The organism is Janthinobacterium sp. FW305-129 (assembly GCF_020858115.1).
Taxonomy (GTDB): domain Bacteria; phylum Pseudomonadota; class Gammaproteobacteria; order Burkholderiales; family Burkholderiaceae_D; genus Janthinobacterium.
Map to the genome: position 1 here is coordinate 1 of NZ_JACYMM010000008.1, position 98,905 is coordinate 98,905.

At 64.7% G+C, this 98,905-nt stretch carries 81 protein-coding genes, 2 tRNA genes and 1 pseudogene; 23 read left to right on the forward strand and 61 right to left on the reverse strand.

Translation table 11 applies throughout. The features are described from left to right. Positions 1-671: carbohydrate porin (locus IGS61_RS16935; protein ID WP_230540748.1), on the reverse strand; the 671-nt coding region annotated here is incomplete at its 3' end. Between the two features lie 345 nt (positions 672-1,016). Here IGS61_RS16935 and IGS61_RS16940 point away from each other — a divergent pair. Both IGS61_RS16940 and IGS61_RS16945 read left to right on the forward strand, forming a co-directional pair. Continuing rightward, the gene (locus IGS61_RS16940) at positions 1,017-2,930 is read left to right on the forward strand and encodes a glucokinase (protein ID WP_230540749.1); all 1,914 of its coding nucleotides are present in this window, start codon (positions 1,017-1,019) and stop codon (positions 2,928-2,930) included. Beyond that, positions 2,914-3,987, forward strand: a complete 1,074-nt coding sequence (locus tag IGS61_RS16945; protein WP_230540750.1) for a LacI family DNA-binding transcriptional regulator — start codon at positions 2,914-2,916, stop codon at positions 3,985-3,987. Before IGS61_RS16940 ends, IGS61_RS16945 begins: the two co-directional genes overlap by 17 nt. A gap of 7 nt (positions 3,988-3,994) precedes the next feature. On the opposite strand, the gene IGS61_RS16950 is transcribed toward IGS61_RS16945, so the two are convergent. The 4 genes from IGS61_RS16950 to IGS61_RS16965 all read right to left on the reverse strand — a co-directional run bounded on the left by IGS61_RS16950 (position 3,995) and on the right by IGS61_RS16965 (position 8,017). Beyond that, positions 3,995-4,915, reverse strand: a complete 921-nt coding sequence (locus IGS61_RS16950) for a carbohydrate kinase family protein (RefSeq protein WP_230540751.1) — start codon at positions 4,913-4,915, stop codon at positions 3,995-3,997. After that, entirely contained in the window at positions 4,912-6,126 is a 1,215-nt protein-coding gene (locus IGS61_RS16955) for an AGE family epimerase/isomerase (protein ID WP_230540752.1), read from the reverse strand. Before IGS61_RS16955 ends, IGS61_RS16950 begins: the two co-directional genes overlap by 4 nt. Positions 6,127-6,194: 68 nt before the next feature. Next, positions 6,195-7,196, reverse strand: a complete 1,002-nt coding sequence (locus IGS61_RS16960) for a tetratricopeptide repeat protein (RefSeq protein WP_230540753.1) — start codon at positions 7,194-7,196, stop codon at positions 6,195-6,197. Continuing rightward, complete coding sequence (locus tag IGS61_RS16965; RefSeq protein WP_230540754.1) at positions 7,193-8,017, reverse strand: tetratricopeptide repeat protein; 825 nt, start codon at positions 8,015-8,017, stop codon at positions 7,193-7,195. The genes IGS61_RS16960 and IGS61_RS16965 overlap by 4 nt, the downstream gene beginning before the upstream one ends. Before the next feature lie 152 nt (positions 8,018-8,169). On the opposite strand from IGS61_RS16965, the gene IGS61_RS16970 reads away from it, so the two are divergent. Then, on the forward strand, positions 8,170-8,565 hold the full coding sequence (locus tag IGS61_RS16970; protein WP_230540755.1) for a DUF1090 family protein: 396 nt from the start codon (positions 8,170-8,172) through the stop codon (positions 8,563-8,565). 13 nt (positions 8,566-8,578) lie between these two features. Here the strand turns inward: IGS61_RS16970 and IGS61_RS16975 are convergent, their stop codons facing one another. From IGS61_RS16975 to IGS61_RS17015, 9 genes are all read right to left on the reverse strand, one after another. Beyond that, the gene (locus IGS61_RS16975; RefSeq protein ID WP_230540756.1) at positions 8,579-10,588 is read right to left on the reverse strand and encodes an SWIM zinc finger family protein; all 2,010 of its coding nucleotides are present in this window, start codon (positions 10,586-10,588) and stop codon (positions 8,579-8,581) included. Next, a complete protein-coding gene (locus tag IGS61_RS16980; RefSeq protein WP_230540757.1) occupies positions 10,585-11,718 on the reverse strand; it encodes a VWA domain-containing protein in 1,134 nt (377 codons plus the stop codon). The genes IGS61_RS16975 and IGS61_RS16980 overlap by 4 nt, the downstream gene beginning before the upstream one ends. Beyond that, a complete protein-coding gene (locus IGS61_RS16985) occupies positions 11,711-14,221 on the reverse strand; it encodes a DUF5682 family protein (RefSeq protein WP_230540758.1) in 2,511 nt (836 codons plus the stop codon). The genes IGS61_RS16980 and IGS61_RS16985 overlap by 8 nt, the downstream gene beginning before the upstream one ends. Further along, on the reverse strand, positions 14,212-15,315 hold the full coding sequence (locus IGS61_RS16990) for an AAA family ATPase (RefSeq protein WP_230540759.1): 1,104 nt from the start codon (positions 15,313-15,315) through the stop codon (positions 14,212-14,214). Before IGS61_RS16990 ends, IGS61_RS16985 begins: the two co-directional genes overlap by 10 nt. Before the next feature lie 17 nt (positions 15,316-15,332). Next, positions 15,333-19,082 (reverse strand): DUF4132 domain-containing protein, encoded by a 3,750-nt coding sequence (locus IGS61_RS16995; protein ID WP_230540760.1) that lies wholly within the window; start codon positions 19,080-19,082, stop codon positions 15,333-15,335. A gap of 30 nt (positions 19,083-19,112) precedes the next feature. Further along, the gene (locus IGS61_RS17000; RefSeq protein WP_230540761.1) at positions 19,113-22,670 is read right to left on the reverse strand and encodes a DUF4132 domain-containing protein; all 3,558 of its coding nucleotides are present in this window, start codon (positions 22,668-22,670) and stop codon (positions 19,113-19,115) included. A 138-nt stretch (positions 22,671-22,808) separates the two neighbouring features. Next, a complete protein-coding gene (gene mmsB, locus IGS61_RS17005; protein ID WP_230540762.1) occupies positions 22,809-23,714 on the reverse strand; it encodes a 3-hydroxyisobutyrate dehydrogenase in 906 nt (301 codons plus the stop codon). A 10-nt stretch (positions 23,715-23,724) separates the two neighbouring features. After that, complete coding sequence (locus IGS61_RS17010) at positions 23,725-25,251, reverse strand: CoA-acylating methylmalonate-semialdehyde dehydrogenase (RefSeq protein ID WP_230540763.1); 1,527 nt, start codon at positions 25,249-25,251, stop codon at positions 23,725-23,727. A 17-nt stretch (positions 25,252-25,268) separates the two neighbouring features. Beyond that, positions 25,269-26,486: an ABC transporter substrate-binding protein gene (locus tag IGS61_RS17015; RefSeq protein WP_230540764.1), complete on the reverse strand. Its 1,218-nt coding sequence runs from the start codon at positions 26,484-26,486 to the stop codon at positions 25,269-25,271. Between the two features lie 121 nt (positions 26,487-26,607). On the opposite strand from IGS61_RS17015, the gene IGS61_RS17020 reads away from it, so the two are divergent. From IGS61_RS17020 to IGS61_RS17030, 3 genes are all read left to right on the forward strand, one after another. Continuing rightward, the gene (locus tag IGS61_RS17020) at positions 26,608-27,525 is read left to right on the forward strand and encodes a LysR family transcriptional regulator (RefSeq protein WP_230540765.1); all 918 of its coding nucleotides are present in this window, start codon (positions 26,608-26,610) and stop codon (positions 27,523-27,525) included. Positions 27,526-27,567: 42 nt separating this feature from the next. After that, entirely contained in the window at positions 27,568-28,098 is a 531-nt protein-coding gene (locus IGS61_RS17025; RefSeq protein WP_230540766.1) for an isochorismatase family protein, read from the forward strand. Positions 28,099-28,206: 108 nt separating this feature from the next. After that, a complete protein-coding gene (locus IGS61_RS17030; protein ID WP_230540767.1) occupies positions 28,207-30,078 on the forward strand; it encodes a transthyretin-like family protein in 1,872 nt (623 codons plus the stop codon). A 12-nt stretch (positions 30,079-30,090) separates the two neighbouring features. On the opposite strand, the gene IGS61_RS17035 is transcribed toward IGS61_RS17030, so the two are convergent. The 9 genes from IGS61_RS17035 to IGS61_RS27970 form a co-directional block, all read right to left on the reverse strand. Then, positions 30,091-31,254 carry a DUF1624 domain-containing protein gene (locus IGS61_RS17035; protein ID WP_230540768.1) on the reverse strand — a complete coding sequence of 388 codons (1,164 nt, stop codon included), beginning with the start codon at positions 31,252-31,254 and terminating at the stop codon, positions 30,091-30,093. A 3-nt stretch (positions 31,255-31,257) separates the two neighbouring features. Then, positions 31,258-33,345, reverse strand: coding sequence for a TonB-dependent siderophore receptor (locus tag IGS61_RS17040; protein ID WP_230540769.1), 2,088 nt, complete (start codon positions 33,343-33,345; stop codon positions 31,258-31,260). A 70-nt stretch (positions 33,346-33,415) separates the two neighbouring features. Beyond that, complete coding sequence (locus IGS61_RS17045; protein ID WP_230540770.1) at positions 33,416-35,158, reverse strand: ABC transporter ATP-binding protein; 1,743 nt, start codon at positions 35,156-35,158, stop codon at positions 33,416-33,418. Continuing rightward, positions 35,155-36,891, reverse strand: coding sequence for an ABC transporter ATP-binding protein (locus IGS61_RS17050; RefSeq protein WP_230540771.1), 1,737 nt, complete (start codon positions 36,889-36,891; stop codon positions 35,155-35,157). Before IGS61_RS17050 ends, IGS61_RS17045 begins: the two co-directional genes overlap by 4 nt. Beyond that, positions 36,888-37,673 (reverse strand): ABC transporter ATP-binding protein, encoded by a 786-nt coding sequence (locus IGS61_RS17055; RefSeq protein WP_230540772.1) that lies wholly within the window; start codon positions 37,671-37,673, stop codon positions 36,888-36,890. The genes IGS61_RS17050 and IGS61_RS17055 overlap by 4 nt, the downstream gene beginning before the upstream one ends. Next, positions 37,670-38,707 (reverse strand): FecCD family ABC transporter permease, encoded by a 1,038-nt coding sequence (locus IGS61_RS17060; protein ID WP_230541017.1) that lies wholly within the window; start codon positions 38,705-38,707, stop codon positions 37,670-37,672. Before IGS61_RS17060 ends, IGS61_RS17055 begins: the two co-directional genes overlap by 4 nt. A gap of 29 nt (positions 38,708-38,736) precedes the next feature. Then, positions 38,737-39,861, reverse strand: coding sequence for an ABC transporter substrate-binding protein (locus IGS61_RS17065; protein WP_230540773.1), 1,125 nt, complete (start codon positions 39,859-39,861; stop codon positions 38,737-38,739). 4 nt (positions 39,862-39,865) lie between these two features. Further along, a complete protein-coding gene (locus tag IGS61_RS17070) occupies positions 39,866-42,025 on the reverse strand; it encodes a TonB-dependent siderophore receptor (RefSeq protein ID WP_230540774.1) in 2,160 nt (719 codons plus the stop codon). 292 nt (positions 42,026-42,317) lie between these two features. Continuing rightward, the gene (locus IGS61_RS27970; RefSeq protein ID WP_230540775.1) at positions 42,318-43,178 is read right to left on the reverse strand and encodes a helix-turn-helix domain-containing protein; all 861 of its coding nucleotides are present in this window, start codon (positions 43,176-43,178) and stop codon (positions 42,318-42,320) included. A gap of 152 nt (positions 43,179-43,330) precedes the next feature. Here IGS61_RS27970 and IGS61_RS17080 point away from each other — a divergent pair, with 152 nt between their 5' ends. Next, positions 43,331-43,657, forward strand: a complete 327-nt coding sequence (locus IGS61_RS17080) for a tetratricopeptide repeat protein (protein WP_329958068.1) — start codon at positions 43,331-43,333, stop codon at positions 43,655-43,657. A gap of 7 nt (positions 43,658-43,664) precedes the next feature. On the opposite strand, the gene bla is transcribed toward IGS61_RS17080, so the two are convergent. From bla to IGS61_RS17140, 12 genes are all read right to left on the reverse strand, one after another. Beyond that, positions 43,665-44,627, reverse strand: a complete 963-nt coding sequence (gene bla / locus IGS61_RS17085) for a subclass B3 metallo-beta-lactamase (RefSeq protein ID WP_230540776.1) — start codon at positions 44,625-44,627, stop codon at positions 43,665-43,667. A gap of 59 nt (positions 44,628-44,686) precedes the next feature. Further along, on the reverse strand, positions 44,687-46,450 hold the full coding sequence (locus IGS61_RS17090; RefSeq protein ID WP_230540777.1) for a M56 family metallopeptidase: 1,764 nt from the start codon (positions 46,448-46,450) through the stop codon (positions 44,687-44,689). Beyond that, positions 46,447-46,839 (reverse strand): BlaI/MecI/CopY family transcriptional regulator, encoded by a 393-nt coding sequence (locus tag IGS61_RS17095; RefSeq protein ID WP_077402930.1) that lies wholly within the window; start codon positions 46,837-46,839, stop codon positions 46,447-46,449. The genes IGS61_RS17090 and IGS61_RS17095 overlap by 4 nt, the downstream gene beginning before the upstream one ends. A 61-nt stretch (positions 46,840-46,900) precedes the next feature. Beyond that, on the reverse strand, positions 46,901-48,394 hold the full coding sequence (locus tag IGS61_RS17100; RefSeq protein ID WP_230540778.1) for a hypothetical protein: 1,494 nt from the start codon (positions 48,392-48,394) through the stop codon (positions 46,901-46,903). Between the two features lie 98 nt (positions 48,395-48,492). Beyond that, positions 48,493-49,839, reverse strand: a complete 1,347-nt coding sequence (locus IGS61_RS17105) for a DUF3422 family protein (protein WP_230540779.1) — start codon at positions 49,837-49,839, stop codon at positions 48,493-48,495. A gap of 122 nt (positions 49,840-49,961) precedes the next feature. Beyond that, the gene (locus IGS61_RS17110; protein WP_230540780.1) at positions 49,962-51,170 is read right to left on the reverse strand and encodes a multidrug effflux MFS transporter; all 1,209 of its coding nucleotides are present in this window, start codon (positions 51,168-51,170) and stop codon (positions 49,962-49,964) included. Then, entirely contained in the window at positions 51,167-51,829 is a 663-nt protein-coding gene (locus tag IGS61_RS17115; RefSeq protein WP_230540781.1) for a CerR family C-terminal domain-containing protein, read from the reverse strand. Before IGS61_RS17115 ends, IGS61_RS17110 begins: the two co-directional genes overlap by 4 nt. Positions 51,830-51,951: 122 nt before the next feature. Continuing rightward, complete coding sequence (locus IGS61_RS17120; RefSeq protein WP_230540782.1) at positions 51,952-52,422, reverse strand: copper chaperone PCu(A)C; 471 nt, start codon at positions 52,420-52,422, stop codon at positions 51,952-51,954. A 20-nt stretch (positions 52,423-52,442) separates the two neighbouring features. Beyond that, positions 52,443-53,039, reverse strand: a complete 597-nt coding sequence (locus tag IGS61_RS17125) for an SCO family protein (protein WP_230540783.1) — start codon at positions 53,037-53,039, stop codon at positions 52,443-52,445. A 62-nt stretch (positions 53,040-53,101) separates the two neighbouring features. Continuing rightward, entirely contained in the window at positions 53,102-53,488 is a 387-nt protein-coding gene (locus IGS61_RS17130; RefSeq protein WP_230540784.1) for a DUF2946 domain-containing protein, read from the reverse strand. A gap of 36 nt (positions 53,489-53,524) precedes the next feature. Beyond that, positions 53,525-54,118, reverse strand: coding sequence for a helix-turn-helix domain-containing protein (locus tag IGS61_RS17135; protein WP_230540785.1), 594 nt, complete (start codon positions 54,116-54,118; stop codon positions 53,525-53,527). A 62-nt stretch (positions 54,119-54,180) separates the two neighbouring features. Next, entirely contained in the window at positions 54,181-54,882 is a 702-nt protein-coding gene (locus IGS61_RS17140; RefSeq protein ID WP_442908078.1) for a Crp/Fnr family transcriptional regulator, read from the reverse strand. A 115-nt stretch (positions 54,883-54,997) separates the two neighbouring features. On the opposite strand from IGS61_RS17140, the gene IGS61_RS17145 reads away from it, so the two are divergent. Continuing rightward, positions 54,998-56,632: an acyl-CoA synthetase gene (locus tag IGS61_RS17145; protein WP_230540786.1), complete on the forward strand. Its 1,635-nt coding sequence runs from the start codon at positions 54,998-55,000 to the stop codon at positions 56,630-56,632. Between the two features lie 13 nt (positions 56,633-56,645). On the opposite strand, the gene IGS61_RS17150 is transcribed toward IGS61_RS17145, so the two are convergent. The 4 genes from IGS61_RS17150 to IGS61_RS17165 all read right to left on the reverse strand — a co-directional run bounded on the left by IGS61_RS17150 (position 56,646) and on the right by IGS61_RS17165 (position 62,528). Next, on the reverse strand, positions 56,646-58,052 hold the full coding sequence (locus tag IGS61_RS17150; protein ID WP_230540787.1) for an MFS transporter: 1,407 nt from the start codon (positions 58,050-58,052) through the stop codon (positions 56,646-56,648). Between the two features lie 77 nt (positions 58,053-58,129). Next, on the reverse strand, positions 58,130-58,846 hold the full coding sequence (locus IGS61_RS17155) for a ribonuclease T2 family protein (RefSeq protein ID WP_230540788.1): 717 nt from the start codon (positions 58,844-58,846) through the stop codon (positions 58,130-58,132). A gap of 69 nt (positions 58,847-58,915) precedes the next feature. Further along, on the reverse strand, positions 58,916-60,016 hold the full coding sequence (locus IGS61_RS17160; protein ID WP_099664470.1) for a branched-chain amino acid aminotransferase: 1,101 nt from the start codon (positions 60,014-60,016) through the stop codon (positions 58,916-58,918). A 163-nt stretch (positions 60,017-60,179) separates the two neighbouring features. Then, the gene (locus IGS61_RS17165; RefSeq protein WP_230540789.1) at positions 60,180-62,528 is read right to left on the reverse strand and encodes a TonB-dependent receptor; all 2,349 of its coding nucleotides are present in this window, start codon (positions 62,526-62,528) and stop codon (positions 60,180-60,182) included. A gap of 533 nt (positions 62,529-63,061) precedes the next feature. Between IGS61_RS17165 and IGS61_RS17170 the strand changes: the two genes are divergently transcribed. From IGS61_RS17170 to IGS61_RS17185, 4 genes are all read left to right on the forward strand, one after another. Continuing rightward, a complete protein-coding gene (locus IGS61_RS17170; protein WP_230540790.1) occupies positions 63,062-65,599 on the forward strand; it encodes a PepSY domain-containing protein in 2,538 nt (845 codons plus the stop codon). 126 nt (positions 65,600-65,725) lie between these two features. Further along, positions 65,726-65,911 (forward strand): hypothetical protein, encoded by a 186-nt coding sequence (locus IGS61_RS17175; RefSeq protein ID WP_099402374.1) that lies wholly within the window; start codon positions 65,726-65,728, stop codon positions 65,909-65,911. Between the two features lie 150 nt (positions 65,912-66,061). Next, positions 66,062-66,217: a hypothetical protein gene (locus IGS61_RS17180; protein ID WP_230540791.1), complete on the forward strand. Its 156-nt coding sequence runs from the start codon at positions 66,062-66,064 to the stop codon at positions 66,215-66,217. A gap of 312 nt (positions 66,218-66,529) precedes the next feature. Then, complete coding sequence (locus IGS61_RS17185; RefSeq protein ID WP_230540792.1) at positions 66,530-66,928, forward strand: bacteriohemerythrin; 399 nt, start codon at positions 66,530-66,532, stop codon at positions 66,926-66,928. An 11-nt stretch (positions 66,929-66,939) separates the two neighbouring features. Here IGS61_RS17185 and IGS61_RS17190 read toward each other — a convergent pair whose 3' ends face one another. Then, positions 66,940-67,782 (reverse strand): hypothetical protein, encoded by an 843-nt coding sequence (locus tag IGS61_RS17190; protein WP_230540793.1) that lies wholly within the window; start codon positions 67,780-67,782, stop codon positions 66,940-66,942. A 327-nt stretch (positions 67,783-68,109) separates the two neighbouring features. Here IGS61_RS17190 and IGS61_RS17195 point away from each other — a divergent pair, with 327 nt between their 5' ends. Continuing rightward, complete coding sequence (locus IGS61_RS17195; RefSeq protein ID WP_230540794.1) at positions 68,110-70,344, forward strand: TonB-dependent siderophore receptor; 2,235 nt, start codon at positions 68,110-68,112, stop codon at positions 70,342-70,344. Here the strand turns inward: IGS61_RS17195 and IGS61_RS17200 are convergent. Next, positions 70,341-71,090 carry a nucleotidyltransferase domain-containing protein gene (locus IGS61_RS17200; protein WP_230540795.1) on the reverse strand — a complete coding sequence of 250 codons (750 nt, stop codon included), beginning with the start codon at positions 71,088-71,090 and terminating at the stop codon, positions 70,341-70,343. The two genes, IGS61_RS17195 and IGS61_RS17200, sit on opposite strands and share 4 nt — an antisense overlap. Positions 71,091-71,185: 95 nt before the next feature. Here IGS61_RS17200 and IGS61_RS17205 point away from each other — a divergent pair, with 95 nt between their 5' ends. The 3 genes from IGS61_RS17205 (at position 71,186) to IGS61_RS17215 (ending at position 72,700) form a co-directional block, all read left to right on the forward strand. Continuing rightward, positions 71,186-71,752 (forward strand): methylated-DNA--[protein]-cysteine S-methyltransferase, encoded by a 567-nt coding sequence (locus IGS61_RS17205; protein ID WP_230540796.1) that lies wholly within the window; start codon positions 71,186-71,188, stop codon positions 71,750-71,752. Positions 71,753-71,811: 59 nt separating this feature from the next. After that, complete coding sequence (locus IGS61_RS17210) at positions 71,812-72,186, forward strand: DUF1294 domain-containing protein (protein WP_230540797.1); 375 nt, start codon at positions 71,812-71,814, stop codon at positions 72,184-72,186. A 124-nt stretch (positions 72,187-72,310) separates the two neighbouring features. Then, complete coding sequence (locus IGS61_RS17215) at positions 72,311-72,700, forward strand: hypothetical protein (protein WP_230540798.1); 390 nt, start codon at positions 72,311-72,313, stop codon at positions 72,698-72,700. A gap of 83 nt (positions 72,701-72,783) precedes the next feature. Here the strand turns inward: IGS61_RS17215 and IGS61_RS17220 are convergent, their stop codons facing one another. Beyond that, positions 72,784-73,503 carry a hypothetical protein gene (locus tag IGS61_RS17220; protein ID WP_230540799.1) on the reverse strand — a complete coding sequence of 240 codons (720 nt, stop codon included), beginning with the start codon at positions 73,501-73,503 and terminating at the stop codon, positions 72,784-72,786. A gap of 164 nt (positions 73,504-73,667) precedes the next feature. Between IGS61_RS17220 and IGS61_RS17225 the strand changes: the two genes are divergently transcribed. Beyond that, entirely contained in the window at positions 73,668-73,847 is a 180-nt protein-coding gene (locus IGS61_RS17225) for a hypothetical protein (protein ID WP_230540800.1), read from the forward strand. A 40-nt stretch (positions 73,848-73,887) separates the two neighbouring features. Here the strand turns inward: IGS61_RS17225 and IGS61_RS27975 are convergent, their stop codons facing one another. From IGS61_RS27975 to cydD, 6 genes are all read right to left on the reverse strand, one after another. Then, the gene (locus IGS61_RS27975; protein WP_329958069.1) at positions 73,888-75,447 is read right to left on the reverse strand and encodes a methyl-accepting chemotaxis protein; all 1,560 of its coding nucleotides are present in this window, start codon (positions 75,445-75,447) and stop codon (positions 73,888-73,890) included. Between the two features lie 510 nt (positions 75,448-75,957). Then, positions 75,958-76,083: a cytochrome bd-I oxidase subunit CydX gene (gene cydX, locus IGS61_RS17235; protein ID WP_070258990.1), complete on the reverse strand. Its 126-nt coding sequence runs from the start codon at positions 76,081-76,083 to the stop codon at positions 75,958-75,960. 22 nt (positions 76,084-76,105) lie between these two features. Continuing rightward, positions 76,106-77,260: a cytochrome d ubiquinol oxidase subunit II gene (cydB, locus tag IGS61_RS17240; RefSeq protein WP_230540801.1), complete on the reverse strand. Its 1,155-nt coding sequence runs from the start codon at positions 77,258-77,260 to the stop codon at positions 76,106-76,108. 13 nt (positions 77,261-77,273) lie between these two features. Next, positions 77,274-78,851 (reverse strand): cytochrome ubiquinol oxidase subunit I, encoded by a 1,578-nt coding sequence (locus tag IGS61_RS17245; protein WP_230540802.1) that lies wholly within the window; start codon positions 78,849-78,851, stop codon positions 77,274-77,276. 123 nt (positions 78,852-78,974) lie between these two features. Further along, positions 78,975-80,657 carry an amino acid ABC transporter ATP-binding/permease protein gene (locus IGS61_RS17250; protein ID WP_230540803.1) on the reverse strand — a complete coding sequence of 561 codons (1,683 nt, stop codon included), beginning with the start codon at positions 80,655-80,657 and terminating at the stop codon, positions 78,975-78,977. Then, on the reverse strand, positions 80,654-82,342 hold the full coding sequence (gene cydD / locus IGS61_RS17255; RefSeq protein ID WP_230540804.1) for a thiol reductant ABC exporter subunit CydD: 1,689 nt from the start codon (positions 82,340-82,342) through the stop codon (positions 80,654-80,656). The genes IGS61_RS17250 and cydD overlap by 4 nt, the downstream gene beginning before the upstream one ends. 137 nt (positions 82,343-82,479) lie before the next feature. On the opposite strand from cydD, the gene IGS61_RS17260 reads away from it, so the two are divergent. Together IGS61_RS17260 and IGS61_RS17265 are read left to right on the forward strand one after the other, a co-directional pair. Beyond that, a complete protein-coding gene (locus tag IGS61_RS17260; RefSeq protein ID WP_230540805.1) occupies positions 82,480-83,037 on the forward strand; it encodes a GbsR/MarR family transcriptional regulator in 558 nt (185 codons plus the stop codon). A gap of 130 nt (positions 83,038-83,167) precedes the next feature. Then, entirely contained in the window at positions 83,168-83,347 is a 180-nt protein-coding gene (locus tag IGS61_RS17265; protein ID WP_230540806.1) for a hypothetical protein, read from the forward strand. A gap of 80 nt (positions 83,348-83,427) precedes the next feature. Here the strand turns inward: IGS61_RS17265 and IGS61_RS17270 are convergent. The 6 genes from IGS61_RS17270 to IGS61_RS17295 all read right to left on the reverse strand — a co-directional run bounded on the left by IGS61_RS17270 (position 83,428) and on the right by IGS61_RS17295 (position 88,838). Next, positions 83,428-83,502 (reverse strand) — tRNA-Arg (locus tag IGS61_RS17270). Positions 83,503-83,596: 94 nt separating this feature from the next. Beyond that, a tRNA-Pro gene (locus tag IGS61_RS17275) sits at positions 83,597-83,673 on the reverse strand. Between the two features lie 81 nt (positions 83,674-83,754). Next, positions 83,755-85,092 carry a phosphoglucosamine mutase gene (glmM, locus tag IGS61_RS17280; protein WP_230540807.1) on the reverse strand — a complete coding sequence of 446 codons (1,338 nt, stop codon included), beginning with the start codon at positions 85,090-85,092 and terminating at the stop codon, positions 83,755-83,757. Positions 85,093-85,132: 40 nt separating this feature from the next. Next, positions 85,133-85,966 (reverse strand): dihydropteroate synthase, encoded by an 834-nt coding sequence (gene folP, locus IGS61_RS17285; protein ID WP_230540808.1) that lies wholly within the window; start codon positions 85,964-85,966, stop codon positions 85,133-85,135. A gap of 105 nt (positions 85,967-86,071) precedes the next feature. Continuing rightward, positions 86,072-87,952, reverse strand: a complete 1,881-nt coding sequence (gene ftsH, locus IGS61_RS17290; RefSeq protein WP_077402824.1) for an ATP-dependent zinc metalloprotease FtsH — start codon at positions 87,950-87,952, stop codon at positions 86,072-86,074. Positions 87,953-88,154: 202 nt separating this feature from the next. Beyond that, positions 88,155-88,838 (reverse strand): RlmE family RNA methyltransferase, encoded by a 684-nt coding sequence (locus tag IGS61_RS17295; RefSeq protein ID WP_034757436.1) that lies wholly within the window; start codon positions 88,836-88,838, stop codon positions 88,155-88,157. 42 nt (positions 88,839-88,880) lie between these two features. Here IGS61_RS17295 and IGS61_RS17300 point away from each other — a divergent pair, with 42 nt between their 5' ends. Further along, entirely contained in the window at positions 88,881-89,351 is a 471-nt protein-coding gene (locus tag IGS61_RS17300) for a YhbY family RNA-binding protein (RefSeq protein ID WP_010397237.1), read from the forward strand. A 107-nt stretch (positions 89,352-89,458) separates the two neighbouring features. Here IGS61_RS17300 and IGS61_RS17305 read toward each other — a convergent pair whose 3' ends face one another. The 6 genes from IGS61_RS17305 to IGS61_RS17330 form a co-directional block, all read right to left on the reverse strand. Beyond that, positions 89,459-89,908 carry a DUF4149 domain-containing protein gene (locus tag IGS61_RS17305; RefSeq protein WP_230540809.1) on the reverse strand — a complete coding sequence of 150 codons (450 nt, stop codon included), beginning with the start codon at positions 89,906-89,908 and terminating at the stop codon, positions 89,459-89,461. Beyond that, positions 89,908-90,384, reverse strand: a complete 477-nt coding sequence (gene greA / locus IGS61_RS17310) for a transcription elongation factor GreA (protein WP_034757428.1) — start codon at positions 90,382-90,384, stop codon at positions 89,908-89,910. Before greA ends, IGS61_RS17305 begins: the two co-directional genes overlap by 1 nt. Before the next feature lie 168 nt (positions 90,385-90,552). Beyond that, positions 90,553-93,789: a carbamoyl-phosphate synthase large subunit gene (gene carB, locus IGS61_RS17315; protein ID WP_230540810.1), complete on the reverse strand. Its 3,237-nt coding sequence runs from the start codon at positions 93,787-93,789 to the stop codon at positions 90,553-90,555. Then, positions 93,782-94,960, reverse strand: coding sequence for a glutamine-hydrolyzing carbamoyl-phosphate synthase small subunit (gene carA, locus IGS61_RS17320; RefSeq protein WP_230540811.1), 1,179 nt, complete (start codon positions 94,958-94,960; stop codon positions 93,782-93,784). The genes carB and carA overlap by 8 nt, the downstream gene beginning before the upstream one ends. A 295-nt stretch (positions 94,961-95,255) precedes the next feature. Further along, on the reverse strand, positions 95,256-95,663 hold the full coding sequence (locus IGS61_RS17325) for a GlcG/HbpS family heme-binding protein (RefSeq protein WP_034786036.1): 408 nt from the start codon (positions 95,661-95,663) through the stop codon (positions 95,256-95,258). A gap of 59 nt (positions 95,664-95,722) precedes the next feature. After that, on the reverse strand, positions 95,723-96,634 hold the full coding sequence (locus IGS61_RS17330; RefSeq protein ID WP_230540812.1) for a patatin-like phospholipase family protein: 912 nt from the start codon (positions 96,632-96,634) through the stop codon (positions 95,723-95,725). A gap of 179 nt (positions 96,635-96,813) precedes the next feature. Between IGS61_RS17330 and IGS61_RS17335 the strand changes: the two genes are divergently transcribed. The 3 genes from IGS61_RS17335 (at position 96,814) to IGS61_RS17345 (ending at position 98,297) form a co-directional block, all read left to right on the forward strand. Further along, complete coding sequence (locus IGS61_RS17335) at positions 96,814-97,260, forward strand: hypothetical protein (RefSeq protein WP_230540813.1); 447 nt, start codon at positions 96,814-96,816, stop codon at positions 97,258-97,260. A 90-nt stretch (positions 97,261-97,350) separates the two neighbouring features. Further along, positions 97,351-98,013: a hypothetical protein gene (locus tag IGS61_RS17340; RefSeq protein WP_230540814.1), complete on the forward strand. Its 663-nt coding sequence runs from the start codon at positions 97,351-97,353 to the stop codon at positions 98,011-98,013. Beyond that, entirely contained in the window at positions 98,010-98,297 is a 288-nt protein-coding gene (locus tag IGS61_RS17345) for a barstar family protein (protein WP_230540815.1), read from the forward strand. The genes IGS61_RS17340 and IGS61_RS17345 overlap by 4 nt, the downstream gene beginning before the upstream one ends. A 14-nt stretch (positions 98,298-98,311) precedes the next feature. Here IGS61_RS17345 and IGS61_RS17350 read toward each other — a convergent pair. Beyond that, a pseudogene (locus tag IGS61_RS17350) lies at positions 98,312-98,905 on the reverse strand (hypothetical protein); the annotation flags it as partial.

Genomic DNA, 98,905 nt, shown 5'->3' on the forward strand with positions numbered 1-98,905 from the left:
GTGGCGGCCAGGTCCAGGGTGCCGTTTTCATTGACGGGAATCTCGCCGTAGATGAAGTTCTGGCGCACGGCCGAGGTGGTGCCGAGGATGGCACCATTGTCGTCGCGCTTGTTGAGATCGCGGTCCTTGAAGAAGGCGTACGAGAATTTACCGGGGCCGGCAGGAATGCGGTCCAGGCCGGCGCCCGTGCCGTTCATGTTGATGTATTGCAAGTCCAACATGTGGATGTCAGGACGGTAGTAGAAGCGCTTGCCGATCCAGGCCGTGCCGCCGTTCAGGAAATCGAGTCCCTGCGCTTCGACATAGGCCTTGACGATGCCCAGTTTGTTGTCGCCGAAATCCGAATTCGGCGCGTAGGCGTTGACCCAGATGGTGGCCAGGTAGTTCACGCCGCCGGACTGGGCGACGGACTTGGTGTAGCCGAATTCCGTGTAGGCGTCGCACTCATTGCCCAGACGGTACTTCATGGTATTGCCGCCCAGGCCGAAGCAGCCTTGCGAACCGCCGTCGCCCGACGTATTGCTGCCGGCGCCGGCGCGCAGGTAGCCGTGGAAGCCTTCGGAGTCGGATGGGTACATGGGGTCGGCGGCAGCGGAACCGCTGGCGATGGCCAAGACGATGGCAGCTGGCAGTGTTTTCAACACAGCCTTCAACATGGTGCGATGCAGCATGGTAAGTCTCCTCAGTAATTTATTTTTTATCTAGTCATTCGTGGCCGAATGTACTGGCCAGAATTCTTTCCAGCAGGGACATAGTAACTATACTACGAACAAATATCAACATATTATGTTGTAATCCTACGACTACTCTGCGACACTTTATTTGCGCCCGTATTTGCCGCTGGAAGGCACTGCTTTTCATGGTGACGTGTCCGTTTTTGACCCGATACATGAGCATCTGCAAGGCAGGGCTGCATTTTTCGGCACGCGGGACGTATACGAATTAAAATCCTTGGTTTTTGCCATAATGACAGTGCGCCGCCACGACCGCGCACGCAAACGAGACTAGGCACCGCCATGAAAATTGATGAAAAAATGGAAGTAGCAGGCAGCGATCCGGCGGAGCGTTTCAGTGAAGGGCCGCGCCTGCTGGCAGACATCGGCGGCACCAATGCCCGCTTCGTGCTCGAAACGCGCCAGGGCCACCTGGAAGCGGTGGCCGTGCTGCCCTGCGACGACTACGCCTCGCTGCTCGACGCCATCACCGCCTATATGGATAGCAGCGAGGCGCGCGCCGCCGGTTCGGCGCGCGTGCGCCATGCGGCCATCGCCATCGCCAATCCCATCGACGATGACAATATCCGCATGATGAACCATCACTGGTTCTTCTCGATCGAGGCGATGCGCGCCGCGCTGGGCCTCGACACCCTGCTGGTGGTAAACGACTTCACGGCGCTGGCCATGGCCCTGCCCTATCTGCGGCCCGACCAGCGCCTGCAGATCGGCGGCGGCATGGCGCGCGCCGACAGCGTCATCGGCCTGCTCGGTTCGGGCACGGGCCTGGGCGTGTCGGGCATGATTCCCGCCGAAGACCGCTGGATCGCGCTGGGCAGCGAAGGGGGCCACGTCAGCTTCGCCCCGTGCGACCAGCGCGAGATGGACGTGCTGTCCTTCGCCTGGCGCGAGCTGTCGCACGTCTCGGCCGAACGCCTCGCTTCCGGGCGCGGGCTGGAACTGATTTACCGCGCCCTGTCCGACCGGGCTGGCCGGCATGACGTGCCGCCGCTGCTGGCGGCCGACATCACCAGCCGCGCCCTGAACAATGAATGCGACGTGTGCCTCGAAGCGGTCGACTGTTTCTGCGCCATCCTCGGCTCCATCGCCGGCAACGTGGCCATGACCCTGGGCGCCCTAGGCGGCATCTATATAGGCGGCGGCATCGTGCCGCGACTGGGGCCCCTGTTCGAACGGTCGCAGTTCCGCGCCCGCTTCGAGCAAAAGGGCCGCCTGAACGAGTACCTGGCGCAGATTCCCACCTTTCTGATCACGGCAGAACTGCCGACTTTTCTCGGCATCGCCGCCATCCTGGCGCAAAAGCTCAAGCGCGCCCATACCGGCGCGCCCGTGCTCGAATCCGTGCGCCAGGCGCGCGGCCGCATGAGCCCTTCGGAATGCAAGGTGGCCGACTGGGTCCTGAAGGAACCGAACGCCATGCTGACCCTGCCGATCGCCGAAATCGCCCAGCGGGTCGGCGTCAGCCAGCCGACCGTGATGCGCTTTTGCCGCTCGATCGGCGTGCAGGGCCTGGCCGATTTCAAGCTGAAGCTGGCCTCGGGCCTGACGGGCGGCGCCATCACGGTGGCCCACTGCCACGTGGAGATTTCGGATTCCGACGCGGAGCTGGCGCGCAAGGTGCTGGGCAATAACGCCTCGGCCGCGCTGGCCCTGCGCGACATGCTCGACGTCAAAGCGCTGACGGCCGCCATCGAGCTGCTGCGCGGCGCGCAGCGCGTGGAATTGCTGGCCGTGGGCAGCGCCCGCGTGGTGGCCGACGACATGCAGCACAAGCTGCTCAACCTGGGCATCGTCAGCAGCTTCTTTGCCGACCCGCAGGCGCAGGAAATGAGCGCCGCCATGCTCAAGCCTGGCGACGTGGCGCTGGTCATTTCCCGCTCCGGCGCCCTGCCCGACCTGCTGCGCACCGTCAAGGTGGCGCAGGGCTGCGGCGCGCGCGTGCTGGCCATTACGGCCAGCGGTTCGCCGCTGGCCAAGCTGGCCGACGTGCTGCTGACCCTGAACCACCCGGAAGGCAACCTCAATTTCGTGCCCATGATCGTGCGCTTGCTGCAGCTGATGATGCTCGATATCCTGTCGGTGGGACTGGCGCGGCGCGACACGGCGCAACGCACCAGCGCCGCCGAGCTGGAAGAGGGTCAATTGCACGGCATGCGCATCAGCGGCAAGCTGAAATTCGGTGGCCACCTCGAATAAGGCGGCGCATGCCGCCCACGCCTCCTCCGACACGGCCAGCGGCGCCACCGTGCACGACGTGGCACGCCTGGCCGGCGTATCGGCCATGACGGTGTCGCGCGTGATCAACGGGCGTGCCAGCGTCAGCACGGCCACGCGCGACAAGGTCGAGGCGGCGATCGCCAGCCTGCACTACCAGCCCAACCTGGCGGCACGCGCGGCACGCACCGGCACGCTGCGCATCGGCTTGCTGTACAGCAACCCCAGCGCGGCCTTTCTCAGCGAATTTTTAGTTGGCGCCATGGACCAGTGCCGCCAGGGCGGCGGCCAGCTGCTGCTCGAGCGCTGCGAAGACCTGGACAGCCAGCGCGCCGGCATCGATTGCCTGGTGGCGGCGGGCGTGGACGGCATCCTGGTGCCGCCGCCCCTGTGCGATTCGCCGCAAGTGCTGGCGCAGCTGAACCAGATGGGCATTCCCGCCATCGCCGTGGCCACGGCGCGCCCCTCGCCCGATGTGTCGGCCGTGCGCATCGACGACTACGAAGGCGCGCTGGCCATGACGCGCCATCTGCTCGCGCTGGGCCACCGCGACATCGGCTTCATCGAAGGCGACCCGGCGCACACGCCCGCCCTGCTGCGCCGCCAGGCCTTCGAGGACGCCATGCGCGAAGCGGGCGTGCAGGTGCCGCCGCACAGAGTGGCGCAAGGCTATTTTACGTACCGTTCGGGACTCGATGCGGCGCGCCAGCTGCTGGCGCAAAAGCCGTACCCCAGCGCCATCTTCGCCAGCAACGACGACATGGCCGCCGCCACCCTGGCCGTGGCGCACGGCATGGGCCTGCAGGTGCCGGCGGAACTGAGCGTGTGCGGCTTCGACGACACGCCCGTCGCCACCACCGTCTGGCCCGAGCTGAGCACCATCCACCAGCCCATTGCCGACATGGCGCGCGCCGCGGTCACCCTGGTGATCGACGAAATCCGCCAGCGCCGCGCGGGCGAAACGGCGCCCGCCACGCATCACCTGATGGCGTTCACCTTGATGGAACGGGCGTCGACGGGGGCATGCGCCCCCCGCTGACCTGCCCTTAGCGCACCAGCGTGCGCTGCGCCAGCGCTTGCACCAGTTCCACCGAGGGCGGCGAGCCGCCGGCCGCCAGGCAGGCGCCCGCGCCCGCAGCGACGGCAAAGCGCAAGTGCTCGCCGCCGTCCGCTTCGGGACGGTACATCAGGCTGTACAGCAAGCCGCCGATGCTGGCGTCGCCCGCGCCCACCGAGTCGACCACCTCGATGACGGGCGGCGCCGCCTGCCATGTCTGCCCGCCCTGGTACAGCGCCGCGCCCTGCGACCCACGCGTATACAAATAGGTGGCTTGCGGATTCCAGCCGCGCAGCACGGCAAACGCGCCATCGATGTCGTCGTGGCGGAACAGGCCCGCCAGGTCTTCATCCGACACCTTCACCACGTCGGCCAGCTCCGTCATGCGGCGCAGGGTGGCGTCGTAGCGTTCATCCATCATGATGCGGAAGTTCGGGTCGTAGCTGATTTTCACGCCAGCGGCCTTGAGTTCCTGCGCCAGCGCCAGCAGCTTGCCGGCCAGCGGTTCGCGCGCCAGGCTGATGCCGCCGAAATGCACCCATTGCGCGCCCTGCATCCAGCCGGCCGGCAGTTGCGCCGCGTCGAAATGCAGGTCGGCGCTGTCGTCGCCGATGAAGTAATACGTGGGCGGATGCAGTTCATGCACGATGGCCAGCAGCGGCGACTTCGCGCGGCGCTGCAAAAAACGCATGTCCAGCCCCGCCGCTTCGGTGGCAGCGGCCAGCGCGTTGCCGAAGACGTCGAGGCTGACGGCGCCCGCAAAGGCGCTGGGCACGCCCAGGCGCGCCATCACGCGGGCCACGTTCCAGGTCGAGCCGCCCACCTGGCTGCTCCAGGCGTCCGCGCCCGTGCGCAGCATGTCCGTCAGCGCCTCGCCGGCCGACACGAACGTCGGGAAAGCGGCGCTCATGCGGCACCTTTGAGCACGTTCAGCACTTCATAGCAGGCGCCCATGGTGTGGTAATCGACCTTGCCAGCGGGGCTTTTCTCGTTGCTGATTTTTTGATTCTCGGGCGTCAAAATACGGTACCAGGCGCCGTGCTCGTGGTCGACGAAATGCGTCCAGCTGTAATCCCATATCTTGTCGTAGCTGCGCCAGTAGGCGTCGTCGCCCGTGCGCGCGGCCAGCACGGCGGCGGCGGCGAAGCTTTCCGCCTGCACCCAGAAGTATTTGTCGCCGTCGCAGATTTCATCGTGCGGGCCGAAACCGTAGTGGATGCCGCCATGCGCGCCGTCCCAGGCCTTGGCCAGCGCCGTGTCGTACAGTTCGCGCGCACGGGGCAGCAGCCAGCCGGATGGTCCGGCCATGAACCGGCTGTGACGCTCCATGATCAACAGCAGCTTGGCCCACTCCGTGAAGTGGCCGGGCTGGTAGCCCCAGGGACGGAAGATATTGCTCTTGTCGTGCAGGTTGTAATCCCAGTCGATAGCCCAATCGGGCGTGTAGTGTTCCCAGATCATGCCGTTCGCCAGCCCCGCCTGGCGCACCGTGATGTTGTGCGCCAGCGTTTCGGCGCGGTGCAGGTAGCGTGCTTCGCCCGTCGCCTCGAACGCGGCCAGCATGGCTTCGCAGGCATGCATATTGGCGTTCTGGCCACGGTAGCCGTCCAGGGTGGACCAGTCGGCGCTGGCCACGTCCGCATACAGGCCGTGTTCGGGCAGCCAGAAGCGCTGCTCCATCAACTCGAACGTTTCGTCCAGATACGCGCCTGCCTCCGTTACCCCCGCCTGCAAGGCATGGGCATACGCGAGCAGCACGAAAGCCAGGCCATAGCAGTGATTGGCGCCGTCTTCCACCGTTTTGACGCCGTCTTTCCACGACAGTTGCCAGGCGTAGCCGCCCGTGGCCGGATCGCGGTGCACGTCGCGCAGGAAGGCCACGCCGTGGCGCAGCGCCGCCTGGTAATCGTCGCCGCCGAAGTGGCGGTAAGCCATGGCGTAATTGAAGATGAAGCGCGTGCTGCTGACCAGGTGGCGCGTGGCATGGTCGTAGACGGTGCCGTCGTCGAGGAAGAAGTGGTAAAAGCCGCCGCTCGGGTCAAGGGCGCGCGGGTGATAAAAGTGCATCGTGTGCAGGATGTGATTTTCAAGCATCTGCCTGGAGCGGAAGTCGGGATTCATGGGGCTCTCATGATATTGTTATCGATAACAATGATGATAGCATGCCGTTTCCGCCCCGTCTCATCCACTTAGGGCGTCCTGGCCAGCCTGAGCTTTTCACGCCACAGCGCCGCTTGCGCCGGGTCGGCCGCCTGTCCCAGCTCGCCCTTATCGTACACCTTGACCAGCCGTTCGATGGCTTCCGCGTCGCCCTGCTTCGCCGCCAGCAGATACAGCTCGAAGGGCTTGGGCGCCGGCCCTTGACGCGTGGGACCGCCGCGGCCCTGCTCCAGCAGGCGCGCGAAGCCCGTCTGGCCCGGCGGGCTTTTCGCGATGGCCGCCATTTCATACCAGCCCAGCGCCGCCTCGTCGCTCTGCGGCACGCCCTGCCCCACTTCATATGAATAAGCGACATTGTTCAAGCCGGGCGGATCGAGCGCCTTGGCCGCCCGCATGTACCAGCCGAACGCTTCCTTGCGCTGCGCGTCATCGTGCGCCGTCATCATCAGGCGGTAGCCGATTTCATTGTAGGCGGGGATGAAGCCTTTCTCGGCATAGAACTTCAGCCAGCGCAGCGCGTGCGCCTGTTCTTCCGCGCTGCTGTGGATGTTCTCAAAGTGCATGGCCACGGTGAAGTTGGCCAGTTCCACGCCTTGCGCGGCGCCCTTGCGCGACCAGTATTCTCCCAGCTTGCGGTCCACCGCCATGCCCTGCCCCAGCGTATAGGCCACGCCGAGGAATGCCTGCGCCGGGCCATAGCCGCCTTCGGCCGATTTCTGCATCCACGCCAGGCCGGCATCAAAGTCGCGCGGCGTGCCCTCGCCGTCGTGCAGCATCCGCGCCAGGTCCAGCTGGGCGACAGTGTCTCCCCCTTGCGCCGCGCGGCGTATCTTCTCGAACGCGGCGACCTTCTCCGGCGACAGGTCGGCCGGGCGGTTGATCGCGGCTTGCACCCTCGCGCGCATGTCGTCAAGGCCCTTGGTGTCGAATTCGGCCAGCGCCGGATGCTGGCGCGGTTCCTTGGCGGACGCAGGCTGCGCCGGCACGCTCTGCGCCAGCGCCAGGGTCAATAACAATACGATGGTCTTCATTTCTTCTCGCTTTCCGCCAGCCTGGCGCGCCATTCGGCGGCGTCTTCGGCATTTGCCTGTTGTCCCAGCTCGCCCTTGACGTACACCTCGAGCAAGCGCCGCATGGCGGGCAAGTCGCCGCTCCATCCCGCCCGCTCGTACCAGACCAGTGCCAGCTTGTCCGACTGTGCCACGCCCAGGCCCAGCTCGTGCGCGCGGGCCAGGTTGCGCATGCCGGCCGGTTCCTTTTCGCGCGCCGACCTGTAAAACCAGTGGAAAGCCTCGCCGCGGTCCTGCTCGTCGGCGGCTGCGCGCATCAGGTGTTCGCCAAGCGCGTTATAGGCAGGAATAAAGTGTTCTTCGAGCGCGGCCTTCTTCAGCCAGGTGATGGCCAGCGCCTGCTCTTCGGCAGGGCTGCTGCCATCGATGAATTCCAGCGCCAGGATGGTTTGCGCCAGCGCATCGCCTTGCGCCACGCCCTTGCGCAGCCAGTATTCTCCCTGCACGCGGTCGATGGGCACCTTGCCGCCCACGGTATAGGCCAGCCCCAACGCCGATTGCGCCGGCGCATAGCCGCCTTCGGCCGACTTGCGCACCCAGGCCATCGATAGCGCCGTGTCTTGCGGAGCGCCGACGCCCAGCTGCAGCATGCGCGCCAGCTCCAGCTGCGCCTCCACGTCGCCCGTTTCAGCCACGCGCCGGGTTTCGGCAAACTCGGCGATGCTTTCCGGACTATGGCTGGCCGCATCCGCCCGTGCCTTGATGGCGATCAACTGCAGATCGAGCAAGGTGGGCGCGGTTTGCGCCAGAACAGGCAGCGGCAATAGCAGAGGGATCAACAACAGTAGTTTCCTGGTCATGCGGCGGTATCGGAAAGAAGAAAACACGCATGGTAGCCGATGCCATGCGGGACAGGCGCGCACGGTAGGCGAAGTTTGACAGGGCAGGCCGGCAGGCTTACATTGCACGGGCCCACCACTGACACAGGAATGCCATGAACCTTCTATCGAAAACCGCCCTGACCCTGCTGCTCGCCGCCTCCGTGGGCGCCAGCGCCGCCAGCGCCGCAAATTCCCAGCTGGCCGGCTGCGCCGCCAAGCGCGAAAGCATCCGCAGCGAATTGCAGCAGGCGCAGGAACAGGGCCTGTCCGACAAGGTCGCGGGCCTGACGCGCGCGCTCGACGAAGTCAACGCCCACTGCCGCGACAGCAGCCTGGTCGAACGCCACAACAAAAAGGTGCTGAAGGCGCAGGCCAAGGTGAACCAGACGGAGCGTTCGCTGCGCCTGGCCCAGGAAGCCAATAAAGAGCCGAAGAAGATCGCCAAGCTGGAAGGCAAGCTGGAAAAAGCCAGGGCGGAACTGGCCGCCCTGCAGGCGCAGCAGCCCTGATGGCGAGCCACGGCTACCCTGCCGCCTCCAGCGCGATGCACGTCGTGCAGACATACGCCAGGCGCAAGGCTTCAGGCGCGCGCGGCGCACTGACGTAGGCCGCCAGCAGGCCGGCCGGCAAGTCCAGGCCCAGCGCGCGCAAGGTGGCGCCGTGCCGCGCCAGTTCACCGGCCAGCTCCGCTTCCAGCCGCGGCCGGCCGCTACGCGCCTGCAGTGCGAGAAGGTCGAGCACCTGGGCCAGCACCCGTGATGCCGCCGAGGCTTGCTGCGGCGCCGACGGCGCCAGGCTGGTCCCCCCCAGGCTCTTGAAAAAACGCGCCAGCGCCGACGGCAGCTTGCCTGCGTCGATCTCGAAATCGAGCGACACCACGCGCAGCTTGGCATTCTTGGCGATGAGCAGCGCCACCGGTTGCCAGCCGCCGGCTTCGCCGCGCGCGCGGCTGGCCAGCACGGCCCGGATATCGGCGCCGTCCGCCACGGCCGCCTGCAGCCGCGTGATGCGCGGGCGTAGCGCCGGCAGTGCCGGAATCTGCAAGTCCAGGGCGGCGCCACTGGCATCGAACACTTGCCAATCAAGCCGCTGCGCCACTTCGTCAAGCTGCGGCCGCGCCACTGCCGCCGGGCGCAACAGCACGCAATCGATGGGCTCCGGCGCCAGGCCGACGTTGCCGCTCATGAAGGCGGCCAGCGCCGTCCAGTCGCTGAAACCCAGACTCTGCCAGCGCGCATCGTCGAGCGCCCACAGCGGCGCCGCACTGGCGCGGATCCGGCTGTCCATGGCAAGCCGCCCATCGTCGGCCAGGGACGCGCCGGCCAACTGCCAGCTCGCCTCGCACATATGCCGCGCGCTGCCGGCGCCCGCCCACAGGCTGCCCGCATCCCATGCCGATTCGCGCGTAAACGAGTGGTCGCTGGCGTCGGGCCGCGCCAGCACGGCCTGCACGATGCGCCCCTCGGCATGCTGCCAGAACGACAAGGTCAGGCCATGCGCGCCGCCGCGCGTTTCCCACCAATACGCGCCCAGCGGCAGCAGTTCGAGGGGCGCATCGCCGGCCGCATCGAAGCTGCGCCGCGCCTGTCCGCGCAAGCGCTGCAAGAGCGGGCCAGGCGCGTGTTCGAGCGCCGCGCACAAGGCGCTGATGGCCGCCATCTCTTCAAATGCCTGACGCTCGCTGGCGTGGTAATCGCGCCGCACGAGCAAATCCAGCGTACCGCCCAGACCACGCAACAGGGCGGCAAGACGGGGCAGGTTTTCGCTGCGCGCCGACATGGTCAGCGCGCGCAGCTGGCCGGCGGCAATCGCGCTGGCATGCGACAAGCCGTTGTCGTACAGCTCACCGAGCAGCCGCCGCACCTGGGCCAGGAACACCAGCTCGGACGTACTCATGCCCTGCGCTGCGGCGACAGGCGCCGCTGCGGCGCCGTCCGGCCAGGCAAACTCCCGGCCATGCTTGCGCCAGACGCAGGCCAGCGCATACAGGTGCAGCGCCTTGCGCAGGGCCGCCGGGGTATCGGACACCATGGCGTCCACGCCGGCGCCGCGCAGATAGCTGCAGCCCAGTTTCAACAGGGGCAGCTCGATCTGCAGCCTGGCATTGACGATGGTGACGTCCGCCTGGTCGCCTTCCGCCAGCCAGGCCAGCGCCTGGCGCACCGCCGGCTTGCCCGCCTGCTTGCAGACGGCCGCGCTGTCAAGCGCCAGCACCTCCTCCTGCACGCCGGCCGGCGATCCCTCCTGCTCACTGTCCTGCTCAACGTCCTGCGGCAGTTCCCGCAGCCACACGGCAGCGGCCAGGATATGCTTGCAGATGCCGGGCGCCGGGCAATCGCAGCGGCCCTTCTGCGGTCCGCCCGCATCGAGCAGCACCCGCTGGCCGTCGGCGACCAGGGCGCCGCCCACGTCATCCTGCCAGCCCACCTTGCCCGCCTCGACATCTTTCAGGGCACGGCGCAGCAGGCCCGCGTTGGCCAGCGTCGCCAGGCTGTCGTCGTCGAAGCTGCGGTACACGGCGTGCCAGCTCATCCCATCACCCCGGCCAGCCATTCGGCAAAGTGCTGCGGCGTCAATGCCGCCACGTGCATGCCCTGCTCCGCCAGGCGCTGCGCCATGCCATGGTCATACACGGGCTGCGCGCGCGCGTCGAGCGCGGCCAGGCCCAGCAAGGTGACGCGCGACTCGGCCATGCGCTTGAGCGCCGCCAGCAGCGGCCCTGGCGGCGCCCCTTCCTCGAAATCGCTGATCAGGGCCATTACCGTGCGTTGCGGATTGCTTACCAGCTGCTCGCAATACTGCACCGCGCGGCCGATATTCGTGCCGCCGCCCAGTTGCACCGTCAGCAGCACCTCGACCGGGTCGGCGGCCAGGTGCGTCAGATCCACCACGCCGGTGTCAAACACCACCAGCCGCACGTTGACGCCCGGCAGGCCGGACAGGATGCCGGCCACCACCGCCGCATAGATCACCGAATCCATCATCGATGCGCTCTGGTCGACGCACAGGATGACGTCCCACGGCAGGCTGCGCTTGACGCGCGCATTGAAGATAGGCCGCGCCATCAGCAGGCGGCGGCTGGCCAGATCGTAGTGTTTCAGGTTGGCGGCGATGGTGGCGCGCCAGTCGAAGTTCTGCGCGCTCTTCATCTGCGTGCGGCGAAAGCGGTTGCGCCGCCCCACCACCGCGTTGACGAAATCCTTGCGCAGGCGCTCGGTGATTTCTTCGACCACGCGCCGTATCACGGCGCGCACCGCGTCGTGCATGTCCGCGCCGAGCCGCCCGCGCATGCCGATCAGGGCGCGCGCCAGCGCCTGGTTCGGCTCCAGGCTGGCCAGCACGGCCGGGTCGCGCAGCAGGCCGCTCAATTCATAGCGCTCGATCGCGTGGCCCTGCACGCGCTCGTACACGTCCTGCGGGAACAGCTTGCGCGTCTGTGCCAGCCAGTCGATGGCGCGCAGCTGGCTGGGATCCAGCGAACCGCCACCGCCGGCACGCAGCATGCCCTTGCGCGCATACTCGCGGCCATACAGATAATCGAGGCAGGCATCGAGCCGGCCATCATTGGCGGACCAGGCTTCGGTTTGCAGCGGCTGCGCGTAGCGTCCCAGCATCAGGCGCCAGCGGCGCAGCAACGCCTGATTGTCCAGATTCTCAGCCATGCGGCTTCTCCGTTGAAAGATCCAGCCAGCCAGACAGCGCATCGCGCTCCAGGCAGGCGGCCAGCGCCGCGTTCAGGCGGCCGCCTGCCAGCATCTCGTCTTCGCTGACGTCGTAGTGGAATTCGGCCTGCAAGGCGTCCGGCGCGGCGCCGTTGAGCACCGCCAGCGCCTCGGCCAGGTCGCTCGTCTCCTGCGGCTTCAGGCCAGTGAAGGCCAGCCGCAAATCGGGCAGATACTGGATGAAACTGGCCTCGTCCCAGCTGCCGACCAGGGTATTGAAGCTGCGCCGCAGTCCCGGCTGCGTCAGCAGCAATTCAGGCGCGGCGGCCATCAGGCCCGACAGGAAGCGCACGGCGTCCTGCGGCGTGGCGCCGGCGCCGAAGCGCTGTTCCAGCAAGCGCGACAAATCCTGTTCATCCCAGGCGCCATCGAGGAACAGCAGCGCGGCAGCGGCGCCGCAGATGCCGGGCGCGCAGCCGCGCGTCGCCGTCAGGGCCTGCAGGCGCCGGTGCAGGTCGCCGGTTTCGAAGGCCAGGCCAGCCTCCTGCTCCGGCAAGGCGCTGCGCGCGGCACGGCCGAATTCGCGCAATGCCAGCAACTGTCCCACTTGCGCGCCTTCACCGTCCATCCCCGTATCGGCCAGCCCGGGCAGCAGGAACAGCGCGGCCGGCCAGACACGCCGCATCAGCGCCAGCACGCCCGGATGCTCGCGCACGCCCAGCGGCTCGCGCGCGCGCCACAGGGTCACCAGCGCATGGCCGCAGGCGACGACGGAGGCAAAATCAGCATCCTCATCGAGATGGCGCGACAACAGCGACAACAGAGCGGGCAAACGTTCATGCAAGCCCACCAGGCAGGCGCGCACCAGCAGGGCCGCGGCGCTGCCGGCCGAACGGGCCCGGCCCGCGTCACCCAGCGCCTGCTCTTCGCGCAGCAGCCGCGCCAGCGCCACCTCGGCCAGGGTGGCGCCATCGGCGGCCAATTCGATCAGGCGCGCTTCGACCAGCGGCGTCCACGCATACGTCCACTCCTCGAACAGCAGTTCCAGCCGGCTGCCGGCCATGAAATCGGGGCCGCCCTGCCAGCGCGCCAGGTCCGTGTCCAGATACTGCATCAGATGAAAGAAGCGGCTGCGCCGGCGGTGGCGCTGCTTGCGGTACAGGTCCAGCCGCGCCAGCCGCGTGTCGCCGTCGTCGAGGCGCAAGCCGTGGCGATGCGCAGCCGCGCGCGCGTCTTGCACCAGCGGCGGCGAACCGGCCGACGGCGGCACGTCGCCCAGCCGGCTGCCCGTCATCTGGCGCCGCACGTCGTCGAACAGGCCTTGCATGCCGTCGTCGATGGCGCCCTTGACGAAGCAGGAACGCATGGCGTCGAGCACATCCTGGCGGCCCGGCCCCGCATGGCCGCGCAAGGCGGCGAGCCTGGCCGCCTGCAGCACCGCCGCCTGTACCTCTGCCGTGGAGATGCGCTCCTGCACGCCGCGCGCCCGGCTGTCCTGGGCCAGCCTGGTCAACTGATCCACGGCGACGGCAAGCTGATGATCGCCAGGCGCCGGCGATTGCAGGGTATCCCAGACGGCCTGGTAGTAGGCGGGCGCCGGCATGCCGGCGCCGTAGCCATTCAGTGCATCGAGCCGCTCGAAGCTGTAGCGTATCAGCCAGCTGGCGCCAGCGGCGGCCGGCGCGGCCAGCGCGGCAGGTGCGGCAGGTGCGGCAGGCGCAGGATCGGCGTCAAGCAGTTCGATCAGCGCGCTGGTGTGAAAGCCGCCCGTGACCACCACGACGGGGCCATCGACCTGTTTGCGCCAGCGGGCGATATGCGCCGCCATGTGCCGCTCGCGCGGCAGGCTGCCTTCCGCTTCCAGCACGGCCGGCTCGTAATCGAGGCGGGCCATGGCGCAGTATGAAAACACGTCGCCAAACACGCTGCGCCAGTCCGCCAGCGCCGCGCGCGAGCGCGCCTCGAACAGGTGATCCCACAATTCGTCCTGGTCGCGGCAGCCGGCGCGTGCGGCCAGGGCGTTCAGATAGCTGCTGTGTGCCAGGTAGCGCTCGGCCATCAGGCTGCGCGCCTCGGCATCAGGCTTCGCGTCGGCCGAGCCCGCGCGCGCCTGCCACGGCAGGTCGATGAAGGCCAGCTGCGCCTGCACAGCCGCCCCCTCGCGCAGCGCCACCCATTCAGGGCTGTAATCGCAAAACGGGAAAAACGCCGATTGCGCGCGCGCGCCCTCCGCGCCTGCCGCCTGTGTCTGGCACAACAGCGCCACGGGCGGGCGCGTGCGTTCGTCCAGCAGCAAGGGCAGCATGTCCGTAAAACCTTCCGGTCCCTCGATCAGCACGGCGGCCGGGCGCAATTCGCGCAACATGGCCTGCAATGCATGCGCACATGCCGGGCTGTGGTGGCGCACCGGCGCAAAGTACACGCCATGTTCGAACAGCCTCGCGCGAGCGGCAGCCACGCCGGCCGGCAAATTCGGCTGCACCTCCGGCTGCACTACAGCCATAGCTGGCGCGCCGCGTCGCCGAAGCTTTTCCACAAGTCGTCGCGGCGGCCACGTTCGCGCACCACCGTGTCGAAGTAATGGCGCACGCGCTTGAGGTCATCGGCGTTGTCCTTCAGGACCACGCCCTGCAGCTGGTTGGCCAGCTCGCGCGGGCGCAAGGTGCCGTCGCCGAAATGCAGCGCCTCCAGCGAGGCCGCATAGACCAGGTTGACCGCCTCGGCGCTCGACATCACCGCCTCCGGCGTCTTGATGGCCGTACCTTCGCGGGTCTGGCCAGCGCGCAGTTCCTGGAACGTGGTCACCAGCAGTTCGACCACGTCACGCCTGACGATGACGGCGGCGCCGATGGCATCGAGTTCGCGCCGCAGCTGCTGCATCACCAGTTCGACTTCGAAGCCATGGTCGCGGATCGGCTTGACGGTTTCGAAGTTGAAGCGGCGTTTCAGCGCCGACGACATTTCATGCACGCCGCGGTCACGCAAGTTGGCGCTGGCGATGATATTGAAGCCGCGCCGCGCATGCACGCGCGCGTCGCCGCCCAGTTCGGGAATCATCAGCTGCTTTTCCGACATCAGTGAAATGAGCACGTCCTGCATCTCGGGCGCGCAACGCGTGATTTCCTCGAAGCGCACCAGCTTGCCCGCTTCCATGGCCTGGAACAAGGGCGACGGCACCAGTGCGCGCCGGCTCGGTCCTTCGGCCAGCAGCAAGGCATAGTTCCACGAATACTTGATATGGTCTTCAGTGGTGCCGGCCGTGCCCTGTATCGCCAGCGCGGAGTCGCCGCTGATGGCCGCGGCCAGCAATTCGGACAGCAGCGACTTGGCCGTACCCGGCTCGCCCACCAGCATCAACCCCTGGTGCCCCATCAAGGTGACGATGGCGCGGTCGACCAGCGGATCGTCGCCATAGAATTTGCGGCTCACTTGCAGCGCCGCGTCGCCCAGGATGAAGCGGCGCACCGCGCGCGGCGACAGCAGCCAGCCCTCCGGGCGCGGATCGGCATCGGCTGCCTTCAGGCGTTCCAGCTCGCTCGCGTAGCGCTGTTCGGCGCTGCGGCGCACCACCTGGTTATCGTTATGCTGTTCCGTCATGATTTTGCTTTCTTTGCTTACCACGGCATTTTACTTTCCCATTGCGCATCATAGCCGCCGCACGCCTTCGACACCGCCAGATAATCGGCATAGGTTTCGGCCAGCAGCACGGACGGCACGTCGGCCAGCGGCACAGCCTCGTCGCGCCAGGAGCGCGGCAAGGGATAGAATTGCAGCGTTTTCAGGGCGGCCGCCATCAATTCCTCGGGCAGGCTGCTGCCGGAAAATTCGATCACTGCGCGCAGGCCGGCGCTGACGAAATCCTTGTGATACTCGGTGAAGACGCCGCCATCCTCGGCCTGGCCGCGCTGGTAGCCGTGCTTGCCGAAGGCGCCGCGCAAGCCGAAGGTGTCGCCCACCCAGCCTTCGCGGTCCGCGATGTGCCGGCCTGCCATCAGCGCGGCGTCGGGCAACTGGTGGGCCAGCTGCTCGAACAGGGGCTTGACCTTGTAATCCTTGAAATGGCGCTGCCAGGCGACGATCTGCGCCGCATCCAGCAGCGAGGCGTGCGCCAGGCGCAGCCGGCTGCCATCGTTCAGGTCGACTTCCTCGTCGTCCGCGTCGAGCAGGCTGCCATCGTCGCTGGGGCGCAGCAGGGTGCGGCCTGCGTCATCTTCGCTGATCCACACCAGCGCCTGCACCAGGCGGCCAGCGATCGGATGGCCGAGCAGGTAATCGCGCCACTCCTGCGCCGGCCAGACACGTCCCGCGCACATGGCTTCGTACAGGCGCGCCGTCTGCATGGTGATGACTTGCTTGAGTTCTTTCTTGCACACGGATAGCTGCTGTTTGGCTTCCTTGGCCAGTTCGGGCGCTTCGTCCTGGCGCGGCTCAGGCAAGGCCTTGATCTCCTTGCCGTCGGGGTTGTGCAGGCGCGGCTTCATGGCGCCGTCCAGGGTCACATGGAAGACACGCTCGCCATACGACAGGTCGAGCCGTCCGCTGTCGTCGAAGCCGCCGGTCGGGATCGTGCGGTCGCCCAGCTGGTCCTGGCTCCAGCCCTTGCCTTGCGCGATGCGCTCGACCAGCAGACGCGCCTTTTCCTGCACCGAGGCCGTGCGGTAGCGCCGCGCAATGCCCAGCAATAACTGGATGACGGCCGGGTCGTAGCCGTCAGCGAGGCCGTCGAGCATCGCTTCGATCTGCGCGCGGCGCGGGTAATGGTCGCGCATATACGCTTGCAGCAGGCTGATCGCCACATGGCCAGGCGTATGGGCGGCCAGCGCCAGGATGCCCTTTTCGCCGATGGCGCTGCCCAGGTATTCGGCCATCTTGTTGCGGCGGATCTGGTCGAACACCTGCTCTTCGCTCATCTTGCCCTGCGCGCCATAATACTCGGGATAGCGTCTGGCGTTGTCCTGGTAGCTCTGGTAGGTCTGCGGCGCGCGCGCCTGCGCTTCGGCGGTCGCCACTTCCAGGCTCGGGCCGCGCAGATCCTCGGTGATGAACAGGCGCAGCACCGTCTCGCCCAGGGCGGCGCGGCTTGCCTCGTCGAGCAGGCCCAGATAGCGCTGCAGCAAGGCGTTGCCGCCCGGCTCCTTCAATTTACAGGCCAGTACCACCCACCAGCGGATGACGTCGGCGTCGACCGGCGTGCCGTCCTGCCAGCGGCAGGCGGGCAGCGCCTCGAAGACGAACCAGGCCAGGCCGACGGGCGCCTTGCCCTTCAAGCCCTTGCGCGCGGCGGCCAGCAGTATCTCGGGCGACAGGCGCGGACTCAGGTTCTCGCCCAGTTTTTCCAGCGCCGTCATCAGCGCGGCGATCACGGTCTCGCGCGTCTCCTTGTCCAGCGCCTGGTACAACGCCGGGACGGCGGCACGGTAATCGAGGTCGGCCAGCCAGCGCGCGGCGCCGATGCGCATGTCCTGCTTGCCCGATCCCAGTGCCTCGGCCACGCGCTTGCCGATATCGGGCAGGCTGGCCAGCACCTGCTGCGCGCTGGCGCGGTGCTGCTTGCCCTCTCCCAGCGCGATCTCCATCACGCGCGGCAGCCATTGCGCCGGCAGCACCGGAAAGGTGGCCAGCACTTCCAGGGTGGGACCCAGCTCGGGCGTCACGCCCTGGCGCCTTTCGACGGCGCGCAAGCCCAGGCCCTGCTCGATCAGTTCGGGGCGTTCCGCGAACAGCGGCCAGACCATGTCCGCCGCCAGCACCTGCTGCGGCTTGGCGCCCCACCAGTTGCTGGCCATGCAGGCCATGGCCACGCTGTCATGCTCGTCGCCGGCCTCGCGCATGGCGCGCGCCAGCAGGCGCAGGTCAAACGTGGACAGGTCCTGCCGCGCCAGCCATTTCTGGAAGAAGTCATCGTGCCAGAAGTGAAAACTATTGCGCCGCGTGGCCTGCAGCCAGCGTGCCATGTGCGCCACGCCAAAATCCGGCAAGGCAGCCAGCTTGCCCTGCAGTTCGACGGGTTCGCGCGCCAGGTTATTTTGCAAGGGCCGCTCGTCGCCCTTCGCCGCCTCGCCATTGAACACGCGGATGGCCGTTTCCAGCCAGGCCGGCTTGAACGCCTCATAGCGCTTCAGGCGCTCCTGCTTCCATTCGTACTTGAGCTTGGCGTGCTGGTTGTCTTCGCGCTCCTGCCGTGCTTCGGCGCGGTACTTTTCCAACAACGCCGTATGATTGGCCTGCAGCAGTTGCAGCGCGGCGTCGCCCAGGCGCGCCGCCGGCGGCGCGGGCGGCAGCGGCGGCACGGGCTGTTCCGCCGCGCCGGCATCGCTGGCCGCGCCCAGCCACGACAAGGCATTGCGGATGGCCGCCTGCACCGGTTTGCTCGCCTCCTGCGCCAGCGCCTGTTCCAGCAGCGCACCCTGCTGCGGCCCCAGGCTGCGGCCCAGCAGCTCGGCCGCCTGCACGCGCTCTTCCGTCTTGCCCGTCAACAGGCACTGCTGCAGCAAGACGGCCCTGCGTTCCACGGGAATGGCGGCCAGATGCGGAGCCGCTTCGATGCGCACGCTCTTGCCGCCGTCGACGGCCAGGCGCACCAGGATGGCGGCATAGGCGTCGGCCAGCGCGGGCGCGGCGCCCAGACGCCGGGCCAGCTGCGCCTTGCCGCTGGCCGACAGCAGCGCCGGCAATTGCTCCACCTGCGCGGCATGCGCGAGCATGTAAACGTCAAGCGCGCCCGGCGCCAGCAGGCGCTGCAGGCAGTTGTCGCGCACGTATTCGCTCAATTCGCGCCGTTCGAACACCAGTTGCAGCGCGCCATCTTCCGCTTCGCCATCGGCAACCAGCAGGCGCGCCAGCAGCGCCACGTCCCAGCCGCGCCGGTTGACCGTGGTCGCCTGCGCGCGCGTCTCGGAAAAGCTGGCGAACAGCGCATCGCCGAGCAGGTAGTCGAGCCACTGCGGCACCGCGGCGCCGGTGCGCTCCAGCGTATCGCCCCCGTCGGCAGCTTGCAGCAGCTTGCCCAGGCGCACCAGCAGCGCCGCGTCCAGTGCCGTCGCATCGGACTGGGCATAGAACTGGTGCCGGTGGCGCAGGCTTTCATTGGCCAGGGCGCCATCCTTGTTACTCATGTTATGGGTATAAAAGTGGGAGTACAGGCGCCCGGGCTTGCCCAGCAAGGTGCCGCCGCGCGGCGCCGCCGCCTGCACATCGAGCAGCACGCCTTCCTGGCGCCCTTCGCAAACGAACTCGCAGGCGCGCTCCCACAGCGCAGGCGATATCTGCGCCAGGCCGCGCAAGCCCTTCTTCAATTGCGCATGCTCATCCGGGCCTGCCATACCCGCTACGCCCTGCGCCAGTTCCAGTATTTTTTTAAACATGCGTCGTTCCATCGTGAATAGTCATTGAAATCATTGCCATGGCATCCGTTCCTCCCATGCGGCATCAAAACCCGCACACTGCGCCGCCACCGCCAGGTAATCGCCATAGGCCTCGGCCAGCAGCACGCCCGGCACCTCGGCCGGCACTACGGCGTGCTGGCGCCGGGGGCCGGACAGGCGCTCGAAGCGCAGGCTTTTCAAGGCGGCGGGCAGTTTTTTCTCCGGCAGCACATTGCCCGAGAAATCGATCGCGACGCGCAGGTCGGCGGCGCCAAAGTCCTTGTAGTAACTGTCGCACAGGCCGCCGTCGTCGGCCGGTGTGCGCTGGTATCCGAGCTTGCCGAACGCCGCGTGCAATGCATGGGCATCGCTGACCCAGCCCAGACGGTCGCTGATGGCCACGCCGCCGAGCAAGGCCGCATCGGGTGACGAACGCTGCAATTGTTCGAACAGCGGCGTGATCTTGTAGTCGATGAGGTGCCGCTGCCAGTCGCCGATCTGCGGCCCGCTCAAGATGGCGGCATGGGCCAGGCGCAAGGCGCTGCCTGGCGCCAGCACCAGCTCCGCGTCATCCGCGCCGATCAGGCTGCCATCTTCCGTGGGACGCAGCAGTTGCAGCGGCACGCCGCCATCATCCTGCGCCTGCCATACCAGCCGCTGCGCCAGGCGCCCGACGACGGGATGGCCAAGCAGATGGCGCTGCCACTCTTCCAGCGGCCAGACGCGGCCCGTGCACATGGCGCAGTACAGCCGCGCCGCCTGCGTCTCGGCCACCTGCCTGACCTCTTTCCTGCAAGCGGCCAGCGCCTGCCTGGCTTCCTGGACGAGGCGCTCGTCATCACCCAGGCATGCTGCGGGCAAGGTCTTGATTTCGCCACCATCGGCACGCTGCAGCACGGGCTTCAAGGCAGGGTCCAGCGTGGCATAAAACCGCCGTCCGCCGTAGTCGAGTTCGAGCCGGCCCGCAGCATCGAGGCCGGCCATGGCTACCGTGCGATCGGCCAGTTGCTCTTCGCTCCAGCCCCGCCGTTGCGCGATCTGTCCGACCAGCTCACGCGCCCTGCCTTGCACGCCAGCGTTGCGGTAACGGTGCGCCACGCCCAGCAGGAACTGGATCACGGCCGGATCATCGCCGCCGGCCAGGGCTTCCAGCATGGCCTCGATCTGCGCGCGGCTTGCATGGGAATCGCGCATATACGCCTGCAGCAGGCTGACCGCTTCGCTGCCGGGCGCATGGGCGGCCAGCGCCAGCATGCCTTTCTCGCCGATCGCACTGCCGCGGCGCTCGTCATGGGCGATAAACGTGCGCAGCACCATGCCGCCGAGCGCCGCCCGGCTGGCAGGCGCCAGCAAACACAGGTAACGCGCCAGCAAGCCATTGCCGCCCGGCTGCTTCAATTGACAGGCCAGCACCAGCCACCAACGCACGATATCCGCCTCGACAGCCTGGCCATCGCGCCATGCGCAGGCTGGCAGCATCGAGAACGGGAACCACGAAAGGCCAGCCGGCGCCTTGCCGCGCAATCCCTCCCGCGCCTGCGCCAGCAGCAGCCGGGGCGACAGACGCGGCGACAGGTCTTCACCCAGCGTTTCCAGCGCCGCCATCAGCACCGCGCCGACAGTCGCGCGGCTTTCCCGTTCCAGCGCCTGATACAGCGACGGCACGGCCGCGCGGCAGCCAAGTTCCGCCAGCCAGCGCGCGGCGATGCTGCGCACTTCCTGCTTGCCGGAATCCAGATTGTCGCTCACCTGCTGGCCGATACCGGGCACCCTGGCCAGCAAGCGCTGGGCGCTGAGGCGATAGGTCTTGCCCTCGCCCAGCGCCAGCTCCATCAGGCGCGGACGCCAGCGCACGGGTAGCGCGGGGAACAATTCGAGCAGCTCCAGGGTCCATGCCAGTTCCAGCGTGATATCGCCACGCGCCACCGACAGGCCCAGGGCCTGCTCGACCAGTGCCGGCTGTTCGAAAAACAGGGGCCATATGGCGTCGGCCGGCAGCATGTGCTGCGCCTGCGGCGGGCCGTGCCAGCCGGGCGCCAGCCAGGCCAGCGCCACGAGGTCGGGCATCGCGCCGGCGTCGCGCAACAGCGCATCGATGGTGCGCAGATCGACACTTGCCGGGTCCTGGCGCGCCAGCCAGACCTGGAATGGCTGATCATTCCACAGCGAGAAGCGCTGCTCGCGCAGCGGGCCATACCACAGCGCCAGCTGACGCAGGCCGAAATCGGCAAGGTCAAACAGCCGTCCGTGCAGGCAAATCGTGTCGCGCATGGCTTCGTCGTGCAACAGCAGCCGGTCCGCCGCATCGCCCTGCCCATTCAAGGCGCGGAGCACTCCACGCAAGCTGGCTTCTCCGCAAGCCAGTTGCTGCTGCTCGCGGCGCTGCCAGTAGTCATTCTGCCCATGCTGGCGACGATTCTCCGCTTCTTCCTTGCGCGCGGCGGCATCGCACTCCTTGAGCAGTTCGTCATGGTTTTTCAGCAGGATCCGCAGCGCCTCCTCGCCCAGCACCGTATGGGGCGCCTGCGGCGCAGGCGGCGGCGCATCCGTGGCAGCGGGCGGCCCGTCCATGCGCGCCAGCGCAGCGGCGATCGCCTGCCTGGCGGCCTTGCCAGACTCCAGCGGCAGCGCCCGTTCGAGCAGCGCCCGTTTGAGCAGCGCCGGCGTGGCATCAGTACCCAGCAGTTCAGCCGCGCGCGCACGCTCATCGAGCTTGCCGTTCAGGAGCCAGTGCCCGAGCAAGGCCAGCTGCCGCTCCCCGGCCATCGCGCTGACAAACGGCGCGGCCGCCGCGCGCACGGCCTTGCTGCCGTCGACGGCCAAACGCACCAGCACATCGTCAAAAACACCCGCCAGCCTGGGGGCACTGCCCAGGCGGGCGGCCAGCATACGCCGCCCCTGCGCCGACAGGCGTAGCGCCAGCGCGCGTACCTGCTCCGGCCGCTCCTGCATGTAGTCATCGAGCGCGCCCGGCGCCAACAGGCGCCGCAGGCAGCCTTCCAGCTGATGCTCGGCGATCCGCCTGCGCTCAAACACCAGTTCCAGCGCAGGGCCGGGGGACAGGCCGTCCGCTTCCAGCAGGCGTGCCACCAGTCGCACATCCCAGGCGGGACGGTTGTCGGCCGTGGCTTCGTCGCGCGTCTGGCTGCGGGTGGCGAACAGGGCGTCGTTGACCAGGTAATGCAGCCAGTCGGGTACATCTGCGCCCGTCGGTGCGAACGACAGGCCATGGTCGGCCGCCTCCAGCACCTTGCCCAGCCTGACCAGGCATGCCGGCGACAGCGCGCCGGCATCGGGCGCCGCATACAATGCGTCGCGCGCGACCAGGCCTGCGCGAGCCTGCTGCGCGTCCCCGTCGCTGGTGCCGGTGGCGAAAAAACTGTGGCTCAGGCGGCCCGGATGGCCAAGCACGGCAGCAGTGCGCGCACCACCTTGCCGCAGTTTCTGCAACGTGGCCGAGTGCTCACCGCCAAGGACAAAGGCGCAGCTATCCTGCCACAGCATCCTGTCGATGTTGGCGAGTCCCTTCAATCCCCGTTCCAGGGCCGCCCGGCCTGCACCAGGCACATGCTTTCCCGTGTCGTTCATGCGCATCCCCGATCTTGCCCTAGATCACAAGTTGCTGATTGTATATTCTTATCCTCCTGATAGCATGTACGTTTGGATTGCGATCAACAAAAAAAAAGCGCTCCCGCAGGAGCGCCATCGCCACGACAGCGGCCGGCCTTATGCCGGCGTATCCTGCAGCCGGTAGATGCTGGAGAAATCGAGCCCGCCCGATCCTGCCTTGCTGTGCATGTCATACAGCGTGCGCGCCAGCGCGCCCAGGGGTACGCTGGCGCCCGAGGCCTCGGCGCTTTCCATGGCCAGGCCCAGGTCTTTCAGCATCAAATCGACGCCGAAGCCGCCTGTGTAGCCGCGCGACGCGGGCACGTTCTCGGCCACGCCGGGGCACGGGTTGTACACCTCCAGGGTCCAGTTGCGGCCCGAGCTTTTCGCCATCACGTCCGACACCACTTTCGGATCGAGGCCATTGGCCACGCCCAGGCGGATCGCTTCGCTGGTGCCGATCATGAGTATCCCCAGCAGCATGTTGTTGCAGATCTTGACCGTCTGCCCGCAGCCGGAGCCGCCCGCATGGAAGATCGCCTTGCCCATGACGTCCAGGTAGGGCCGCGCCGCCGCCAGCGCCGATTCTTCGCCGCCCACCATGAACGTCAGGGTGCCGTTGGTGGCGCCCGCCGTGCCGCCCGAGACGGGCGCGTCCAGCATGGGCATGCCCATTTCCTCGGCCGCGCGGCCCACCTGGCGCGCCGCCTCGGTGGAAATCGTCGAACAGTCGATCAGCAGGGTGCCGGGCCGCGCCTGCGCCAGGATGCCGGAGTCCCCCAAAGGGTTACACAAATAAGCACCCAGCACGTGGCGGCTGGCCGGCAGCATGGTGATGACGATGTCGGCCTGGCCTATCGCCGCCGCCTGGTCGTCGGAGACCAGGCCGCCGCCGTCGGCAAACTGGCGCACGCTGGCCGGCAGCAAGTCGAAACCCGTGACCGCATGGCCGGCACGCACCAGATTTTGCGCCATGGGCAGCCCCATGTTCCCCAGGCCGATAAAAACGATATTGGTACTCATCGCCGCCTCCTTATTTCATCGCAATGGTGGTATTGACGCCGCTGCCGCCATCGTCCGGGGCGAACCAGCGCGCCGTAACGGTCTTGGTCTGCGTCCAGAAGTACAAGGCTTGCTTGCCGTTCGGGCCCAGATCGCCCAGTTTCGACGCGCGCGAGCCCGTAAAGCTGAAATAGGCGACGGGCACGGGGATGGCCACGTTGATGCCCACCTGCCCCACGTCGATCTCGTTCTGGAACTTGCGCCCCGCCCAGCCGGACGAGGTGAAGATCGAGGTGCCGTTGCCGTTCGGGTTGGCGTTGATGAAGGCGATGGCCTGGTCCAGGGTGTCCGTCTCGACCACGCACATGGCGGGGCCGAAGATTTCCTGCGTGTAGACGGAATTCGACGCGGCCACCTGCGAGAAAATCGTCGGCCCCATGAAATTGCCGCCCTCATAGCCGACCACCTTGTGGCCGCGGCCGTCGAGCAGCAGCTGCGCGCCTTCATCCACGCCCGCCTGGATCAGCTTTTCCGCCCGTTGCATGGCGGCCTTGGAGACCATCGGACCCAGGTCGGCCGTGCGGTCGCTGCCCGGCCCCACTTTCAGCGCTTGCGAGCGGGCGACGATTTCCGGCAGCCAGGAGCGCGCCTCGCCCACCAGCACGACGACGGAATTGGCCATGCAGCGCTGGCCGGCCGCGCCGAACGCGGCGCCGATCAGGTTATTGATCGCCTGCTCCTTGTTGGCGTCGGCCAGCACCACGCAATGGTTTTTCGCGCCCATCATCGATTGCGCGCGCTTGCCTGATTCGCTGGCGCGGCGGTACACATGCGTGCCAACGTGGGTGGAACCGATGAAGGAGACGGCCTTGATGTCCGGATGGTCGCACAGCATGTTGACGACGTCCGCGCCGCCATGCACGACGTTCAGCACGCCCGCCGGCAAGCCCGCCTGGTACATCAGATCCACCAGGTACATGCTCGAAGACGGGTCCTGCTCCGACGGTTTCAGCACAAACGTATTGCCGCAGGCGATGGCAATCGGGAACATGAAGCACGGCAGCATGACGGGGAAATTGAACGCCGTGATGCCGGCGCCCACGCCCAGCGGCTGATAGATATTGTAGACATCGACGCCCGTGGCCGCGTTTTCCGCGATTTCGCCCAGCTGCAGGGTGGCGATCGAGCACGCATGCTCCACCACTTCCAGGCCGCGCATCACTTCCCCTTCCGCATCGGGCAGGGTCTTGCCATGTTCGCGCGTGATCAGTTCGGCCAGGGCGCCGATATTGTCGCGGATCAAATGCTGGTACTTGAGCATGATGCGCATGCGCGCCGCCAGCGGGGTGTTGCGCCACGTTTTAAAGGCTTCCTTGGCCGTGGCGACGGCCAGATTGACTTCATCGGGCGTGGAAAACGGCACCCTGGCGACGATTTCCTGCGTGGCCGGGTTGACGACGTCGCGCCATTCCGTGCTGGTCGATGCGTGATGCTTGCCGGCGATGTGCAGGGGGATGGCGGGGACCGGGGTGACTGCGTGGGTGAGGGCTTGGTTCATGGTTCGAGACTCCGTGGTTATTTTTTAACGAGATTGCACGCCGCCCCATCCATCGGCTTGAACGCCTGGTCGGCGGGGATGGTCGACAGCACTTTCAGGTAGTCCCACGCGCCCTTCGATTCGGCCGGGGTCTTGACCTGCACCAGGTACATATCGTGGATGACGCGGCCGTCGGGGCGGATCGAGGCGTTATTCATGACGGCATCCTTGATGGGCAGCTCGCGCATTTTCTGGGCGACGATCTTCGAGTCGTCGCTTTTCGCGGCCGCCACCGATTTCAGGTAGTGGTAGACGCTCGAATACACGCCCGCCTGCACCATGGTCGGCTTGGCGCCCTTGTTGAGCGCTTCGAAGCGCTTGGCGAACGCGCGGCTGCGGTCATCGTAATCCCAGTAAAAACCGTCCGCGTAGACGAGGCCCTGGGCCGTTTCCAGTCCCAGCGCGTGCACGTCGGACAGGAACACGAGCAAGGCGGCCAGGCGCTGGTCCTTGCCGCTGCCGATGCGGAATTCGCGCGCCTGCTTGATGGCCGAGACGGTGTCCGCCCCGCCGTTGGCCAGGCCGATCACCTGCGCTTTCGACCCTTGCGCCTGCACCAGGAAGGACGAGAAATCGGACGCGTTCAGCGGATGGCGCACGGCGCCCAGCACCGTGCCGCCGTTGCGCTTGACGACTTCGCTGGCGTCTTTTTCCAGCGAATGGCCGAACGCGTAATCGACGGTGACGAAATACCAGGATTTCTGTCCCAGTTTCGTCAGCGCCGCCGCCGTGCCGGCCGCCTGCGAATACGTGTCGAACATCCAGTGGAAGCCGTTCGGCGAGCAATCCTCGTTCGTCAGGCGCCCAGTGGCCGGGCCGCTGAACATGGCGATGCCGCCCTTCTCCTTCATCAGCTTTTGCACGGACAGGGCCACCGAGGAGTTGGTCAGATCGGCGATGGCGTCGACCTTGTCGCGGTCCAGCCATTCGCGCGCCTTCGAGGCGGCAATATCAGCCTTGTTCAGGTGGTCGGCCGAGAGGATTTCGATCTTCATGCCCTTGCATTCGGCTTTCAGGCAATCCTCGACGGCCATCTGGCTGGCGACGACGGAGCCGCGCCCGCCCATGGCCGAATACGGGCCGGACATGTCGGTCAGGATGCCGACCTTGACGACGCCATCGGAAATCTGCGCGTGCGCGCCGGTGAAAGACAGGGAAAGCGCCAGCGCGCCCATGGCCAGAACGGTTTTTTTCATGCGTGTCTCCAGGTGAACGGGTTTTCTTATAGGTATAGATGCATTCTGCATGTGTAAAAATATGCGTTCAAGTGGAATTAATGCATAATTCCTTTGCAAAAATGCACAAAGAGGATAAGCCATGCTCGATTGGGACAATGTACGGGTCTTCCTGGAACTGACGCGCAGCGCGGGACTCGTCGATGCGGCGAAAAAGCTGGGCATCGACCATTCCACCGTGTCGCGGCGCATGCGCAAGTTCGAGGAGCAGGTGGGCACGCAGCTGTTCGACCGCAACTACGTGGGCTACCAGCTGACGCCCGAGGGCCACCGCCTGATGGAATACGCGGAAACCATGGAAAGCACGGTGTTTGCCGCCACCGAGGAGTTGGGCGAACACAACCGATTGCTGTCGGGCCAGGTGCGCCTGGGCGCCACGGAGGGCTTCGGCGCCATCGTGCTGGCGCCCCACCTGGCGCAGTTTTGCGGCCGCTACCCGCACATCAGCGTGGACCTGATCGCCGTGCCCCGTTTCGTCAGCCTGTCCAAGCGCGAGGCGGACGTGGCCATTTCCATCGAGCGGCCCCTGTCCGGCCCGTATGTCGTGACGAAGCTGTCCGACTACCGGCTGAAACTATACGCCACGCCAGGCTACCTGGCGCGCCACGCGCAGATCACCAGCGTGGCGCAGCTGGCGCAGCACCCCATCATCGGCTACGTGGACGACCTGGTCTTCAGTTCGGAGCTGCGCTATATGGACAACGTGGCGCCCGATTCCCTGCGCGCATTCCGCAGCACCAGCGTGATCGCCCAGTACCACGCGGCGCGCGCGGGCCAGGCGCTGGCGATCCTGCCCTGCTTCGTGGCCCAGCAATCGAACGAGCTGGTGCCCGTGCTCGACGGCGAGATCGACCTGCTGCGCGCCTTCTGGATGGTTTCGCCCAGCGAGCGGCGCAACATCGCCCGGGTCAGCGCCCTGTGGAACTACCTGCGCGGCGCCATCGAGCTCAATCATGCCTACCTGATGGGCGAAACGGCCGTGCCCAGCTGGCCAAGCTGAATGCGCGCTACACTGTCGCCACATACTAATAAGGAGAACGCCATGCTGATGGATGCGAACCAGGCCGTACTGGTCATTGTCGACCTGCAAGGCCGTTTGATGCCGGCCATCCACGACGCCGGCCTGGTGCTGGCGCAAAACCTGCGCCTGGCGAAGATTGCCCGCCTGCTCGGCGTGCCCGTGCTGGGCACGGAACAGAACCGCCAGGGGCTGGGGCCGAACGTGGAAGAGATCGCCGCGCTGTGCGAACGCACCTTGCACAAGACGCATTTCGGCGCCTGTGCCGACGGCTTGCAGGCGATCTTGCCGCCCGGACGCAAACAGATCGTCGTCACCGGTTGCGAAGCCCATGTGTGCATGCTGCAGACGGCCATCGGCCTGTTGGAACTCGGGTATGACGTCATCATCGCCATCGATGCCGTCGGCTCGCGCCAGGCCGCCAGCCGCGACGCGGCGCTGGCCCGCCTGGACAAGCTGGGCGCGCACCTGGTGACGGTCGAAATGCTGGCCTTTGAATGGTTGCGCGACTGCAAACATCCGCATTTCCGCGAGGTATTGGCGCTCATCAAATAACACGCAAGGTTTAAGCAGGATCAAACCCATCGGCCATCCATTTGCTAGCTTGGTAACAGCGCCGCCATTGCGAGCGGCGCAACTGTCCAACCGAGCTGGAGAACCATCATGGCCTATATCCTGCGGGGCAAGCTGTGCGGCTTGATCTGTGCCGAGTGTCCGGAACCGCTGTCGCACGTGATCGTGCGCCTGTACCGGCCGCGCGACACGCAAAACGTCACGGCCCTGGCCGTGGCCAGCGCCAAGGAAACCTTCGCCATCCTCACGGACGAGGAAGTGCAGGCGAAAGCCCCCTTCCTGCTGGCCGAGGCGCGCACGGATGACGACGGCAACTACAGTTTTACACTGGAAGGCGATTACCAGGGCGAAGCCGTCGAAGTCGACATCCTGTGCCCCACCGTGCCGCATTTGAAACCGGGGCCGAAAGAGCCCGTGCCGCTGCAATTTTCCATCACCACCCTCCAGCCCCGCTGGCGCCAGGCCGACAACGATTTCGTCGCCGTCTGGGACTATTGCCTGCCGCAACGCTTCTGGTGCCTGGTGCGCGCCCGCTTCGGCGCCTGGACCATCTGCGGCCGCCTGCGCACCTGCGATGCGCCCCACGCGCCGATCGCGGGCGCCACCGTGCGGGCCTTTGACGCGGACTGGCTGCAGGACGATGCGCTGGGCGTTGCCGTCACCGATGCCACGGGGCGCTTCCGCATCGATTACCTGACGTCCGACTTCACGCTGACGCCGTTCTCGCCGTTCATCAACGTGGAATTTGCCAGCGGCCCCGACGTGTATTTCACGGCGCAGCTGGGCAGCGTGACCATCCTGTCGGAAACGCAAGCCAACGGCCGCCAGCCGGGGCGCGAAAACGTGGGCCACTGTTTCTGCGTGGAATTGTGTTCGAAAGATGTCTTGCCGCCCGACGTGGAAGGCGTGCCCCACTGGCAGCAGGTGGAAGTGTTCGACATCCACCCGTTCCCCTCGCTGGCGGGCTTCTCCGCGCAAGGCTATGCGGGCGGCGCCGGCGCCTCGTACGTGTTCGCCGGCGGCGTCACATTGAAAGGCAATTGCCCGCTGCGCAACAGCGCCATCCCCGCCAATCCACTCGAATACCGTTTCCTCATCGGCGAATGGTCCTGGCCCGGCGGCACGGACGACCCGACAGCCATTCCGACGGTGCCGCCCGCCAGCCTGGTGCCGTTGACGCAAGTGCTCGGCACCCTCGTCGGCTATGTGTTTTATACGAATGGACTGGGCCTGGCCGACTCGGCGCAAGTGATCGTCGACGCGGGCGACTTGAAACCGGGCGGCTGGATACGGGTGGACGGCAAGCAAGTCACGGTGGACATGCGCGACGGCACGACGGCCATCGTCATCGTGCAGCAGAATATCTTCCTGCGCACGTTCGACTTGCTCACCGTGAATACGCCCGCCATCACCAGCCTGCATCCGGCCAAGCTGCCGGGCGGCTTGCCCATCCTCGACGCGGGCCGCAGCCTGACGGCGGCCGAAAGCGAACCGATACGCCGCTACCGCATGGGCTTCGAGGTGCGCGATGGAAATACCCTGGCACTGGTGGCCACGGACGGGCTCGACTCCATCGTCTTCGACAATTCGCCCGTCATCGTGGCGCTGGACCTGGAAGAGTTGCGCAGCAATGCCTGCAACCCGATCGCGGGCGGCCTCGTGCATATCCTGTACACGATCGACCACCCGCATTTGCGTTTTTTCACTATCACGATTTCCAACAACAACGGCATCCAGCACCCGCCGCCACCGCTGCCGGCCGCCAGTTTCACGCCACCGCCACCGCCCAGCAATTATCTGTTCCGCGGCGGCGCGGGCGGCCCCCACTTATCGGGCAACAATGGCGGTTTTCCCGTCAACGTGGCGCTGGACCCGCCGTGCGCCTACCGCGTGGCCATCGCGTGGCAGACGCGGCATTACCTGGCGTCCAGCCACGGCATTGACAGGCTGTACTGCAAATAGAACAGGCTTGACTCAGAAATAACGCACCCAGGCCTGTGTTGAGGTGCGTTTGTAATTGGCAAACGCGCGGCAGGGAAAGTACAGCACGGGCATCAGCAGCAAGGCCAGCAGCCATACTTGCCAGATGTGCCCGACGCCATAACGGGCACCGTGATTGGCGCCCAGCACGGCCGTCAGGGTGATGCCGATGATCAAGAGTAAATACAGGTGCAGCAAGTAATAGAACATGGGCGCGCCGCCAAAGGTGGCGCAAGCCCGCGTGAACCCGTTATCGACGCTTTCCAGCCAGGCCAGGCCCAGCAGCCCCAGGCCCAGCGTGAACAGCAAAAAGTCCAGCGACGGCGGATATTTCGTGAAGTTCAGCACGCTCATGGCCGTGCGCACGGCCGTGTCGCCCGCCACCCACGGCAGGGTTTCGCCATACAGATTGAAACCGCGCAGCAGACCCAGCAGCAGCAAACTGGCCGCGCCCAGCGCCAGCAGCCAGCGCCGCCTTGCTTCGGTGGAAAACTCGCGTGCATACAGGGGCCCGGCCGCATAGCCGAGCACGATCACGCCTATCCACGGCAGCAGCGGATAGCTGACCTTGATCCGCATGGCGCCGTCCGCCACCAGGTATCCCCGTTGCAGCAGCACCGTCAGCAGATAATATGCAAAGCTGCCCTCTTGCGCGCGCAAGCCCGTGAGCAGATGCTGGCCCGCGATGATCGCCACGCCCAGCAGCGCCAGCACTTTCAAGGGCAGCTGGTGCAGCACGGCCAGCGCCATCATGGCCAGGCCGATGACCCAGATCACCTGCAGATACAGCACGGCGGGCGGAAACGCGCCGCTCCAGGCAAAATTGACGAACACCAGCTCCAGCACCACCAGCAGCAAGCCCCGCTTGAACAAAAAGCCGCTGGCACTGCGCGGACCGGCGGCCGGATGCGCGTACAGCCAGGCCGACAGGCCCGTCAGGAAAACGAACATCGGCGCGCAGACATGGGCGGCCAGGCGCGTGAAGAACAGGGCCGGATCGACGCTGGCCGCATCCATCGGGTCGCTGACCTGATGGTGTAAAAAGACGGTCTCGCGCACATGGTCGAACAGCATGATCAGCATGACGAGGCCGCGCAGCACGTCGATGACGGCGATGCGGGTGCGCAGGGTGGCGGGAGTAGTCAAGGTCATCGTCATCCCTTAAAAACGGTAATGGGCATTCAGGGTCAGCGTGCGCTCGGCCCCCGGCGCCACCCACAGCTGGCTGTAGGAACTCGCATAGTAGCTGCGGTTGAACAGGTTTTCCAAGTTCAAGGCCAATCGCAGTCTGGCGTTGGGCGCATATGACGCCAGCAACCTGGCCGTCGTGTAGGCCGGCAGGGTAAATTGGCTGCTGACGGCCACGTCGCCCAGGCGCTCGCCCACATACTGCACGCCGCCGCCCACGCTGGCCGTGCCCGTGCCGATGGCGAACTGCTGCGTGGCGATCACGTTGGCGCTGTGGCGCGGCACGTTGGCGAAGCGGCTGCCCGTCACGATCGTATTGTCGCCGCGCGTGACGGTGGCGCTGGTGTAGGCATACGCGCCCGAGACGCGCAAGCCGCGCCCCAGTTCGCCCGACACGTCCAGCTCCAGGCCCCGGCTGCCCACCTCGCCCGCCGCGATGGCGAAGTCCGTGTTGGCGGGATTGGTCGTCAGCACATTGCGCTTGCGGATGTCGTACACAGCCACGGTGCCCGTCAGCTTGCCCGTTTCCAGCTTCGCGCCCAGCTCATACGAACGGCTGCGCTCGGCCGGGAACGCCTGGTTGGCGATGCTGATGCCGCTGTTGGGCCTGAAGCCCTTCGCCGCGCTCGCGTACAGCGACCATGCCTTCGATGGCTGATAGACGAGCCCCGCGCGGGGGCTGGTGGCCGACAGCGACTGGCGACTGCTGACATTCAGGCGATTGTTCGCCACATCCTGCGTGTAGCTATCGTGGCGCACGCCGACCAGCGCCTTCCATTGCGCGCCCAGGTCCAGTTGATCTTGCGCATACAGGCCGCGCGCCCGTTGCCCTTCCTGCGTATCGATGGACAGGGCCAGCGGAGCGGCCTTGCCGCCATACACGGGATTGAAAATGTCGATGGCATAGGCATTCGCGGCCGATGGATTGCGCCGCAACTGCACCCGATGGTCGTCGAAATGATAGGCATCCACGCCGGCCAGCACTTCGTGCGCCAGCGCGCCCGTTTTGAACTTGCCCAGCACCTCGACGCGGGCGGAGACGTCGGTGGCCGAGAAATCGCGGTGGCGGCGCTGGCGGTTCAGGGTGCGGCCATCGGCCAGCAGCTTGTTCGCCTCGGTCGAATAGCCGCGCAATGCACTGTCGCGGTAAGAAACGCCCGCCTGCAGCGTCCAGTCATCGGACAGCGCATGGTGGATAAACAGCTGCTGGCCCAGCGACTTGACCGTCATGGGGCCGTCGCCCGGTTCGCCCAGGAAGCGCGAGACAGGCACGGCTCCCAGCTTGCCGTTCACCGCCACTACGCCCCGGTCGAACGGCGCGCGCTGGCGCACGGCTTCGATCTCGTAGGACACGGTCGTATGCTCGCCCGCCAGCCAGAGAAACGAAGGCGAAAACAGGCTGCGCTCGACCTTCACCGTATCGCGGAAGCTGTGCCCTTCCTCATGCGCGGCGTTCAGGCGGTAGGCGACGGTCTCGCTCAACGGTCCCGTCAAGTCCAGGGCGGCGCGGCGCGTCTGAAAACCGCCCAGCGATACATCGGCGCCGTACTCGGGCGCGAATTTCGGCTTTTTCGTCGTGATGTTCACCGTGCCGCCCGGCTCGCCCCGGCCGTACAGGGCCGACGCGGGGCCTTTGAGCACTTCCACGTTCTGCGTATTGCCGCCGTCGCGCAGGCCGTTGTAGCCGCGGCTGGAACTGAAGCCGTTGACCATGTAGTCGGAGCCGAAATTCGGGTCGCCCGTGAAACCGCGCATGGCGTAGCTGTCCCACAAGCCGCCCAGCGGACTTTGCCTGGCAATGCCGCTGGCCAGGTCCAGCGCGCCCGCCAAAGTCGTCACGCCCGCGTCGCGCAGCAGGTCGCCCGTGAGCACGCGCACGCTTTGCGGCAAGTCCATCAATAAAGCGTCCGTCTTGGTGGCGCCCGTGGCGGACAGGCTACGGTAATGCTGGCGCTCGGCGCTGACAGTGACGACGTCCTGCACAGCGGGTCCGTCCGCCAGTGCCAGCGGACTGGCAGCGGCCAGCAGCAGCGCCATCGGGCGCTGTAAAAAGAGGCACATGGGGATTCCTGAAAGAGAATTAAATGCAAATGAATTGCATTATAAATGATAATTCACTCTCAATAAAGACCTACCCCTCCAAGTGCCATCCCGGTGCCTGGCCCGCCTGGCGCTGCATGCCGCTGTACACGCCGCCCTGCCGCAGCAATTGCGCATGCGTGCCCCGTTCGACGATGCGCCCTGTCTGCATCACCAGGATCTGGTCGGCCTGAGCGGCAATCGCCAGCCGGTGCGTGGCGACCACCACGGCATGGGCGCGCGCCAGGCCGGCCAGGGTGGCGATGGCGCGCCGTTCGCTGATGGCGTCTAGCGCCGACAGCGGTTCGTCGAACAGCATCAAGGGCGCGGGTTTCAACAACGCGCGGGCGAACGCCAGCCGCTGGCGCTCCCCACCCGACAAGGCCCAGCCGCCTTCGCCCACCACCGTGTCCAGGCCCTGCGGCATGGACTGCGCCAGCGATGCCAGGCCAGCCGCCGACAGGGCCGCCAGCAGATCCTGCGCCTGGACCTGCCGGCCCAGGCTCAGATTGTCGCGCAAGCTGGCCGGCAGCAGCCAGGCATGCTGGAACATCGGTGTTGCCAGTTGGGCCAGCGCGGCGTCGTCATTGGTCCGCATATCGACGCCGCTGGCCAGCAGCACGCCGCTGTCGGGATCCATCTGACGGCACAGCAATTGCAGCAAGGTCGTCTTGCCCGAGCCGGAGGCGCCCGCCAGCACCGTCAGGGAGCGCGGAGCAATCTCCAGCGAGACGGCATCGACGATGGGGCGTCCATCGCGCCGCACACAGACATGGCGCGCCTCGACGGCTGGCGCGTCCTGTTCCGGCACGCGGCAAGGCGACGCCAGCACGGGCAATTCCCGCTCCGCCAGCACGCCATCAAACTGGCGCAGGGTGTGGGCCACTTGTTGCAGGGCGGCGCCCGTGTGCACGACGGCGGCCATTGCCTCGGCCAGCACGGTGGCGACGATCAATGTCGCCAGCAGCGCCGGCACATCAAGTGCGCCAGCCAACACCTGGTGCAAGCCGATAGCCAGCAAGAGTGCATATGCCAGCTGCGCCGCCACGGTAAAACCGAGGGCGGCGGGGAACAGCAAATGCTGCGAACGCCGTTCCGCCTGGCGCTGTTCCTTGAGCGACTGTTCCAGCATGGCGCTGCCCAACGCGGACCGGCCCGCGGCGCGCAGCACGGGTTGCGCCGCGACATATTCCAGCACGCGGCCATTCGCCTCGGCGCTGCTGGCCGCCAGCGCCGTCTCGGCCCGGCTGCCACAGGCCAGCGCCCAGCGATACACGAATAACAAGGGTGGCATGGCCAGCAGCAGCACCGCACCAAGGCGCCAGTCGACGGCCAGCCAGAGCAGTCCTAGCACCAGCGGCGCCAGCACGGCATCAAACAGGGGCTGCAGCAGGTGCGCGGGCGCGCCCATCACGGCCATCACGCCGCCAGAGGCCAGCTGGCGCATATCGCCGGCGCGGCGCGGCGTGCACCAGGCCAGCGGCAGGCGCACGATTTTATCGGCCAGCCGCCGGTGCAGCGCATGCGCGCAGTGGGCACCGGCAGCATAGCCTTGCAATCGAGTGACATGGCGCAGCGCGGCGCTGGCCGCTGCCAGCAGCAGGAACAGTAGCAGCCATGCACCTTGCGCTTGCCCCGGCTGCGGCGCCAGCCAGGCGCGCAGCAGCGGCAGCAGCATGCACAGGGCCAGCGCACCGAGGATACTGTTGGCCGCCATCAGCGCCAGCGCAAGGCGCAACTTGCCGGCGGCCGCGCCATCAAGCAGGCGCAACAGCAAACGCACGGTGGCGATCATGCTGTCACCTCGCCAACCCGGCTTTGCGCCTCCCATAGGGCCGCATACGCGCCCCGCGCGGCCAGCAGCTGCGCATGCGTGCCCAGCTCACGCAGGCGTCCGCCATCGAGCAAGGCGATCTGGTCGGCCTGCACGATGGTGCGCAGCCGGTGCGCCACCACCAGCACCGTGCGTCCCGCCAGCAAGGCCGACAGGCCAGCCTGCACCAGCGCTTCCGACTCGGGGTCGAGGGCCGCCATCGCCTCGTCCAGCACGACGATACGCGGATCGGCCAGCAGAGTGCGGGCGATCGCCAGGCGCTGCGCCTCGCCGCCCGACAGCGCCAGGCCTTCGCCCAGCAAGGTGTCATACCCTTGCGGCAAGGCCGTGATGCGGTCATGGATGTGCGCGGCGCGCGCCGCCGCTTCCAGCTGGACGTCGCTGGCCTCCGGCCGCCCCAGGCGGATGTTGTCGCGCGCGGACAGGCGCAGCACTTGCGTGTGCTGCAAGACAAACCCCACACGCGCATACAGCACGGCGGGATCGATCTGGCGCACGTCGACGCCGCCGATGCGCACGGCGCCGCCCGTCGCGTCCCACAGGCGCGGCAACAGCATGGCCAGGGTCGACTTGCCGCCGCCCGACGGCCCCACCAGGGCTGTCACGCTGCCCGCAGGCAGGCATAAATCGATGCCGTGCAAGACGTCGGCGCCGCCCGGGTAGGCGAACCGCAGCTGTTCAAAACGCACATCGTCGCCAGCAGGCAGCAACGGCGTCTGCGCCTGCGGCATCGGCGCCTCGGCCAGCAAGGCGCCGATCCTGCGCGCCGCCGCCAAACCTCCCTTCAAGTCATCGGCGCCGTGCCCCAGCGCGGCCACGGGCGCGCACAAGGCCATGCCCAGCAAGGCAAACGGCAGCATCTGCGCGGGCGCCATCGCCCCCGTTTGCGCACCCAGCCAGGCGCCACTCACGACAAAAGCCAGCACGACGGGCGGCGACAGCAGCACATCGACCAGCGCGCCCATGCCGCCCCAGCGCCGCACCCAGGCCAAAAACTGCCGCGCATGGCGCGCCGCCACGGCTTGGAAGCGTGCTTGCGGCAGTGTCTCCTGCGCATACGTCTTGAAGACGGCCATGCCCTGCACCAGTTCCACCATCGCAGCGGCCAGTGCGCCGCCAGTGCGCTGCAACTGCGCCTGTCCCGCACGGAAGGCTGGCGCGGCCATGCCCCGGTAGCGCCACCAGGCCAGGGCTGGCGCGACCAGGGTGACGGCCGTCATGCGCCAGTCCGTCTGCAGCAGCCAGGCCAGGCATGCCACGGGCGCGACGACCACGGCGGCCAGGTCGGACGGCGCATGCGCCACCAGGCGGTGCAGCGCCGCCACATCACGCTGCACGATTTCATTGACCTTGGCCGCATTGCTGCCCGCGTACCAGCCCAGCGGCACCCTGGACAACTGGCGCGCCAATTGCAGGCGCAACTGGCACTGCAAGTGTGCATCGGCCAGGTGCGTCAGGTGCAGGCCCAGCGCCGTCGCCAGTTGACGCAGGCACAGCGCCGCCAGTGCCAGCCACAGCACATTCCAGGCACGGCCGGCATCAGCATCCGATGCCAACAACATGGCACCCAGTTGCGCCATGGCGATGTACGGCAGCACGCCGCACAGGGCGGCCAGCGCCTGCAGCGCAGCAGCGCCCAGCAAGCGGCCCCGCACGGGCGCCAGCAAGGCCGACAGATTGCGCCAGCCGCTCACAATGTTCCCTCCACGCAGACGACGGCAGCCGTATCGAGCTGGCGTACCGTGGCCCGTACCCGGTAGACGCGCGCGATCAGGGCGGCGTCAATCACGGCATGCGGCGCGCCCGACGCCGCCAGCACGCCATCGTGCAGCACCATCACCTGATCGGCACAGCCCAGCGCCAGGTTGATGTCGTGCAGGACGATGACGGTAATCAAACTATGTTCGCGCGTGGCGCGCCGTATCGCCTCGATCACCTGGAACTGGTGATACAGGTCCAGCGCGCTGGTGGGCTCGTCCAGCAGCAGCACCCTCGGCTGGCGCACCAGCGCCTGGGCCAGGCCCACCAGTTGGCGCTGGCCGCCCGACAGCGCCTCGACCTGGCGACTGGCCAGGGGCAGCAAGTCGAGGCGCGCCAGCACGGCCTCCACCCTGGCCACGGCGGCCGCATCGACCCTGGCGCCCAGCCAGCCTTCGCTGCGCCCCGCCATCGCGGCGCTGAGCACAGCCTCGAACACGCCCAGCCGCGTGCGCGAGGGCAGGCTTTGCGGCAGGTACACCATGCTCTGCGCGCGCCGGGCCTGCGGCCCGCAGGCCAGGTCCACGCCATCGAGCAGCACGGCGCCCTGCATCGATTGCAAGCCGGCGATGCCGCGCAACAGGGTCGACTTGCCGGCCCCGTTCGGGCCGATCAGGGCAGTCACGCTACCCGGCAGCAAAGGCGGCAGGCTGACGCCGCGCAGCACGTCGCGCCGTCCATACGCCACGCAGGCATTGCGCACCAGCAGGCCGCTCATGCCGCACCTCCGCGCTGGCGCATGACGATGAGCATGAAAAACGGGATGCCGACCAGCGCCGTGACGATGCCGACGGGGATCAGCACGCCGTCGATCAGCGTCTTGCTGCAAATCGAGGCCAGCGACAGGATCAGCGCGCCGGCCAGCGCGGACGCGGGCAACAGCAGGCGGTGGTCCTCGCCCACCAGCAGGCGCGCGATATGCGGCGCCACCAGGCCGATGAAACCGATGGTGCCGACAAAGGACACGGCCAGCGCCGACAGCAGGCTGATACGCAGCAGGGACAGCATGCGCAGGCGGCGCACATCGACGCCGAAGCTGCGCGCGCGGTCCTCGCCCATGGTCAGCGCCGTCATGGCCCAGCTGTCGCGCACGGCCCATGGCGCGATCACGGCCAGCGCCGCGGCCAGGATGGCGATCTTGTCCCACGAAGAGCGCGACAGGCTGCCCATGGTCCAGAACACCAGCTGCTGCAAGCTGTCCTGGCTGGCGACAAACTGCAGCAGCGCCACCAGCGCATTGAAGGCAAACACCAGCGCAATGCCGAACAGCACCAGGCTTTCCACGCCGAAGCCGCGCCAGCGCGTCAGCAGGTGCAGCAGGCCGACGGACGCAAACGCGAACAGGAAGGCATTCGCCGACACCACGTACTGGGGCGGCACCCCGGGCAAGCTCCAGTTCAGGACGATGGCCAGCGCGGCGCCGAACGAGGCGGCGGCCGACACGCCGAGGGTGAACGGGCTGGCCAGCGGATTGACGAGGATAGTCTGCATCTCGGCGCCCGCCAGCGCCAGCGCGGCGCCCACCAGCACGGCCATCAGCGCATATGGCAGGCGCACGTCCCACACGATGACCTGCTCCATGCGCGGCACGCCATCGGGCTGCAGCAGCACCTGGAACAGGCGGGACATGCCCATGCCGGACGGCCCCGTGGCGATGTCTATCGCCAGCGAGACGGCCAGCGCGCACAGCAGCGCGCCCACCAGCAGGACGCGGCGCACATGGCGCTGGCGGTACGCCCTGCCCGCCGCCATGGCAGGCAGCGCCTGTGTCAGCACGGCGCTCACGGCTGCAGGTCCACGAACAGTACGCCCGTGGCGGGAATCGGCATGAAACGGTGATACATTTCCAGGCGCGTGCGGACCGGGTCCAGGTCCGCAAACAGCTGCGGATGCAGCCACTTGGCCAGCGCCTGCACGGCCACCAGGTGTTCGGGCGAGTCATAGAACACATGCCACAGACCGTGCGCACGCCTGCCGTTCTTTTCGCGCACGGCGCTCAGCTGGGCCGTTTCCGTGCGCGAAGCCACGGCACGCAGGCTGCCGCGCGCCTGCGCCAAGGTGGCCTGGTAACCGAGGGTCACGCCCCCCTGTCCGCTGGCAAACACGCCCGTCGCCACATACACGTCGGGATCGCGCGACAGGATGTATTCCGGGTTCAGGGTACCGATGGGACCGGGGATCTTGCCGGCGCCGATATTCTCGCCACCGGCCAGGGCAATCATCTCGCCGAAATTGCCCGTGCCGGGAGAACCGCAACAGCCCTGCAAGCCCGCCAGCATGTCGACGAAGATGCTGGGACGGCGAAAGCCCGGCCTGGCCTGCGCCGCTTGCACGGCGCGCGCGACTTTACCCACTTGCTCTTCGTAAAAGGCGATGAAGGCGGCGGCCTGCGCCTGGCGGTCCAGCGCCTTGCCCATCAGGCGCATGCTGGGCACGGTATTGGCCAGCGGATGGTTGCTGAAGTCGACAAAGATCACGGGCACGCCGGCCGCTTCCAGCTGGCGCACGGCATCACTGCCCGGCGCGGGGCCGTGGCCGCCCGACAGGGCCAGGATGGCCAGGTCGGGCCGCAAGGACAGGGCTTTTTCCACGCTAAAACTGTCGGCCGAGGTGGCGCCCACCAGGGGCACCCGCTCCGCTTGCGGGAAGACCTTGCGGTAGGCCGCGTAGCCCTGCACATCGAGATGACGGAAATCGCCCTGCCAACCCGCCAGGCGGGCAAAGGGATTTTTTCCTTCCAGCATGGACAAGGTGTAGATCAGGCGGCCTTCACCCAGCACGATGCGCCGCACCTGGCCGGGTACGTTCACCGTGCGTCCCGCCAGGTCGGTGACGGTGACGGCTTCAACTGACAAACTGATGCAGGACAACAGCGCGGCGGCCAGCACGGATACAATTTTTCTCATGGCATCACCACGCATGCTTGACGGTCAGCAGCAAGCGGCGCGCATCGCCCGTGCTGCAATTGCTCGATGAACAACTATCGTAGTAATGCTTGTTGCTCAGATTCGTCACGTTCAGCGCCAGCTGCGTGCCCCGCAGGGATGGCGACAGCCGCAGCAGATCCAGGTCCAGCGCCAGGTCCGTCAGCAGGTAGGACGGCACGTCGATACGGTTGGCGGAGTCGGCCTTGGTGGCGCCCGTGTAGCGCAAGCCCAGGCCGATGCCCAGTCCCGCCAGCGGGCCTTGCACCAGTTTGTACTTGCCCCATACGCTGGCCATGGTTTCGGGCATGCCGACGGGGCGCTTGCCCACTTCATTGACGTTATTGCTTTTACTCACTTCCAGGCGGTTCCACGTGACGTTGGCCGCCACGTTGAAATTGCGCGTGAGATTGGCCAGCGCATCGAGTTCCACGCCATGCGATTTGATTTCGCCCGTCTGCAAACGGTTCAGCGAGTTGTTCGGGTCCAGGGTCTGCACGTTTTCCTGGCGCAGGTCAAACACGGAGGCCGTGAAAAATCCGTCGAAACCGGGCGGCTGGTATTTCACGCCCACTTCCGCCTGCTTGCCCTTGGTGGGGTCGTAGGATTTGCCATAGAAATCGTTGCCCAGCACGGGGTTGAACGAGGTCATCAGGCTGACGTAAGGTGCCAGGCCATTCTCGGCCAGATACACGGCGCCCGCCTTCCACGTCAGCGCATCATCCTTTTGCGACGGCGGCGTGACGCCGTCCAGCCGGTCGCGCGTGGACGTGTCCGACCAATCCTTGCGCACGCCCGCGCTGAGCACCCATTGCCGCGCCAGCTTGATCTGTTGCTGCGCGTACAGGCCGTACTGGTCCGAGCTTTGCACGGTGCTGGCATAGCGCTCGGGCGTGGGCAGCATATGGCCCAGATAGACGGGCTGATACATATCAATCTCGGCGCCGGCCGGACCGCCATTGAGCACATAATCCTCTTTCGTGTGGCGGTAGTCGAGGCCCACCAGGGTTTCGAATTCGGCGCCGCCGCTGCGCCAACTGGCCTTGGCATTGTTATCCAGCGACCAGCTCTCGCCATCGATATCGAAGAAATAAGGCGTGCGGCGCAAAGTGCGCTGGTCGGCCAGCAGGCGGCCCTGGATGGTTTCCGTGATCAGGTTGACCCGCCCGTAGCGGGCCTTGGAATGGACGCTCCACACGTCGTCGATGCGGTGCTCCAGCAGATAGGCGAGCGAATACTGCACGCGGTGATTGTCCAGGCCCTTTTCGTTGAGCATCTGGTTGTAGGGAAGTCGGCCATGGCGGTTCGGCAACAGGGTGCCCTGGATGGGCGCCACCACGGCGGGCGGACCGAACTTGTCGCGCGTGTAGTCGGCCAGCAAGGTCAGGCTGGTGGCCGCGCCGGGACGCCAGCTCAGGGCGGGCGCGATATACACCTTGTCGTCCGGCACGCCTGTGAATTGCGAATCGCTATCGCGCAGCAAGCCCGTCATGCGGTAAGCCCAGTCGCTGCCCTCGCCCACGGGGCCACTCACATCGCCCTGCACCTGCTTGCGGTGGAAGTTGCCCGTCTGCAGTTGCAATTCCCGGTAGGGCTGGAACAGCGGCTGTTTGCTGATCTGATTGACGATGCCGCCCGGCGAATTCTGGCCATACAGCACGGAACTGGGTCCCCGCAACACTTCCACCGCTTCCAGGCCATACGGCTCGACCTTGGGCCAGGCTTGCACGGTGGTGCCGCGCAAGCCGTCGCGCAGCATGCCGTTGCTGCCCACGTCGAAGCCGCGGATCTTGACGTTATCGAAACGATCATAACGCTGCGACGCGGCCATCGACGGACTGGCCAGCACGCCGGCCGAGTAACGCAGCGCCTCGCCGACAGACTGGATGCCCTGCGCATCCATCTGGTCGCGCGTGATGACGGAAACGGAGGCGGGCGTTTCGATCAGCGCCGTATCGGTCTTGCTCGATGTCGTGCTTTGCGTGGCGATTTTCAGGCGCTGCGCTTCGATCGTCACGCCTTGCATGGCTTGCGGCGCATCAGGTGCTGCAGCGGCATAGGCGGCGCGGCAAGCCAGGACCAGCACGAGAGGAAGGGGAACGACGCGCACAAGGCGCGGCAAACGGTGGGGCTGCGAACGTGACATACGGTAAATCCTTCCAGGCTTTAAATGAGAATGAATATCATTCATCATAGAATCCGGAAGCTCCGCTTGCTTTCGTTATCGGGCCTTCGCCTTACGAAAGACGGAAAAGATGCAGCCGGCTAAGTAATCCTCGGGAAATTAGTGTGAATTTATAACGAACAGAACCGGATGCTATGCAAGGCGCTCGCTGCGACGCAGTGCGGGCACTGCTAGCAGTGAGCAAGCCTCGTCGGCCACCTTGCAGAGCGCTGGTTATGGCAGTCAGAAATCACAATAATTTATTGGGGGTTACTTAGGCACGCGCCAGCTGGCTGGGCGGCATGCCGAAACGCTGGCGAAACAAGGTGGAGAAATGCGGAATGGCATAGCCGACAAAGCACGCCACCTGCGTCACCGTATAGCCGCCCGCGCTGAGCATGCGATAGGCTTCCTGCAGACGGTAATCCTGTACGTACTCGAACACGCTGACGCCAAACAGCTGGCGAAAGCCGGCCGTCAGCTTCTTCACGTTCAAGCCGCTTAATCTGGCTATTTCCGGCAACCCCAGCGGCTGCTGGAAATGCTGCTCGGCCAGCTCGCGCGCCTGCTGCAGGCGCTCGATTTCGAAGGCGCTCAAATCGGCGCCGCCAGCGCCGCCCCGCGCCCGTCCCAGTACCCGGTCGCTGGCCACGGCCGCCATCTCCAGCGCCTTGCCCGCCATGTACATGTCGCGCACGGCGCCGTCGAAGGGGCACATCAGGATCTGCGTGGCGATGGCCCGCAGGGCCGGCGTGAGCGCCTGGCGCATCACCAGCACGCCATCACGGTGCAGCTGCTGGCCGCCCGTGACGGCCAGACGCTCCAGGTCGAAGCCGCTGCGCTGCGCATGGCCCGCGTCGAGTCCCACTTTCACGTAGCGCTGCAAGGTATTCGCCGCAAAGCGGTCGCAGCCTTCGTGGCGGCCCCGCGCCAGCACCAGGTAGACGCCCGCATCGGTGATGGCGAACGGCGCACGGCCATCCACGCTGCCGCTCAACTTGCCGTTCAGCGAGACGATGACTTGCAAACCCTCGAACACGGGCGTATTGACGGTGATGGGAGTGGGCGACAGCACGGAACCGGCCGACAAGGTCAGTTCGGAAGACAGTTGCCGCGTCCAGGCAGTCGATACCACGCCATACCCCATATGAGAATAATTCTCATTTATATTATCATAATGCGGCGCGGGTGGAACAGCGCCCGCAAGAGAATGGCATGCCGGCTTGTTTCTTGCACGCCCAAGCGCTAATATGCAAGAATTAACTTGCATATTAAGGTGAGGCGAAAATGCTGCGTGAACAACTTGAAAAACTGCTGGCGCAGGGGCGCGACAACGCCCTGCTGCGCTTTGGCCTGGGCGATGCCTGCCTGAAAGACCATGACGCCGAGCAAGCGGCCCTGCACCTGGCGCAAGCCACCGCGCAGCAGCCCGGCTATTCCGCCGCCTGGAAACTGCTGGGCAAGGCCTTGCACCAGCTGGGACGGCTGGACGAAGCGCAAGCCGCCTGGACCACGGGCGTGACGGTGGCCCAGCAGCAAGGCGACTTGCAAGCCGTCAAGGAAATGACGGTGTTCGTCAAACGCCTGCAAAAACAGCGGCAGGCGGCACAGTAAAAACGGCTTAGTGCGCGTGCGCAGCGCCCTTCGCGTCAAGAGGCAAGGCGACGTCCCGTTCCTTCGCCAGGCGCTTGGCCAGCAAGCCGCCCGCTTCGGCCGCATAGGCGCGGCAGGCGCTGGCGTCGATCAGGGGATTGTCCGTGCCGCTGCGCCTGGCGGCCTTGCCCAGCACGTCCGTCGTACCCGGATGCACGGGAATGATGATGTCGCATGGCAAGGCGGCCACCTTGGCGATGCTCGCTTCGAACGAAGCCGAAATATCTGGCGAACCTCCCTTGCCCTTGCCTTTGCCTGTGTAGCGGAAATCGCCGCTCGCATACGGGTTCAGGCTGTCCGCATACACCACGTCCAGGCAGCGCTGGCCTTCGCACGAGGTCCACGTCCACGTCGTGCCGCCGGGCGTGTGGCCCGGCGTCATGTGGGCTGTCAGCGCCAAAGGACCCACCTTGACGGTATCGCCCTCGCCCACCAGGCTGACCTTGCGCACCTTGGCCACATGCACGACGGGATTGGCCTGGTATTGCGGGTCATCCTTGCCATTCGTGCCGCTTTGCAGCCCCAGGGCGCCCGAGGCGCTGGCCATCACGGTGGCGCCGCTGGCCCGTTGCAGCGCGGCGATGCCGCCCGCATGGTCCCAATGGGCGTGCGAATTGAGGATATATTTCACATCCTCGATGCGAAAGCCCAGCGCCTTGATATTGTCGATGATCAAGGGCGCCGATTGCGGCAGCGCGCCGTCGAGCAGGATATGGCCCTGCGGACTCGTCACCAGCACGGCGGACAAGCCCGCCGTGCCCACATACCAGCTATTGCCATAGATATTGAACGGCTTGACGGGCGCGTTCCATTCCTTGCAATTGTCGCAATTAACCGGTTTATCCTGCACCGGCGCGGGGGTCTTCGCCTGCACCGTGCCTGCCGCCATGGTCGCAACCGTAGCCAGCATCAACTTCGCCAATAGTGTCATCTTCATCTCCAGAGTGTAAAAAAGATGGGCGCCCGCACTGGCGCGCCCGGGGGGGGGTATCAATGCATGCGGCCTGGGCTCCCGGCCAGGGTGTCGCGGATGTGTCCGGCGTCTAGCGAGCGCCGCTGCGCGCCGTCGGCATCGAGCAGCACCACGGTGACGTGCTTGCCGCCGCTGCGCATGCGCATGGTCAGGCAGCTGCCCGCCGCGTGGCTGCTGCCCGTCTTCGACAATAAAATGTCCCAGCCCTTGCCGCCGACGAGCGGGTTGGTGTTGCGCAGGGTGCGGACCTTGCCATTGACGGCCACGCTCGCTTGCGGGTGGCTGGTGATGCGCGCAATGTCCTGATAGCGCGCGGCCGCCGCGACGATCCTGGCCACCTCGCTGGCCGTCGACGTATTCGCGGGCGAACTGCCGACCGGGTCCGTCAGGTTGGTGCGGCGCAAGCCCAGGTGGCGTATCTTCGCCTGCAAGGCTTGCTGAAAAGCCGCGTTGCCGCCGGGATAAGTGCGCGCCAGCGCGGCGGCGGCGCGGTTTTCGGATGGCAGCAGCGCCAGTTGCAACAGCGCGCCGCGCGACACGGCCACGCCATCGGCAAGCAGGCTGTGGCGCTGCAAGGATGCATCGCCATCGGCGCGCACGATGCGCAGCTGTTCATCCGGGGCCAGGCCCGCGTCCAGCACCACCATGGCCGTCATCAGCTTGGTGATCGAGGCGATGGGCACGACGGCGTCCGCATCTTTCGCCATCAGCACCTGGCCCGTGCTGTCGTCAAATACCAGCATGTGTTTCGCGCTGACGGGCAAGTCCAGCATGGCGAAGGCAGCGTCGGCCAGGATCGTCCCGCTGACGGCGGGCTTGCCCTGCACCTGCAGCAGCAGGGTGGCGCAGGCCAGCAGCAAGGCGGGCACGGCCAGTTTCCAGCCGCCCGAATCGGGGCCCGGCGCCATCAGGCGTTCGATGCGCGTCAGCAGCGCCCCGCCCCGGGCCGACATCAGCAAGCCGGCATGTTGCGGCGCGGCAGCGTGCAGGGACAAGGCATGCAGCGCCGTGGCCAGTTGCTGCGGGTCTTGCAGCGCTTGCGCGGCCAGCGCGTCGGCCACCTGCTCCCGTTCGGCCCGCATGCGCGCCGACAGCCACCAGACGACGGGGTGAAAAAACAGCAGCGCCTCCGCCACGCTTTGCAGCAGGTTGACCAGGTAATCCCAGCGCCGCACGTGCGCCAGTTCATGCGCCAGCAAGGCTTCGAGCAAGGCGACGGGCATGCCGCTCAGCAAGGCGGCCGGCAGCAGGATGACGGGGCGCCAGAAACCCACCGTGACGGGGCTGGACAATCCCCCGTGCAGCTTCAGCGGCACTTTCCGACTGCCGTGCAAGCCCATGCGCTGCGCCAGCGCATCGAGGCGCGCCTGCCAGATGGCGGGCGCGGCCACTGCCTGGCGGCGCAGCTTGCCGACCCAAGCCAGGCCAAGGCACAGGCGCAAGCTCATCAGGGCGACACCGGCGCTCCAGGCCAGCACCAGGGCCGGCATCCACGCTTGCAGCGCGGCGCGCCAGGCGGGCGGCGCGGCCAGCGGCAGTTGGGCAGGAGATATGCCAGACAGCAGGGACAGCAGGTGCACAAAAGGAATACACACACACAGCAGCAGCGCCAGCGCGCAGACGGCATAGCGCCAGCGCGCGCTGGCGTGGCGCAGCAGCCAGAGCAGCACGGCGGAGACGGCACCGACGATCAAGCCCTGCCAGACGAAATACAGCAAGACCCAGCCCAGCGCAGGGACCAGCTTGCCCAACTCGATGCCCAGGCGCAGGTCCACGTTCATGGCTGTTTGCCATCCTTGCTGCGCAGGATTTTTTCAATTTCCAGGCGTTCCGCGTCGCTCACGTGCTCGCGCAGCGCCGTCAGCACGAGCGCCTTGCCGGAACCGGAAAACACCTTGCCGATCAAGTCCTTGAGCAGACTCGTTTGCAGCTTTTCCTGCGCTTCGACGGCCGCATACAGCTGCGGCCGCTGGCTTTCATCGCGGCTCAGCAAGCCCTTGCCATGCATCAATTGCAACTGGCGCAGCACGGTGGCGTAACTGGCGTCGGCACGCTCGGCGGCCAGGGCGTCGTACACGGCGCGCGCGTCGGACGGACCGCGCTGCCACAGGATGCGCAGCAGATCCAGTTCGGCGGCCGTGGGATGGGGAGTGGAGGTATTTTTTAACATGCCGCTAGAATACCTATTCTAGAACGCCATGTCTAGAACTTTTTTTCTAGCGCATATCTGACTAAAAATCGCGCAGGCGGTCGAACAAGGCGTACAGCGCAGCGACATCCGGCAGCGGCACCTGCGCCAGCACCTGCTCCAGCGCCACATAGATTTCATCGCGCTCCACCGTCTCGATGACGCTGGAACGCCGCTCGATCTGGTTGAATACGCCGACATAGGCGGTGACCATCTCTTGCGCCATGGCTTGCGCCGTCCCGGCATCGTTCACCCCATCGAGCGTGCGCGCCGTGGCCAGCAGCTTCTTGTACGCCTGCGCGGCCTTTTTGGCATACGCCGCCGAAATATGTGCGCGGCCATCCCAGTCGCGGAACGCGTTATGCAGGTTTTCCGCCAGCCACTCCGGCTTGCGCGGCCGCGTCACGGACAAGTCCAGGCCCAGCGCCGCCGCCTTCTTGTAGCGTGCCTTGATGGCCTTGGCGGCGTCGGCCGGCAGGCTGGCCAGGCACAGGCTGGACAAGGCCGGCAACTGCGCCGGCGCGGGGAAGTCGTCGGCACCGTAGCCGAACAGTTCATACGCGGTGAAGGAGCGCAAACGGTCCAGTCTGGCGATGCTGGCCACGTTTGACGCCAGCCCCGGCTTGCCCCACACGGTCAGGTCCGTCAGCAAGGGGAAACGCTGCGCCACCATGTTGAAATCCACAGCCGGCATGGCGCTCAGCGACAGGCGCGCCAGCTGGTCGAGGCCATGGAATGGCGCCAGGGCGCCGGACAACTGCAGGCGCAGGAAGCGCCCCGCATGCGGGTCGTCGATACGCAGCGCGGACGACGGCGCGCCATTCAGTATCAGGGTGCTCAAACCCTCGTTCAGGCGCAGCGAGCGCAAGCCTGCGCCATGCACGACGAGGCGGCTGACATTGCTGTTGCGCAAGTCGAGTTCGCCCTCCGTCGAGGATTGCCACTGCACTTCGTTGATGATGGGGTTGCCGTTGATGTAGGCGGCCAGCGCCGCGCTGCCGTGGCGCGTCTCGATGGTCGTCAGGCAAGGCAGCTGGTCCAGTTCGGACAGGTCGCCGAGCGCCTGCAGGATGTCGTCGCCGATGCGGCTTGTCTTCTGGCGCACGGCCTGGCCGCCGACCATCACTTCCTCGCTCGATGCCGCCTTGAAGCGCTGGCGCCTGGCCGGGTCGACCTGCTCCCAGCGGCGCTGGCGGTACACACTGTCGCCCATGTGCCAGCCGCCGCTGTAGCTTTTCACTGCCGTCTCGACCAGCGGCGCGACATTGGCCACCAGGCTGTAATGGCGCGGCACCTTCGCGCTGGCAAAGCTGTGGTCGTGACGCCTGTTCCAGAAATAGTAATCGCACACCAGCGGGCGCATCGCCTGCACGGCGTGCGCATCGGGCAAGGCATCGCCCGTCCAGTCCAGCTGCAAAATGGCGGCCAGCGGGGGGCTGCCGGACGCCGCATCGTCGATGGCCGTGACCTGGCAAGCCACATACTGCTGCAGCCTGTGCGAAAACACACTATAGATATCTCCAACCTTGGCAAGCACGCTGATTTCCTTGTAGCAAACAATGAGGCCAGCACGATAGCAAAAATTGGCGACGCGCGGCGTACGCGCCGCCGGAGCCGCCAAGGTGCTTACACGGCTCAGTCCGCGTGCAGCTTGTGGTGCATGCGGCGCAAGCCCAGCCAGACGGCGGCCGCCACGAACGGCACCAGGGCGCCGACGAGGATTTCCGGATTCACGGGCAAGCCCATTACCTTGGCCGCCTTGCCCGTGTAGCTGAACAGGCCGATCACGTAATACGAAATGGCGGCCACGGACAAGCCTTCCACCGCTTGCTGCAAGCGCAGCTGCTGCGCCGCGCGGGCGTTCATCGATTGCAGGATTTGCCGGTTTTGCAACTCCTGCACGATGCCCACGCGCGTGCGCAGCAAATCGTTCGTGTTGGCAATGCGCTGCGCCATCGCTTCCTGGCGGCTGGCCATCGCTTCGCACGTGTTCATGGCGGGCGTCAAACGGCGGTCCATGAATTCCTCGACCGTCGGAATGCCCTCGATGCGCACTTCGCGCAACTCGTCGATGCGCGCCTTGACGAGGCCCATATAGGCTTTCGAGGCAGAAAAACGGTAGCTATTGTCGAGCGACAGCTTTTCTATGCGGGCCGCCAGGCGCGTGATGCGGTCGAGCAAGGTTTGCTCGGCCACGCCCTCGTCAGCCTTGACCAGGCCCGGCGCGTCGTCCGTGTCGACCATGGCGGCGGCCAGGGTGGCCAGTTCGTTCTCGATGGCATTCAAGGATGGCGCCGCCTGCATGGCGTAAGGCAAGCCCAACAAGGCCATCATGCGGTAGGTTTCGATTTCCAGCACGCGCTGCACCAGACGGCCTGACTGCTGCGAGCGCATGCCCGCGTCGCGGATGACGAAACGGCTGAAACCGTCGGACTGGATGGTGAAATCCGTCCACAATTCGCCGCCCTGCAGCACCTTGCTGCCGGCCAGGGTATTGCCCTCGAACACGCGCGACAAGCCCTGCATGAAAATCTCGGCAGGTTCAGTCGCCTGTTCCAGCACCACGTGGGCCGCCACCATCAGCTTGCCCTTCAAGCCCACCAGCCATTGCTGCGGCAACTGTTCCAGGGGCATGCGTTCAAACGCCTGCTCCAGCGGCAAGGCCGCACCCGGATGCTCGGCGAAGGTAAACGTGGCAAATTCCGTATGGCATTCCCATTTCAGGCGGAAGCGGCCAAAGTCGTAATAGAAATACTTGGCTTCAGCGTTTGGCGGCGTGACGCCGAAATGCGTGCACAGGGCCGCCAGCGTGGCGTGCTGGGCCGCCATATTCGACGCACCGGGCGCCGCGCTGTCATCTTTATAGACGGCAAGATGGGTGATCAGCTCGGGGGCATCGAGCTGCAAAAACGGCCGCGAGTGGATTTCCGCAGCCAGCGGCACGCGCAAGGCGTGGTTCAAACTGGAGTTAATCAAGTGCATGATAGCCAAAGGTAAAGTTGCAAAACTGCTTAGACCCGCGCGCGTACTGTGCTGCCCGCAGCGGGGGTCTGATTGTCACAGTGTAACAAAGCAGGAAGCATGCCACTTTTTTTGAAGGTCGCTCATGTCGTTTTGATAAGTGCAGTTGCGCCCTGCCCCGCCCCTTGGCGGCTGCCCAGCCACCAGAACGCGGCGGCCAGCGCCACGGCCGAGGCCTGTCCCAGCGCCAATTTAAAAGCGCTGTCGAACAGCAAAGGTGCGACAAAACCGGACACCAGCGCAAACACCAGCATTTGCACGAAGTTCTGCAAAGACGCGGCCAGGCCCCGCATCTGCGGGAAAATGTCGAGCGTCGACATGGTCATGCCCGGCAAGGCCAGCGACATGCCGAACGCGTACAGCATCACGGGCACGACGGCGAACGGGATGCTGGCGGCGAACCAGTGGTTGTAGATAATATTGAGCGCGCCCGTGGCCGCCATGGCCAGCAAGCCCCAGCGCACCAGCACGGTACTTTTCACCACATGGGCCAGCTTGCCCGACAGCGCCGAGCCCAGCACCAGGCCCGCCACCATGGGGATGAACATCCAGCCAAACGCAGTTTCCGGCAGATGCAGCAATTCCAGGATGAAATGCGGGGCCGAGGCAATGTACAGGGCAAAGCCGCCAAAGGCGAAGGCCACGGCCAGCGAACGCAGCAGGAACGCCCGGTGGCGCAAGGCCAGCCAGTAATTGCGCGCGATGTTGCCTGGGTGGAAGGGTTGGCGTTGCTCGACGGCCAGACTTTCCGGCAAGCCTTTCAGGCAAGCGAGCGCCAGCAGCACGGTGACGGAAAACGTGAACACGAACGTCGATTGCCAGCCGTAGGCCACGTGCAGCCAGCCGCCGATGATGGGGGCGATGGCGGGCGCGATGCCGAACACCATCATGATGTTGGCCAGCATCTTTTGCGCGGCCGCGCCAGCTAAACTGTCGCGCACGATGGCTTGCCCGATCACCCTGCCCGCTCCAGCCGAGGCGCCCTGCATGCCGCGGAAGAACAGCAGCCAGCCAAAGCTGGGCGCGAACGCGGCGCCGATGGAGCCGGCGGCAAAGATCAGCAAGGAGGCCAGGATCACGGGACGGCGGCCGAACGAGTCGCACAAGGTGCCGTAGAACAAGGTCATGAAGGCATAGGCGGCCAGGTAGACGCTCAGGGTCTGCTGCACCAGCACGCTGCTGACGTCGAAATGCGTGCCGATCGCGGGAAACGATGGCAAAAAGGTATCCGTGGCGAACGGACCCAGCATGGCCAGCCCGGCCAGCACCAGGGTCAGGTTGCGCGCCTTCATGCGCCCGCCTGCACGGCATATTGAAGGCGCATGCCATCAAGGGCTGCCAGCGAGAACGCGGCGACATGCTGCGCAATGCTGGCGGTGCCCGCCTCGTCATAGGTGATTTCCGGCGCCACCAATTCATGCACGATGCGCGACCGGGCGTAGAACACGGCCTGGCCGATCACGCTGAACACGCATTTCTGCACCACATCCGCCGGCATGGCCTGTCCCACCACGCCACGGATCAAGCTAGTGAACAGCACATGGTGCGCGCGCACATCGCGGTCTGCCAGCATGTGGATGGCGGCCGTCGGTTCGATCAGTTCGCGTGCCACCAGGCGGCTGAACAGCGAAGACGGTCCCGGGCGCAGCATGTCGAATACCATCGATTGTATCGCCAGGCGCAGCTGTTCCACGGGTGCCACGGCCACCACAGGGCCGGCATCCGCCGCGGCAGCGGCCGAGGCACGCGCCAGCGCGCGCGCATGGTCGAAGGCGGCCAGGTACAGCTCTTCCTTGCCATGAAAATAATAATTGACCATCGCCACGTTGACGTGGGCCGCTTCGCAAATCCGGCGCACGGACGCGAGCCGGTAGCCTTCGTCGGCAAACAGCTGCACCGCCGCCTGCAGGATGCGTGCGCGCGCCGGTTCGTTTTCTTTATCTTCCGTCATGCCATTCCCATCATTTAAACAACTGTTTAATATCGTACGGAATTATATCAAACAGCCGTTTAACTTTCAGGCGGACGCAAAAAAGCCCGGCGTACCGGGCTTTGCAAGGGCATTGCCGTAGCTTAGTGCTTCATCGCCGGCATCGGGGCCGAGGCGGCGCCCAGCGGACGGGCCACGGCATTGACTTCGATGGTTTCGCGGCGCTTGTCCTCGCCTTCGACGACCAGGGTCAGCGGGATCTTGTCGCCCGCCTTCACCTGCCCTTTGAGTTCCAGCAGCATCACGTGGTAGCCGCCCGGCTTCAATTCGACGGCTTTGCCGGCTGGCAAGGCGATTTCCTTGACCTGGCGCATGCGCATCATATTGTCCGTCATGCTCATTTCATGGATTTCCGCCACGCCCGCCACGGGCGAGCGCACTTCCAGCAAGCGCATGGCTTTCGGCGCCGTGATCTGCATGAAGGCGCCCGTGGCTTTCTGCTGCGGCACGGTGGCGCGCACCCACGGGTCGGTGATCTGCACGGAAGTCTGGGCAGCGGCGGAGAAGGACAGCACGGTCAGGGCCGCGGCCAGCAGGGTTTTCAGATGGGTCATGATTATTCCTTTCGTGATAGTTACAAGGTGTATTTCGATTTCATCAAGGTCTTGATGTCTTGCACGCACTCGTCGCCCGTCAACTGGTGCTTCAAGCCCAGGCGCATGCGCCCCTCGTTATCGAGCACATAACTGATGGCCGTGTGGTCCATCGTGTACGAGCTGCCGCTGGGCACGCGGCGGTAGAAGACCTTGTAATTGAAGGCCGTCTGCGCCGTCGCCTGCGGGTCCGTGCGCAAGCCGAGGAAGCTGGGGTCGAAGGCGCGCATGTACTCGCCCAGCAGCTCGGGCGTATCGCGCTCTGGGTCGATGCTGATGAAGAGCACTTGCAGCTTGTCGGCATCGGCACCCAGCTTCTGGCGGATTTCCAGCGCGCGCGACAGGGCCGTCGGGCACACGTCCGGGCATTGCGTGAAGCCAAAGAAGACCATCACATACTTGCCCTTGAAGTCGGCCAGGGTGTAGACCTTGCCGTCGGGGCCGCTCAATTTGAAGTCGGGCTTGTAATCGCCTCCCGTCAGGTCGAGGCCGTTGTAATGGGGTTTCGGTGCTTGTTCGCAAGCGGCAAGCGTGAGCAATCCCGCCGTGCCGGCGAGAAGGAATAAACGACGTTTCATGGCATTCTGGCCCGATGGGCGTAGTGGATACAGTTAAGACGTGGAAAGCGTGACTGGTGTATTCAGGCAGCCAGAGGCGGGCCGCGCGGGCTGGCGGCCAGCCATGCGAACGGCGCTTTCGGTGCCTGGTAAAACAATGGCGGATAGTGGTCGTGGCCCGCGATGACGGCCAGCGGCGAGGATGAGGACGGCGGCAAGCCCACGCTGCCCGCATGGCTCATGCAGAACGGGCAATGCTCGATGTGGTGCAGCACGGAATCGGTGGTGGACTTGATGGCCGGCGCCAGGTCCGCTTGCGTGTAGACGGCGCCGCTGGCCGAGCAGATCTCGACGGCAGCATTGTTCGCGTTCGCATGCCGCGAGGCAAACGCATACGACAGGGACGGCGACAGCGCATTGAGCAGTATCGCCAGGCAGGCGAACCACATATGCCACTGTTTGCGTTTCAATAAAGATCCCATGGCCCCGATTATAACGGAGTCTGGCTATCCGGGCGCCTGGCCCCGCAGGAACAGGCTGGGGCGCACGCCCGCCACGTCCACGCAGGCGTCGCAAAACGCGGGGATCGAGGCAAAGCCTGAGCCGGCCGCCACTTGCGCCAGGTCGCGCTCGCCGTGCCCGCCCTCGGCGTCCGCTTGCGCCGCCGTGTGCAGCGCGTGCGCCAGACGCTGTTCGCGCACCAGGCTGAGCAATGCCTCGCCCTCGGCAAACAGGCGCGCCCGCGCCTTGTGCGGCGTCACTTGCCACAGGGCCGCCAGACGCGCCGCCGTCCATTTTCCTTGCGGCGTATCAAAGATATGCTGCGCCAGCGCCTGGCTCCAGCGCTTGCCGCCGCCGTGGCCGCCTTCGGGCTCATCGCCTTCCAGCGCCAGGGTGAAGACGGCCGGCTTGCCCCGTCCCGGCATCACGTCGCAGGCGAAGCGCAAGAAGGCGGGCACGACGAAGCTGTCGCCGCTGGCCAGTTTCTTGGTGGCGATTTCATTATGCAAGGTGACAAAACCCTGGCGCACGGTAACGCGCAGCCGGAGCGGAAAGCGCAAGCCCAGCAAGTGCAGAGGATGATCAGAAACGAGTGCCATGCGTCAATTCAATGTCATAAGCCAGCCGCCAGCATGCCACACATCGCGCGCCCAGTCTGTCATCACAGCGACGCCACGCCATAGCGGCGCAAGCCGTCGAGGTCGACCACGCGGATGGATTGGTACGCGATGCTGATCAGGTTCAGCTCGGCCAGATGGCCCAGCGCCTGGTTCACGCGCTGGCGCGAAATACCCGTCAACAAGCCGATTTCTTCCTGCGACAGCTCAAGCACGCGGGAAGTGCGCGGGTATAACATGGGGTGGAACAGCTGCGCGATCGCTTGCGCCACCTGCGCATCGACGGCCAGCAGGCGCTGGTTCTGGATGGTGGCGATGAATTGGCCCATGCGCTCGTTCAGCTGGCGGATGACGAAGGCATTGAAGGAAAGGCTCTCGGCCAGCAACAGATGAAACAGATCCACGGGCACCAGGATGATGTCGGCGGCGCGCACGGCCACCACGTCGTAGCGGCGCAGCTCGCGCTTGAGCACGCTGCCCTCGCCGCACCAGCCGCCGGCCGGCACGCCGGAAAACGTGGCGCCGCGCCCATCGGCGTTGTAGACGGCCAGCTTGATCAAGCCCGTGTGCACGCCGATCCAGTGCGCCGACGGCTCGCCGCGCCGCGTGACGAAGGCGCCCGCCTCGTAATGCCGCAGCACGCTGCCGGCGCGCAACAGGGTCTGATGCCGCGCATCGAGGGCCGCGAACCAGTCGTGGCTGTCGAGTTCCGGCATTGCAAGGTCTACACTATCGTTGCTATCCATTCCATCCTTCAGACCTGTCACTAAGATGACAGTGATTTTCCAGCGCCGGTGCTATGCTCACCGGTATCAATCCCGAAACAGGGAGCTACAGAATTTTATTTAACAGGAGACAAGCATGACTGCTGATTTCAACACCGGCCTCGGCAAAAACAGCGCCAACTACGCCGCCCTCACCCCGCTCGACTATATCGCCAGGGCAGCCGCAGTATATGGCAATCGCCTGGCAATTGCACATGGCGCCATCCGCCAGACCTGGCGCGAAACGTATGCGCGCACGCGCCGCCTGGCCTCCGGCCTGATCAAACTGGGCGTGGGCACGGGCGATACGGTCGCCGTGATGCTGCCGAACACGCCCGCCATGGTGGAAGCGAGCTTTGGCGTCCCCATGGCCGGCGCCGTGCTCAACGCCCTGAATATCCGCCTCGACCTGGCCTCGCTGACCTTCATGCTGCGCCATGGCCAGGCGAAAGTCTTGCTGGCCGACACGGAATTTGCCGAACTGGCGCGCCAGATGGCGGCGCAGATTCCCGGCTTGCGCGTGATCCAGGTCAATGACTTGCTGGGACCGGAAGTGGACGCGTTTTCCGACCTCGACTACGAAGCCTTGCTGGCCAGCGGCGACCCCGAGTACGACTGGCAGCCGCCCGCCGATGAGTGGGACGCCATCGCCCTCAACTACACGTCCGGCACCACGGGCGACCCGAAAGGCGTCGTCTACCACCACCGGGGCGCGGCCCTGAATGCCCTGTCGAACATCCTGGAATGGGACATGCCCAAGCACGCCGTCTACCTGTGGACCTTGCCGATGTTCCACTGCAATGGCTGGTGCTTCCCGTGGACCGTGGCCGCGCGCGCGGGCGTCAACGTGTGCCTGCGCAAGTTCGAGCCGAAACTCGTGTTCGACCTGATGCGCGAATTGCGCATCACCCACTATTGCGCCGCGCCCATCGTGCATGCGGCGCTGGCCAACGCGCCCGCCAACTGGCGCGACGGTATCGACTGGACCGTGCGCGGCATGGTGGCCGGCGCGCCGCCGCCGGCGGCCATGGTGGCGAAGATCGAAGCCATGGGTTTTGATTTGATCCACTCGTATGGCTTGACGGAAGTGTATGGCCCGGCCGCCATCTGCGCCGAGCAGGACGAGTGGGCCGCCCTGAGCCAGGAAGAGCGCGCCGTACTCAAATCGCGCCAGGGCGTGCGCTACCACTTGCAAAGCGCCGTGGCCGTGCTCGACCCGGAAACCATGCAACCCGTGGCGGCCGACGGCGAACAGATCGGCGAGATCATGTTCCGCGGCAACATCTGCATGAAGGGTTACTTAAAAAATGAAAAGGCGACGCAGGAAGCGTTCGCGGGCGGCTGGTTCCACACGGGCGACCTCGGCGTCATGTATCCGGACGGCTACATCAAGCTGAAGGACCGCAGCAAGGACATCATCATTTCCGGCGGAGAGAACATTTCCAGCGTGGAAGTGGAAGATGCCTTGTACCACCACCCGCAAGTGCTGGCCGCCGCCGTCATCGCCCAGCCGGACGAAAAATGGGGCGAAACGCCGTGCGCGTTCGTCGAACTGCGCGAAGGGGCGACGGTGACGGAAGCGGAATTGATCGCCTTCTGCAAGAACAACCTGGCGGGCTTCAAGGTGCCGAAAGCCATTTATTTCGGTCCCCTGCCCCGCACGTCGACGGGCAAGATCCAGAAGTTCGAATTGCGCAAGCGCATGCACTCGGACAAGGCCATCGACGTCTGATTCTTGTGATAAATCAATCGCGCTTGCCGGCCAGCCACGCCGGCTGCGCCACCGCCAGGCGCGCAAAGCTGGCGATGCTGGCCACGGCGGCGAACCCTGCCGCCAGGCACAGCGCATACGTCGTGCCCCGGCTGGCGGAAACCGTGAAGCAGTACGCGACCAGCGCCGCACCCGTCGCCTGGCCGATCAGGCGCGAGGTGGCCACCACGCCGCTGGCGCCGCCGGCCCGCTCGGGCGGCGCGCTGCCCATGATGGCCTTCAGATTGGGCGCCTGGAAAAAGCCGAAACCGATGCCGCACAAGGCCATGCGCCAGCCGATGTCGAACACGCTCGGGTGCGCCGGGATCCACACCAGCGTCAGCAAGCCGCCCGCCAGCGCCGCGAGACCAATGCCGCCCAGCACGCCCGGCGAATAACGGTCGCTCAAACGCCCCGCCACGGGTGCCATCACGGCCACCAGCACGGCCCACGGCGTCATCAAAAAACCCGTCTCGACGGGAGAGCGGCCCAGGGTGACTTCAAAATAGAATGGCAGAGAAACAAACGCCAGCCCCTGCGCGGCAAACGTGCAGATGGCCGTCAGCGACGACAGCAGGAACAGGGGGCGGCGGAACAGGTCGATGGGCAGCATCGGCGCCGCATGGCCCGCCTGTCGGCGCAGCAGCAACATAAAAAAGACCACCACGGCCACCAGCTCCGGCAGCAAGGTCGACAGGTCCGCGTGATGGGCCGCGTCGCCGAACAGCAAGATGAGCAAGCCGAAGGCGCCCACGTTGTACAGGGCCGTGCGCGCATCGAGCGTGTGGCCGGACAATTTTGTCGCCGGCAGCATGCGGCTGGCCAGGAAAAAGCCGCCCACGCCCAGCGGCACATTGATGGCGAACAGCCACGGCCACGACGCCGTCGCCAGGATCAGCGAGGCGGCCGTGGGCCCGATGGCGAACGCGACGGCCACCACCAGCGCATTGTTGCCGAACGCGCGGCCCAGCAAATGTTTAGGGTACAGGGCGCGCAGCAGCGCCGTATTGACGCTCATCATGGCGCTTGCGCCGACGCCCTGAAACAGGCGCGCCACCACCAGCGAGGGCAAGGACCAGGCCAATGCGCAGGCGAGCGACGCCAAAGTAAATAAAAACATGCCGGAGATAAACACGCGGCGGTAGCCGGCGATTTCGCCGAGGGCGGAAAACGGCAGCAGGGTCGCCACCATGGCCAGCTGATACACGTTGACGATCCAGACGGAAGCGGCCGGCGTCGTGTGCAGCTCGCCGGCGATGACCGGCAAGGCCGTGTTGGCAATCGCCGTATCGAGCGAGGCCATGCCCACGCCGATGGCCAGCGCCAGCATGGCCCATAAACGGGCATTCGGCGGCAAGCCGTCCTCGCCCACCATGACGGGTTGCGTGTGCTGCTGCTGCATAAATAAACTACCTGTTCATCTTGCTGATCCGGGCAATACACTAGCATGTATGACGGAAAGCTGCAGGACAGGCAAGCTTACTTCTGGCAGTCGATCACTTTAAAATCTTTCGAATAACAGATGCGCAACTCGCCCGAGTGCTTTTCATAGCCGAGCCAGCGGCCCTTCAGCTGCGGGTTGTGCTGCTTCATCCACTTGAACAGCTCGTTCTTTGGCATGGTGGAGTCCGGCAACTTCAAGGCCTGGAACAGTTCGCGTTCCTTCTCGAAATACTGCTTGGCCGTATCGAAATCGCAGGCGCCATGCTTTTCCCATTCGCCCTGCAGCAAGGCTTCGCCGGGCTGCATGCACATGTACGGCAAAATCTCCGACGGCGCCAGCTTCGGCAAGTTGCCCTTGCAATAGCGCGGGTGCAGTTCCGTCTTGCGCGGCGGCGTCGCGGAAATGTCGTCGCAGCTGGCCGGATTGTTCGACTGCGCCCACAGGCCATGCACGATCCAGCCGAAGTGGTTGCTCTCGGCGCACTGGAAGGCGGCCTTCCTCGACACGGCGCCGCGGCGGCGCTGGCTGTCGCAAAAGCCTGGCGACCACGACAGCGCCAGCATGAAGTAATCGGTGGGCACGTTGGTGCTTTGCTTGTAGCACGTGTTTTTCTCGTCCGACGGCTTGACGTCATAATCGTAGTAACTGACGTTGCGGGGAATGGCGCAGGCGGCATCGGCCGCGTGGACGACGCCGGCCGACAGGCTGAGGAAAACGGCGGCCAGCGCGGGCAAGACAGTTCGCAATTGCATCGGGTTTCCCTTTCAGAATATAAAACGCCGGCAACTGAGTGCCGGCGCGGTATCAATCAGTCAAGCTGATCAGCAAACCTTGTGCATCCAGCCATGCGTATCCGGTGCCGTGCCATGCTGCAAGCCCAGCAGCGCTTCGCGCAGGGCCAGGGTGACGGCGCCGTTTTCATTGTTGTTGATGGTCATTTCAAAGCCGTTGGCCTTGGCCACGCCCACGGGCGTGATGACGGCGGCCGTGCCGCAGGCGAACACTTCGGTCATGCGGCCCGAGGCGATATCGTCGCGCCATTGCTGGACGGACAATTTACGCTCTTCCGTCGCGTAGCCGAGGTCTTTCGCCATTTCCAGCAGGCTGCGGCGGGTGATGCCTGGCAGCAAGGTGCCCGTCAGCTCCGGCGTCACGACGGTGACCTTTTCGCCATCCTTGTAGACGAAGAACAAATTCATGCCGCCCATTTCTTCGATGAATTCGCGGTGCACGGCGTCCAGCCACACGACCTGGTCGCAACCCTTTTCTTGCGCTTGCGACTGGGCCATCAGGCTGGCCGCGTAGTTGCCCGCGCACTTGGCTTCACCCGTGCCGCCCGGTGCGGCGCGCACGAAGTCTTCGCTGATCCACACGGTGACGGGTTTCACGCCTTTCGGGAAATAGGCGCCGGCCGGCGAGGCGAACAGCACGAACAGGTATTCTTCCGATGGACGCACGCCCAGGTAGGGATCGGTGGCGATCATCAGCGGACGCATGTACAGGCTCTCGCCCGTGTTCTTCGGCACCCAGTTGCGGTCTTGCGCGATCAGCGCATCGCCCGCTTCCAGGAACAGCTCGACGGGAATGGCCGGCATGGCCAGGCGCGCGGCGCTGCGGTTGAAGCGCTCGGCATTCTGTTCCGGACGGAAGGTCTTGATGCTGCCATCGGGCTGGGCAAATGCTTTATAACCTTCGAAGATGGCCTGGCCGTAGTGCAGCGACGAGGCGGACGGGTCCAGCATCAGGGGGCCATAAGCCTTCAGCTCGCCCTGCTGCCATTTGCCGTCGCGGTAAGGAATCACCACCATGTGGTCGGTGAAGATGCGGCCGAAGGCCGGGTTGACCATGCGCGCGGCGCGCTCGGCATCGGACAGGGGGTGGGCGGACGGGGTGACGACGAGATTCGGTGTGGAAGTGGTCATGGCGGCAATGGGAACTAGTGAACAGTATCCCTATTGTAGCGCCTAATCAGGCAAACGAGGATGGCCGGGACTGCGCCCCGCCCCGTGTCAATCCGGCTGCAAAAAAAGCGCCGTCCACCTTGCGGTGGAAACGGCGCTTTTGCATTACAGCAAAATCACTGCATCAGAACTTCATGTTGGCCGTCAGGGTAGCCGAGCGGCCCGGTGCCACGCCAGCGTAATGCGGCGAGGAAACCTTGTCGAAGTACAGCTTGTTCGTCAGGTTCTGGATATTCAGCTGCAGGGTCACGTTGCGGCTGACGACATAGCTGGCCATGGCGTCGAAGCGCGTATAGGCCGGCGCGTATTTGTTGTTGGCCACGTTGGCGTAGACCTTGTCGACGTAGTTCACGCCGCCGCCCACGGTGATGGCAGGCGTGAGCAGGTAGGACGTCCACAGCGAGGCGCTGTTTTTCGGCGTCGTGGGGAACTGGTTGCCGTTGTAGGGCGACGGCACATACACAGGCGCAGCCGTCGTGCCCGTGTTGAGATAGCCATTGTTTTCCACGATGGCGTTCAGGTGCGTGTAGCCGCCGAAGACCGACCATGCCTTCGTGATATTGCCGCTCACGCCCAGTTCGATGCCCTTGACTTGCTTGTCGCCCACGTTTTGCGTGCTGCCGTCCGGCGCCGTCACGCGCGCATTGCTCATGTCGCTCTGGAAGTAGGCGCCGCTCACGGACAAACGGCCGCCCGGCAGCACTTCCCATTTCGTGCCCAGCTCGAAGCTCTTGCTCTCCTGCGGTTTCAGGTTCTGGATCGCCACCGTCAAGCCGTCGATGCCGTCGCCGCCGTCATTGCCCGGTGGCGTGGACGACGTGCCGTACGACACATACACGCTGCTGTTGCTCGATGGCTTGTAGACCAGGCCCGCCTGGTAGCTGGCGAAGGTGGCATGCACATTGGCGCCGACGGCGGCAGTGGTCTTGCCGTCGAGCGTGTATTGCGGCGTGTTCAGCGAACTCTTGTAGTCATCCCAGCGGATGCCCACATTGAGCAGCCATTGCGGCGTGAACTCGATGGTGTCGAAACCGTACACGGAACGCGTGTTGGTGACGATGTTCGTGCGGGCCGGCGACACCGAGCGCGTGTAGACCCATGGGTCGTTGGCGTTCGGATTGAGCAACGGCGCGCAGTTGTACAGGGTGGCGGCGCCAGAGGTCGGGCAGCTGGAGCCGACTTTTTCCAGCGGATTGTTCGTCCCCGGGCTGAACAGGTAGGAGCTGCGGTCCGTTTCTTCGCGGCTGATTTCCAGGCCCAGCGTGTACGTGTGCTTGACGCCGCCAGCCAGCCATTCGCCGCCCAGGCTGGTCGCATTGGCCAGCGCATCCGTATCGGTCGTGCGCGTGTTGGCGCGGCGCCAGACGGTGCCGTACAGCATGGTATTGCCCTTGGAATCGTCGGGCTGGGTCCACACGTAGTCGTTGCTGGTCTTGCCGTAGCGCGTCACGTTGCGCAAGATCAACTTGTTACCGAAGTCGTGGCGCACGTCGATGGTGCCGATATCGCTCTGCGTGTCGCGGAAGTCGCGGTTCACGAGGCCATAGAAAGTGTCGCGCGGCACGTTGACGGGCGTGCCGTTGCCGTTTTTCGACACATTGGCGCCCGACGAGAACGGGTTGTTGAACGGCAAGCCGGTATCGGGCAATTCGCTCGACTGCATGTGGTAGTAGCTGAGGGTCGCCTGCGTGGCCGATTTCAGGCCGAAGGTGACGGATGGCGCGATGCCCCAGCGGTCGCCATTGATGTAGTCGCGGCCGGCAACGTGGGCGTCATGCGCCATCACGTTGAGGCGCACGGCCACGTCGTCGCTGACGACGCGGTTCGCATCCAGGGTGGCGCGGCGGTACTTGGCGCTGCCCAGGCCCACGGTGGCATTGGTGAAATTGTCGACTTTCGGCGTCTTGCTGATCAGGTTGACGCCGCCGCCCGCGGACGAGCGTCCGCCGTAGGCCGAGTTCGGGCCCTTGACGACTTCGATTTGTTCCAGCGCAAAGATTTCACGCGATTGCGAACCCGTGTCGCGGATGCCGTCGATATACGTATCCGTTTGCGCGTTGTAGCCGCGGATAAACAGGTTGTCGCCCACAGGGTTGCCGCCTTCGCCGGCGCCGATGGTGATGCCCGGCACGGTGCGCAGCGCGTCCGTCAGCGAGACGGCGCCCGTTTGCGAAATGATTTCGGCGGGAATCACCGTCACGGATTTCGGCGTGTCCAGCAGCGGCGCCGTCAGCTTGTCGTTCGCCGATTTGACGGGGGCCTGGATCAGGCGCTCAGCCGTGCCGATGACTTTCACTTCCTGCAACTGCTGCGGCTTGTCCACCGTTTGCGCGTGCAGCGCCAGCGGCATGGCCAGGGTGGCGAAGGCGGCCAGGGCCGTGCCATGCATGCGCGGCGCGGCGGCGATCTGGTGCTTGCGGCTGCGGATGGCAGCGGCTGGCTTGGCGGCGCCTGCGGTGTGTTTCAATGTCATCGTGTTCTTTCAATCTATCAAGTGGGCTGAATATAGCTGGCGAATGCGCCGTAGCGCCTGGCTGGCCATGCTTGCTTGGGTACTACAAAACTGCCACAGCACCGTCATGCGCGGCGCCCGGGACAAGCCGGGTGGAGCGCGATATTGTCATTGCTGTAGGAAGTGTCCTGCGCCGGTGAGACAGCCAGCCATGCTGGCTGGCGTACTGGTCGCTGAAATCGTCAATGGCTTGCACGGAAAAACGAAGCAAGGAGCTGCCGGACTTGCCTGCCAGGCGGGTCCGCCTGTATCCGCAGCGCATGTTCAACGATTCAGGATCAGCTCATAGTTACGAATGAGAATGATTTTTATTTTTACATAATTTCACTGTGATGTAAATTATCAATGTCAGCATTTTTCAATTCCGTGGCTATTCTCCCTGCCTCGGGATCTGGCTCTTATTTGCGAATGATTCTCGTTTGCGTTAATATGTCAGCCTTCCTTCTTCCCTGCCATGCCTGACGCCCCGCATGGCAGCGCTATCGAAAGCCGCCATGACCACGTCCTCCCTCCCCCAGTTGCGCGCCAGCACCGATGCCGACGCCGCGTCCGCAAGCCGCCAGCGGCGCGCCCCTGCCGCCTCTCCGCAAGCGCGGCGCTGGCGCTGGAGCTGGAAGCAGGTCTGGTTTCAATTGCACTGGTTTATCGGCATCACGGCCGGCACGGTGCTGGTGATCATCGGCCTGAGCGGCGCCACCCTGGCCTTCAAGGATGAACTACTCGATGTCATGAACCCCGGCGTACGCCATGTGCCCGTGCAAACGCGCGCGCCGCTGACGCCGGCACAGCTGAGCAACATTGCCGCAGCAGAACACGGCCAGCGCGTCGCCTCGATCACCATGTATGCGCAGGCGGGCGCGGCGCCCCGGCTGTTCTTCGCGCCAAAGAACGGCCAGCGGCGCGGCGAGTCCGTTTATCTGCACCCGTACACGGGCGCGACCCAGCCCGCGCTGGCGGGCGCCGCATTTTTCGAATGGACGGAATCGCTGCACCGCTGGCTGCTGCTGCCGCGCGACCCGGGCCGGCAAGTGGCGGGCGCGCTGGCCCTGTGCCTGCTGGGCCTGGCACTGTCCGGCCTGTACCTGCGCTGGCCCCGCCGTCCGCTGGACTGGCGCACCTGGCTGACCTTCGATCCGGCATTAAAAGGCCGCTCCTTCCTGTGGAATCTGCACGCCGTGGCCGGCACCTGGTGCCTGGTGGTCTACGTGGCGCTGACCCTGACGGGCATTTACTGGAGCTATGACGTGGTGCGCGACAATATCGACGCCTGGGCCGGCAAGCCGCCCCGCACGGCGCAAGCACCGGGCAAAAAAGGCGCGCCGCAGGAGCCATCGCCCGCCGCCGACATCGGCCTGGCCTGGAGCACTTTCCAGCAGCACGCCGCCGGCTGGACCCTGGCCACGGTGCGCCTGCCGACGCGCCCCGGTGAAGCCGTGCAATTCACGTGGCTGGCCAGCGATGCGCCGCACGAACGGGCGCGCAGCCGCATGAGCATTGCGCAGGCCGACGGCATGGTCACGGAAAACGAGCCGTACAGCCAGCAGGCGCTGGGGCCGCGCCTCGTCAACATCATTTATCCGCTGCACATGGGCACGTATTTTGGTTTGCCGGGCCGCATCATCGTGACGCTCGCCAGCCTGGGCCTGCCCCTGTTCGCCGTCACGGGCTGGATGCTGTACCTGGGCCGCCGCAAGGCAAAACGGGCTGTGCAGGCGCAGCGTGCCATGCTGGGTGCCGGCGCACCGGGCAAGATGGGCACAGATTTACCGACCCTGGTGGCCTACGCCAGCCAGTCGGGTCAGGCCGAGCGCCTGGCCCTGGAAAGCGCGCGCGCCTTGCAACAGGCTGGCGTGGCCGTCGACGTGCAGTCGCTGGAGCAGTTTGATCCCGCGCAATTGCGCCAGTACGAACGGGCCCTGATCGTCGCCAGCACCTTTGGCGAAGGCGAGGCGCCGGACGGCACGCGCCGCTTCGCGCGCCTGTTGCAGCAAATGGCGGACACGCCGCTGGCCGGCCTGGACTTCGGCATGCTGGCCCTGGGCGACCGCCATTACAGCGCCTTCTGCGGCTTCGGCCATGCGCTGGCGCAACAATTACAAGCGCTGGGCGCCACTTCCCTCTTCCCGCTGATCGAGGTCGACAAGCATGATCCCGCCGCCCTGGCCGCCTGGTCGCAGGCGCTGGCCCGCTGCAGCGGCAGCGCCATCGACGCCATCGGCGTGCAGGAAGAAGCGTCGTACGCCGAGTGGCGCCTGGCGCGCCGCGTTCTGCTGAACCCGGGCAGCCTGGGTGGCGAACTGCATGAAATCACCTTGACGGGCCCGGCCGGCGCCAGCTGGGAAGCGGGTGCGCTGGCGGAAATCATCGGGTGCAACGCGGACGGCAGCGATGGCGATGCAGACATTGCCCATCACGCGCCGCGCAGCTATTCGCTCGCTTCGCTGCCCTCCGATGGCGAACTGCAATTGCTGGTGCGCCAGGAGCGCCATGCGGGCGGCGAAAACGAGGGCTACGGCATCTGTTCCGGCTGGCTCACGCGCTTCGCGCCCGTGGGCGCCGCCATCCGCCTGCGCCTGCAAGCCAATCCCGCCTTCGCGCCCGCCCTGGTCGACGTGCCCTGCATTTATATCGGCAACGGTTCCGGCCTGGCCGGCCTGCGGGCACACCTGCGCGCGCGCCAGCGGGCGGGGCTGGCCCGCAACTGGCTGCTGTTCGGCGAGCGCCAGCAAGCTTTTGACAGCGTCTGCGGCGCAGAGTTGCAAGGCTGGCTCGACGCTGGCCACCTGGCGCGCCTGGACCGCGTCTTTTCGCGCGATGGCAACGATGGCGGCAAACGCGAATACGTGCAGGACCGCCTGCGCGCCAACTCCCACGAACTGCGCGACTGGCTGGCGCAAGGCGCCATCGTCTACGTGTGCGGCAGCCTGCAAGGCATGGCGGCGGGAATCGATGCTGTACTGCAAGAAGTGCTGGGCCAGGACGGTCTCGACGCCCTGCTGGCGGCCGGACGCTACCGCCGCGACGTGTATTGATCTGCATCAGGCTAGCCCCCGGCAGCGCCCGGCTATGTGGGCCGGCGCACGGTCGGCGCCAGCCATCGGACTAGAGTGGGGACATGGCGGCAAACCCGCGCCGCCCCCTTCTCTGCGAGGCTAGCCATGAAAAACCCCTGGATGAGCATGTACCTGAGCGCCGCCAACCGCATCGCCAACACGGCGCGCGGCCACGCCACGGCCGCCGTCAAGCGCGAAGCGGCGAAAAATACGCGGCAGTTGACGCAAGTGTGGTTCGATTCCTTTCTTCCGCCAACAGGCAAGCCACGGCGCAGCCGCAAGGCAAAATAAACGCCGTCATGATCGGCAACTGGTGCAGTGCATCACAGCAACTAGTTGAAGTTTCAATCAGATGAACTAAACTGCAAGCATGGTAGTACATAGAACGTGACCGGCAGGCGCCGCATCCCCGCGCCGCCGCCAGGACACCGGGAGACGACCATGTTGACGCTCAAAGTGCTGCTCTGTCTCGCCTTGTCGGCCTTGCTGCTCGTGCCCCTCGTGCTGAGGGATGCGATGCAGACGTCGGCCGGGCAGCAGTTGCAGGTGCCGAATGTGGATGCGCAAGGCATGTGGGCCCACTGGCCCAAGCAGTAATACGCGCGGCTGAGGGCAGTTGAACAAGCGCGCCGCTGGCTGCGTTGCTTTGACTTGCCGTACTAGCGTACTGTCTGCGTCAAAGACGCCTTGCCAGCGGCGTTTTTCAGCGGCGCTCGGTAACACGGCGCATCGTTTAAAACCGCTTTGTTGCGGGTGGGAATTTGTTCCCTTCGTCCATTTGTTTTTGTCTTGTTTTCCTCTTTGCCTCTTCACCATACTTTTGATCCAGATCATGGATTTCGCCCTTCGCTGCGCCCACACTGGAACAGTCCGCTTCGCACCGCGACGGACTTAACCTGGAGCATCGGCATGGGTAAATCGCATTGGAAGGATGAGATGGCGCTGGGCGTTCCCGCCATCGACGAGGCGCATGAGGCGCTGTTTCTGGAGCTGGCGCGGCTGCAGCAATTGAGCGACCAGCATTTCAGCGTGGCATTTCGCGAGCTGGTTGCGGCCGTCGAACGCGATTTCCGCGAGGAAGAGGATTTGATGGAGCAAATCGCCTTTCCCTCGCTGGCCAACCACCGCGAACAGCATGCGCGCGTGCTCAGCGGCTTGCACCATGCCTGGGCCGCCGTCGATGAGGGCGACCTGGAACAGGGGCGCCATGCGCTGTCGCTGTTGCCGCAATGGCTGATCTTTCACCAGGCCACCATGGACCTGGCCCTGGCGGCGGCGCTGGAACTGGTGCAGCGCCAGCCTAACTAGGGACTTAGCCTCTACAGCAACAGCACCGTCGCCTGCTCGGGCAAGACCACGCGGTAATGTCCCGGATACTTGTCTTCGCCGTCGAAAATCTTGCAAAACACGGGCTGTCGGATGTCGTTGACGGCCGGCTCGCTCATGGGCAAGGTAGCGATCAGTTGCTCGCCATCCATTAACTGCAAGGCGCTGCCCCGCTCGGCCGCGCAAAAGGCCAGCGCTTGCACGTCGTCGGCGAACGGCCGCTTGTACCATGGCGTGATGGCCCGCACGGCGCGCCGCGCGTCGTGCAGGACTTGCCCCACGCGCGTGACGTTCCAGGCATCGCGCGCCACGGACGGCTGCAACACGATATTCGCCGTCAGCTCGCCCCTGCCCTTGTTCACCAGGAAGGAGCCGTCCTGCGCGGCGATGTCCTCGTTGAGCGGCACGACAAACACGCCGCCGTCGGACACCTTGATCGGCATGGGCGCGCCATTGCCTTGCAAGGCCACGCGCACGTCGTCGATGGTGGCGCTGAGCTTGGCCGGAATCAGGCGCAGGGCCATGACCACGCTGCCGCTCGACACTTGCCACACTTTCCTGGCCGTCAGATAACTTTCACGGTAAGCCGTGAAGCGCACGCGCGGCGCCTTGGCGTCGCCGCTGGCCGTGATCGTCACCGTTTGCGAGGGCAAGGCGTCCTCCGCGCTCGCCGCTGGCGCCGCGGCGGTGGCTGGCGCAAGCGGTGACGATACGGCGGCGGGCGGCACGCTGGCACTCTGCAGCGGCGCGGGAACAGCCGGCGGCGGCGCGTGTTCCTGGGCCTGGCCCAGCGACACGACACACAACCATCCGGCACAAGCGATCCATGTACGCATGCATTTCTTTCAATGAGGAAAATATTTTGTCAGCGCCTGCATTATCGCAGAAGGCCGGACGATGCGCCGCCCTTGGGCGGCCTGTACTCGGCTGCCTGCACTCCTTTGGTGCGCACGCTTGATTATTTGGCAAATACCACTTATATTGATAATGATTCTTATTCACATTATGTGAACGGAATCATGCACGCCCTTTCCACTGCCATGCGCGGGTGGAACTGCTATCCGAGCCAGATCCCGGGCCAGCGTCACGCCATCCCCCCAGCTACTGCGCCACTCGCCAGACGAGATAGGAACACACACGACTAAAAATACTCCAGGAAAATAATGCAAACGACCACCGTCCTCTCTTCTTCGCGCCTGCCCGCCCTGCGCCCCCTGCCCCATTTATTACACATCAGTCTGCTCAGTCTTGCCGCCGGCGTGGCCCTGCCGGCACTGGCCGCCGACGCCGCCCCGGCCGACGTGACCATGCCGGCCGTCACCGTGCTGGGCCAGTCAATGGCCACCACGGAAGGCACGCAGTCGTACACGGCAGGCGAAACGCGCAGCGCCACGCGCATGGACCTGTCGCTGCGCGAAACGCCGCAATCGGTCAGCGTCATCACGCGCCAGTTGCTCGACGACCTGGGCGCCGTGCGCCTGGACCAGGCGCTGGCGCAGACGACGGGTATCCAGGTGGGCCAGAACGACACGGAGCGCACGACTTTTTATGCGCGCGGCTTCGGCATCAACAATCTCCAGATCGACGGCATGGCGCGCGGCGGCAATGCGCCATTGCAAGACACGATTTTGTACGACCGCATCGAGGTCGTGCGCGGCGCCACCGGCCTGATGGGCGGCACGGGCGACCCGTCGGCCACCATCAACATGATACGCAAGCGGCCGGCGAAGGAATTCCAGGCCAGCGCCGGCCTCATCATGGGCCGCTGGGATGACCAGAGGATCGAGGCCGACCTGTCCACGCCCCTGAACGCGGAGGGCAGCGTGCGCGCGCGCACGGCCCTGGCCTGGCAAAAACGCGATTCCTACCTGGACATGTATCACGAACGCAAGACGGTCGGCATGCTCATCGTCGAGGCGGACTTGCGTCCCGGCACCCTGCTGACGGCCGGCGTCGACTTCCAGGACAACAAGCCCACGGGCGCCACCTGGGGCGCCGTGCCCTACTGGAATGCGGACGGCAGCCTGGCGAACTTGCCGCGCAACACCAGCTGGACGGCGCCATGGAGCACCTGGGCCCAAAAGCAGCACACGGTATTCACGTCGGTGGAGCAGCGCCTGCCGGGCAACTGGAATCTTCACCTCGGTTATGCGCGCACGGAAAGCACGAACCGCACCACCGTCGCCTATGCGGGCGAAGGTCATCCCGATCCCGCCACCGGCACAGGCATGAAACTGTGGACGGGCGCACGGGGCGCGGGAGAAAGGAACAGCGACAATTTCGACGTCTACGCCAGCGGGCCATTTACCTTGCTGGGACGCAAACACACGGCCATCATCGGCTGGAATGGCGACAACCGCCAGGAGCGTTCCCCCGGCGGCAAGGCGAAAATCGATTATGAACCTTTGGTCCCTGATTACCGCAGCTGGACGGGCAACATCCCCCGCCCCGTATTCCACCCGGATGGCTCGCATACGGAAAAAGTCACGCGCCTGGCGGGCGGCTATGTGGCCACGCGTTTGAGCCTGGCCGACCCGCTGCATGTGATCATCGGCGCGCGCAGCAGTACTTACCGCACGGACACGCGCAACTACAACACGCAAGGCGTGTACACGGGCAGCGGCGACTTTGTGGAAACGCGCAACGAAGTCACGCCATACGTGGGCGCCGTGTTCGATATCAACAAGCAATATTCGGCCTACGCCAGCTTCACGCAACTGTTCAACCCGCAATCGAGCAAGGACCGCAACGACAAGTTTCTGGCGCCGGAAACAGGCGACAATGCGGAACTGGGCATCAAGGGCGAATTTTATGAAGGCAAGCTGAACGCGTCGGCCGCCCTGTTCCACACGAAGAAAAAGAACCTGGCGGAACTCGACCGCACGGTGCCGCCCGGCTTTTTGCTGCCCGATGGCGGCCAGGCCATGGTGGCCAATGGCGCGGGCGTAACGGCCAAGGGCGTGGAATTCGACGTCTCCGGCCAGTTGTCTCCCGCCTGGGAAGCGAGCGGCGGCTATACCTATCTGCACGCGGCCGAGGCCGATGGCCGTCGCGCCGCCACCACGCAGCCGCGCCACTTGCTGCGCCTGGCCACCAGCTACCGCTTCGACGGCCGCCTGAGCGGCCTGAAAGCGGGCGCCAGCATGACGGCGCAAAGCGCCACCTACAGCGAATCGTGGTACGGCCGCCCGCCATCGAACGAGATGACGAATATCCCGCAGGCCGGCTATGCGCTGGTCAACGCCATGGCCAGCTATGCCATCAACCGCCACGCCAGCGTGCAGCTGAACGTGAATAACTTGCTCGATAAAAAGTACTACCGCAACGTGGGCTTCTTCGACGGCGTGTTCTGGGGTGAGCCGCGCAACGTCAGCCTGGCCGTGCGCACGGCGTTCTAAGCACGCCAGTGCCCGGGGGCGGGCAAGGTAAAGCCATCGAGCAAGGGGCCGCCCACGGGCGCCAGCACGGCGGCGGCGACTTGCTCGAACGCGCGCTGGCCAGCCGGCAAGTCGCTGGCGACCAGGCGCAGCGCGCCATCGAGCTGTGCGGCGATGGCCGCGTCGAACGCCTGCAGGCGGCGGAACTGGTGCTTGCCGCCGCCGCTCCACTGCCCTGCGGCGCGCAGGCTCAGGTCGGCCAGCGCTGCATACAGCTGGCAAGCGACGGCCAGCGCCTCGCCCGGGTGCGTGCTGTCGACCAGGTCTTCCAGCGCCGTGGTGATGGCGTAGCGCCGGCGCTGCAGGTTTTCCACGTCGAGCACGGGCGGCCCGGCCGTGTCGATGGCGTGCGCCAGCGCGTGCAGTTGCGCGTAGTGTTCGCTTGCAGCGACGATGTTTTCCCCTTCGACGACCATCATCGCCAGCGGCACCGTGCCGCCAGGCGCATCCATTTCCTTGCAAAAATACGTGAACGTGGCCAGGTCGTGCGCGAACAGTTCCACCGTGCGGCCTTCGGCAACGAGGGTGTCGCGCCAGGCGCAATCGACGTGCTCGAACAGCAGCAGCAAATCGATATCGGAACTGGCCGTTTGCCGGCCCGTGGCGAATGAGCCGCCGATGATGGCCGCCACGGCCGTGGGATAGCGTTCGCGTACCAGCCGCTGGGCAATGGCGCAGATGGTCTCGTAGGTGGGAATCGTCGTCAAAGCCGGTGCTCCATGTCGATAAAACACTATCCTACACGCAATACGCAAGCGGCCGCCAGCCTGCTACACTGGCACTCTCCGATCAAGGAACAGACATGGAATACGACTGCATCGTGGTGCCCTCGCCCGTGGGCGAACTGACCCTGGTGGCGCGCGGCGCGGCGCTGGCGGCCATCCTGTGGGAAAACGACAAGCCGAACCGCGTGCGTCTGGGCGCGATGCGCGTCGATGACAGTTGCGCCGTGCTGCAGGAAACGGCGCGCCAGCTGGGCGAGTATTTCGCCGGCGCGCGCCAGCGTTTTGACGTGCCGCTCGATTTCGATGGCACGCCTTTCCAGCAGGAAGTGTGGCGCGCGCTGCTGACGATACCGTACGGCCAGACGCGCAGCTATGGCGAGATCGCGCGCCAGATCGGCCGCCCCGCCGCCGTGCGCGCCGTGGGCGCCGCCAATGGCAGGAATCCCATTTCCATCATCGCCCCCTGCCACCGCGTCATCGGCGCCACCGGCGAGTTGACGGGCTTTGCGGGCGGCTTGCATGCCAAGGAAACCTTGCTGGCGCTGGAAGGCATTTCCCTGTCCAGCGACCGCGAAGCACTGAAAACGGGCCACGCCCGCCGCCGCGCCGTGCACATTGATATGGCGCAAGGCTGTTTATTTTAGTCAGCGGCATCGCTGCCCGTGTGGGATACTCACGTCCCCCGCTCAAGCCAACCCATCCTATGCCCTACCTTGTCATCCTGTTCTTTGCCGTTCTGTATTTGCTGGCCACCTTCTTTTTCCACATCCCCGTCCTGGTCGCCCTCGTGTATGGCGTGCTGAGCCTCAGCTGCTTCGTTGCCTATGCGATCGACAAATCGGCCGCAAAACAAGGGCGCTGGCGCACCTCGGAGCGCACCCTGCTGCTGCTGGGGCTGCTTTGCGGCTGGCCGGGCGCCGTGCTGGCCCAGCAATGGCTGCGCCACAAGTCGAGCAAGCGCTCGTTCCGCATCGTGTTCTGGATCACGGTCGCCCTCAATATCGGCGCCTTCGTGTATTTCAGCATGCATTACGCGGCGCCCGATATCGGCACCGACGTGGCGCCCATCGAACTGTAAAACTGCCGCCCGCCAAGATGTAACAATTATTGCAGCGCATTGTTCTTGAAATGATCGCCTGTCAGAATATCAATACTTACGATATTTAAGCCAATTCATCTATACGGGAAAGCACTTTTCGAGCATGCGTACCTTGCAAATCCACCATTCCTTCTTGTTCCGCCTTGCCGCTGCGATTTGTTTCGCGATCACATTGGCGGGCTGCACAAGCTATCGCTTTATTCCCCCGAACTCCGATGCGGGGCGTCAATGCGTGACGAGCTGCGGGACCAATCAACAAATATGCATTGCCGGCAAGGAGCAAGTTGCTGCGGCCCAGGCACAAGCTTGTGAGATGCGCAACGTCAGTACGGTGTCCATCTGCCTGGCAGTGGCGAAAACAGATGCGGAGCGGGAACTGTGCTCGAAGAAACGCCAATATTGCTCCTCAACCGCCTCTGGAACATGGCAATGCGAGGCAGATTACAGAGCCTGCTATACGCAATGCGGCGGCAGGATCGAGGAAAGCGAATAATCGATCGCAAGGCCGATGCCGTCGAACAAGATGCCGGCACGGCTGGCGCAACGTGCGGCGCGCGGCACGCTTGAGTCATCTAATTACTCGCCCAGCAAGCGCAGCGATTCCAGCCAGTCCGCCTTCCATTCGCGCAGCAACGGTTGCGTGGCAAACGCCTTCTTCAGGTGCGCCATCGGCACGCGGTGCACGTCGTGCAAGCCGAACGCCAACGTCACCGGATGCCACAAATGGCTGTTCTTGCCGCCGCGCGAATTCTTGCGCACACGGGCGCCATCGTCGCCAAAGATGCCCACGCCGCCAGCCATCCCTTTGTCCAGATCGACCTTGCCCACGCCGGCAAAGGCGGTCAGAATCTGTTCGCGCCCCAGGCCCTTCAAGGCGCTGGGCAAGGCCACGGGTGCCTTGTCCGCTTCCGCTTCTTCCGGCTGCGGATGCTGCAACTCCTTGAGCAAACGCAAGAGATCGCGCTCCTGGAAGTGCAAGCCGTCCAGCGGCACGCGCAAGCCCGGCGCCTTGAGTTCGATGGCGATGTTGCCGGAATCGCGCGTCAAACGCAGCCACACGTCGCCGACGCCCGAGGCCAGGTGTTCTTTGTCGCCGATAAACACGACGGGCGCCGCATAGCGCGTCACGCCGTCATGGAACAGCTCGGCCCAGGCCTCGCTGTAGTCGAGCCAGACGTACGGCAAGCCGCCCTGCTCGAGCAGGCGCGCCAGGCTCCATGGCGTGCCCGTCTGTTGCGCCAGCCAGGCACAAGCTTCGGTTGCGGTGGCGCGGTATGGCAGGGATAGGGAGGTCATGGCGGTTCCATCGGTCAAAGTGGAGCGCAGTGTAGCAGACGCTGCCATCCGTTCCTGCTGCGGGCGCAGCGGGCGCGCTGTTTCTGCGCGATGTGCTAGGCTGGAAGCATCAGCCCGCGCCATCGCCTCCCGGCAACCTGGCGCACCATCGCGAGGGGATCACCATGCATTCGAGCACCAACGCCGCCACCACGCCCGCCCCGCCGCCGGAGCGCGATTCGCCCACGCCTGCTGGCGAAAGCCACGCCGAGGAAGCGCTCGATGAAGCGCTGAAAGAAAGCTTTCCGGCCAGCGACCCGATTGCTGTTGCCGTGCCGAAACCTTCACCCAGCACGCCGGCCTGAGTCCCCTGCCTGTCCGGTGGCACAAGGCCGGACACTGAGGTCACGCCAGCAATTTGAACACGCGCACGTCCTGCATCATGTTGTCCGCCTGCTCCTGCATGCTGGCCGCTGCCGCCGCTGCCTGCTCGACCAGGGCGGCATTCTGCTGGGTCACCGCATCCATCTGACTGATGGCCTGATTCACCTGTTTGATGCCATCGTTTTGTTCGTGGCTGGCGACGGCGATTTCGCCCATGATGCCCGCGACCTGCTGGACCGATGAGACGATTTGCTTCATCGTGCCGCCCGCTTCATCGGCCAGATTGCTGCCAAGCTCGACTTTTTCGACCGACTCGGCAATCAGCTGCTTGATCTCTTTGGCGGCACTGGCGGACCGTTGCGCCAGGGCACGCACCTCCGACGCGACGACAGCAAAACCGCGCCCCAGTTCACCGGCGCGCGCCGCTTCGACTGCCGCGTTCAGGGCCAGTATATTGGTCTGAAACGCGATGCCATCGATCACGGAAATGATCTCGACGATACGGTTCGAGCTATCCTTGATGGAGCCCATGGTCGCGACGACACGCTCGACCACCTCCCCGCCCTGCACCGCGACCGCTGAAGCCGACAAAACCAGTTGATTGGCTTGCTGGGCGCTTTCGGCATTCTGCTGCACCGTGCTGGTTAGCTGCTGCATCGCCGACGACGTTTGCTCCAGTGCACCGGCCTGAGCCTCCGTTCTGGCCGAGAGGTCCAGATTGCCAGCAGCAATTTCCTGCGAGGCAGTCGAAATGGTTTCAGTCCCGCCACGCACACGGCTCACCGTATGACGCAGGCTCTCCGTCATGCTTTTCAGAGCACGCATCAATTCGCCCGGCTCGTCGCGATAGTCCGTTGCGATATGGCTGCGCAGGTCACCGGAAGCGACAATGCGGGCAATGTTCACGGCATCCTGCAGTGGCTTGGTAATACTCTTGCTGATGAGCACAGCCACCGCAATCGCCGTGCCCAGCGAGACCAGCAGTATCGCCAGCAGCAAGCTGCTCGCCACCGTGATGCGCGCGCCCGACTCCGCCTCTATCGCCGACGCGCGTTGGGTGGTCATCTCGACCAGTTGCTTGATGGCCTGCAGATGCTGGGTGTAGCTCATCGTCATTGTTTTCATCGCAACGGCGGCGCCAGCCTTGTCCTGCGCCTCGATTGCGGGGATGAACTGTTGCAGTGCCGTCGTATAGAAGGCCTGTGCCGGCGCATGCGCCTTGTTCAGCAACAGCCCGGCGATATCGGCATCCAGTGCCGCGCCCTTCCAGAATGCATGGCGCTCATCGTAATCATGTTTGAGCGTTTTGAATTGGGCGATCAGCTGCGCCTGTTCGGCACGATCCTCGGTCGCCATCAGCTGAAAACTGACCAGATAGGATTCCAGTATGTACTCCGGCGGCGGCAACACGTCCGCAATCAGATCCTTGCTTTGCACAATTTTCTGATAGACAGGGCCGTTCACTTTCCATTCTTGCAGAGTCTTGAACGACCATAGGCCATAGAGAATGAAACCGACTGAAAAGATCACAATCAGCACAGCCAGGCGGTGCGTTAGTTTGAGTCCTCTTAGCATACTCATGATGTTTTCCTTAAATTAACTATGCTTGCCTCTGGTTCAGCGACCGAGGCGGCACTACTCTCGCGCGGATGGCAGACGCTCAGTCGAAGCCGCGAAAAACCTGCCAAATCATCATTATATTTTTATGACAGGCAACTTATTTTACAGCGAATTCTGACAATTTAGTACGAATTTAATTAAAATTCACAAATATGAAAATAAAAAACACAAAAAACATAAATTTATGTAAAGAGCCGTGACATCGGCGTGAAAACAAGTTCTAGCGCTTCCCTCCCCTGCGCGCGGCTGCCGCGAACGGCAGGGCCGGGCGATGGACATGCAGGGAGCAGTGAAGTTCTGGCGCTACGGCGACGCGTTCTGTGTTGGCCGCACAACGAATCCATCCGTGCTTCACAGCATTCTTATTGCTGCAATTGCTTTCCGGAAATGCGAGAAAACCATAGCAAAGCCCCGCCGGGCGGCAATGGCAAAACCATCGCACCGGGCGGGGCCAGTCAAGCCGACGCGCTTTTACTTCGGCGTGTCGCGGTACTGCTCAGGTGTCGTGTCGCCATCGGCGATTTCATACCACATCGCATTGAGCACGGCGAACGTCGCCGCCAGCGGAAGACCCAGTATCCAGGCGAAATACCACATAGTTATATCCTTTCCTTAATTCTTAGTAAGCGTGACCGCTCTCGTCTTCGATTGCTTTTCCATCAACCTTGCCCCACAGCACTTTATATACCCACGTCGTGTAGGCCACGATGAGGGGAATGAAGACGGCCGTGACGACCAGCATGATGAACAGGGTCATGTGGCTGGACGAGGAATCCCACACCGTCAGGCTGGCGCGCGGATCGATCGACGAAGGCAGGATGAACGGGAACATGGCCGCGCCCACGCCGAGGATGATGCCGGCGATGGCAGCCGCGCTGGCCAGCAAGGCGGGCACTTCGCGGCGCGCGCGCTGGAAGGCGAAGGCCAGCAGCGGGCAAAGCAGGCCCAGCGCTGGAGCGATCCAGGTCCACGGGTGGGCGGCAAAGTTGGCGAACCAGGCGCCCACGTGCACTTGCGCCGTCTTCAGCATCGGGTTCGACGGACCGTCGACGACGACGGCGCTGGTGACGCGGTAGCCATCGACCCACAGCCACAGGGCCACGCCGGCTGCCGCATACAGCACGACGGTGGCAAGCGCCGCCACGCTGCCGTAGCGGCGCGCCCGTTCGGCGACAAGACCGTCCGTTTTCAGCTGCAGCCAGGTGGCGCCGTGCATCACCAGCATGGCGACCGAAACGAGGCCGCACAGCAAGGCAAACGGGTTGAGCAGCGCGAAGAACGTGCCGTCATAGAAGATGTGCATGTCTGGCGAGAAACGGAACGGCACGCCCTGCAGCACGTTGCCGATGGCCACGCCGCAGATCAGGGCCGGCACGAAGCCGCCCACGAACAGGGCCGCATCCCAGCGGGCGCGCCAGCGCGGGTCTTCGCGCTTGCTGCGGAACTTGAACGCCACGGGACGCACGATCAGCGCCACGAGGATGACGAACATGGCCAGGTAAAAGCCCGAGAACGACACGGCGTACAGCTGCGGCCAGGCGGCAAAGATGGCGCCGCCGCCCAGGATCAGCCACACCTGGTTGCCTTCCCACACGGGACCGATGCTGTTGATGATGACACGGCGCTCGAGGTCCGTCTTGCCGGCGAAGGGCAGCAAAATACCCGTGCCCAGGTCGAAGCCGTCCGTGATGGCAAAGCCGACCAGCAGCACGCCGATCAGCAGCCACCAGATCAGGCGCAGGGTTTCGTAAGAAATCATTTCATGCAAAATCATGGTCTGGCCCTCCTCAGGCGCGTTGAGTATGAATGGCTGCGGGGGCGGGCGCGGTAGCCGGCGCCGTCTCTTCCGGCCCCTTGCGGATGGCCTTGAGCATGAGCTTCATTTCGATAATCAACAGCACGGTGTAGATGGCGGCAAAGCCGGCAATGGTAATCAGCAAGGTCGTCGCGCCCAGGTTCGAGACGGCCACGGCCGTCGGCAGCACGCCTTCGATGACCCACGGCTGGCGGCCCACTTCGGCCACGATCCAGCCCGCCTCGATGGCCACCCACGGCAGCGGGATGGCGAACACGGCCAGTTTCAGCAGCCAGCGGTGCTTGTCCAGCGTGCGGCGCGTCGACAGGATGAAGAAGGTGCCGGTCAACAAGATAAAGAACATGCCCAGGCCCACCATCACGCGGAAGGACCAGAACAAGGGTCCCACGGGCGGCACGGTGTCGAGCGCGGCCTTGCGGATCTGCTCGGGCGTGGCCTGGCGCGGATCGTCGACATAGCGTTTTAATAACAAGGCGTAGCCCATGGACTGGCCTTTCGACTCGAACATGTCTTTCGCGTCCTGCGGCACGGGGCTGCCCGGCGCCACGCCGCGGATGGTTTGCAGCGCGTCATACGCCTTGATGCCATCCTGGATCAGCAGTTCGCCGCGGTCGACCAATTGCTCGATGCCGGGGATTTCCGTCGTCAGCGAACGCGTGCCGATCAGGCCCATCACCATCGGGATGTGCACGGCATAATGCGTCTCGCGCGCTTTTGCGTCGGGGAAACCGATGGCCGTGAAGGCGGCGGGCGCCGGCTCCGTAGTCCACATGGCTTCGATGGCGGCCAGCTTCATTTTTTGATGTTCGGACGACAGGTAGCCGCTTTCGTCGCCCAGCACCACCACCGACAGGGTGGCGGCCAGGCCGAACGAGGCGGCCACCGTCATCGAGCGCTTGGCCAGCTGCACGTGGCGGCCTTTCAGCAGATACCAGGCAGAAATACCCAGCACGAAGATGGCCGCCGCCGTATAGCCGGCCGACACCGTGTGCACGAATTTCGCCTGCGCAACAGGATTCGTCAGCACGGCGCCGAAATCCGTCACTTCCATGCGCATGGTCTGCGGATTGAAGGCCGCGCCGACGGGATTTTGCATCCAGCCGTTGGCGATCAAAATCCACAGGGCCGAGAAGTTCGAGCCGATGGCCACCAGCCAGGTGGTGACCAGGTGGCCCCGCTTCGACAGCTTGTCCCAGCCGAAGAAGAACAGGCCGACGAAGGTCGCTTCCAGGAAGAAGGCCATCAAGCCCTCGATGGCCAGCGGCGCGCCGAAGATGTCGCCCACATAATGGCTGTAATAGCTCCAGTTCATGCCGAACTGGAATTCCATGACGATGCCCGTCGCCACGCCCATGGCGAAGTTGATGCCGAACAAGACACCCCAGAACTTGGTCATGTCGCGCCAGATGGGACGGTTCGTCATCACATAAACCGTCTCCATGATGGCGAGGATCACTGACAGGCCTATCGTCAGCGGAACGAATATAAAGTGGTACAGAGCTGTCAGCGCGAACTGCAGTCTGGATAAAGCGACAATATCGAAGTCCATATGATTTCCTTGGTGTTTCCCTACTGAATTGCAAACTTGGTATCTATCTGATGTAGTTCGATTGGTTCCGCCGCCCTCAGGCTGGCGTGCGGCACCGCCTGTGTCTCCGGTCTTCTTTATTCCCTAATCGCCGCGCAAGCCCGCCAGCGCCGCCTCGAAGGCTGGCGTGCCACGGCGCGCGTCGCCCACGATGCGGCCGTCGCGCAGGCTCACCAGCCGGTCCGCCAGCGCCGCTTCGCGCCGCAAGTGGGTTGCGATCAGCAAGCTGCGCCCTTCGCAGCGCGCGCGCAGGCGCTGCAGCACGTCGCTTGCCACCTGGGCATTGAGCGCTTCCGTCGCTTCGTCCAGCAGCCACAAGGCCGATGCATGCAGGAACAGCCGCGCCAGCGCCAGGCGCCGCGCCTGGCCGCCCGACAAGCCCAGGCCGCCCTCGCCCAGCAAAGTGTCGAGGCCGCCCGCCATGGCCCGTACCTCGTCGTCCAGGCCGGCCGATTGCAGCGTCGCCCACAGCTGCGCATCGCTGGCGGACGGGTCGGCCAGGCGCAGGTTGTCGCGCAAGCTGTCCTGGAACAATTCCGTCTTCTGCGTGAACAGGCAGGCGCGGCCCGCGTGCACCGTGCCCGACAGGGGCGCCAGCTCGCGCGCGGCGATGGCCAGCAAGGTGGACTTGCCCGCGCCGCTGGGGCCGATCAAGGCCACGCGCTCGCCATCGGCGATGTGCAGCGATATGTCATGCAAAATTGCAACATTGCTGCCCGCATGCGCGGCGCTGACATTGTCCAGGCGCAAGCCCGGTGCGGCGTCGACGGGCGGCGGCGGTACATCGTCGCCATCCAGGCGCGGCGCCAGGCGGCGCATGGCCAGCAGCATGCGCCCCGCTTCCAGCGCGCCGCGGCGCAGTCCCGCGAACGGTTCCACGGCCGTCAGGGCGATCAGCAGGGCCAGCGCCGCCAGCGGCACGTTCAGTGTTTGCTGCTGCACCAGCGCGGCCACGGCCAGCAAGACGCCGGAAAGTAGCGCGCTGCCGGCCACGCCATACGCGGCGCCGGCCGCCGTCTCCAGGCGCTGCAGGGCGACATCGGCTTGCGCCAGCGAGCGGTCGATCTGTCCCAGCGCGGCGCACTGGGCGTCGATGCGGCCCGCCATCACCAGGTCCGTCTGGCCGGCCACCAGGTCGATGGTGCCGGAGCGCAATTTTTCAATGGCGCGCGAGCGCACGATGGCGGGCCGGCGGGCACGCTGCGCCACGACCCAGCTGATGCCGCCGCCGGCGGCCAGCAGCCACGCGGCCAGGCCCAGGCCCAGCTGCCACTGCATCGCGCCCAGCGCCACGCCGGCCAGCAAGGCCGCGCACAGTGCCGTGAAGGCAGGCACCAGCAGGCGCAGATACAGCGCTTCGAGCGCGTCGATATCGGCCGTCAGGCGGAACAGCAGCCTGGCGGGCTGGCGCAGCAAGCGGCTGGCCGCTTCCGGGCGCGACCAGCCGCGGAACAGCCGCACGCGGATGGCCGCCAGCGCGGCGAACGTGGCGTCGTGCGTGACGAGCCGTTCCGCATAGCGCGAGCCAGTGCGGCCGATGGCCAGCAGGCGGATGCCGGCCGACGGGCCGAACACGTCGAACAGGATGGCCGTCGAGGCGTGCAGGCCGGCAATCGAGGTAGCCGTGATGAACCAGCCGGACAAGCCCAATAAGGCCATGCCGGCCACGGCCGTCAGGGCCGCCAGCAAGGCGCCCCCGATCAGCTTGCCGGGCTGGGCCAGCAGCAATTGCCGCAGGACGGGGTGCAGTGCCAGTGAATTCTTCATGCGCTCAGCTCCTGCGCCTGCGCATCGACGTGCACCGTGCGCTGCAAGCGGCCCGCCAGCACGGGGTCGTGCGTGGCGACGAGCATCGTCTTGCCTTTCGCCAATTCCAGCAAGGCGTCCGTGACGCGCGCCGCCGTTTCGCTGTCCAGGTGGGCCGTCGGTTCATCGACCAGCAGCAAATCCGCATGCGGATGCAGGGCCACGCGGGCCAGGGCCAGGCGCACGGCTTCGCCGCCGGACAAGCCCTGGCCGCCATCGCTGAGCATGACGGCCGGCTGCGCCTGGGCCACGCCGGCCAGGTCGGCCAGGTGCAGCGCCTGCGTCACCTGCGCGGGGCTGCCGCTGGCGCCGCTGCGGCCCAGGGTCACGTTCTGGCTGACGGACGCGGCAAACACGTGCGGACGCTGGCCCATCCAGGCCATGCGCTGGCGCAAGGTATTGACGGTACTGTCGGTCTGGCGCACGCCGCCGATGCGGATCTCGCCGCCGCTGGCGGGCAGCAAGCCAGCCAGCAGGGACAGCAAGGTGGTCTTGCCGGCGCCGCTGGCGCCCAGCAGGGCCACGTGCTCACCGGCGCGCACGCTCAAGTCAAAGCGGTCGAACACGGGCGCTTCGCCAGGGTGGGCAAAGCGCAGTTGATGGATGTCAATGGCAGGCGGCGGCGCCACCGCCATGGCCGCGGCGGAGACGGCGGCCGCTTCCACGCCAGCGCCAGGCAGGGCGACGCCCTCGCCCGCCAGGTCGTGCAAGCCGGCCAGGCCCGCTTCGCCGGCCGCCTTGTCATGCCAGACAGCGGCCAGCTCGCGCAGCGGTTCGAAGAACGCGGGCGCCAGCAGCAGGATGAACAGGCCCTGCCCCAGCGTCAGTTCGCGGCCCCAGGTGCCGAAATTGATGCTGCCCAGCAAGGAAAAACCGATGAACGCGGCCACCATGGCGACGCCCAGCGCGGAAAACAGTTCCAGCACGGCGGACGACAAAAAGGCGATGCGCAGCACCACCATCGTGCGCCGGCGCACGGATTGCGACGAGGCATCGAGCCGCTCGGCTGTGGCGTCGACGGCGCCCAGCGCGCGCAAGGTGGCCAGGCCGCGCAGGCGATCCAGCAGGAAGGCGTTCATGCTGCCCATTTCCACCATCTGCGCGCGGCTGGCCGCTTGCGCGCCCATGCCGACCAGGGCCATGAAGACGGGAATCAGGGGCGCGGCGATGAGCAGGATCAAGGCGGCGATCCACGACAGCGGCGTCACGGCGGCCAGGATCACGAGCGGCACGGTGAGCACCTTCCAGCGCGCGGGCTTGTAGCGCACCAGATACGGCACGATGGCTTCGGCTTGCTCGGCGATGACGCTGGCCGCCTGGCCCGACCGGGCACGCTGGCGGTCCAGCGGCGAACGGCGCGCCAGTGCTTGCGCCACTTGCGCGCGCAAGGTGGACAGGTGCCCGCGCGCCGCCGCGTACATGCGCCGCGCGCCCCACGCTTCGCAGCCGGCGCGCAGCACGCCCAGCAGCAGCACGCCGGCCGCCGGCAACAGGGCCGCGCGCCAGGGCGCGCCATCGAGCATGGCTTGCACGGCCCAGGCCAGCAAGGCCGCTTGCGGCAGCCACAGCAAGGCGGCGCCCCCCTGCGCCAGGCTGGCGGCACGGGGAAGAATAAAGCGGGGCAAGGTCAAAGGCGTGGTCGGCATCTTATACTTTTTGAGTTTTCAGAATTTTCTGTAAATTCGATTTTTTGTATAATACTGCGAAACATGACATATATCAATTGACCCCACCAGTATGGCGTGAAAAAATTCGGATAATTATGAAAACTCAAAATATCCAAATGACGCCGCTGATCCTGACCTTCGTCAGCCATTTCGGCGAGATGGGCAGCCGCTGGGGCTTTAACCGCACGGTGGGGCAAGTGTACGCCTTGTTATTTGTCGCGGAGCATCCCTTGCACGCGGATGAAATCGCGGAACACCTGAGTTTCTCGCGCTCGAACGTGAGCATCGGCTTGAAGGAATTGCAGGGCTGGGGCTTGATCCGCCAGTCGCGCATCCCCGGCGACCGGCGCGAATATTTTTCCTCGCTGGGCGACGTCTGGCAGATCTTCCGCGTGGTGGCCGCCGAGCGCCGCCGCCGCGAAGTGGCGCCCACCCTGACGGTGCTGCGCGAATCGTTGCTGGCGCCGGCCACGGAACCCGTGGACCAGTATGCGCAGGAGCGCATGCGCGAGATGTATGAATTGGTCGACCTGGCCAATACCTGGTTCGACGACTTGCAGCGCCTGTCGCCCGAATCGATGGCGCAACTGATGAAAATGGGCGCCAAGGTGCAAAAATTGCTCAACGCCAAGGATCGCCTGTTCGGCAAGAGTCCCGACGACAGCGAAAAGTAAGCCCCGCCCTCACGGGCCGCGGCGCCCCGTTTACACCGCGCATACGCGCTGCGCCCGACTCTTTACACCGCCTTTATGCACCTCTCGCTATGCTGGCTGGCACCACCGCCACCCTTGCGAAGGAGCTTCCATGCATGAATCCCCATTCCATCCCCGCGCGCGCAGCCTGCTGCGCCAGCATTTGCCCGTGCGCGAACGGCTGCGCCTGGCGCGCATGGCGAGCAAGAAAGTGCTATCGCTGTGTTCGGCGCTGCTGTGCGCGGTGCCGCTGCTGTATTTGCTGAGTTTGGTGTTGTTTGCGCAGCCGTAGAACCGGCGAGCAAGACGGGAGGAAGGGAACGATGCGCTGTGGTGCGGCAGCTTGCCGCATGCTCGTGGCCAGTATGAAACTGGTCCGCCCAGAGGGAATCGAACCCCCATTCACGGTTTAGAAGACCGTTGTCCTATCCGTTGAACGATGGGCGGAAAGGTGAAGTATTTTAATCCATGCACGCCAGCAATGAAATGCTTGCGCGGAATAGAAAACGGGCTGTCATTTCTGACAGCCCGCTTATGACTTTGGTCGGAGTACAAGGATTCGAACCTTGGACCCCCTGGTCCCAAACCAGGTGCGCTACCGGGCTGCGCCACACTCCGAAGACAAGATAATAACGCCCCCACTCAATTTCGTCAATTGCCATAGACGAATTAGATGGAAATAACTATCGGCGCCTGCCCTTACACCGCCACTTTATCCGCGATGCGGCGCGCCATCGATTCAGCCTTGTCCTTATCCTTCGCTTCCACCATCACGCGAATCAGCGGCTCCGTGCCCGAAGCGCGGATCAGCACGCGGCCCGTGTCGCCCAGTTCGGCCTCGACCAGTTCCTTCTCGGCCACCATGGCGGCATTTTTCTGCCAGTCGAAACCGGGCGCCACGCGCAGGTTGATCAGGGTTTGCGGGAACAGCACCAGTTCGGCCAGGCATTGCTGCAGGCTCTGGCCGCTGCGCTTGAGCGCGGACAATACTTGCAGCGCAGAAACGATGCCGTCGCCCGTCGTGTGCTTGTCCAGGCACAGCAAATGGCCGGAACCTTCGCCGCCCAGGATCCAGCCCTTTTCCTTCATGACTTCCAGCACGTAGCGGTCGCCCACCTTGGCGCGCGCAAAGCCGATGCCCTGCTGCTTGAACAGCACTTCCAGCGCCATATTCGTCATCAGGGTGCCTACGGCGCCGGCCACGGGGCCCGTCGCCAGGCGGTCCTTGACCATGACGTACAACAACTCGTCACCGTTATACAGGCGGCCCGTGGCATCGCACATGATCAGGCGGTCGGCGTCGCCATCGAGGGCGATGCCCAGGTCGGCGCCATGCTCGACGACGGCTTCGGCCATGGCCTTGGTCGCCGTGGCGCCAAAGCCCGCATTGATGTTGAAGCCATCGGGCTTGTTGCCGATGGCGATGACTTCCGCACCCAGCTCATGGAACACGTGCGGGGCGATATGGTAGGCGGCGCCGTGCGCGCAATCGACAACGATCTTCAGGCCGCGCAAGTCCAGCTCGTTCGGGAAGGTGCCCTTGCAAAATTCGATGTAGCGGCCCTGGGCATCGTCCAGGCGCTTGGCGCGGCCCAGCTTGTCCGATGGCACGCAAGCCATCGGTTCGTCGAGCGCCGCTTCGATTTCCAGTTCCACGCTGTCAGGCAGCTTGGTGCCCTGGCCGGAAAAGAACTTGATGCCATTGTCGTGATACGGATTGTGCGAGGCGGAAATGACCACGCCGGCCGACAGGCGCAGCGCCCGCGTCAGGTAGGCGATCGCCGGCGTCGGCATGGGGCCGGCCAGCATCACGTCCACGCCGGCGGCCGACAAGCCCGCCTCCAGCGCCGCTTCCAGCATGTAGCCGGAAATGCGCGTGTCCTTGCCGATCAGCACAGTCGGGCGCGCCTTGCCGCCTTGCGACTTGGCCAGCACCTTGCCGGCCGCATAGCCGAGGCGCATGACGAAATCGGGGGTGATCGGAGCCGTGCCCACCAGGCCGCGGATGCCATCGGTGCCAAAATATTTACGCGTCATCGTATTTCTCTTTTTGTTGTTTATGATAAATCTTACAGGCTCAGTGTGCCATGCGCCAGACCTTCAATGCATCGACGGTTTCAGCTACATCATGCACACGGATAATTTCTGCACCTTGCGCTACCGCAGCAAGTGCACCGGCAACACTGCCGGCCAGACGCTGCTCGACGGGACGTCCCGTGACGGCGCCGATCATCGACTTACGCGACAGGCCGGCCAGCACGGGCAGGCCCAGCTCGCTGCGCAGCCGGCGCGTGGCGCGCAATAAAGCGTAATTCTGCTCCACCGTCTTGCCGAAGCCAAAGCCGGGATCGATGCACAGGCGCTCGCGGTCGATGCCGGCCGCCGTCATCGTATCGATGCGTTCGCGCAGGAAGTCGATGACTTCGCGCACCACGTCCTCGTATTGCGGCTGGTCCTGCATGGTTTGCGGCACGCTTTGCATGTGCATGATGCACAGCGCGCAATCGCTGTCCCGCACGGCGTCGATGGCGCCCGGCGCGCGGAAACCGTTGATATCGTTGATCATGTCGGCGCCCGCCAGGATGGCTTCGCGCATCACTTCGGGTTTATACGTGTCGACGGACAGGGGCTTGCCGCAGTCGCGCAAGGCGTACAGCACCGGCATGACGCGCTGCAACTCGTCCTGCAGCGGCAGCGGCGGCGCGCCGGGGCGGCTCGATTCGCCGCCGATGTCGATGATGTCGGCGCCGTCAGCAATCATCTGCTCGGCGCGCGACAGGGCAAATTCCAGGTGCTGGTACTGGCCCGCATCGGAAAACGAATCGGGCGTGATGTTCAGGATGCCCATCACCAGCGCCTGCGTGCCGGACAGGTTGAAGCCGAAGCGGCCGAATTGCAAATAGTGTCGCATGTGAATCTTTTTAGTCGTCAGGAAAAAACTGCCGCGGCAACGAAAAAGGGCAAGGATTGCTCCTTACCCTTCTATTACATGTCACCAATCAAGCAGTGGCAGCTATCAGGCTGGCGCCGTCACGTTTGGCGAGATGCCGCCCGTGCCGCTGTCGCCCGCATTGCGGCGTGGCGGAATGACTTTCGGTGGACGCGGCTCCAGGCCGGCCATGATGTCATTGATTTGCTCTGCATCAATGGTTTCCCATTCCAGCAAGGCTTTGGTCATCATTTCCACCTTGTCGCGGTTGCTTTCCAGCAAGGTGCGCGCCAAAGCATATTGCTTGTCGAGAATGTTGCGGATTTCAGCATCGACCTTTTGCTGGGTCGCTTCCGAGATCGTCTTGGTGGCGCCACCGAAGAAACCTTCGTTTTCGCTGTCTTCGTAGACCATCACGCCCATGCTGTCGGACATGCCGAAGCGGGTCACCATGGAACGGGCCAGCTTGGTGGCACGCGAAAAGTCGTTCGACGCACCGGTGGACATTTGTCCAACGAAAATCTCTTCGGCGATACGGCCGCCGAACAGGATGGAAATTTCTTCCAGCATCTTGTCCTTGTAGGCGGACAAGTTGTCGTGTTCCGGCAACTGCCACGTCAGGCCCAGGGCCCAGCCACGCGGCATGATCGTCACTTTATGCACGGGATCAGCCTTCGGCAGCAGCTTGGCGACGACGGCGTGACCGGACTCATGGTAAGCCGTATTGCGACGCTCTTCCTCGCGGATGATCATCGATTTACGCTCGGGACCCATGTAGATCTTGTCTTTCGCATCTTCGAAGTCCGCCATTTCCACCAGGCGCTTGCTGCGGCGGGCCGCGAACAGGGCTGCCTCGTTGACCAGGTTGGCCAGGTCCGCGCCCGAGAAACCGGGGGTGCCGCGGGCCAGGATATCGGCTTTCACGTCAGTACCGATAGGCACTTTGCGCATGTGCACGTTCAAGATCTGCTCGCGGCCGCGGATATCGGGCAAGCCGACGGACACCTGGCGGTCGAAGCGGCCCGGACGCAGCAAGGCTTTGTCGAGCACATCGGCGCGGTTGGTGGCGGCCACGACGATGACGCCGGAGTTCGCTTCAAAACCGTCCATCTCGACCAGCAACTGGTTCAGGGTCTGTTCGCGCTCGTCATTGCCGCCGCCCATGCCGGCGCCGCGGTGACGGCCGACAGCGTCGATCTCATCGATGAAGATGATGCACGGCGAATGCTTTTTCGCGTTTTCGAACATGTCGCGCACGCGGCTGGCGCCGACGCCGACGAACATTTCCACGAAGTCGGAACCGGAAATCGAGAAGAACGGCACCTTGGCTTCGCCGGCGATGGCGCGCGCCAGCAGGGTTTTACCCGTGCCAGGAGGACCGACCATCAGCACGCCGCGGGGAATGCGGCCGCCCAGTTTCTGGAACTTGCTCGGATCCTTGAGGAAGTCGACCACTTCGTTGACTTCTTCTTTCGCTTCGTCGCAACCGGCGACATCGGCGAAGGTGACGGTGTTGCTGGCTTCATCCATCATGCGCGCCTTCGACTTGCCGAACGAGAATGCCCCGCCCTTGCCGCCGCCTTGCATCTGACGCATGAAGAAGACCCAGACGCCGATCAACAGCAGCATGGGGAACCAGGAAACAAAAATAGTTTGCAGGAAAGACGCTTCCTCGGGCGGACGCACATCGAAATGCACGCCATTGTCGCGCAGGTCGCCGATCAGGCCCTTGTCGAGGCTGGTGGCGGTGGTACGCACCTTGGTGTCGTCCATCAGCTTGGCGGTGATCGACGAACCTTCGATCACGACATCCTTGACGCGCTTGGCTTTGACTTCATCCAGCAAATCGGAATAAGCGATGGCCTTGCTGCCGCCTGTGGCGCCATGACTGTCGAATTGCTTGAACAGCATGAACAACAGCAGCAATACGACTACCCAGATGGCAGATTTGGAAAACATGTTATTCACGAAGACTCCTTGGATGCAGTGCGCATCTCTTTACCTATAGCTAGAAACACGATTTTACTCGCAATAAGCGGGCCGTGCCAAAGCCCGCCGATCCGTGCGCGCGAAAAAACCGCGTTCACGCAAAAAAATGCAGTATAAACAATTTAGGCTTTTATGCCATCAGACGCTACTGCACTTCTCGTTCCCATGTGCGGATTCCCGCTTAAATATCAAGGGCGGAATCATCTTCTTCCACGGCATTTTTCAGCGGATTCTTGATTCCACGGCCCATCAGGAAGATTTCCGACGATTTATCGCGGCTGGCCTTGGGTTTTTTCTGCACCACGACCTTGAATTCAGCGCGGAATTTCTCCACGATCTGGCTGAAACCCATGTCTTTAAAGCATTTCACCAGCAATACGCCCGATGGTTTCAAATGCAATTGCGAAAATTCGATGGCCAGGTCGATCAGATGCTCCATGCGCGCGGCGTCCGCCGTGGCGATGCCCGACAGGTTGGGCGCCATGTCCGACAGGACCAGGTCGACCTTGCGTCCCTGCAACACCACTTCCAGCTGGCGCAGCACGCGCGCTTCGCGGAAGTCGCCCTGGATGAAGTGGAAATCGGCAATCGGTTCCATTTCCAGCATGTCCAGGCCAATCAGGGTACCATTGACCCCGCCGCCGTCCTTGCCGGCCAGCTTGCGCCGCGTATACTGGGCCCAGCTGCCAGGAGTGCAGCCCAGGTCGACGATCACCTGGCCAGGTTTGATCAGTTTCTCGTCTTCATCGATTTCTTTCAGCTTGTATGCTGCCCGGGCGCGGTAGCCCTCTTTTTGCGCCAACTTCACATAAGGATCATTTATGTGGTCGTGCAACCAGTTTTTGTTTAATTTCTTCTTTGCCATTCGCGTAGAATACTGCTTTTAAGGGAATTACTAAATATTATTATGCTAAAACTTACACCCGTAGAGCGCAGCGCACTGCGCGCCGAAGCACACGCGCTGAAGCCTATCGTCATCATTGGCGAAGCGGGCTTGACACCTGCTGTCCTCAAAGAGATCGACCTTGGCCTGGATTCGCACGGCCTGATTAAAGTCCGCGTGTTCGGCGACGACCGCGAAGCCCGCGTCGGAATGTACGATACGATTTGCGGCAATCTCGGCGCCGCCCCGGTACAACATATTGGCAAACTGCTGGTAATCTACCGTCCGAAAAAAGAAGTGGTTAAGGAGAAGGTCAGCGCCGGCAAAGGCATGCGCGAAGTGACCATCGTCAAGGCCAGCGCCAGCGGCACCAAGCGCCCCAGCGTGACGAAAGTCATGATCAAGGGCAATGAGCGCGTTACCGAAGGCGGTTCCATCAAGCGTGCCAAGCCACGTCAGAAAAGCGCCAAGAAAAGCGCACTGGGCAGCAAGTAAGCCTGTTCACCCGGCCACCGCAAGGCGGCCGGGCTTGAAACAAGAAGCGGAGCACGGGATATCCCCTGCTCCGCTTTTTTTCATGCGATTACTTTACCTGCATCAAATTACTGCTGTTTCCAGATCAATACGCCCGCCAGCAGGCTCTGCACGGCAAAGATCGCGGTCGACACGCCATGCAGCATGCCGAAGCGGCTGCGCATGGCCTCGTCCATGAGGCCGGAGGAACCCTGCGCTTGCGCCTTGAGTTCGGCCATCAGCGGCGAAATGCCGAAATGGCTGAGCAGCGCGCACACGAGCATGGACAGCACCAGCGCCCCCAGCAGGCGGCGGCGCTTGAGCTCCAGCGCGCCGGGCGCCCATTGCAGCAAGGCCAGCAGTATCAAGGCACAGGCGATGGACAGCCATGCCTCGGCGCGGAACATGCTGCCGGCGATATTGCCCGCCAGCACGCGGTCGCCCAGGGTGCCGAACAGGGTGGGCGCCACGATGAAGCCGATGGTCCACAGGCTGCCGGCCCACAGGGCGGCAACGAGGAAACGCAGGCGCGTCAGCATCAGATGTACAGCACTTCCAGGATTTCGTATTCGCGCGGGCCGGACGGCGCCTGCACTTCCACCACGTCGCCGGCGTACTTGCCGATCAGCGCGCGGGCGATCGGGGACGTCACGGAAACCTTGTTCATTTTCAAGTCGGCTTCATCGAGGCCGACGATCTGGTACGTGACTTTCTGGCCCGATTCCAGGTCTTCCAGGTTCACGGTCGAGGCAAACACCACGCGGCCTTCCGCGTCGAGCGCGGTCGGGTCGATGATCTGCGCTGCGCCCAGCTTGCCTTCGAGTTCGGCGATGCGGCCTTCGACGAAGGCCTGGCGTTCCTTGGCGGCATCGTACTCGGCGTTTTCCGACAAATCTCCGTGCGAACGCGCTTCGGCGATCGCATCGATGACGATGCGGCGTTCCTTGGTCTTCAAATGATGCAGCTCTTCCTTCAGGAGTTCTGCGCCGTATTTGGTCAATGGGACTGAGGTCATGTTATCTCTACTATCTGCTAGTTATCGGCGCCGTTGCCGTGTTTTGTCACGCTGAACGGACTTACCAAGTGAAAACCACAGAGGCCGCGCGCTGCTCTGCACGGAACTCTGTGGTTGATAAGCATGCAGTGTACCGCCTAACGGCGGTCACTGCAAATCACACGCGGACTATGCTTGCTGCAGGGTCTTGTGCAGGCCTTGCAAATCGTAGACGCGCAACTCATCCAGATGGCGGATGCCTTCGACGGCCGCTTCCGCGCCCGCGATGGTCGTGTAGGTCGTCACGCGCGAGGCCAGGGCCGACGTGCGGATGGCCCGCGAATCGACGATGGCGCTGCGCTTTTCTTCCACGGTGTTGATCACCAGCACGATTTCATGGTTCTTGATCATGTCGACGATGTGCGGACGGCCTTCGATCACCTTGTTCACTGGCGTGACGGCGATGCCGGCAGCAGCGATCACGGCGGCGGTGCCTTTGGTGGCAACCACGGTGAAACCGGACTCGACCAGGTCGCGCGCCACTTGCACGGCGCGCGGCTTGTCCGACGCTTTCACGCTGATGAAGACCTTGCCCGATTTTGGCAGGTTTACGCCGGCGCCCAGTTGCGATTTCACAAACGCTTCGCCGAACGTCAGGCCCACGCCCATGACTTCGCCCGTCGATTTCATTTCAGGGCCCAGGATGGTGTCCACGCCCGGGAACTTGACGAACGGGAACACGGCTTCCTTGACGCTGAAATATGGCGGCACGACTTCCTGCGTGATGCCTTGCGACGCCAGCGACTGGCCGACCATGCAGCGCGCGGCAATCTTTGCCAGTTGCAGACCGGTGGCTTTCGAGACGAAAGGCACGGTGCGCGAGGCGCGTGGATTGACTTCCAGCACGAAGACGACGTCTTTCATTTCGCCATCGATCTCTTGTTTCTGGATAGCAAATTGCACGTTCATCAGGCCGACCACGTTCAAACCCTTGGCCATCAGCGCCGTCTGGCGTTTCAGTTCTTCAATGGTTTCCGCTGCCAGCGAGTATGGCGGCAAGGAGCAAGCCGAGTCGCCCGAGTGCACGCCTGCCTGTTCGATGTGTTCCATCACGCCGCCGATGAAGGTCGTTTCGCCGTCCGAGATGCAATCGACGTCGCACTCGATGGCGTCGTTCAGGAAGCGGTCCAGCAGCACGGGCGAATCGTGCGAGACCTTGACGGCTTCGCGCATGTAGCGCTCGAGGTCGCGTTGCTCGTGGACGATTTCCATGGCGCGGCCGCCCAGCACGTACGATGGACGCACGACCAGCGGGTAGCCGATTTCCTGCGCCAGCGCCAGAGCGTCGGCTTCCGTGCGCGCGGTGCGGTTAGGCGGCTGGCGCAGTTCCAGCTTGTGCAGCATTTGCTGGAAACGCTCGCGGTCTTCGGCCGCATCGATCATGTCGGGCGAGGTGCCGATGATCGGCACGCCATTCGCTTCCAGATCCAGCGCCAGTTTTAATGGGGTCTGGCCGCCGTACTGCACGATCACGCCGACCGGTTTTTCGATGGCGACGATTTCCAGCACGTCTTCCAGCGTCAGCGACTCGAAGTACAGGCGGTCCGAGGTATCGTAGTCGGTCGAAACCGTTTCTGGATTGCAATTGACCATGATGGTCTCGTAGCCGTCTTCGCGCATGGCGAGGGCCGCGTGGACGCAGCAATAGTCAAACTCGATACCCTGGCCGATACGGTTCGGGCCACCGCCCAGCACCATGATCTTTTTCTTGTCGGTCGGATTCGATTCGCACTCTTCGTCGTACGTGGAATACATGTACGCCGTGTCGGTCGAGAATTCCGCCGCGCAGGTGTCGACGCGCTTGTAGACGGGACGGATGTTCAGCGCATGGCGCTGCTGGCGCACGGCCGTGTCGGTCGTTTGCAGCAGGAAGCCCAGGCGGCGGTCCGAGAAGCCCTTCTGTTTCAACTTGTACAGAGTGTTCTTGTCCAGGTTTTCCAGCTTCTGCGTGTCCAGCCACAGTTCCAGGTCGACGATTTCCTTGATCTGGATCAGGAACCATGGGTCGATCTTGGTCAGATTGTGCACTTCTTCCAGAGTAAAACCCTGGGCAAACGCATCGCCCACGTACCAGATGCGCTCAGGACCAGGCTCGCCCAGTTCTTCTTCGATCTTTTCGCGGTCCTTGGTCTTCTCGTTCATGCCGTCCACGCCCACTTCCAGGCCGCGCAAGGCTTTCTGGAACGATTCCTGGAAGGTACGGCCGATGGCCATCACTTCGCCGACGGATTTCATCTGCGTCGTCAGGTGGTGGTCGGCGGTCGGGAATTTCTCGAACGTGAAACGGGGAATCTTCGTGACGACGTAATCGATCGATGGCTCGAACGATGCCGGCGTGGCGCCGCCCGTGATTTCATTGCGCAGCTCGTCCAGCGTGAAACCGACGGCCAGCTTGGCGGCGATCTTTGCAATCGGGAAACCCGTCGCTTTCGATGCCAGCGCCGACGAACGCGACACGCGCGGGTTCATCTCGATGACGATCATGCGGCCATCGACGGGGTTGATCGAGAATTGCACGTTCGAGCCACCGGTGTCGACGCCGATCTCGCGCAGCACTGCCAGACTGGCATTGCGCATGATCTGGTATTCCTTGTCCGTCAGGGTTTGCGCTGGCGCAACCGTGATGGAGTCGCCCGTGTGCACGCCCATCGGGTCCAGGTTTTCGATCGAGCAAATGATGATGCAGTTGTCCGCCTTGTCGCGCACCACTTCCATCTCGTACTCTTTCCATCCCAGCAAGGATTCTTCGATCAGCAGCTCTTTCGTCGGCGATGCTTCCAGGCCGCGCTTGCAGATGGTTTCGAATTCTTCTTCGTTGTAGGCGATGCCGCCGCCGGAACCGCCCATGGTGAACGATGGACGGATGATGGTCGGGAAGCCCAGGGTGCGCTGCACGGCCCACGATTCTTCCATCGAGTGCGCCACGCCGGAGCGTGCCGATCCGAGGCCGATCTTGGTCATCGCATCCTTGAACTTGGAGCGGTCTTCGGCCTTGTCGATGGCTTCCGGCGACGCGCCGATCAGCTCGACGTTGTATTTTGCCAGCACGCCATTGTTGAACAGGTCCAGCGCGCAGTTCAGCGCCGTCTGCCCGCCCATCGTCGGCAGGATGGCGTCAGGACGCTCCTTGGCGATGATGCGTTCGACGACCGACCAGGTGATCGGTTCGATATAGGTCACATCGGCCATTTCCGGATCTGTCATGATGGTCGCAGGATTGCTGTTGACCAGGATGACTTTGTAGCCCTCTTCGCGCAGGGCCTTGCACGCTTGCGCGCCGGAATAATCGAATTCGCAGGCCTGGCCGATCACGATCGGGCCAGCGCCAATAATCAGAATACTTTTGATATCTAAACGTTTAGGCATTTTTCTTTTTCTCCTCCGCAGCCATCAAGTTGATGAAGCGGTCAAACAGGTAAGCAACATCCATCGGGCCCGGCGACGCTTCAGGGTGGCCCTGGAAGCAGAAGGCCGGCTTGTCCGTGCGGGCAAAGCCCTGCAGGGAGCCGTCGAACAGCGATTCATGGGTCACGCGGCAATTCGCGGGCAACGTTGCCGCGTCGACTGCGAAACCGTGGTTTTGCGAGGTAATCAAGACCTGTTTCGTTTGCAGGTCTTGCACCGGGTGGTTGGCGCCGTGGTGGCCGAACTTCATCTTCAAGGTTTTCGCGCCGGAAGCGAGCGCCATGATCTGGTGGCCGAGGCAGATGCCGAAGGTCGGGATGCCCTTCTCGATCAGCTCCTTGGTCGCCGCGATGGCGTAGTCGCACGGCTCCGGGTCGCCGGGGCCGTTCGACAGGAAGATGCCGTCCGGATTCAAAGCCAGGGCGTCGGCCGCCGTCGCTTGCGCTGGCAGCACGGTGACTTTGCAGCCGCGCGCCGTCAGCATGCGCAGGATATTGCGCTTGACGCCGTAGTCGAAGGCGACCACGTGGTATTTCGCGTCGGCGTCGGCCAACTGGCCATAGCCTTCGCCCAAGGTCCATTCCGTTTCGCGGTACTCGTAGGCGGCCTTGCTCGATACGACCTTGGCCAGGTCCATGCCGGCCAGGCCGGGGAAGGAGCGTGCCAGTTCCAGCGCTTGCGCGGCGGACGGTTCGTTGCCTTGCGTGCCGACGAGGATGGCGCCGCCCTGTGCACCTTTTTCACGCAGGATGCGCGTGAGCTTGCGTGTATCGATGCCAGCGATGGCGACGATATTTTCAGCTTTCAGGTAATCGGACAGGGAGAGCGTGGAACGGAAACTGGATGCCAGCAATGGCAGATCGCGGATGATGAGGCCGGCGGCGTGAACCTTGGAAGATTCGACGTCTTCCGGATTGACGCCCGTATTGCCGATATGCGGATAGGTCAGGGTGACCATCTGGCGGCAATAGCTTGGGTCGGTAAGGATTTCCTGATACCCGGTCATCGAGGTGTTGAAAACAACCTCGCCCGTGGTATGACCGGCGGCACCGATCGAAAAACCTTTAAAGATCGTTCCATCAGCAAGCGCTAATATGGCTGGAACGGCAGGGCCAGAAAAAAATGGCGGCAAGGGCAACTCCTGATAAAGTTACCGTAGCTGCGCCACGTCAGACCGACCGCCTAGTTACCCGAGCCAGATGCACTCAGGGTGTTTCAACGGTCATTTTGAATGAGGGGATGGGTAGTCGCTACGGTATATGTGTGATTGGCTAAACCTTTGAATTATAACCAAAAGGAAGCTTTTCCACAAGGAAGAAAATTCAGAAAGCCCGGCATTTTTTTGCGCAGCAACATAAATCCTGCGCCCCATGAAAAAAGCCGCCCGGCTTGCGCGGAGCGGCTTGTTCTGCAACTACGGATAGTACTTAGGCCGTCAGGGCCGCAATGCCCGCTTTGGCAATTTGCGCATCTTCCGCCGACTTGACGCCCGAGACGCCGACGGCGCCCACGTAGTGGCCGTCGAACACGATGGGCACGCCGCCTTCGAGCAAGCCGTCGATTTCCGGCGCGCTCAGGAACGACACGCGGCCGCCGTTGATCATCTCTTCATAGATGCGCGATTCGCGGCGGCCCAGCGCGGCCGTCTTGGCTTTCGATGGGGCAATGTGCGACGAGATCGGCGCCACGCCGTCCATGCGCTGCAGCCACAGCAGGTGGCCGCCGTCGTCGACGATGGCGATCGTGACCGCCCAGTTATTCTTGACCGCTTCCGCTTCGGCGGCGGCAGCGATTTTCTTTACGTCGTCCAGGGTCAAAATCGGTTTCGATTGCATGGTGCATCCTTATTATGTTGAATCAAAATTGTATACGAAATGCGCAGCGGCGCCAGCGCCTACTGCTCGCGCTTGGCTTTCAGCTTTTGCTTGAGCTGCGCCATGACGGCAAACGTCGCCTGCTCGCCCGCCAGGATGGCCTGGTTGCGGCTGTTGAAATCGTTGCCCTTCATGGTGCCCAGGCTGGGCTGGATCACCACGTCCGCATCCTTCAGTTCGAACTGGTTGATGCGCTGGCCCATGATGGCGAAGGTTTGCATGATGACTTCCATCGAGCTGATGGCCTTCTGGGTATCCGTTTGCGACGAGATATTCACGGCGATGATGAAGTCGGCACCCATGTCGCGCGCAAAACGCACGGGCACGGGAGCGACGAGGCCGCCATCGACATAGGTGTGGCCGGCAATGGTCACGGGCTGAAACACGCCGGGCACGGCCGACGAGGCGCGCACGGCCATGCCGGTGTTGCCACGCTGGAACAGGATCGGCTGGCCATTCTTCAAATCGGTCGCCACCACGCCAAATGGAATCTTCAGCTTTTCCAGCGGCACGCCGCCGACCGCCTTGTTGACATAGCTTTGCAGCGCCTCGCCTTTCAGTACGCCGGACGACTTGCCGAACAGGGGCAAGGCCCAGTCCGAAATGGCCGCTTCGTCCATATCGAAGGCCATCTTTTGCAGGGCGAAGCCGGAATTGCCCGCCGCATACATGGCGCCCACCACGCTGCCGGCGCTGGTGCCCGTAACGATGTCGGCGTTGATGCCCTGCGATTCGAGCGCCTTGATCACGCCGATGTGCGCAAAACCGCGCGCCGCGCCGCCACCGAGCGCCAGGCCGATCTTGATCTTGCGCGGCGTGACGACGATGGGTTCGGGGGGCGTCAATACTTGGACGGGTTTCGGGGCGGTGGTATCGCAGCCGGCCAGCGCAAAGGCGGCCAGGGCAAGCAGAGTCAGGCGTTTAGGGAACATAGTGGCAGAAGAGAACCGCGCGCGGCAGTGGCAACAAAGGAGAGCCGATTGTAGCGCAAGCGGGGCCGGCCGCACTGAAGGCGGTCTTAAATGTTTATAAATGACAAGATTGCGAATCGTGCGCGCCACGCCGGCTGCTAGACTGGCGGCTGGTTTCCCACCTCCCCACCTGCCGGCTTATGAAAACAGACCTGTTCCGCTTCATCGCGCACCCATGCTTGCTCGTTGCCACCCTGCTCGGTGCAGCCTGCGCCAACGCCACCCCCGCTGCGGCGCAGCGCCCAGATAGCATCGCGGAAAGGATGGCGGGCTTTACCTGCACGGGTAACATACAGATTCCCCCTGATCAGGAGGAGCACACGATTGAGCTCAGCTTCGACGTCCCCGACCGGCACGGCGCGCAAGGCACCCACATCATTGACGGGCGCGGCAAAGCGAGTAATTTCTACGATTGCCGGCAAAGCGGCGACAGCTTGTCTTGCACGTATGACGCGGGACCAAGCAGCGGCCCGCTGACCATGCGCTTTACCGGCAACTTGACGCAAGTAAAGGGCGAATTCAATTCCCCGTTTGAAAACAGCATCGCCTTGCAATTTTCCGCACGCTGCAAAAAATCGGAGCAATAGCAGCGTCCGCTCTATTGCCCCCCTGCCCCTGGGATAGCGTGTTCGCATACCGAAGCGCCCCACCTCTTCTCACTCGCCGAATCGCTCAACATGTCCGACGAATATCAATTTTCCGACAGCCGCGCCCTGAACGCCCCATTTACGCAACAGTTATCGAGGCAGCCGCCCGACGGCGCCCTCGCCTGGCTGAGCGCCATCCTCGCCACGCAAGCGCCCATGCTGCGCTCGTCGAATGCCATCTTGCTGGCCTACACGGGCAATCCAGCCGCCCTGACTTGGATCGACGCCAATGTCGGCTCGCCCGTGGCAGGACAATGGGGCGTGGCGGCGGCCCTGCTGGACACGCCCTGGCCGCAAATCGTTGATTGGCTGCAACGGGGCGGCGCACACCGGCTGATGGCGCTCGATACCCTGCTCGCGTACCGCAAGCCAGCCGTCAACATGTCGCCGCTGGAACAGATCGCCGCCCCCGTGCTGCCGCAGGCGCCCGCGCGCGCCGAACTCGACGCGGCGCTGGCCGCCTGTCTGGCGGCATCTCCCACGCCGCGCATCCAGGCGGCCATCGACTCGATCAACAAGCACGTGGACGAGATCCTGCGCGGCGGCCCCCGCGGCGTGGCCGTGGCCGACTTGCCGCGCCTGTATCTGGACCCGGCACCATTCAAGGATGCGCCCTCCATCCTGGAGCAGCACGAGTCTGTGGTGGGCGGCATGCGGCAAAATCTGCAGAACCTGCTCAAAGGCATATTGTGAATCGACCTGCCCTGGTGACGATCGACTTGAGCGAGATCAACACCACGCGCCAGCTGCACGCGGCGCTGGCGGCCGCGCTGGATTTCCCTTCCTTCTACGGCATGAACTGGGATGCCTTCTGGGATGCCATCACGGGCCTGGTGGACATGCCGCAACAGCTGGAGCTGCGCGGCTGGCCAGCCTTCGCCGCACGCCTGCCCCACGATGCGGCCACTTTGCAGCGCATCCTGGCGCGCATGGCGCAGGACATGCCGGCCCAGGCGGCGCAGGTGCGCCATGCCTGAGCTTTCGCCGTCTATTACTTCGAATATCCCTGCTCATTGAACTGCCCCGCATCCAGCGTGGCCCAGGCATGGCGGATGCCCCACCACATCAGATAGGCATTGCCGCCGCCGCGCGCGCGGAACCACGGTTTCACGGGGTCGATCGGCCGCACCTTGGCCGGCGGCAAGATCAATACCCCGGTCGTCTGGCCGGCATCGCTGGTGCCCGCCACCAGCACGTTCTGGCCAAAGTGATTCGCCTGTGCAATGCCCAGCGCCACATTCGTCAAGGCCGTGGCAGCGCCCATTTCGCCCAGCAAGGCCGGCGTATTGAAGGTCTGCTGGAGGAAATCGAAGGCCGGCACCTCGGTCGTCAAGGTTTGCGCCAGGTGGCCGATGCGGTCCGACGAGGCCGGATGCGTGTTGTGCGCGTCGTGGATCACATAGCCGATATCCACCTCGCTCTTGCGCCCGTTGCCTGCCGCCTGCGCCAGGGTCGCCTGCCATGCCTGCACCGTGGGCGGCGGCAAGCCCTTCTGCGCCGTAAAGGCGCCGACCTGCTGCGTGGCCGGATAGCCTATCCACGCCAGCGCATCGCGCTCCGTCTTGTAATGGGGGCCGGCCAGCAC

Bases quoted from the DNA above. Each gene is read 5' to 3' on its own strand.
- IGS61_RS17325 (WP_034786036.1), bottom strand. From the start codon at position 95,663: ATGCAATCGAAACCGATTTTGACCCTGGACGACGTAAAGAAAATCGCT.
- IGS61_RS16975 (WP_230540756.1), bottom strand. From the start codon at position 10,588: ATGAGCTGGCACGCCGTGTACCGCAGCTTCGACGACGACAGCCTGGCG.
- IGS61_RS17140 (WP_442908078.1), bottom strand. From the start codon at position 54,882: ATGGATAGCAACGATAGTGTAGACCTTGCAATGCCGGAACTCGACAGC.
- IGS61_RS17340 (WP_230540814.1), top strand. From the start codon at position 97,351: ATGTCCGACGAATATCAATTTTCCGACAGCCGCGCCCTGAACGCCCCA.
- IGS61_RS16950 (WP_230540751.1), bottom strand. From the start codon at position 4,915: ATGAGCGCCGCTTTCCCGACGTTCGTGTCGGCCGGCGAGGCGCTGACG.
- IGS61_RS17000 (WP_230540761.1), bottom strand. From the start codon at position 22,670: ATGAACGACACGGGAAAGCATGTGCCTGGTGCAGGCCGGGCGGCCCTG.
- cydD (WP_230540804.1), bottom strand. From the start codon at position 82,342: ATGCCGACCACGCCTTTGACCTTGCCCCGCTTTATTCTTCCCCGTGCC.
- IGS61_RS17145 (WP_230540786.1), top strand. From the start codon at position 54,998: ATGACTGCTGATTTCAACACCGGCCTCGGCAAAAACAGCGCCAACTAC.
- IGS61_RS17195 (WP_230540794.1), top strand. From the start codon at position 68,110: ATGCAAACGACCACCGTCCTCTCTTCTTCGCGCCTGCCCGCCCTGCGC.
- IGS61_RS16990 (WP_230540759.1), bottom strand. From the start codon at position 15,315: ATGACGGAACAGCATAACGATAACCAGGTGGTGCGCCGCAGCGCCGAA.
- IGS61_RS17045 (WP_230540770.1), bottom strand. From the start codon at position 35,158: ATGATCGCCACCGTGCGTTTGCTGTTGCGCCTGCTTGATGGCGCGGCC.
- IGS61_RS17190 (WP_230540793.1), bottom strand. From the start codon at position 67,782: ATGCGTACATGGATCGCTTGTGCCGGATGGTTGTGTGTCGTGTCGCTG.
- IGS61_RS17180 (WP_230540791.1), top strand. From the start codon at position 66,062: ATGTTGACGCTCAAAGTGCTGCTCTGTCTCGCCTTGTCGGCCTTGCTG.
- IGS61_RS16985 (WP_230540758.1), bottom strand. From the start codon at position 14,221: ATGGCTGTAGTGCAGCCGGAGGTGCAGCCGAATTTGCCGGCCGGCGTG.
- IGS61_RS17120 (WP_230540782.1), bottom strand. From the start codon at position 52,422: ATGACCCATCTGAAAACCCTGCTGGCCGCGGCCCTGACCGTGCTGTCC.
- IGS61_RS17250 (WP_230540803.1), bottom strand. From the start codon at position 80,657: ATGAAGAATTCACTGGCACTGCACCCCGTCCTGCGGCAATTGCTGCTG.
- IGS61_RS17135 (WP_230540785.1), bottom strand. From the start codon at position 54,118: ATGGCACTCGTTTCTGATCATCCTCTGCACTTGCTGGGCTTGCGCTTT.
- IGS61_RS17210 (WP_230540797.1), top strand. From the start codon at position 71,812: ATGCCCTACCTTGTCATCCTGTTCTTTGCCGTTCTGTATTTGCTGGCC.
- greA (WP_034757428.1), bottom strand. From the start codon at position 90,384: ATGACCTCAGTCCCATTGACCAAATACGGCGCAGAACTCCTGAAGGAA.
- IGS61_RS17220 (WP_230540799.1), bottom strand. From the start codon at position 73,503: ATGACCTCCCTATCCCTGCCATACCGCGCCACCGCAACCGAAGCTTGT.
- IGS61_RS17225 (WP_230540800.1), top strand. From the start codon at position 73,668: ATGCATTCGAGCACCAACGCCGCCACCACGCCCGCCCCGCCGCCGGAG.
- IGS61_RS17115 (WP_230540781.1), bottom strand. From the start codon at position 51,829: ATGACGGAAGATAAAGAAAACGAACCGGCGCGCGCACGCATCCTGCAG.
- IGS61_RS17305 (WP_230540809.1), bottom strand. From the start codon at position 89,908: ATGCTGACGCGCCTGCGTTTCCTCGTTGCCGCCCTGTGGGCCGGCAGC.
- IGS61_RS27975 (WP_329958069.1), bottom strand. From the start codon at position 75,447: ATGAGTATGCTAAGAGGACTCAAACTAACGCACCGCCTGGCTGTGCTG.
- IGS61_RS17040 (WP_230540769.1), bottom strand. From the start codon at position 33,345: ATGTGCCTCTTTTTACAGCGCCCGATGGCGCTGCTGCTGGCCGCTGCC.
- IGS61_RS17155 (WP_230540788.1), bottom strand. From the start codon at position 58,846: ATGCAATTGCGAACTGTCTTGCCCGCGCTGGCCGCCGTTTTCCTCAGC.
- IGS61_RS17095 (WP_077402930.1), bottom strand. From the start codon at position 46,839: ATGTTAAAAAATACCTCCACTCCCCATCCCACGGCCGCCGAACTGGAT.
- IGS61_RS17215 (WP_230540798.1), top strand. From the start codon at position 72,311: ATGCGTACCTTGCAAATCCACCATTCCTTCTTGTTCCGCCTTGCCGCT.
- folP (WP_230540808.1), bottom strand. From the start codon at position 85,966: ATGCGACACTATTTGCAATTCGGCCGCTTCGGCTTCAACCTGTCCGGC.
- IGS61_RS17205 (WP_230540796.1), top strand. From the start codon at position 71,186: ATGGAATACGACTGCATCGTGGTGCCCTCGCCCGTGGGCGAACTGACC.
- IGS61_RS17160 (WP_099664470.1), bottom strand. From the start codon at position 60,016: ATGACCACTTCCACACCGAATCTCGTCGTCACCCCGTCCGCCCACCCC.
- IGS61_RS16940 (WP_230540749.1), top strand. From the start codon at position 1,017: ATGAAAATTGATGAAAAAATGGAAGTAGCAGGCAGCGATCCGGCGGAG.
- bla (WP_230540776.1), bottom strand. From the start codon at position 44,627: ATGACACTATTGGCGAAGTTGATGCTGGCTACGGTTGCGACCATGGCG.
- IGS61_RS17185 (WP_230540792.1), top strand. From the start codon at position 66,530: ATGGGTAAATCGCATTGGAAGGATGAGATGGCGCTGGGCGTTCCCGCC.
- IGS61_RS16960 (WP_230540753.1), bottom strand. From the start codon at position 7,196: ATGAAGACCATCGTATTGTTATTGACCCTGGCGCTGGCGCAGAGCGTG.
- IGS61_RS16995 (WP_230540760.1), bottom strand. From the start codon at position 19,082: ATGTTTAAAAAAATACTGGAACTGGCGCAGGGCGTAGCGGGTATGGCA.
- IGS61_RS17125 (WP_230540783.1), bottom strand. From the start codon at position 53,039: ATGAAACGTCGTTTATTCCTTCTCGCCGGCACGGCGGGATTGCTCACG.
- IGS61_RS16955 (WP_230540752.1), bottom strand. From the start codon at position 6,126: ATGAATCCCGACTTCCGCTCCAGGCAGATGCTTGAAAATCACATCCTG.
- IGS61_RS17105 (WP_230540779.1), bottom strand. From the start codon at position 49,839: ATGCACTTGATTAACTCCAGTTTGAACCACGCCTTGCGCGTGCCGCTG.
- cydX (WP_070258990.1), bottom strand. From the start codon at position 76,083: ATGTGGTATTTCGCCTGGATACTGGGTCTTCCGCTGGCGGCGACGTTC.
- mmsB (WP_230540762.1), bottom strand. From the start codon at position 23,714: ATGAGTACCAATATCGTTTTTATCGGCCTGGGGAACATGGGGCTGCCC.
- IGS61_RS17030 (WP_230540767.1), top strand. From the start codon at position 28,207: ATGGCCTATATCCTGCGGGGCAAGCTGTGCGGCTTGATCTGTGCCGAG.
- IGS61_RS16980 (WP_230540757.1), bottom strand. From the start codon at position 11,718: ATGGCTGAGAATCTGGACAATCAGGCGTTGCTGCGCCGCTGGCGCCTG.
- IGS61_RS17335 (WP_230540813.1), top strand. From the start codon at position 96,814: ATGAAAACAGACCTGTTCCGCTTCATCGCGCACCCATGCTTGCTCGTT.
- IGS61_RS17015 (WP_230540764.1), bottom strand. From the start codon at position 26,486: ATGAAAAAAACCGTTCTGGCCATGGGCGCGCTGGCGCTTTCCCTGTCT.
- IGS61_RS17300 (WP_010397237.1), top strand. From the start codon at position 88,881: ATGCTAAAACTTACACCCGTAGAGCGCAGCGCACTGCGCGCCGAAGCA.
- IGS61_RS17060 (WP_230541017.1), bottom strand. From the start codon at position 38,707: ATGGCGGCGGGCAGGGCGTACCGCCAGCGCCATGTGCGCCGCGTCCTG.
- IGS61_RS17065 (WP_230540773.1), bottom strand. From the start codon at position 39,861: ATGAGAAAAATTGTATCCGTGCTGGCCGCCGCGCTGTTGTCCTGCATC.
- carB (WP_230540810.1), bottom strand. From the start codon at position 93,789: ATGCCTAAACGTTTAGATATCAAAAGTATTCTGATTATTGGCGCTGGC.
- glmM (WP_230540807.1), bottom strand. From the start codon at position 85,092: ATGACGCGTAAATATTTTGGCACCGATGGCATCCGCGGCCTGGTGGGC.
- IGS61_RS17175 (WP_099402374.1), top strand. From the start codon at position 65,726: ATGAAAAACCCCTGGATGAGCATGTACCTGAGCGCCGCCAACCGCATC.
- IGS61_RS17020 (WP_230540765.1), top strand. From the start codon at position 26,608: ATGCTCGATTGGGACAATGTACGGGTCTTCCTGGAACTGACGCGCAGC.
- IGS61_RS17260 (WP_230540805.1), top strand. From the start codon at position 82,480: ATGACGCCGCTGATCCTGACCTTCGTCAGCCATTTCGGCGAGATGGGC.
- IGS61_RS17165 (WP_230540789.1), bottom strand. From the start codon at position 62,528: ATGACATTGAAACACACCGCAGGCGCCGCCAAGCCAGCCGCTGCCATC.
- IGS61_RS17150 (WP_230540787.1), bottom strand. From the start codon at position 58,052: ATGCAGCAGCAGCACACGCAACCCGTCATGGTGGGCGAGGACGGCTTG.
- IGS61_RS17170 (WP_230540790.1), top strand. From the start codon at position 63,062: ATGACCACGTCCTCCCTCCCCCAGTTGCGCGCCAGCACCGATGCCGAC.
- IGS61_RS17055 (WP_230540772.1), bottom strand. From the start codon at position 37,673: ATGAGCGGCCTGCTGGTGCGCAATGCCTGCGTGGCGTATGGACGGCGC.
- cydB (WP_230540801.1), bottom strand. From the start codon at position 77,260: ATGATTTTGCATGAAATGATTTCTTACGAAACCCTGCGCCTGATCTGG.
- IGS61_RS17025 (WP_230540766.1), top strand. From the start codon at position 27,568: ATGCTGATGGATGCGAACCAGGCCGTACTGGTCATTGTCGACCTGCAA.
- IGS61_RS17265 (WP_230540806.1), top strand. From the start codon at position 83,168: ATGCATGAATCCCCATTCCATCCCCGCGCGCGCAGCCTGCTGCGCCAG.
- IGS61_RS17035 (WP_230540768.1), bottom strand. From the start codon at position 31,254: ATGACGATGACCTTGACTACTCCCGCCACCCTGCGCACCCGCATCGCC.
- IGS61_RS17010 (WP_230540763.1), bottom strand. From the start codon at position 25,251: ATGAACCAAGCCCTCACCCACGCAGTCACCCCGGTCCCCGCCATCCCC.
- IGS61_RS16970 (WP_230540755.1), top strand. From the start codon at position 8,170: ATGAACCTTCTATCGAAAACCGCCCTGACCCTGCTGCTCGCCGCCTCC.
- IGS61_RS17070 (WP_230540774.1), bottom strand. From the start codon at position 42,025: ATGTCACGTTCGCAGCCCCACCGTTTGCCGCGCCTTGTGCGCGTCGTT.
- IGS61_RS17110 (WP_230540780.1), bottom strand. From the start codon at position 51,170: ATGAAGGCGCGCAACCTGACCCTGGTGCTGGCCGGGCTGGCCATGCTG.
- IGS61_RS17080 (WP_329958068.1), top strand. From the start codon at position 43,331: ATGCTGCGTGAACAACTTGAAAAACTGCTGGCGCAGGGGCGCGACAAC.
- IGS61_RS17245 (WP_230540802.1), bottom strand. From the start codon at position 78,851: ATGGACTTCGATATTGTCGCTTTATCCAGACTGCAGTTCGCGCTGACA.
- IGS61_RS17090 (WP_230540777.1), bottom strand. From the start codon at position 46,450: ATGAACGTGGACCTGCGCCTGGGCATCGAGTTGGGCAAGCTGGTCCCT.
- IGS61_RS17330 (WP_230540812.1), bottom strand. From the start codon at position 96,634: ATGTTCCCTAAACGCCTGACTCTGCTTGCCCTGGCCGCCTTTGCGCTG.
- IGS61_RS17295 (WP_034757436.1), bottom strand. From the start codon at position 88,838: ATGGCAAAGAAGAAATTAAACAAAAACTGGTTGCACGACCACATAAAT.